General features: G+C 68.9%; 108 protein-coding genes, 1 tRNA gene, 1 pseudogene and 2 riboswitches (2 of these 112 only partly in view). Of the genes and pseudogenes, 43 read left to right on the top strand and 67 right to left on the bottom strand.

The annotated features are described in order from the left end of the window. Positions 1 to 279 carry the start of an aminodeoxychorismate lyase gene (locus FFS72_RS05215; protein WP_137872943.1) on the bottom strand. The gene continues 594 nt to the left of window position 1, outside the view, so only the first 279 of its 873 coding nucleotides appear in the window; the start codon lies at positions 277 to 279; its stop codon lies beyond the left edge, outside the window. 88 nt (positions 280 to 367) lie between these two features. On the opposite strand from FFS72_RS05215, the gene ygfZ reads away from it, so the two are divergent. The 4 genes from ygfZ (at position 368) to FFS72_RS05195 (ending at position 3466) form a co-directional block, all read left to right on the top strand. Further along, positions 368 to 1495 carry a CAF17-like 4Fe-4S cluster assembly/insertion protein YgfZ gene (gene ygfZ / locus FFS72_RS05210; protein ID WP_249353130.1) on the top strand — a complete coding sequence of 376 codons (1128 nt, stop codon included), beginning with the start codon at positions 368 to 370 and terminating at the stop codon, positions 1493 to 1495. Beyond that, positions 1492 to 2163 carry an MOSC domain-containing protein gene (locus FFS72_RS05205; RefSeq protein WP_137872941.1) on the top strand — a complete coding sequence of 224 codons (672 nt, stop codon included), beginning with the start codon at positions 1492 to 1494 and terminating at the stop codon, positions 2161 to 2163. Before ygfZ ends, FFS72_RS05205 begins: the two co-directional genes overlap by 4 nt. Next, positions 2160 to 3116: an asparaginase gene (locus FFS72_RS05200; RefSeq protein ID WP_137872940.1), complete on the top strand. Its 957-nt coding sequence runs from the start codon at positions 2160 to 2162 to the stop codon at positions 3114 to 3116. The genes FFS72_RS05205 and FFS72_RS05200 overlap by 4 nt, the downstream gene beginning before the upstream one ends. A gap of 140 nt (positions 3117 to 3256) precedes the next feature. Then, positions 3257 to 3466 (top strand): DUF3073 domain-containing protein, encoded by a 210-nt coding sequence (locus FFS72_RS05195; RefSeq protein WP_137872939.1) that lies wholly within the window; start codon positions 3257 to 3259, stop codon positions 3464 to 3466. A gap of 167 nt (positions 3467 to 3633) precedes the next feature. On the opposite strand, the gene purM is transcribed toward FFS72_RS05195, so the two are convergent. From purM to FFS72_RS05175, 4 genes are all read right to left on the bottom strand, one after another. Further along, complete coding sequence (gene purM / locus FFS72_RS05190) at positions 3634 to 4722, bottom strand: phosphoribosylformylglycinamidine cyclo-ligase (RefSeq protein WP_050066464.1); 1089 nt, start codon at positions 4720 to 4722, stop codon at positions 3634 to 3636. 104 nt (positions 4723 to 4826) lie between these two features. Next, positions 4827 to 6410 carry an amidophosphoribosyltransferase gene (gene purF, locus FFS72_RS05185; RefSeq protein WP_137872938.1) on the bottom strand — a complete coding sequence of 528 codons (1584 nt, stop codon included), beginning with the start codon at positions 6408 to 6410 and terminating at the stop codon, positions 4827 to 4829. A 111-nt stretch (positions 6411 to 6521) separates the two neighbouring features. After that, positions 6522 to 6908, bottom strand: a complete 387-nt coding sequence (locus FFS72_RS05180) for a sterol carrier family protein (RefSeq protein WP_137872937.1) — start codon at positions 6906 to 6908, stop codon at positions 6522 to 6524. A 9-nt stretch (positions 6909 to 6917) separates the two neighbouring features. Beyond that, the gene (locus FFS72_RS05175) at positions 6918 to 7790 is read right to left on the bottom strand and encodes an AraC family transcriptional regulator (RefSeq protein ID WP_137872936.1); all 873 of its coding nucleotides are present in this window, start codon (positions 7788 to 7790) and stop codon (positions 6918 to 6920) included. A 304-nt stretch (positions 7791 to 8094) separates the two neighbouring features. On the opposite strand from FFS72_RS05175, the gene FFS72_RS05170 reads away from it, so the two are divergent. Beyond that, entirely contained in the window at positions 8095 to 8679 is a 585-nt protein-coding gene (locus tag FFS72_RS05170) for an excalibur calcium-binding domain-containing protein (protein ID WP_249353129.1), read from the top strand. A gap of 85 nt (positions 8680 to 8764) precedes the next feature. On the opposite strand, the gene FFS72_RS05165 is transcribed toward FFS72_RS05170, so the two are convergent. From FFS72_RS05165 to FFS72_RS05120, 11 genes and pseudogenes are all read right to left on the bottom strand, one after another. Further along, the gene (locus FFS72_RS05165; protein WP_137872934.1) at positions 8765 to 9430 is read right to left on the bottom strand and encodes a CPBP family intramembrane glutamic endopeptidase; all 666 of its coding nucleotides are present in this window, start codon (positions 9428 to 9430) and stop codon (positions 8765 to 8767) included. Next, the gene (locus FFS72_RS05160) at positions 9427 to 11157 is read right to left on the bottom strand and encodes an alpha/beta hydrolase (protein WP_249353139.1); all 1731 of its coding nucleotides are present in this window, start codon (positions 11155 to 11157) and stop codon (positions 9427 to 9429) included. Before FFS72_RS05160 ends, FFS72_RS05165 begins: the two co-directional genes overlap by 4 nt. A gap of 163 nt (positions 11158 to 11320) precedes the next feature. After that, positions 11321 to 13600, bottom strand: coding sequence for a phosphoribosylformylglycinamidine synthase subunit PurL (purL, locus tag FFS72_RS05155; protein WP_137872932.1), 2280 nt, complete (start codon positions 13598 to 13600; stop codon positions 11321 to 11323). 157 nt (positions 13601 to 13757) lie between these two features. Beyond that, positions 13758 to 14264: an SRPBCC family protein gene (locus FFS72_RS05150; RefSeq protein WP_349303985.1), complete on the bottom strand. Its 507-nt coding sequence runs from the start codon at positions 14262 to 14264 to the stop codon at positions 13758 to 13760. 70 nt (positions 14265 to 14334) lie between these two features. Further along, positions 14335 to 15522, bottom strand: coding sequence for a PrsW family intramembrane metalloprotease (locus FFS72_RS05145; RefSeq protein WP_137872931.1), 1188 nt, complete (start codon positions 15520 to 15522; stop codon positions 14335 to 14337). Continuing rightward, positions 15519 to 16157 carry a hypothetical protein gene (locus tag FFS72_RS05140; RefSeq protein WP_137872930.1) on the bottom strand — a complete coding sequence of 213 codons (639 nt, stop codon included), beginning with the start codon at positions 16155 to 16157 and terminating at the stop codon, positions 15519 to 15521. Before FFS72_RS05140 ends, FFS72_RS05145 begins: the two co-directional genes overlap by 4 nt. 105 nt (positions 16158 to 16262) lie before the next feature. Then, entirely contained in the window at positions 16263 to 16523 is a 261-nt protein-coding gene (locus FFS72_RS05135) for a hypothetical protein (RefSeq protein WP_212744320.1), read from the bottom strand. A gap of 9 nt (positions 16524 to 16532) precedes the next feature. Beyond that, positions 16533 to 16604, bottom strand: a pseudogene (locus FFS72_RS27045) (hypothetical protein); the annotation flags it as partial. A 73-nt stretch (positions 16605 to 16677) separates the two neighbouring features. Next, positions 16678 to 17946, bottom strand: coding sequence for an MFS transporter (locus FFS72_RS05130; protein WP_137872929.1), 1269 nt, complete (start codon positions 17944 to 17946; stop codon positions 16678 to 16680). 189 nt (positions 17947 to 18135) lie between these two features. Next, complete coding sequence (locus tag FFS72_RS05125) at positions 18136 to 19545, bottom strand: DUF4185 domain-containing protein (protein ID WP_137872928.1); 1410 nt, start codon at positions 19543 to 19545, stop codon at positions 18136 to 18138. Between the two features lie 185 nt (positions 19546 to 19730). Beyond that, positions 19731 to 21017, bottom strand: a complete 1287-nt coding sequence (locus tag FFS72_RS05120) for a M18 family aminopeptidase (RefSeq protein WP_137872927.1) — start codon at positions 21015 to 21017, stop codon at positions 19731 to 19733. Between the two features lie 106 nt (positions 21018 to 21123). Here FFS72_RS05120 and FFS72_RS05115 point away from each other — a divergent pair, with 106 nt between their 5' ends. Further along, a complete protein-coding gene (locus FFS72_RS05115) occupies positions 21124 to 22506 on the top strand; it encodes an L-serine ammonia-lyase (protein ID WP_137872926.1) in 1383 nt (460 codons plus the stop codon). A gap of 48 nt (positions 22507 to 22554) precedes the next feature. Here FFS72_RS05115 and FFS72_RS05110 read toward each other — a convergent pair whose 3' ends face one another. Further along, positions 22555 to 22908 (bottom strand): VOC family protein, encoded by a 354-nt coding sequence (locus tag FFS72_RS05110; protein WP_137872925.1) that lies wholly within the window; start codon positions 22906 to 22908, stop codon positions 22555 to 22557. 106 nt (positions 22909 to 23014) lie between these two features. Between FFS72_RS05110 and FFS72_RS05105 the strand changes: the two genes are divergently transcribed. After that, positions 23015 to 23971: a Dyp-type peroxidase gene (locus FFS72_RS05105; RefSeq protein ID WP_137872924.1), complete on the top strand. Its 957-nt coding sequence runs from the start codon at positions 23015 to 23017 to the stop codon at positions 23969 to 23971. Positions 23972 to 24020: 49 nt separating this feature from the next. Here FFS72_RS05105 and FFS72_RS05100 read toward each other — a convergent pair whose 3' ends face one another. From FFS72_RS05100 to purS, 5 genes are all read right to left on the bottom strand, one after another. Then, positions 24021 to 24500, bottom strand: coding sequence for a carboxymuconolactone decarboxylase family protein (locus FFS72_RS05100; RefSeq protein ID WP_050066452.1), 480 nt, complete (start codon positions 24498 to 24500; stop codon positions 24021 to 24023). Further along, positions 24497 to 25594, bottom strand: coding sequence for an NAD(P)H-dependent amine dehydrogenase family protein (locus FFS72_RS05095; protein WP_137872923.1), 1098 nt, complete (start codon positions 25592 to 25594; stop codon positions 24497 to 24499). The genes FFS72_RS05100 and FFS72_RS05095 overlap by 4 nt, the downstream gene beginning before the upstream one ends. Before the next feature lie 107 nt (positions 25595 to 25701). Further along, positions 25702 to 26730, bottom strand: coding sequence for a dihydrodipicolinate reductase (locus FFS72_RS05090; RefSeq protein WP_137872922.1), 1029 nt, complete (start codon positions 26728 to 26730; stop codon positions 25702 to 25704). 184 nt (positions 26731 to 26914) lie between these two features. Then, positions 26915 to 27592, bottom strand: a complete 678-nt coding sequence (gene purQ, locus FFS72_RS05085) for a phosphoribosylformylglycinamidine synthase subunit PurQ (RefSeq protein WP_137872921.1) — start codon at positions 27590 to 27592, stop codon at positions 26915 to 26917. Then, a complete protein-coding gene (gene purS / locus FFS72_RS05080) occupies positions 27589 to 27834 on the bottom strand; it encodes a phosphoribosylformylglycinamidine synthase subunit PurS (RefSeq protein WP_050066448.1) in 246 nt (81 codons plus the stop codon). Before purS ends, purQ begins: the two co-directional genes overlap by 4 nt. A gap of 138 nt (positions 27835 to 27972) precedes the next feature. Here purS and FFS72_RS05075 point away from each other — a divergent pair, with 138 nt between their 5' ends. Together FFS72_RS05075 and FFS72_RS05070 are read left to right on the top strand one after the other, a co-directional pair. Continuing rightward, positions 27973 to 28617: an MBL fold metallo-hydrolase gene (locus tag FFS72_RS05075; protein ID WP_137872920.1), complete on the top strand. Its 645-nt coding sequence runs from the start codon at positions 27973 to 27975 to the stop codon at positions 28615 to 28617. Positions 28618 to 28655: 38 nt separating this feature from the next. Continuing rightward, complete coding sequence (locus FFS72_RS05070) at positions 28656 to 29243, top strand: TetR/AcrR family transcriptional regulator (RefSeq protein ID WP_137872919.1); 588 nt, start codon at positions 28656 to 28658, stop codon at positions 29241 to 29243. Between the two features lie 17 nt (positions 29244 to 29260). Here FFS72_RS05070 and FFS72_RS05065 read toward each other — a convergent pair whose 3' ends face one another. From FFS72_RS05065 to FFS72_RS05055, 3 genes are all read right to left on the bottom strand, one after another. Continuing rightward, positions 29261 to 29965, bottom strand: a complete 705-nt coding sequence (locus tag FFS72_RS05065; RefSeq protein WP_137872918.1) for a DUF2334 domain-containing protein — start codon at positions 29963 to 29965, stop codon at positions 29261 to 29263. A gap of 96 nt (positions 29966 to 30061) precedes the next feature. Continuing rightward, positions 30062 to 30559 (bottom strand): glutathione peroxidase, encoded by a 498-nt coding sequence (locus FFS72_RS05060; protein ID WP_137872917.1) that lies wholly within the window; start codon positions 30557 to 30559, stop codon positions 30062 to 30064. Next, positions 30556 to 31965, bottom strand: a complete 1410-nt coding sequence (locus FFS72_RS05055) for a cation:dicarboxylate symporter family transporter (protein ID WP_137872916.1) — start codon at positions 31963 to 31965, stop codon at positions 30556 to 30558. The genes FFS72_RS05060 and FFS72_RS05055 overlap by 4 nt, the downstream gene beginning before the upstream one ends. A gap of 147 nt (positions 31966 to 32112) precedes the next feature. On the opposite strand from FFS72_RS05055, the gene FFS72_RS05050 reads away from it, so the two are divergent. Both FFS72_RS05050 and FFS72_RS05045 read left to right on the top strand, forming a co-directional pair. After that, positions 32113 to 33684, top strand: coding sequence for a sensor histidine kinase (locus FFS72_RS05050; RefSeq protein WP_137872915.1), 1572 nt, complete (start codon positions 32113 to 32115; stop codon positions 33682 to 33684). After that, positions 33681 to 34373 carry a response regulator gene (locus tag FFS72_RS05045; RefSeq protein ID WP_050066441.1) on the top strand — a complete coding sequence of 231 codons (693 nt, stop codon included), beginning with the start codon at positions 33681 to 33683 and terminating at the stop codon, positions 34371 to 34373. Before FFS72_RS05050 ends, FFS72_RS05045 begins: the two co-directional genes overlap by 4 nt. A 51-nt stretch (positions 34374 to 34424) precedes the next feature. Here FFS72_RS05045 and FFS72_RS05040 read toward each other — a convergent pair whose 3' ends face one another. Continuing rightward, on the bottom strand, positions 34425 to 36554 hold the full coding sequence (locus tag FFS72_RS05040) for a S9 family peptidase (RefSeq protein ID WP_137872914.1): 2130 nt from the start codon (positions 36552 to 36554) through the stop codon (positions 34425 to 34427). Between the two features lie 18 nt (positions 36555 to 36572). After that, on the bottom strand, positions 36573 to 37457 hold the full coding sequence (locus FFS72_RS05035) for a phosphoribosylaminoimidazolesuccinocarboxamide synthase (RefSeq protein ID WP_137872913.1): 885 nt from the start codon (positions 37455 to 37457) through the stop codon (positions 36573 to 36575). A 37-nt stretch (positions 37458 to 37494) separates the two neighbouring features. Between FFS72_RS05035 and FFS72_RS05030 the strand changes: the two genes are divergently transcribed. The 6 genes from FFS72_RS05030 (at position 37495) to FFS72_RS05005 (ending at position 43151) form a co-directional block, all read left to right on the top strand. Continuing rightward, positions 37495 to 38928, top strand: coding sequence for an MDR family MFS transporter (locus tag FFS72_RS05030; protein WP_249353128.1), 1434 nt, complete (start codon positions 37495 to 37497; stop codon positions 38926 to 38928). A 51-nt stretch (positions 38929 to 38979) separates the two neighbouring features. Next, positions 38980 to 39165: riboswitch (cobalamin riboswitch) on the top strand. A 31-nt stretch (positions 39166 to 39196) separates the two neighbouring features. After that, on the top strand, positions 39197 to 40201 hold the full coding sequence (locus FFS72_RS05025; protein ID WP_137872912.1) for an ABC transporter substrate-binding protein: 1005 nt from the start codon (positions 39197 to 39199) through the stop codon (positions 40199 to 40201). Further along, on the top strand, positions 40198 to 41256 hold the full coding sequence (locus tag FFS72_RS05020; protein ID WP_137872911.1) for a FecCD family ABC transporter permease: 1059 nt from the start codon (positions 40198 to 40200) through the stop codon (positions 41254 to 41256). The genes FFS72_RS05025 and FFS72_RS05020 overlap by 4 nt, the downstream gene beginning before the upstream one ends. Further along, positions 41253 to 42062 carry an ABC transporter ATP-binding protein gene (locus tag FFS72_RS05015; RefSeq protein ID WP_137872910.1) on the top strand — a complete coding sequence of 270 codons (810 nt, stop codon included), beginning with the start codon at positions 41253 to 41255 and terminating at the stop codon, positions 42060 to 42062. The genes FFS72_RS05020 and FFS72_RS05015 overlap by 4 nt, the downstream gene beginning before the upstream one ends. Further along, positions 42059 to 42829 (top strand): (2Fe-2S) ferredoxin domain-containing protein, encoded by a 771-nt coding sequence (locus FFS72_RS05010; protein ID WP_137872909.1) that lies wholly within the window; start codon positions 42059 to 42061, stop codon positions 42827 to 42829. Before FFS72_RS05015 ends, FFS72_RS05010 begins: the two co-directional genes overlap by 4 nt. Positions 42830 to 42833: 4 nt before the next feature. Next, positions 42834 to 43151: an Rdx family protein gene (locus FFS72_RS05005; protein ID WP_050066436.1), complete on the top strand. Its 318-nt coding sequence runs from the start codon at positions 42834 to 42836 to the stop codon at positions 43149 to 43151. Here the strand turns inward: FFS72_RS05005 and FFS72_RS05000 are convergent, their stop codons facing one another. The 3 genes from FFS72_RS05000 to FFS72_RS04990 all read right to left on the bottom strand — a co-directional run bounded on the left by FFS72_RS05000 (position 43152) and on the right by FFS72_RS04990 (position 46224). Then, the gene (locus FFS72_RS05000) at positions 43152 to 43823 is read right to left on the bottom strand and encodes a PaaI family thioesterase (RefSeq protein WP_171018565.1); all 672 of its coding nucleotides are present in this window, start codon (positions 43821 to 43823) and stop codon (positions 43152 to 43154) included. Between the two features lie 63 nt (positions 43824 to 43886). Continuing rightward, a complete protein-coding gene (locus tag FFS72_RS04995; RefSeq protein WP_050066435.1) occupies positions 43887 to 44333 on the bottom strand; it encodes an HIT family protein in 447 nt (148 codons plus the stop codon). Positions 44334 to 44394: 61 nt separating this feature from the next. Beyond that, positions 44395 to 46224 (bottom strand): ABC transporter ATP-binding protein, encoded by a 1830-nt coding sequence (locus tag FFS72_RS04990; protein ID WP_137872908.1) that lies wholly within the window; start codon positions 46222 to 46224, stop codon positions 44395 to 44397. Positions 46225 to 46313: 89 nt separating this feature from the next. On the opposite strand from FFS72_RS04990, the gene FFS72_RS04985 reads away from it, so the two are divergent. Then, positions 46314 to 46733 carry a MarR family winged helix-turn-helix transcriptional regulator gene (locus FFS72_RS04985; protein WP_137872907.1) on the top strand — a complete coding sequence of 140 codons (420 nt, stop codon included), beginning with the start codon at positions 46314 to 46316 and terminating at the stop codon, positions 46731 to 46733. A 70-nt stretch (positions 46734 to 46803) separates the two neighbouring features. Here the strand turns inward: FFS72_RS04985 and purB are convergent, their stop codons facing one another. The 4 genes from purB to FFS72_RS04965 form a co-directional block, all read right to left on the bottom strand. Beyond that, positions 46804 to 48225, bottom strand: coding sequence for an adenylosuccinate lyase (gene purB / locus FFS72_RS04980; RefSeq protein WP_137872906.1), 1422 nt, complete (start codon positions 48223 to 48225; stop codon positions 46804 to 46806). 33 nt (positions 48226 to 48258) lie between these two features. Next, positions 48259 to 48870 carry a TetR/AcrR family transcriptional regulator gene (locus FFS72_RS04975; RefSeq protein WP_137872905.1) on the bottom strand — a complete coding sequence of 204 codons (612 nt, stop codon included), beginning with the start codon at positions 48868 to 48870 and terminating at the stop codon, positions 48259 to 48261. 71 nt (positions 48871 to 48941) lie between these two features. Next, positions 48942 to 50114 (bottom strand): pyridoxal phosphate-dependent aminotransferase, encoded by a 1173-nt coding sequence (locus FFS72_RS04970; RefSeq protein WP_137872904.1) that lies wholly within the window; start codon positions 50112 to 50114, stop codon positions 48942 to 48944. A 9-nt stretch (positions 50115 to 50123) separates the two neighbouring features. After that, positions 50124 to 51050: a LysR family transcriptional regulator gene (locus FFS72_RS04965; protein WP_137872903.1), complete on the bottom strand. Its 927-nt coding sequence runs from the start codon at positions 51048 to 51050 to the stop codon at positions 50124 to 50126. 112 nt (positions 51051 to 51162) lie between these two features. On the opposite strand from FFS72_RS04965, the gene FFS72_RS04960 reads away from it, so the two are divergent. Next, entirely contained in the window at positions 51163 to 52536 is a 1374-nt protein-coding gene (locus tag FFS72_RS04960; RefSeq protein WP_137872902.1) for an MFS transporter, read from the top strand. Continuing rightward, positions 52533 to 53285, top strand: a complete 753-nt coding sequence (locus FFS72_RS04955; RefSeq protein ID WP_137872901.1) for a 3-hydroxybutyrate dehydrogenase — start codon at positions 52533 to 52535, stop codon at positions 53283 to 53285. Before FFS72_RS04960 ends, FFS72_RS04955 begins: the two co-directional genes overlap by 4 nt. Before the next feature lie 77 nt (positions 53286 to 53362). Here the strand turns inward: FFS72_RS04955 and FFS72_RS04950 are convergent, their stop codons facing one another. The 5 genes from FFS72_RS04950 to FFS72_RS04930 all read right to left on the bottom strand — a co-directional run bounded on the left by FFS72_RS04950 (position 53363) and on the right by FFS72_RS04930 (position 61958). Beyond that, on the bottom strand, positions 53363 to 55006 hold the full coding sequence (locus FFS72_RS04950; RefSeq protein WP_137872900.1) for a GMC oxidoreductase: 1644 nt from the start codon (positions 55004 to 55006) through the stop codon (positions 53363 to 53365). 276 nt (positions 55007 to 55282) lie between these two features. After that, complete coding sequence (locus FFS72_RS04945) at positions 55283 to 56929, bottom strand: GMC family oxidoreductase N-terminal domain-containing protein (protein WP_137872899.1); 1647 nt, start codon at positions 56927 to 56929, stop codon at positions 55283 to 55285. Between the two features lie 400 nt (positions 56930 to 57329). Then, positions 57330 to 58580: a phosphoribosylamine--glycine ligase gene (gene purD, locus FFS72_RS04940; protein WP_137872898.1), complete on the bottom strand. Its 1251-nt coding sequence runs from the start codon at positions 58578 to 58580 to the stop codon at positions 57330 to 57332. A gap of 10 nt (positions 58581 to 58590) precedes the next feature. Further along, complete coding sequence (locus tag FFS72_RS04935) at positions 58591 to 60705, bottom strand: glycosyltransferase family 39 protein (protein ID WP_137872897.1); 2115 nt, start codon at positions 60703 to 60705, stop codon at positions 58591 to 58593. After that, on the bottom strand, positions 60702 to 61958 hold the full coding sequence (locus FFS72_RS04930; protein WP_137872896.1) for a bifunctional glycosyltransferase family 2/GtrA family protein: 1257 nt from the start codon (positions 61956 to 61958) through the stop codon (positions 60702 to 60704). The genes FFS72_RS04935 and FFS72_RS04930 overlap by 4 nt, the downstream gene beginning before the upstream one ends. A gap of 103 nt (positions 61959 to 62061) precedes the next feature. Between FFS72_RS04930 and FFS72_RS04925 the strand changes: the two genes are divergently transcribed. From FFS72_RS04925 to FFS72_RS04915, 3 genes are read left to right on the top strand one after another with little or no spacing between them, the layout of a single operon-like run. Next, positions 62062 to 63132: a DNA polymerase III subunit beta family protein gene (locus FFS72_RS04925; RefSeq protein ID WP_212744319.1), complete on the top strand. Its 1071-nt coding sequence runs from the start codon at positions 62062 to 62064 to the stop codon at positions 63130 to 63132. Next, positions 63129 to 63620 (top strand): hypothetical protein, encoded by a 492-nt coding sequence (locus tag FFS72_RS04920; protein ID WP_137872895.1) that lies wholly within the window; start codon positions 63129 to 63131, stop codon positions 63618 to 63620. Before FFS72_RS04925 ends, FFS72_RS04920 begins: the two co-directional genes overlap by 4 nt. Positions 63621 to 63661: 41 nt before the next feature. Then, positions 63662 to 64099: a MarR family winged helix-turn-helix transcriptional regulator gene (locus tag FFS72_RS04915; RefSeq protein WP_137872894.1), complete on the top strand. Its 438-nt coding sequence runs from the start codon at positions 63662 to 63664 to the stop codon at positions 64097 to 64099. Here the strand turns inward: FFS72_RS04915 and FFS72_RS04910 are convergent. Beyond that, entirely contained in the window at positions 64096 to 64995 is a 900-nt protein-coding gene (locus FFS72_RS04910) for a VOC family protein (protein WP_137872893.1), read from the bottom strand. The genes FFS72_RS04915 and FFS72_RS04910 overlap by 4 nt on opposite strands. A gap of 136 nt (positions 64996 to 65131) precedes the next feature. On the opposite strand from FFS72_RS04910, the gene FFS72_RS04905 reads away from it, so the two are divergent. Both FFS72_RS04905 and FFS72_RS04900 read left to right on the top strand, forming a co-directional pair. Continuing rightward, complete coding sequence (locus FFS72_RS04905; protein ID WP_137872892.1) at positions 65132 to 65557, top strand: HIT family protein; 426 nt, start codon at positions 65132 to 65134, stop codon at positions 65555 to 65557. 88 nt (positions 65558 to 65645) lie between these two features. Further along, positions 65646 to 66800 (top strand): oxidoreductase, encoded by a 1155-nt coding sequence (locus FFS72_RS04900; RefSeq protein WP_283235403.1) that lies wholly within the window; start codon positions 65646 to 65648, stop codon positions 66798 to 66800. A gap of 57 nt (positions 66801 to 66857) precedes the next feature. Here the strand turns inward: FFS72_RS04900 and FFS72_RS04895 are convergent, their stop codons facing one another. Beyond that, positions 66858 to 67769, bottom strand: coding sequence for a poly(ethylene terephthalate) hydrolase family protein (locus FFS72_RS04895; protein WP_249353127.1), 912 nt, complete (start codon positions 67767 to 67769; stop codon positions 66858 to 66860). A 104-nt stretch (positions 67770 to 67873) separates the two neighbouring features. On the opposite strand from FFS72_RS04895, the gene FFS72_RS04890 reads away from it, so the two are divergent. Next, positions 67874 to 68641, top strand: a complete 768-nt coding sequence (locus FFS72_RS04890; protein ID WP_137872891.1) for a DMP19 family protein — start codon at positions 67874 to 67876, stop codon at positions 68639 to 68641. Here FFS72_RS04890 and FFS72_RS04885 read toward each other — a convergent pair. Then, entirely contained in the window at positions 68616 to 70010 is a 1395-nt protein-coding gene (locus tag FFS72_RS04885) for a sensor histidine kinase (protein ID WP_502704078.1), read from the bottom strand. The two genes, FFS72_RS04890 and FFS72_RS04885, sit on opposite strands and share 26 nt — an antisense overlap. 4 nt (positions 70011 to 70014) lie before the next feature. After that, positions 70015 to 70719 carry a response regulator transcription factor gene (locus FFS72_RS04880; RefSeq protein WP_171018564.1) on the bottom strand — a complete coding sequence of 235 codons (705 nt, stop codon included), beginning with the start codon at positions 70717 to 70719 and terminating at the stop codon, positions 70015 to 70017. A gap of 116 nt (positions 70720 to 70835) precedes the next feature. Continuing rightward, a riboswitch (guanidine-III (ykkC-III) riboswitch) is annotated at positions 70836 to 70901 on the top strand. 13 nt (positions 70902 to 70914) lie between these two features. Between FFS72_RS04880 and FFS72_RS04875 the strand changes: the two genes are divergently transcribed. Continuing rightward, entirely contained in the window at positions 70915 to 71229 is a 315-nt protein-coding gene (locus tag FFS72_RS04875; protein WP_137872890.1) for a DMT family transporter, read from the top strand. A 45-nt stretch (positions 71230 to 71274) separates the two neighbouring features. Then, positions 71275 to 72084 carry an ABC transporter gene (locus FFS72_RS04870; RefSeq protein WP_137872889.1) on the top strand — a complete coding sequence of 270 codons (810 nt, stop codon included), beginning with the start codon at positions 71275 to 71277 and terminating at the stop codon, positions 72082 to 72084. A 26-nt stretch (positions 72085 to 72110) separates the two neighbouring features. Here FFS72_RS04870 and FFS72_RS04865 read toward each other — a convergent pair whose 3' ends face one another. Both FFS72_RS04865 and FFS72_RS04860 read right to left on the bottom strand, forming a co-directional pair. Continuing rightward, positions 72111 to 72827 (bottom strand): dienelactone hydrolase family protein, encoded by a 717-nt coding sequence (locus FFS72_RS04865; protein ID WP_137872888.1) that lies wholly within the window; start codon positions 72825 to 72827, stop codon positions 72111 to 72113. Positions 72828 to 72872: 45 nt separating this feature from the next. Then, on the bottom strand, positions 72873 to 73289 hold the full coding sequence (locus FFS72_RS04860; protein ID WP_137872887.1) for a tail fiber domain-containing protein: 417 nt from the start codon (positions 73287 to 73289) through the stop codon (positions 72873 to 72875). 300 nt (positions 73290 to 73589) lie between these two features. On the opposite strand from FFS72_RS04860, the gene FFS72_RS04855 reads away from it, so the two are divergent. After that, positions 73590 to 73952 carry a hypothetical protein gene (locus FFS72_RS04855; RefSeq protein WP_137872886.1) on the top strand — a complete coding sequence of 121 codons (363 nt, stop codon included), beginning with the start codon at positions 73590 to 73592 and terminating at the stop codon, positions 73950 to 73952. Positions 73953 to 74012: 60 nt separating this feature from the next. Here FFS72_RS04855 and FFS72_RS04850 read toward each other — a convergent pair. Beyond that, positions 74013 to 74084 (bottom strand) — tRNA-Thr (locus FFS72_RS04850). Positions 74085 to 74193: 109 nt separating this feature from the next. On the opposite strand from FFS72_RS04850, the gene FFS72_RS04845 reads away from it, so the two are divergent. Genes FFS72_RS04845 through FFS72_RS04825 form a run of 5 tightly spaced genes read left to right on the top strand, consistent with a single transcriptional unit; the run spans position 74194 to position 80445 of the window. Continuing rightward, on the top strand, positions 74194 to 75021 hold the full coding sequence (locus FFS72_RS04845; RefSeq protein ID WP_137872885.1) for an FAD binding domain-containing protein: 828 nt from the start codon (positions 74194 to 74196) through the stop codon (positions 75019 to 75021). Further along, a complete protein-coding gene (locus tag FFS72_RS04840; RefSeq protein ID WP_137872884.1) occupies positions 75018 to 77741 on the top strand; it encodes a molybdopterin-dependent oxidoreductase in 2724 nt (907 codons plus the stop codon). The genes FFS72_RS04845 and FFS72_RS04840 overlap by 4 nt, the downstream gene beginning before the upstream one ends. Before the next feature lie 10 nt (positions 77742 to 77751). Further along, positions 77752 to 78717: an antibiotic biosynthesis monooxygenase gene (locus FFS72_RS04835; RefSeq protein ID WP_137872883.1), complete on the top strand. Its 966-nt coding sequence runs from the start codon at positions 77752 to 77754 to the stop codon at positions 78715 to 78717. Positions 78718 to 78748: 31 nt separating this feature from the next. Continuing rightward, positions 78749 to 79858: an XdhC family protein gene (locus FFS72_RS04830; protein ID WP_137872882.1), complete on the top strand. Its 1110-nt coding sequence runs from the start codon at positions 78749 to 78751 to the stop codon at positions 79856 to 79858. After that, positions 79855 to 80445 carry a nucleotidyltransferase family protein gene (locus tag FFS72_RS04825; RefSeq protein ID WP_249353126.1) on the top strand — a complete coding sequence of 197 codons (591 nt, stop codon included), beginning with the start codon at positions 79855 to 79857 and terminating at the stop codon, positions 80443 to 80445. The genes FFS72_RS04830 and FFS72_RS04825 overlap by 4 nt, the downstream gene beginning before the upstream one ends. Here FFS72_RS04825 and FFS72_RS04820 read toward each other — a convergent pair. Further along, positions 80412 to 81002, bottom strand: a complete 591-nt coding sequence (locus FFS72_RS04820) for a YdeI/OmpD-associated family protein (RefSeq protein WP_137872881.1) — start codon at positions 81000 to 81002, stop codon at positions 80412 to 80414. The genes FFS72_RS04825 and FFS72_RS04820 overlap by 34 nt on opposite strands. Position 81003: 1 nt before the next feature. Continuing rightward, a complete protein-coding gene (locus FFS72_RS04815) occupies positions 81004 to 81411 on the bottom strand; it encodes a VOC family protein (RefSeq protein ID WP_137872880.1) in 408 nt (135 codons plus the stop codon). Positions 81412 to 81504: 93 nt separating this feature from the next. Between FFS72_RS04815 and FFS72_RS04810 the strand changes: the two genes are divergently transcribed. Next, on the top strand, positions 81505 to 82455 hold the full coding sequence (locus FFS72_RS04810) for a helix-turn-helix transcriptional regulator (RefSeq protein WP_137872879.1): 951 nt from the start codon (positions 81505 to 81507) through the stop codon (positions 82453 to 82455). 20 nt (positions 82456 to 82475) lie between these two features. On the opposite strand, the gene FFS72_RS04805 is transcribed toward FFS72_RS04810, so the two are convergent. Beyond that, a complete protein-coding gene (locus FFS72_RS04805) occupies positions 82476 to 82946 on the bottom strand; it encodes a MarR family winged helix-turn-helix transcriptional regulator (protein WP_137872878.1) in 471 nt (156 codons plus the stop codon). A gap of 80 nt (positions 82947 to 83026) precedes the next feature. On the opposite strand from FFS72_RS04805, the gene FFS72_RS04800 reads away from it, so the two are divergent. Then, positions 83027 to 84160, top strand: a complete 1134-nt coding sequence (locus FFS72_RS04800; RefSeq protein WP_249353125.1) for an epoxide hydrolase family protein — start codon at positions 83027 to 83029, stop codon at positions 84158 to 84160. A gap of 70 nt (positions 84161 to 84230) precedes the next feature. On the opposite strand, the gene FFS72_RS04795 is transcribed toward FFS72_RS04800, so the two are convergent. Continuing rightward, a complete protein-coding gene (locus FFS72_RS04795; protein WP_137872876.1) occupies positions 84231 to 87389 on the bottom strand; it encodes a multicopper oxidase family protein in 3159 nt (1052 codons plus the stop codon). 143 nt (positions 87390 to 87532) lie between these two features. Between FFS72_RS04795 and FFS72_RS04790 the strand changes: the two genes are divergently transcribed. Both FFS72_RS04790 and FFS72_RS04785 read left to right on the top strand, forming a co-directional pair. Continuing rightward, positions 87533 to 87907 carry a nuclear transport factor 2 family protein gene (locus FFS72_RS04790; protein ID WP_137872875.1) on the top strand — a complete coding sequence of 125 codons (375 nt, stop codon included), beginning with the start codon at positions 87533 to 87535 and terminating at the stop codon, positions 87905 to 87907. Then, positions 87907 to 89358: a threonine/serine exporter family protein gene (locus FFS72_RS04785; protein ID WP_137872874.1), complete on the top strand. Its 1452-nt coding sequence runs from the start codon at positions 87907 to 87909 to the stop codon at positions 89356 to 89358. The genes FFS72_RS04790 and FFS72_RS04785 overlap by 1 nt, the downstream gene beginning before the upstream one ends. A 32-nt stretch (positions 89359 to 89390) precedes the next feature. On the opposite strand, the gene FFS72_RS04780 is transcribed toward FFS72_RS04785, so the two are convergent. The 3 genes from FFS72_RS04780 to FFS72_RS04770 all read right to left on the bottom strand — a co-directional run bounded on the left by FFS72_RS04780 (position 89391) and on the right by FFS72_RS04770 (position 91927). Beyond that, positions 89391 to 89624 carry an MbtH family protein gene (locus tag FFS72_RS04780; protein WP_050066407.1) on the bottom strand — a complete coding sequence of 78 codons (234 nt, stop codon included), beginning with the start codon at positions 89622 to 89624 and terminating at the stop codon, positions 89391 to 89393. Beyond that, the gene (locus tag FFS72_RS04775) at positions 89621 to 91006 is read right to left on the bottom strand and encodes a lysine N(6)-hydroxylase/L-ornithine N(5)-oxygenase family protein (protein ID WP_137872873.1); all 1386 of its coding nucleotides are present in this window, start codon (positions 91004 to 91006) and stop codon (positions 89621 to 89623) included. Before FFS72_RS04775 ends, FFS72_RS04780 begins: the two co-directional genes overlap by 4 nt. A gap of 120 nt (positions 91007 to 91126) precedes the next feature. Continuing rightward, positions 91127 to 91927 (bottom strand): alpha/beta fold hydrolase, encoded by an 801-nt coding sequence (locus FFS72_RS04770; RefSeq protein ID WP_050066405.1) that lies wholly within the window; start codon positions 91925 to 91927, stop codon positions 91127 to 91129. A gap of 165 nt (positions 91928 to 92092) precedes the next feature. On the opposite strand from FFS72_RS04770, the gene FFS72_RS04765 reads away from it, so the two are divergent. Further along, positions 92093 to 93013 carry a tyrosine-protein phosphatase gene (locus FFS72_RS04765; protein ID WP_249353124.1) on the top strand — a complete coding sequence of 307 codons (921 nt, stop codon included), beginning with the start codon at positions 92093 to 92095 and terminating at the stop codon, positions 93011 to 93013. On the opposite strand, the gene FFS72_RS04760 is transcribed toward FFS72_RS04765, so the two are convergent. Together FFS72_RS04760 and FFS72_RS04755 are read right to left on the bottom strand one after the other, a co-directional pair. Next, positions 93006 to 94778, bottom strand: coding sequence for an ABC transporter ATP-binding protein (locus tag FFS72_RS04760; RefSeq protein WP_137872872.1), 1773 nt, complete (start codon positions 94776 to 94778; stop codon positions 93006 to 93008). The genes FFS72_RS04765 and FFS72_RS04760 overlap by 8 nt on opposite strands. Next, positions 94775 to 96493, bottom strand: coding sequence for an ABC transporter ATP-binding protein (locus FFS72_RS04755; protein ID WP_137872871.1), 1719 nt, complete (start codon positions 96491 to 96493; stop codon positions 94775 to 94777). Before FFS72_RS04755 ends, FFS72_RS04760 begins: the two co-directional genes overlap by 4 nt. Before the next feature lie 134 nt (positions 96494 to 96627). Here FFS72_RS04755 and FFS72_RS26335 point away from each other — a divergent pair, with 134 nt between their 5' ends. Next, positions 96628 to 96804 carry a hypothetical protein gene (locus tag FFS72_RS26335; RefSeq protein ID WP_171018563.1) on the top strand — a complete coding sequence of 59 codons (177 nt, stop codon included), beginning with the start codon at positions 96628 to 96630 and terminating at the stop codon, positions 96802 to 96804. 48 nt (positions 96805 to 96852) lie between these two features. Further along, complete coding sequence (locus FFS72_RS04750) at positions 96853 to 98313, top strand: alpha,alpha-trehalose-phosphate synthase (UDP-forming) (RefSeq protein ID WP_137872870.1); 1461 nt, start codon at positions 96853 to 96855, stop codon at positions 98311 to 98313. Between the two features lie 73 nt (positions 98314 to 98386). Here the strand turns inward: FFS72_RS04750 and FFS72_RS04745 are convergent, their stop codons facing one another. The 12 genes from FFS72_RS04745 to FFS72_RS04690 all read right to left on the bottom strand — a co-directional run bounded on the left by FFS72_RS04745 (position 98387) and on the right by FFS72_RS04690 (position 110294). Continuing rightward, a complete protein-coding gene (locus FFS72_RS04745) occupies positions 98387 to 98935 on the bottom strand; it encodes an Rv1363c family protein (protein WP_249353123.1) in 549 nt (182 codons plus the stop codon). A gap of 11 nt (positions 98936 to 98946) precedes the next feature. Beyond that, on the bottom strand, positions 98947 to 99621 hold the full coding sequence (locus tag FFS72_RS04740; protein ID WP_249353122.1) for an Rv1363c family protein: 675 nt from the start codon (positions 99619 to 99621) through the stop codon (positions 98947 to 98949). A 62-nt stretch (positions 99622 to 99683) separates the two neighbouring features. Further along, the gene (locus tag FFS72_RS04735; RefSeq protein WP_137872869.1) at positions 99684 to 101102 is read right to left on the bottom strand and encodes an MCE family protein; all 1419 of its coding nucleotides are present in this window, start codon (positions 101100 to 101102) and stop codon (positions 99684 to 99686) included. Then, on the bottom strand, positions 101099 to 102328 hold the full coding sequence (locus FFS72_RS04730) for an MCE family protein (protein ID WP_137872868.1): 1230 nt from the start codon (positions 102326 to 102328) through the stop codon (positions 101099 to 101101). The genes FFS72_RS04735 and FFS72_RS04730 overlap by 4 nt, the downstream gene beginning before the upstream one ends. Next, positions 102325 to 103590, bottom strand: a complete 1266-nt coding sequence (locus tag FFS72_RS04725; protein ID WP_137873002.1) for an MCE family protein — start codon at positions 103588 to 103590, stop codon at positions 102325 to 102327. Before FFS72_RS04725 ends, FFS72_RS04730 begins: the two co-directional genes overlap by 4 nt. Positions 103591 to 103598: 8 nt before the next feature. Continuing rightward, entirely contained in the window at positions 103599 to 104651 is a 1053-nt protein-coding gene (locus FFS72_RS04720; protein WP_137872867.1) for an MCE family protein, read from the bottom strand. Further along, positions 104648 to 105673, bottom strand: a complete 1026-nt coding sequence (locus FFS72_RS04715) for an MCE family protein (protein WP_137872866.1) — start codon at positions 105671 to 105673, stop codon at positions 104648 to 104650. Before FFS72_RS04715 ends, FFS72_RS04720 begins: the two co-directional genes overlap by 4 nt. After that, positions 105673 to 106851 carry an MCE family protein gene (locus FFS72_RS04710; RefSeq protein ID WP_137872865.1) on the bottom strand — a complete coding sequence of 393 codons (1179 nt, stop codon included), beginning with the start codon at positions 106849 to 106851 and terminating at the stop codon, positions 105673 to 105675. The genes FFS72_RS04715 and FFS72_RS04710 overlap by 1 nt, the downstream gene beginning before the upstream one ends. 4 nt (positions 106852 to 106855) lie before the next feature. Further along, the gene (locus FFS72_RS04705; RefSeq protein WP_050066395.1) at positions 106856 to 107707 is read right to left on the bottom strand and encodes an MlaE family ABC transporter permease; all 852 of its coding nucleotides are present in this window, start codon (positions 107705 to 107707) and stop codon (positions 106856 to 106858) included. A 4-nt stretch (positions 107708 to 107711) separates the two neighbouring features. Next, complete coding sequence (locus FFS72_RS04700; RefSeq protein ID WP_050066394.1) at positions 107712 to 108476, bottom strand: MlaE family ABC transporter permease; 765 nt, start codon at positions 108474 to 108476, stop codon at positions 107712 to 107714. 597 nt (positions 108477 to 109073) lie between these two features. Then, positions 109074 to 109979 (bottom strand): 3-oxoacyl-ACP reductase, encoded by a 906-nt coding sequence (locus FFS72_RS04695; RefSeq protein ID WP_502704081.1) that lies wholly within the window; start codon positions 109977 to 109979, stop codon positions 109074 to 109076. 120 nt (positions 109980 to 110099) lie between these two features. Further along, positions 110100 to 110294: a ferredoxin gene (locus FFS72_RS04690; RefSeq protein ID WP_137872863.1), complete on the bottom strand. Its 195-nt coding sequence runs from the start codon at positions 110292 to 110294 to the stop codon at positions 110100 to 110102. A 243-nt stretch (positions 110295 to 110537) separates the two neighbouring features. On the opposite strand from FFS72_RS04690, the gene FFS72_RS04685 reads away from it, so the two are divergent. Both FFS72_RS04685 and FFS72_RS04680 read left to right on the top strand, forming a co-directional pair. Further along, entirely contained in the window at positions 110538 to 111713 is a 1176-nt protein-coding gene (locus tag FFS72_RS04685) for an acyl-CoA dehydrogenase family protein (protein WP_137872862.1), read from the top strand. Positions 111714 to 111773: 60 nt separating this feature from the next. After that, positions 111774 to 112813: the 5' portion of an acyl-CoA dehydrogenase family protein gene (locus tag FFS72_RS04680; RefSeq protein WP_137872861.1), read on the top strand. Its footprint extends 73 nt past the window's final position; only the first 1040 of its 1113 coding nucleotides appear in the window; its start codon is at positions 111774 to 111776; its stop codon lies off the right edge, out of view.

The raw sequence follows: 112813 nt of genomic DNA, 5'->3' as shown, positions 1-112813 counted from the left end.
CAACCGCATCGCACCCTCCCGTTCGGCGCCCCATTCGCCGAGCGCGACCGCGATCACGGACCGCCAGGCATCGAGGTCGGGACGCGGCAGATCCAGCATCGACGCGGAGTTGGCGAACCGGGCCAGGTGCAGTTCGATCACGCATGCCGCGCCGTCGCGGACGAGGACCGTCTCGAAGATGCCGTCCCCCCGCACCGCGGCCAGGTCGTCGGCACGCAGCAGCGGAGCGTCCGCGTCCCGCACCGCGCCGTCCAAGGTCACCAGCACCTGATCAGCCATGCCCCCACACTACGACGGGCCGCCCCACCCGCCCCGCGGCGGCGACGCGGCACCACACCCATCCGGCCGTCACTCCTACACTGGGAGCGTGTCCGAGTCCGTGCGCACCACGTCGAGTCCTCTTCTCACCACCGCCGGGGCGGTTCCCAATCCCGACGACTCCCCCGATGCAGGCGTCGCCTGGCATTACGGCGACCCGCTCCGGGAGCAACGCACCGCGGAACGCGCGGTCGCCGTCGTCGACCGGTCGAACCGGTTCGTGCTGTCCATCTCCGGCGAGGAACGCCTGTCGTGGCTGCACACCATCTCCAGTCAGCACGTCGCGAACCTCGGCGACGGCCACAGTGCCGAGAACCTCAGCCTCGACCTCAACGGGCGCATCGAACACCACTTCGTCCAGACGGACCTGGACGGCGTCACCTGGATCGACACCGAAGCCACCTCCGGCGCCGACCTGCTCACCTTCCTGCAGAAGATGGTGTTCTGGGCGAAGGCCGAACCGAAGCCCGCACCCGACATGGCGGTCCTGACCCTGCTCGGACCCGACGCCAGGCGCCCCCGATTCCTCGAGGCCCTCGGCATCGCGGAACTCCCGGGCACGTACGAGGCGACCGCGCTGCCCGGCGGCGGCTTCCTGCGCACGATGCCGTGGCCCGGCGAGCACGCCTGGGACCTGGTCGTCCCCCGTGACCGTCTCGCGCACTGGTGGCAGATCCTCACCGACGCGGGCGCCGCGCCCGCTGGAACGTGGGCGTTCGACGCCCTGCGCGTGACTGCCCTGCGACCGCGCCTCGGGGTGGACACCGACGACCGCACCATCCCCCACGAGGTCGGGTGGATCGGCGGCGTCGCCGAGGAGGGTGCGGTCCACCTCGACAAGGGCTGCTACCGCGGCCAGGAGACCGTCGCCCGCGTGCACAACCTCGGCAAGCCGCCCCGCCACCTGGTGCTGCTGCACCTCGACGGTTCAGCGGACACCCGCCCCGCCCCCGGGGACGCCGTCACCGCGGGCGGTCGCGCGGTCGGACGTGTCGGGACCGTGGTCGACCATCACGAGCTCGGCCCGATCGCGCTGGCCCTGGTCAAGCGGGCCGTTCCCGCCGACGCCACCCTCGAGGCCGGCACCACCCCCGCCGCGATCGACGCCGACTCGATGCCCCGGCACGACGAGTACCAGCCCGGCCGCGCGGCCGTCGACCGTCTGCGCGGCCGATGAGCGCACCCGACACGGTGACCGGCCGCGTCGACGCCGTCTGCAGGCTGTTCGCCGAGCGGGATTCGGGGACGCGCCGCGTGACCCGCACCGCCATCGACAAACGAGCCGTCGACGGCCCCGTCGACGTCGACGCGACCGGACTCGACGGCGACCGGGTCTGCGACACCGAACACCACGGCGGACCCTTCAAGGCCGTCTACGCCTACTCCGACGTCGAGGCCGAGCGCTGGGCGACGGAACTGGGCCGCGAACTGCACGCCGGCTGGTTCGGCGAGAACCTGCGGGTGAGCGGCGTCGCGACGAGCGACGCCGTGATCGGCGAACGGTGGCGCCTCGGCGACACCCTCGAACTGGAGGTCACCGGGCCACGAACACCGTGCGGCACCTTCGGTGTCTGGGCCGCCGAACCCCAGTGGGTCAAGCGGTTCGCGGAGCGTGGCGACACCGGCGCCTACCTGAAGGTGGTCCGTCCCGGCCGCGTCGCGGCGGGCGACCCGATCACGGTCGTGCACATTCCGGATCACGGGGTGACGGTGCGGGATCTGTTCACAGGTCACGATCCGGCGCGGCTCGCAGTGCTCCTCGAGCAACAGCCCGGACTCTCGCCTACTGTCGAGGACAAGGCACGCAGGCGGATAGCCGGGCTGAAGGTGCAGGTGGGGTATTGAGCGTCGAGCTGGTCGAGGTCGTCCGATCCGGTTTCCGCGAGTGCGTACACCGCGGATCCCTGGTCGTGCTCGACCCCTCCGGTGAGACCCTCCTCGCAGTCGGCGAGGTGAACACCCCGATCTTCCCCCGCTCGGCGAACAAGCCGCTGCAGACCGTCGCGATGCTGCGCAACGGCTTCGTCCCGGCCGACTCCCGCGAGGTCGCGCTCGCCACCTCCTCCCACGGCGGCGAACCCGAGCACGTCGCGGGGGTGCTCGGACTGCTCGAGCGCAACGGCCTCACCGAACGCGAGCTGCGCTGCCCTCCCGATCTGCCGTGGAACGACATCGCCCGGGCCCGCGTGCTGGCCGTAGGCGGATCACCCCGACGCGTGTTCATGAACTGCTCGGGCAAACACGCCGCGATGGTGGCGGTGTGTGCGGCCCGCGACTGGCCGCTCGAGAGCTACCTGGACGCCGCACACCCGCTGCAGCAGGAGATCCAGGAGACCATCGCGGACCTGTCGGGTGAGGACGAGTACGAACTCGGCATCGACGGGTGCGGACTGCCGATCGTGCCCCTGTCATTGACGGCACTGGCCCGGGCCTTCGCGAGACTCGTCACGGGTGCGCCGGACACCGCCGAACGCACGGTCGCCGACGCCGTCCGCGAGCACCCGTGGCAGGTGTCGGGAACCGGGCTCGACGACGAACGCCTGATGTCGACGGTTCCCGGCCTGCTGTGCAAGGTCGGCGCCGACGGCGTCCACGCCGGTGCCCTGCCCGACGGACGGGCGTTCGCACTGAAGATCGACGACGGCAGCGAACGTGCGCGAATTCCCCTGACCGCGGCGATCCTGCACCGGATCGGGGTGGAGTGGACCGAGGATCTCGCCGAGCTGGCGTCCGCGCCAGTGCTCGGCGGAGGCGTCCGAGTCGGCACCATCCGGGCTATTCCCGAGGTGCTGAGATGAACGAAACACCACTCCTGGGCAGGGGAAGGAGCGCTCGCCCCGTTCTCAGGCTAGAGTGTCAGTCAGGAAGACACACACACTCAAAACGGGGCCGCCAAAAATTCCCAGGCCGCCCCGCTTAAAGCGCGAGGGGGTTGGCCATGGGCCGCGGCCGGGCTAAGGCAAAGCAGACCAAGGTTGCACGCGAGCTCAAGTACAGCTCGCCGTCGACTAACTTCGACAGCCTCCAACGTGAGCTGTCGAGTGCGCCGTCCAACTCCCACCGGAACGGGTCCTACAGCGACCAGCGTTCCGAGGACAGCGCGTCGTCGCGCTGGGACGACGAAGACAACGACGACTGGCGTCGTTGACGCCCGCCGTCACCGGCACACACTTGCGCAGCACCGAATGAGGGGGAGCCCTACCGGCTCCCCCTCATTCTCCGCGTGCGCACCACAAGTGCGCCAGGGCAGCAACCGAAAGACGAACCGCCCGAACCCCTGAGGGGCTCGGGCGGTTCGTCTTGTGCTCAGAAGTCCTAGAAGCGCGGGTGCTCGCCGACCATGCGAACCGTATCGGCGCCGTCGTGCTTGTCCGACGCCTTCGCCACGGTCCCGAGGGTCCAGCAGTCGATGTGCCGGGCCGTGAGCACGGCGAGCGCGCGGTCCACGTCCTCGGGCGCGACGATCGCGACCATGCCGACGCCCATGTTGAACGTCGCCTCCAGCTCGGCCCGCTCGACGCGGCCGCGCTGACCGATCATGGTGAACACCGGTGCGGGGGTCCACGTTCCGCGGTCCAGCTCGGCGACGAGGCCCTTCGGCATGACGCGGGCCAGGTTGTTGGCGAGGCCACCGCCGGTGACGTGGCAGAAGGTGCGCACGTCGGTCTCGGCGATCAGTGCGAGGCAGTCCTTCGCGTAGATCTTCGTCGGCTCGAGCAGTTCCTCACCGAGGGTGCGGCCGAACTCCTCGACATGCCCGGTCAGCGACATCCGGTCGATCTCGAGCAGCACCTTGCGGGCCAGCGAGTAACCGTTCGAATGCAGACCCGACGAGCCCATCGCGATCACGACGTCGCCCGGACGCACCCGGTCCGGCCCGAGCAGGGCGTCCGCCTCGACGACACCGACACCGGTCGCGGAGAGGTCGTAGTCGCCGTCCGCCATCACGCCGGGATGCTCGGCGGTCTCGCCGCCCAGCAAGGCACACCCCGCCAGGATGCAGCCCTGCGCGATGCCGCCGACGATTTCCGCGACACGCTCCGGGACGACCTTGCCGACCGCGATGTAGTCCTGCAGGAACAGCGGCTCCGCGCCGCACACCACGAGGTCGTCGACGACCATCGCGACGAGGTCGAGGCCTACGGTGTCGTGCTTGTCGAGGGCCTGCGCAACCGCGAGCTTGGTGCCGACGCCGTCGGTGGACGCCGCCAGCAGCGGCTCCTTGTACCCGCCCTTGAGGGCGAACACGCCGGCGAATCCGCCCAGTCCGCCGAGCACCTCGGGACGGCTGGCCTTCTTCGCGAGCGGGGCGAACAGCTCCACTGCCCGGTCTCCTGCAGCGATGTCGACCCCCGCCGCAGCGTAGGACGCGCCGGCGGCGTGGGGCTTCTGGTCGTCGGTCATCGGGTTACTCAGCTCCAGCTGTGATCTCGTCAGTGCACCTGGCACTGCCTGGGTCTACGTGGTGTCGAAGTCATCGACACGAGTATGGGTCCTCGTGCGGCCGCTCAGGGTCGACTCAGCGCACTCGCGTTGTCGTTGTCCTGCTTCGTCGCCGCGCCTGCGGTCTGCTCGAGCATTCCCTCGAGCACGTTCTTGCCGATTTCCGTCGGCAACTCGATCGGGTACTCACCGTCGAAGCAGGCCATGCACAAGCGCGACGCCGGCTGTTCGGTCGCCGCGACCATCCCGTCGACCGAGATGTAGCCGAGCGAGTCCGCACCGATCGAACGGCGCACCCCCTCGATCATCTCCTCGACGTTGCCCGGCTCGTGGTTCGTTCCGCCTGCGCCGTTGGCGATCAGCTCCGCGGGTGACGCGAAGTCGATGCCGTAGAAGCACGGCCATTTCACCGGCGGCGATGCGATCCGCACGTGAATCTCGAGCGCACCGGCCTCGCGCAGCATGCGGATCAGCGCGCGCTGCGTGTTGCCGCGGACGATGGAGTCGTCGACGACGATCAGACGCTTGCCGCGAATGACGTCACGCAGCGGGTTCAGCTTGAGCCGGATACCGAGCTGGCGGATGGTCTGCGACGGCTGGATGAACGTCCGGCCGACGTACGCGTTCTTCATCAGGCCCTGGCCGTACGGGATGCCCGAGCCCTGTGCGTAGCCGACCGCGGCGGGGGTGCCGGACTCCGGGACCGGGATCACCAGGTCGCCGTCGATCGGGTGCTCCTTGGCGAGGCGACGACCGATGTCGACGCGCGTCGCGTGCACCGACCGACCGGCGATGGTCGTGTCGGGTCGGGCCAGGTAGACGTACTCGAAGACGCAGCCCTTCGGCGTCGGGTTCGCGAAACGCGAGGAGCGCACGCCGTCGGCGTCGATCGCGAGCAGTTCACCGGGCTCGATCTCCCGGACGAACGAGGCACCGACGATGTCGAGGGCGGCGGTCTCGGACGCGACGACCCAGCCCCGATCCAGTCGACCGAGCACCAGCGGGCGGACGCCGTGAGGGTCACGCGCCGCGTACAGGGTGTGCTCGTCCATGAAGGTCAGGCAGAAGGCGCCCCGCAGCGTCGGCAGCAGCTCCATCGCGGCCTGCTCGATGGAGCGGTCGGCCGCCGCGTGCGCGAGCAGCGCTCCGACGATGTCGGAGTCGGAGGTGGCGCCTCCGGGCCGCTTGCTGTTCATCAGGCCCGCGGCGCGTGCCCGCTCGGCGAGTTCGGCGGTGTTGACGAGGTTGCCGTTGTGGCCGAGCGCGATGCCCGTGCCCGCGGCGGTCGTGCGGAAGATCGGCTGGGCGTTCTCCCAGGTGGTGGACCCGGTGGTCGAGTAGCGACAGTGCCCGACGGCGACATGCCCCGGCATCGCGCCGAGGGTCTGCTCGTCGAAGACCTGACTGACGAGACCGAGGTCCTTGAACACCAGCACCTGGGAACCGTCGGCGACGGCGATGCCCGCGGCTTCCTGCCCGCGATGCTGCAACGCGTAGAGCCCGTAGTACGTGAGCTTCGCCACATCCTCACCGGGGGCCCACACACCGAAGACGCCACATTCCTCGCGGGGCGGCTGCTCGTCCTGATCGGACATGTCTGCGGGTGCGAGAAGATTCGGGCTGCTGACCGAGAGATCGGCTGAAGTCACCGGGGTTGCTCCCTTTGAAGGGTGGGTGCGGGGGGCATGCTCAGTCTACGGCCAGTGAGGCAGTGCTCTCACCACGGGTGGCTGCGCCTGTCGTCGCGGTCACACCGCAGATCACACGGGCATCAGCGGCAACCAGTGCGCGATCTCCCCCGCCCGGCTCCCCGACGCCGTCACGGTTCCCGCCGCGACCGCCCCGTCGAACGTGACGCGCCCGGTGACCAGCTGCAGCCAGGTGCGCGGGTCCGTCTCGACGACGTTCGGTGGAGTCCCGCGCGTGTGCCGGGGTCCTTCGATGCACTGCACCGCCACGAACGGCGGCACCCGCACCTCCACGGACGACCCCGGTGCGACGTCTTCGAGGGTCCGGGCGCTGAGCCGGACCGCGGCCGCGATCTCGGCCCGCGCGGGGGCCGCGGCGTCCGCGTCGGACAGCCACTCCCCCACAGCCGTCACCGCGGACCGCATCTGGGCGGGGTCGATTCTCTTCCGGGCAGGCACGCCGCCAACCTACCGGCCCAGGTCTGAGGGGATTCGTTCGATGGGCAGCCACAGCTCGCCACGGCCGGATTCCCCGCCCGGGTCCGGGTGGATGGTCAGCAACTCCGGTCCCTCGATCCACTCGTACGGATTCGCCGGGAACCATTCGGTCGCTGCATCGGCCCACAGATGTTGCAGTGCCTCCGGGAACTTTCCGTCCGCCTCGAACACCACCCACAACCCGGAGGGAACGTCGATCCGGGCGAGATCTCCGCAGTCGGCGGCTGTGGTCGCCACCGCGCGCCAGTACTCGACCTCTGCTCCTTCGGAACGCGACTCGGCCAGCCGCACCGTCACCGCCAGCGGGCCCGCCGGTTCGGTGTTCGACAGAGACAGCAGCAGGGCGCGAGCGTCGCCGTCGATGCTCTTCTCGAATTCGACGATCGCCGGATTCGGTCCCTCGTGGACGACCGGAACCGTGGTCCGGTAGCCGACCAGCGCGAACGCGTCCTTGTCGACGATGCGATGACGCATGTCGCTCCTTCCCTCCACACGCAGGTGGAATCTCAACGGGGGTTGGGAACGAAGGACCGAGCCGGGCTGTCGAGCCTGGCCGGGCGTCAGCCCGTGCATCGACTTGAACGCGCGGGTGAACGCGGCAGCCGAGCCGTAGCCGAAGCGGACCGCCACATCGACGACCGGCTCACCGGCGAGGACGTCGGCCGTCGCGACGGTCATTCGACGCCGACGGACATACTCCGACAACGGCATTCCCGCCAGCGTCGAGAACATGCGACGGAAGTGGTACTCGGACGTCAGAGCGACCCTCGCGACGTCCGAGATGTCGAGGTCGCCTTCCAGTCGCTGCTCGATCAGGTCGATCGCGCTGTTCCATTCCTGCACGTGTTCCTCCGTTTCCGCGTGCGACGCTACGGGCCCGGCGATACCCGATGCGCACCGTTTCATGCCCGGAAATGTGCGTTCCCGATACATCCCCGCGGCTTCGCCCGATGGCAGCTCTGCCGGCGATTCCCACGTCGGCAAGCGCAACCTCGTGTGCATCGGAAGATCCCTGATTCGTGCGGTCCGCCCGGCGCCAGGCGTCGTCCTCCATTCGACCGACAGCCGATGTGAGCTGGTAGAAACCAACATTCGTCAGCCGGTGCCATCGATGGCCCGTCGAACTCGACCCACCGAGGTGTCTTCCGTGTCCGTGCCGTTCGATCCGAACCAGTCGTCCCAGGGTCTCCGCGGTCCTGTGGCTGCACACCCTGCGCCGAAGAAGAGCACGAAGCGGCTCTGGATCACCGGTGGGGTGGTCGGCCTGCTGGTGCTCGTCGGGGCGTGCGGCGGCGAGAACGAGAAGACCTCGGAGCCGACGCCGTCGCGTTCGACAACCACGTCGACTGCCCGGACGACGACCGCTGTGCCGTCGACTACTCCCGCTGCGACCTCCCCGGCTTCGCTGCCGACATCGGAGGCGGTCGCGCCTGCCTCGAATTCTCCGGCACTGCGGGCAACACCGGCGGTTGTTGCTCCTGCACCGGTCGATGTGTACACGCCGCCGCCGACGACGCAGTACGTGGCGCCCGCGCCCGTCCCGTTCGTTGCGCCGGCACCCGAGCCGGCTCCCGAACCCGAGGTCGTGGCGCCGAAGCCGCAGACCGGTGGCGCGAGCTACGCGAGCTGCGCCGCTGCCCGGGCTGCCGGTGCCGCACCGTTGTATGCCGGGTCGCCGGGCTACAGCTCCAAACTGGACCGGGACAAGGACGGCGTGGCATGCGAGAGCTGACGTAGCGAGGCGCCCCGAGATCCGGTCTCGGGGTGCCACGTCCGAACAAGTTCGGGCACCGGACTGCGCCGCTGCCACCGCCTGGTCAGCCGTCGGACACCGACCTTCCGGTCACCGTCCGCCCGGCAGCCGTCTCGGCCGCCACGGCCCCACCCGCGTTGACGGCCAGGTGCAGCAGCGCGGGCGCGAGCACGCTGCCGCTGCGTTCCCGCAACTGATCGAACAGCAGCGACGCCGCCGCCGTCAGCGCGACGGTTCCGACGACCGAGTCACCCGCATGCCGCGCAGGGGTGACGTGCCACAACCCGAACGCTGCCGCGCCGAGGACGGGCGCCCAGCGAGGTGATGCCCGTCTGGCCAGCGCGTAGAGCACCGAACGGAACACGACCTCTTCGGCGAGCACGGTCCCGAGGGGGATGTGCACGAACACCCATTCGGTGTGGTCCGCGCGCCGCGCACCCGACGCCATCCGTGCGCGTACCGGTGGGACCGCGAGCATCGCCGGGTACGCGAGCGTCGGCAGCGTCGACGCCGCCACACCGACGAGCAGCCCACGACGCCAGGCGGTCCATCCGAGTTCCGCGAAGCTCACGCCGCCCACGACGGCCGCTCCCCCGACGACGACCGCCGTCACGGTGTTCGCCGAGGCGCGGCCCCGCGCGCCCAGCGCCAGCCGGGGCAGCACGACACCGTTCCACGCGACCAACGCCGCCGCGCATCCCACCGCTGCGGCGCCGGCCGTGCGCCTCATTTCTCGGGGCCCTGCGAGCCCGCGATGGCGTTCAGGGCCGCGCGGACGCGTTCGGTGTCGGTGGATGTCCAGCCGTCGGGGGCGCCGACCGCGGCGAAGCCGTCGACCATCACGGTGCCGTAGTTGTGCCCGTGCCCGTCGGGGACCCCTGCCGCGTTCGCGAGGTCGGCGGCGACCTGCCAGAACGTGACGAACGGGAACCAGCGCATCGACGGCAGGCGGTCGTAGCCGGGCGGCTCGGACAGCCAGTCGGGGCGGTTGAAGATCAGGTCCGGGCTCCACCACACCACGGGGTCCGACGGGTGCTGGATGTACAGCACCCGCGGGTGCAACCACGGCCCCTGCTGGGCGTCGAGGGCTGCGGCGTCCTCGGCGAACCGTACGACGAGGCCGTCGGAGTACTCGGGCTGGACTTCGGGGCTGCCGGGGTCGCGGCGGTCTTCGAGGGTGCTCCACAACCGGTTCGAGTTGGGTGGACCCACCCACAGCACCCCGTCGACCATCTCGCGGATGTCGGCGAGCCCGTCGAACGCTCCCTCACCGGCCTGCGTGCCGAGAGACTCGCCGTAGACGAGCAGTTTCGGGCGCGTCGCCTCGGGTTCCTGCAACCACCGTTCGTGCACGCGGTGGACGAGGGCACGGCCGGCGTCGGCCGCCTTCTCCCGGTCCGCGAGGAACGACACCCAACTCGGCAGGTACGAGTACTGACTGGCGACGAGGGCGGTGTCGCCGTTGTACATGAGCTCGACGGCGTTCGCAGCCGTCGGATTGACCCAGCCGGTGCCGGTCGTGGGGATCACGACGAGCGCCTTGCGTTGGAACGCCCCCGTACGTTCGAGTTCGTCGATGACGATGTCGAGGCGGGCGTCGGGGTCCTCGGCCGTCTGCAGTCCGGCGTAGACGCGGATCGGTTCCTTCGCCGGGGCGCCGTTGTTGTATTCGGACAGTTGCTCGGCATGCAGTCCGCGGTACACGAAATCGCGCCCCTCGTAGCCGAGGGTTTCCCACGGTGCGTACGACTCGGGACTCCCGGAGCGTTCGGCGCGCATGGGCCGCACCACCTCGGCGCGGGTTTCGTCGTTCTGGAGGCTGAATGCCGAGTTCATGAACGAATAGACGCCGTTGAACAGGACGTCGGTGACGAGGGTGTAGGCGAGGAACGCCACGAGGACGGCACCGATCGGCGCCGCCGCCGACCGGGGCACACGTAGCCACTTGTTCAGGTAGCGGGCGATGAGGAGCACGAGGTCGCGCAGCACCCGCCAGAGTGAAATGAGCAGTGCCGCAACGGCTGCACTCAACGCGAGGGTCCGGAGGTAGCCGGTCGTCGTCGTGCCCTCGGCGCCCATGAGTGCGGCCAGTTCACGCTGCCAGCCGGCGGCGTACACGAGCATGATCAGCGCCGCGGCGATCGAGAGCACGGGCACCGCGACCTTCGTGATCTGCTGCAAACGCACTGGCGGCGGCCACCAGGTGAGCTTGGAGAGCCAGTAGCGGTGGGTGGCCCAGCCGACGATGCATCCGAACGCGTAGCCGATGGCGGCGGTGATGCCGCCGATCAGGCCCTGGTACAGCCAGTCCCGGGGCAACAGCGACGGCGTCAGCGACCAGCAGAAGAACAGGGCACCGAACGCGATGCCGGTGAAGTCGAGGCTGAGCAGCCCCCACGCCCACGCGACGAACGGGTGTTTCTCCGCGAGCCGCTCCGAGGACCACGGGAGGTGCAGATCGTCCCCCTCGAACCAGAGAGCGATCTTGCGGCGCAGGCCGGGCCCGTCCTTCCCCCTCGGCGGCCCCGATTCGGCACCCGAACGCACCGGAACCCGGGACGGATCGGCGGGTGCCTGATCCGTCCCGGGTTCCGGGGTGGTGTCCGTGTGGGTCACATGGCTATCCAAACAGCGCGGGCAGCGTTCCCTCGGAGGTGGCGCGCAGCGTGTCGAGGGTGACCGAGAAGTGGCCCTGGACCTCGACGGAGTCGGAGCCCTCGTCGACGACGCCGATCCGCACCCACGGCAGGTTGCGCGCGGTGCACATGCCGGTGAAGCGGGTCTCCTCCGTGCGCGGCACCGCGACGAGCACGCGGCCTGCGGACTCGGAGAACAGCGTCACGAAGGGGTCCGCGCCCTCGGGAAGCAGGATGCGGCAACCGGTTTCGCCCGCCAACGCCGCCTCGACGACGGCCTGCGCGAGGCCGCCCTCGGAGAGGTCGTGGGCGGCGGAGACCAGTCCGTCGCGCGAACCCGCGAGCAGGATGTCGGCGAGCAGACGCTCACGCTCGAGGTCGACCTTCGGGGGAACACCACCGAGGTGATCGTGCTCGACCTGCGCCCAGATGGAGCCGTCGAACTCGTCGTGGGTGTCGCCGAGCAGGATCAGCGTCTCGCCGGGCTCGAGGCCGAGGCCCGTCGGGATGCGACGGTGCACGTCGTCGATGACACCGAGGACCGCGACGACCGGCGTCGGGAGGATCGCGGTGGCGCCGGTCTGGTTGTAGAAGCTGACGTTGCCGCCGGTGACCGGGATGCCGAGCTGCGCGCAGCCGTCGGCGAGGCCGCGGACCGCCTGCTGGAACTGCCACATGACGCCCGGATCCTCCGGCGAACCGAAGTTGAGGCAGTTGGAGACGGCCTTCGGGGTGGCGCCGGTGACGGCGACGTTGCGGTACGCCTCGGCGAGCGCGAGCTGTGCGCCGGTGTACGGGTCGAGCGCGGTGTAGCGGCCGGACGCGTCCGTCGCGAGGGCGATACCGCGGCCCGACTTCTCGTCGATGCGGATGACGCCGCCGTCGGCGTTCTCCGCGAGGACGGTGTTGCCACGGACGTAGCGGTCGTACTGCTCGGTGATCCACTTGCGGCTGCACAGCGCAGGCGAGGCGATCATCTTGAGGAGCGTCGCCTCGAGCTCGGCGTCGGTCTCCGGACGCGTGAGGCCCGCGGTGGTGTTCGCGATCAGCGCGTCCTGGCTGTCGGGACGCTGCACGGGACGCTCGTAGACGGGGCCTTCGTGCGCGATGGTGCGGGCGGGCGCGTCGACGACGGTCTCGCCGTGCCAGTCGATGACGAGGTGCTCGCCGTCGGTGACCTCACCGATGACGGTGGCGAGGACGTCCCACTTCTTGCAGACGGCCATGAACGCGTCGACGTTCTCCGGCGTCACGACCGCGCACATGCGCTCCTGCGACTCGCTCGAGAGCACCTCGGCCGCGGTCATGCCCGTGGCACGCATGGGGACGCGCTCGAGGTTGATGTGCATGCCGCCGTCACCGGCCGCGGCCAGCTCGGACGTCGCGCAGGACAGGCCGGCGCCGCCGAGATCCTGGATGCCGACGACGAGCTTCTCTCGGTACAGGTCGAGACAGCACTCGATGAGCACCTTCTCGGTGAAGGGGTCGCCCACCTGCACGGCGGGGAGCTTCTTGGGGCGTCCGCCCGACGACTCGTCGAAGGTCTCGGACGCGAGGACGGACACGCCGCCGATGCCGTCGAGGCCGGTGCGGGCACCGAACAGGATGATCTTGTTGCCGACGCCGGACGCGAACGCCAGGTGCAGGTCCTCGACGCGCATCGCACCCGCGCACAGCGCGTTGACGAGCGGGTTGCCCTGGTAGGACGCGTCGAACACCGTCTCGCCGCCGACGTTGGGGAGGCCGAGGGAGTTGCCGTAGCCGCCGACACCGCGGACGACGCCGTCGACGACGCGACGGGTGTCGGGGTGGTCGGCCGCGCCGAACCGCAGCTGGTCCATGACCGCGATCGGGCGCGCGCCCATCGCCATGATGTCGCGGACGATGCCGCCGACACCGGTCGCGGCGCCCTGGTACGGCTCGATGTACGACGGGTGGTTGTGGGATTCGACCTTGAAGGTGACGGCCCAGCCGTCGCCGATGTCGACGACGCCTGCGTTCTCGCCGATGCCTGCGAGCATCGAGGACCGCATCTCGTCGGTGGTGGTCTCGCCGAAGTACTTGAGGTGCACCTTCGACGACTTGTACGAGCAGTGCTCGGACCACATCACCGAGTACATCGCCAGCTCGGCGTCGGTGGGACGGCGACCGAGGATCTCCCGGATACGGGCGTACTCGTCGTCCTTGAGTCCCAGTTCCCGGTAGGGCTGGGCGACATCGGGGGTCGCGGCGGCTTGGGTGACGGTATCGACCTGCGATGACACGAGGAGTCGGGTCCTTCCCTGGAGGATCGAATGGGCAGGCACGTAGGGCACTGCCAGCACAAAGTCTAGCCGGGCGGCGACGACGTGGCCGCACTGGTCACCCCAGGGTGGGCTCGGTCACTCACGGTCCGAGTGGGTGCCGGCTCCACGGGTTCCGTCAGACTCCGTTGTCCGGCAGCGCTTCGACTGCCTCGGTCAGCTGCCGCTCCAGGTCGGCACCGATCCTCTCGAAAACGAGCTTGAGCGCGGGCGACGCGAGTTTCGCGATCCCCCGCATCTCCACCTCGTTGGTGTAGGTCAACTCGGAGCCCTGGGGAGCGGACTCGACCGTGATGGTCTCCGTCGACGTCGCGGTGTCGTTGTGACCCTTCAGAACCACCTGGTCGGCGGTCCACTGCTCGAGGGTGTACGTCAATTCGGTGCCGATCCCGGCGATCTTGGACTCGTTGTGCCACCTCGATCCGACACGAACGGGCCCCTCGTCGAGGCGGACGCAGCGCACGGTGCCGGGATCCCACTGCTCCGCGTTCGAGAAGTCGGCCAGATAACGAAGCACCCGCTCGGGTGCGGCGGGCACGACGAACGTTCGGGTCACGGTGGTCATCGTGCTCTCCTCGGCGTTGTCGATCGCGGCGCTGACGTCGTTGGTCTGCCCTGTCGTCACGCCGGTCAAACGCGAGTCGTGCCGGGCCGCGGATTCCCCTCGCTGCGGCGCCGATCCACCCGGGATCAGGTCAGCCGCGCAGGCGCGCGACCTCCTGCCGAGCGAAGAGCACGGTGCCTGTGTCGCGTCCGCCGGCCTCCGCGAGCTGGTCCGCGAGGTCGTGCACGGCTTCGAGGACGTGATCGCGTTGGCGGCGCTCCGCGCGACTGTCTCCACGCTTTCGGTACCTGCGGCGTGCCTTGCGGTCGCCGGACAGGGTGTCGACCTCTTCGTCGGTGACGACGCCGCTGGCTGCCTCGGGGGCGAGGACGGCGCGCATGAACGTCCGTTCCCGAGGCACCGTCATCGCGAACACTCGGGTGACGACGACGATCGCGATGGCGATGACGCCGATCCACAGCAGGAACATCAGCGCCGTGTTCCCGCCCGCGATCCCCCCGATGTTGTCCCAGACCCCGTGCAGCAGCATGGCGGTCGCCATCAACGCGAGCCCCAGGCCGCGCCGTCGTGGTTCGGCCGGACGGCCCAGGAAATACACCAGGCCGGCGCCGAACACCGCGCTGTAGAGGATGTGCGCCGCGACGCCCATCCCCATGCGCATGACGATTGTGAACATCGCGTTGCCCACCGGATTTGCACCGAACTGCGCGGCACTGGAAGCGAGTGCGTACTGGATGTCTTCGAGGATCTGGAATCCGAGCCCGATGAACGCACCGAGGACGAAGCCGTCGAACGCGGTGCGCACCAGCCGGGGCGCGAGCGCGATGAGCAGCAGGATCCCGATGCCCTTCGAGATCTCCTCGGTGAACGGCGCCGTGAGACCCGCGCCCCAGTCCGCCGCCCATGCCTGACCGAACAGCTTGCCCCAGATCTCGAGCATGGGGGTGTTCGCGTTCGCCGCCAACGCCCACGGCGCGGCGGCTGCGCCCCACACGAAGGCGAGCACGATCAGCTTCCACGACTGGTGCGCGTAGCGGTCGATGCGCTGCGTGAACCACCAGAAGAGGGCGCAGTACAGGGCGAACAGGACGGTCGCCACGATCAGTGCTTCCCCGTAGGCGGGGGCCTGCCCACCCGCGTACCGCGTGAAGCTGACGGCGCCGATTGCCACCAGCACGACGTACACCCAGAACGCCAGGTTGCGGGGCTGCGCGAAACGGAAGGTCTGACCCCACCCGGAATTGCGGATCGCGTCGACGCGGGCGGCCAGCAGCGCGTCGACGGAAGCGGTCGACTCGGTACTGCGCGGGACGGTCATCGCTGCTCTCCTCGGTTGTCGGCGGCGATGCTGGTGATCATTCCGGCGACCTCGGTCGCCGCGACACCGGTCGTCTCGACCGGGCCGGTGACCACGACCTCCACTCCGGTGCCGTCGATGACGAAGGCCGCGATGGCGCCGTCGGCGGAGACGCTGCGGTAGCGGGACATCACTCCCTGTTCACCGCTTGTCGTGATCACCGGCAGCGGGTCACCGACGACGTGGGGGCCCGCCTCCCCGGTCAGGACATCCGTCGTCTGCCGCACCTGATCGAGCAGTGAAGTCGGGGTGCCGTCCCACTTCGCGGTTCGGACGGAGAAGGCAACCGCACCGTTGTCGACCTCGGCGGTCTTGCCGACCCCGGAGCGCGGCTCGCCCCCGATCACGGTGCCGTCGACGATCGTCCATCCGGCGGCGGGAGAGAACACGACCCCTCCGTCGAGTGCGATCCGGTCGCCCGCACGGGCGGTTTCACCGTGGGTCATCGCCCCGTTGACCGCAGGAATCACCATCGCGAACAACACCGCGAACACGACCACCACCAACGCGGGTGCGATCGTGGCCCGCTCGAGCCCGAACCATCTGCGCTCGACGGGTACCCACCCGTCGGGAGCGACTGCGTGTGTGCCCGTCACCTGGCGACCCTTCCGTCGTGCCGCGGGTGATCGACCCGGTGGCACCGGCAATTGATGTTCACAGTTGATCACGTCGGGCGCCGAGTGCGCCGTCGACGTGGCCGGTCACCGCCCGGTCGGTGTCGTGGTTCCGGGATGACGTTCGTCACGATTGTCCGCAACACGTGTGGCTTCGACCCTGCGGTAGTAGCGGTACGCGGCGAACACCACGACGGCAAGGAGGACGGTGGTGAGGATGCTGCCCTCGACGCCGTAGTCCCCTCCGGTCAGGATCGCCGATCCGGTGGAGTCGGGGCCGACGTCGAAGAGGGTGACCTCGCGGAAGCTGGAATCCCCCGGTAGGCCGAAGATGTTGCTCTGCGCCATGTTCCACGCCGTGTGGATGCCGGCCGCCAGCCAGATGGAGCCCTGGGCCAGCGACAGGAACGAGAACAGGAGTCCGAACAGGAAGATGTTCCAGGCTAGGGGACGCGGACGGCGTTCTCGGGCTTCGGATTCGACTCCCTGAAAGCCGGGCGCGTCACGCCAGGGCCATCCCCTTCGTCTCCGGCACCTTGCGGGCCGTGAACACGAGCGCGACGACCGCGAACACCGTATACAGGCCGTACGTGAGCGGCAGGCTCACGTCGGCGAGGGTCGGGAAGGTGCGGGTGACCAGCCAGTTCGCCAGCCAGTTGACCATCACGGTCAACGACAGCGCGACGGTGCGGATACGCGTGTCGAACAGTTCGCCGAGGACGACCCACATCAACGGGCCCCAACTGACGCCGAACGCGACGACGAACAGGTTGGCGGCGACGAGCGCGACGGTGCCCGCCGGCTGCGGGAGCGTCACGTCGTCCCCGGAGCCGGTCGCGGATGCGAAGCACACCGCGAGGGTGCCGAGGGTGACGGCCATGCCCGCGGCGCCGCCGATCATCAGCGGCCGCCTGCCCAGCCGGTCGACGAGCCCGATCGCGACGATCGTGGCGGCGACGTTGACCAGTGCGGTGAGCAGGCTGGTGACGAAGGCGTCGTCCTCGGAGAAGCCGACGGACTTCCACAGGGTTGTGGAGTAGAAGAAGATAACGTTGATTCCAACGAACTGCTGCAGGGCGGCGACCACGACGCCGACCCAGACGATCGGCTTGAGTCCGAGCACAGCTCCACGAAGGGCGGCAAACCCGCCGGTGGGCTCGCGGTCCCCCTCCCGTGCGGGCTCGGGTAGCCGCAGTGCGATCAGTACCTGAACCACCGCCACCACCGCGATGACGACGAACATCCAGCGCCACGCGTGACCGCCCCACGGCACGTCCGCGTCCGCGGAACCGGCGGCGGTGCGCAACGCGTAGTCGGCGAGGAGTCCGCCGAAGATGCCGACGACGATGGCCAGCTGCCACAGCGACCCGAGCCGGCCCCGGATCCGATCCGGGGAGATCTCGGTGATGTATCCGGGAACGACGACGGACAGCAGTCCGACACCGAACCCGACGACCAGTCGGCATCCCGCGAGCGGCGCCACCGCGAAACTCAGTGCGGCGAGCAGTGATCCGACGGCGATCACGACCCCGCCGAGTCGCATCGTGCCGGTGCTGCCGAGCCGGGCCGCGATCCGCCCCGCGGTGAGCGCGCCGGCGGCGCATCCGAGAATCGAGACGGCGACCACGAATCCGACGAAGGAACTCGCGAGTCCGAAATCGGGTCTGACACCGTTGATCGCACCGTTCATCGTCGAGGTGTCGGCACCGAACAGCAGTCCTCCGACTGCCGCACCCGCGGCGGACCGGGTGGCAACCCGTGTCGAGTCCATCGCCTCATCTTGCCCCGAGCCCACGGGATTCCGAAGCAACCCCGGAGGTTTCGCCTACCCGAGTCGACCTGCCACCGACAGCCCACCGACCACTTCGGCTGCGGCGTTCATCGCGGGAGCGCCCGCACGACGGGAAGTTCGGGTCGACGATGCGGCCGCCATCCTCACGGTCCACGTTGCCCGTGCCGGTCACTCCGTTACCGGCACGACCTCCCCGCTCGGCAGCTCGGTTCCGATACGTCGCGCTTCGCCTGTGACCGCCGGGTCGGGGCGGTCGGCCTGGTCCCCGGATGCCATCTGCAGTCCGTTCAGGTCGGTGCGGAAGTAGATGACGTTGTAGCGATCCCAGGTGGTGCCGACGAATTCGAGGTATCGGCCGCTGCTCCACGGGTGCATGAACCCGCCGTACAGCGCGGGCACCAGGATTCCGGACAGGATCGTCTGGGTGCCGCTCCACGGGCCCTCCAACGTGTCGGCCTGCCGGATCACCAGGGAGTTCGTCTGGTCCGTGTACATCGCGACGTACTTGTTCAGGTACGAGTTCCACTGCACGGACAGCTCGCTGACCGGCGACTCGATCACCGCGACCGCCGACGCCAGGTCCGGCACCCACGCCGAGCCGTTCCAGTAGGTGTAGGCGCCGAGGTCGGCGATCTGCGCCTCGGGGACGCGGGCGAGCAGCGCGCTGCCGCTGCGTCCGGACCGGGTACCGAACTCGTAGACGAATCCACCGTTCTTGACGAACGCGCTCTGCTGGAAATCCGCGTTGCGGGCGTCGAAGTTGGGGATGCCGGGGATGTCGAGGCCCGCGACGTTGGGGCGCGCGGTGAGCGGGTCGAGGGTCCAGTTCTCGCCGTTGTCCGTCGACGACGCGAGAGCCGAGTACAGGGTCGTCCAGTTGCCGGGGGTGTCCCACGACTGCACACCCATCACCCGCATGTACTGGACTCCGCCGACGGCGATGCCCGCGGTGGGGATGACGGTGTACTCACCGGGGATGCCGAAGCCGGGGACGACTTCCTTCGAGACGTTCGCGGGACCGGGCGGAACCGGCATGAGCGGAGACGAGTCGATGCGCATGCCGGTCGCGAGATCGGTGTCGGCGCTACGGAACAGGACGTTGGATCGCCAGTCGTCGCCCTCGGCACCGCAGTCGCCGACGGTGTCGCCGAACGCGATCATCGTCTGGTGGGCGCCACCCGCATTGTCGTTGTCCCACATGATGCCGAGGTCGGTGCCCGAGACGTTGAATCGGTTGATGGTGTCGTTCGGGCTACCCGGCCCGGTGACCATCTCGATCGCGCGGGTTCGACCGGTCAGGACCGGCAGGCCGCCGTCCGGTGAGCCGGTGATCCACGGCGGGAGCACCTTGCCGAGCGACCCGGTGCTGCCTCCCTCCGACTGACCGCACGGACCTCCGGGGGCGGCACCTGAACCCGCGGAGCCGGAGGAACCCGAGGAGCCGAGCGACTGCCCGGTGGCCGGGGTCGCGGCGCCGGCGGCGAGGACGACGGCGACGCCTGCGGCGACGACGGCTCCGCTCACGCGACGCACGGCGGTCGTTCGGAGATGCGTGGACAGATGGGAACGCACGGGCATGGGCCCTCCTCGTCGACGGCAGGTCGGTCGGCGCGGGCGCTACCCCCGCCGAGCCCAGACAATCACGAGACGCACGTGACGGCCGGGCCGGGTGGGGAAATCGTCAACTCGAGTCACTGCTCCCCCGAACGACATTGTCGCCGCGCGTCACGCACCTCGCCATCCGACGATCGGCGGACAGCCCGTCAGTCCTCCGGGGTGAGGAACGCGGCGAGTGCCTCCGCGTACGAGGTGACGTCCGCGGCGCCCATCAACTCCCGCGCCGAGTGCATCGCCAACTGGGGTGCCCCGACGTCGACGGTGGACAACCCGGTCCGCGACGCGGTGATCGGTCCGATCGTCGACCCACAGGGCAGGTCGGCGCGATGCACGTACCGCTGCAACGGAACCCCGGCGCGGTCGCAGGCGAGCGCGAACTCCCCGGTGCCCGCCGCGTCGGTGGCGTACCGCAGGTTCTGGTTGACCTTGAGGACCGGGCCGCCGTTCACGGTGATGCGGTGCGCGGGCTCGTGCCGGTCCGGGTAGTTCGGGTGGGTCGCGTGGGCCATGTCTCCGGACGCGCACACCGACCCGGCCATCGCCCGCAGGTAGTCCTCACGACCCCCGCCGCGGCCGAGGACGACCCGCTCCAGCACCGAGTTCAGCAAGTCCGAGAAGGCGCCGCGGTCGGACATCGACCCGACTTCCTCGTGGTCGAACAGCGCGAGCACCGGGATCGCCTCCCCCGGATTGTCGACGGCGCCGAGGAGCGCCTGGGTTCCGGCGTAGCAGGTGCCCTGGTTGTCGAGACGCGGCGCGGACACGAGTTCGGCGTTCAGGCCGACGACGGCACTGGGCGCCAGGTCGTGGGTCATCAACTCCCAGCCGAGAACCGCGTCGGCGTCGACACCGGCCTCGCCTGCGATGAACGAGAGGAAGCTGCGCGGCGACGTCCCGACGCCCCAGATCGCATTGACGTGGCGTTGCGGGTCGAGGCTGACGCCCTTGCGTTCCTCGGACAGGTGGATCGCCAGCTGCGGCACCCGCAGGATCGGCCGGTCGACGCGAACGAGGTGCTCCCGCAACCGGTTTCCGTCGCGGACGCTGATCCGGCCGGAGATGCCGAGGTCGCGGTCGAGCCACGAGTTCAGCCACGCTCCTCCGTACGGTTCGAGGCCGACCATCTGCCAGCCTGCCGACTCCAGGTCGGGGTGCTGCTTGACCCGCAGGTTCGGGCTGTCCGTGTGCCCGCCGACGATCCGGAACGGCGCGGCCTCGTGTCCGAATCCCTCGGTGCTCCACGCGACGAGCGACCCGCCGCGCACGAGGAAGTACCGGCCCGCCGCGCTGGGCCAGCCGTCGGCCTCGCGCAACTCCACGAACCCCGCGGCGGTCAGCTCACCAGCGACCGTCGCGCACACGTGGAACGGCGACGGCGACGCGTCGACGAACGAGCAGAGTCCGGGGGCGGTGGCGTCGGTCAGCGTGGGCATGACCGCGATCCTAGTGTCGACCCACGCGACCAGGGAGGGCCGGCGGATCGCGGACCGGCCCCACGCCACCGGTCCGCGGCCGCTGGCTCGAGAGGAGGATGGTGATGTGACCGTCAGTGTGTTCGACATGTTCTCCGTTGGCGTCGGGCCGTCCAGCTCGCACACGGTCGGCCCCATGCGGGCCGCGGCGATGTTCGCCGACCAACTGCAATCCATCGGGGTGCTTGCGGTGACGTCGACGGTCCGGGTCGACCTGTACGGATCGCTGGCCGCGACCGGCCGCGGGCACGGCACACTCGCGGCGGTGCTGCTCGGTCTCGAGAGGCACCGCCCCGAGACCGTGGACCAGGATCGGATGGATCGGTCACGTGCCCGCATGCGCGCAACCGGCGTCGTCGAACTCGGTGGCACGATTCGGATCCCACTCACCGAGGACGGGATCGTCCTGCATCCCCTGACCGTCGTCGAGGAACATCCGAACGCGATGCGGCTGACCGCGTCGGCGGACGACGACTCCGTCCTGTTCACGGAGATGTACTTCTCCGTGGGCGGCGGGTTCGTCGTCACCGGATCGGGATCGACCACTGCCACGACGCCGGAGCCCACCGGCGGGGTCTTCTCGTTCCGCTCCGCGGAGGATCTGCTGCGTCTCGCCGGCCGTCACGGATTGTCCATCGGTGAGATCATGGCGCGCTTCGAGTGCGAGACACGATCCGACGACGAGGTCCGTGACCACCTGCGGTACATCGCCCGGGTGATGCACGAGTGCCAGGAGCGTGGGTTCCAGCGTGACGGCCTACTACCCGGCGGCCTGGGGGTCGAGCGCAGGGCACCGGAGTGGCACCGGCGACTGGGCGCAGAGGACCCGCACCGCGACCCCGCGTTCGCCGAGGACTGGGTGAATCTCGTGGCGCTCGCCGTGAACGAGGAGAACGCCGCGGGCGGGCGGGTCGTGACCGCACCGACCAACGGCGCAGCGGGCATCATCCCGGCCGTGCTGGACTACGCGCTCCGCTACTCGGCGCGGGGCGTCGAGCATCCCGACGAGGCGACCGTCGCCTTCCTCCTCACGGCGGGCGCGATCGGGTCGCTCTACAAGGACGGTGCATCGATCTCGGGAGCCGAGGTCGGCTGCCAGGGCGAGGTCGGGGTTGCGGCGTCGATGGCGGCGGCCGGCCTCGCCGAGGTCCTGGGGGGCACCCCGGCGCAGGTCGAGAACGCTGCCGAGATCGCGATGGAACACAGTCTCGGGCTGACGTGCGACCCCGTCGGGGGTCTGGTGCAGATCCCCTGCATCGAACGCAACGCCATCTCCGCGGGCAAAGCGATCAATGCCGCTCGGATGGCGTTGCGTGGTAACGGCAATCACCGGGTCAGCCTGGACCAGGTGATCGCTACGATGCGGGAAACGGGAGCCGACATGAGCCGCAAGTACAAGGAGACGTCGACCGGCGGCCTCGCCGTGGCGGTCAACTTCGTCGAGTGCTGACGGGCAGGTTGCCCCGTCCGATTCGACACCGGCCCAATCGAATCAGGATCAGTGCGACTGACCCGTGACACAGAAGCGGTTGCCGTCCGGGTCGGTGAGCGTCACCCACCGGAACCCGTCCATGTCGTGCCGTTCGTACTCGGCCGCCCCCGCCGCGACGAGCCGCTCGACCTCGGCGTCCAGGTCGGGTGCCCCGAAGTCGAGGTGCACCTTGTTCTTCCCGGGTGTCGGATCCTCGACCTTCTGGAACGCCAGCTTGTACGGCGTTCCCGGCACCCCGACCATGTAGAACCAGCCGTCGTTGTCGGATTCGATGCGGCCGCCGGTCTGCTCCGCCCACCAGGTTGCGAGCGGTCCGGGCTCCGCGCTGTCGAACGTGATCATCCCCAATGTCAACGTCATGACCGCACGCTACCGCCGGGCACCGACAGGAACGGTTCGTCGACCGTCTCGGTACGGTGTGCGGACCACGACAAGCCGCATTCACGACGCATCACGGAGGCCACCGATGACCGCTGCCCCCACCTCCACCTCCGAATCGCAGACGGTCGCCAACCCGTCCATGCCCGCCGCGATCTTCCTGGTCGCGACGATCGACGCGGGCGGCGAGGACGGCACCCGCGCTCTGCTGGCCGACGCGGCCGGACTGCGCCGGGCGGTGGCGTTGCGGGCGCCGGGAGCCGGACTCGAGCTCATCGTCAGCATCGGCTCGGCGGCGTGGGACCGTCTGTTCACGGGGCCGCGGCCCGCGCAGCTGCACCCGTTCCCGGTGCTGCGCGGCGCCAAGCACCAGGCCCCGTCCACGCCGGGCGACCTGCTCTTCCACATCCGCGCGATGAGCATGGACGCGTGCTTCGAGCTGGGGCACCGGATCACGGAACGGCTTGCCGGCGCGGCGACGGTCATCGACGAGGTGCACGGGTTCCAGTACTTCGAGGACCGGGACCTGATCGGCTTCGTGGACGGTACCGAGAACCCGAAGGGCAAGGAGGCGGTCGTCGCCGTCACCGTCGGGGACGAGGATCCGGCGTTCAGCGGCGGCTCCTACGTTCACGTGCAGCGGTACGTCCACAACATGGAGGCATGGGAGGCGCTGCCGGTTCCGGATCAGGAGAACGTCGTCGGTCGCACCAAGCAGGACGACGTCGAGATGGACGACGACGTGAAGCCCGCGAACTCCCACGTCGCACTGACCGCGATCAAGGACGAGCAGGGCAACGGGCTGGAGATCCTGCGGGCCAACATGCCGTACGGCCGGGTCGGCGACGGCGAGATGGGCACCTACTTCATCGGCTACTGCAAGGACCCGGGCGTCACGGAGCGGATGCTGGAGAACATGTTCCTCGGCGACCCGCGCGGCAATTACGATCGCCTGCTGGACTTTTCGACTCCGGTGACCGGCTCCGCGTTCTTCACCCCGAGCGCCGACTTCTTCGAGGCACTGCCCACCTCGCCCACGAACTGACGGAGCACGGAGGGGCGGTCGTACCCGACCGCCCCTCCGCTCCGGTTCGTCAGTGCCCGGGCAGCACGCAGGCGGTGTCGAGCCCGAGGACGCGGTTGAGGCGCCCGAACGCCAACCACGACCCGATGCTCATCGACAGTTCGACGATCTCCGCATCGGTGTAGTGCGCCTTCATCCGATCCCAGAACTCGTCGTCGAGACCGTGGTGGTCGAGCGCGTACCGCTCGGCGTACTCGGCGGCGAGACGGGTGCGGTCGTCGAAGTTCTCGGTGGTGCGCCAGTTCTCGACGTCCTCGTCGAAGCCGAGTTCGACCTTCACGCCATCGCGTTCGGTCCGCCAGTCCTGGCAGAATATGCAGCCGTTGATCTGCGCGATCCGCAGCCGCGCCGCCTCGAAGGCGGGCAGGTCGATCGTGGAGTGCTCGTAGACGGACAGCGAGAACTGGGAGGCGGGGAGCCCGATGCCGGGCACCATCTCTCCCCACACGTAGCCGATCGGGTCCTTGCCCTCGGGAAGGTCGATGATCATGCCGGGGTCCTCTCGAAAGTGGTGGCGGTGAGCTTCCCGATCGCGGGCCGGATCGGGACGTCGAGCGCGTCGTACATGGCCGGCTCGTTCTCGACGAGCCAGTCGATGGCGCCGACCAGCCGGCCGACGGCGGTGGCGTTGCCGCCCGCAGACCTGTTGCCGCCCTCGTCGGTCGCCTCGATGGACACCTCGATGCGGGGCCTGCCCTCGATTATCACCCGGTGCGCGCCCGCGCCGCCGTCGGCGGGAGTGGGCCAGTCGGGTGCACAGGACGGGTGGATGCGGGTGACGTGCTCGATGACGATGCGCGGCTCGCCGTCGACGATGCCCTGCACCTCGAACCGCAGCGCGCCCTGGGTGCCCTCCTCGAAGTCGCCCATGGTCGCGGTGGTGACGGTGGTTTCCAGCGGCCTGCGCAGGAGCGTCTCGCGGATCTCGTCGAGTTCGACGCCGAGAGCTCGCGCCATCAGCCGGACCTGACCACCCCACACCATCGTCGGGATGCCCGGCGCGACCATCGGTGGCGCGTAGTCCATCGGCTGACCCATTCCGACGAGCCACCGGACGGAGTCGGGCTGGTCGTAGGTGGAGTAGTCGAAGATCTCCTGGCAGCGGATCACGTCGACGGTCGTCGCGAGACCGCTGAGCAGCAGCGGCAGCACGTCGTTGCCCCAGCCGGGGTCGATGCCGGACGCGAACAGCGACCCGCCGCCCTCGTCGATCGCATCCTGGATCGCTTGACGCATCTCGGCGGGCGCGCTGCGGTGGTCGTAGAGCGGATACAGCGACGTGGTCACGACGACGGCACCGGCCCGGATGGCCGCGACGATGTCGGCGAGCGCGTCGTCGGGTCTGATGTCGCCGGACGCCGCGTACACCACGGCGTCGGGCTTGGACGCGAGAACGGTGTCGATGTCGGAGGTGGCGGCGACCCCGAGGCCGCGGCCGACATCTCCGAGGTCACCGGCATCGCGGCCGACCTTGTCCGGGTTGTGCACGATCACGGCGGAGAGTTGGAGCGCTGGGTGCGCGTCCACCGCCCTGATCGCTGCCCGCCCGACGTTTCCCGTGCCCCAGACGACCGTTGTGATCATGACCGGGGACGGTACCGAACTGGAACACGTTCCCGTGGCGGATCAAGACATTTCGGCGCTGCGCTCGAACAACACCGGGTCGAACGAACACCGGGGTCGGACGAGGCTCACCGGCGAAACAGATCCACCTCGTCGTAGATGCCGGGCTCGTGGCCCGCGAGCGTCTCGATCCTGCCGACGAGTCGGTCGACGGCCGCTTCACCACCGCGTCGCGGGCCGGGTTCGACGATCACCGCGATCCGCGGATCGCCGTCGACGAGAACGGTGTGCCCCGCTCCCCCGGCGGGTGGACGCGGCCACTCGGGCGCGACGTCCGGGTCGATGCGCCCGACGTGTTCGACGACGACGGTCGGCGCCCCGGCGACCCAGCCCTGCACCTCGACACGCACGGCCCCCATTCCGCCCGCCTCGAATTTGCCCATCGTCGCGGTCTCCACCGTGACCTCCAACTCGACCCGCTCGACGACCTCGCGGATCTCGTCGAGTTCGACACCGAGGGCCCGCGCCAGCTGCCGGACGCGGTCGCCCCACACCATCGTCGGCATCCGCGGGGCGAGCATCGGCGGCACGAACGACAGCGGCTCACCCATCCCCATGAGGTAGCGGACGGAGCCCGGCAGGTCGTACTCCGAGTAGTCGACCGTCTCGGTGACGCGGATGGATGTCGTACCGTCGCCGACGCTGCGCAGGGCGAGCGGCAGGACGTGCTCGGCCCAGTCGGAGTCGACGTCACCGATGTGGAGCCTTCCGCCGCCGTCACGAATGGCGGATCGAATTTCCTCTCGCACAACGGGTTCGGATTTCCGGTGATCGTAGAGGGGATAGATCGGTGGCGTCACCACGACCGCGCCCGCGGACAGTGCCGCGACGACATCCGCGCGCGCATCCGTGGACCGCGTGGTTCCGGACCCCGCGTAGACGACGGCGTCGGGTCGCGTCGCGAGAACCGCCACCGTGTCGTCGGTGGCGACGACACCGAGCACCCGGCCCAACGCCGCGAGGTCACCCGCGTCGCGTCCCACTCGGTCCGCGGTGGTCGTCACGACCGCCGTCAACATGAGCGCGGGGTGCGCGTCGACGGCACGGATCGCGTCCCGCGCGACACTGCCGTCACCCCACACGATCGTCGAGATCATTGCCGGACGGTAGCAAAACAGTGCACCCTCGTCCGCCCGGGCAAGTTCACGTGGCCGAACGCCACATTCGGTCAGAGTCGGTAGGGCACCGGAAGCGGCCGCGTCAGAGGCTGCGGACGTCGGAAATGCGGAAGGCCCCGGAACCGAACACTTCTCGATTCCGGGGCCTGCCGACCGTGCGATGTCAGGCGGAGACGACGCTCTCGAGCACGGAGTAGAACATGCCGAGTCCGTCGTCGCTGGGGCCGGTGAGGGCCTCGGTGGCGTGCTCGGGGTGCGGCATCAGTCCGACGACGCGACCGTTCGCCGATGCGATGCCCGCGATGCCGCGCTGCGATCCGTTGGGGTTGTCGCCCGCGTAGCGGAACACGACGCGGCCTTCGCCCTCGAGTTCGTCGAGCACGGTCTCCGACGCCTGGTAGCGACCTTCGCCCGACTTGAGCGGGATGAGGATCTCGGCGCCCGACTCGTAGCGGGAGGTCCACGCTGTCGATGTGGCCTCGACCTTGAGCCACTCGTCGCGGCAGATGAAGTGCAGGCCTTCGTTGCGGGTCAGCGCGCCGGGAAGCAGGCCCGCCTCGCAGAGAACCTGGAAGCCGTTGCAGATGCCGAGAACGGGCATGCCGCCCTTCGCTGCCTCGACGACCTTGCCCATGACGGGCGCGAACCGGGCGATGGCACCGCAGCGCAGGTAGTCGCCGTAGGAGAAGCCGCCGGGGACGATGACGGCGTCGACGCCCTTGAGGTCGGCGTCGCCGTGCCAGAGGCTGACGGCCTCGCCGCCGGCGAGGTTCACGGCACGCGCGGCGTCGACGTCGTCGAGGGTGCCGGGGAAGGTGATGACTCCGACGCGGGCGCTCATGCCTCGACGTCGATTCGGCGCACCGCCCAGTCCTCGATCACCGTGTTGGCCAGCAGGCCCTCGGCGATCTTCTCGAGCTCGGAGTCCTCGACGCTTCCGTCGATCTCGAGCTCGAAGCGCTTGCCCTGGCGGACATCGGACACGCCGGCGAAGCCGAGTCGGGCCAGTGCCCCGACGATGGCCTGTCCCTGCGGGTCGAGAATCTCGGCCTTCGGCATGACTTCGACAACGACACGGGCCACGTGCTGCTCCTCGGTTGGTGCGGGTGTGCCCGGGAGAATCACGCCGGGCAACTGGCAGTTTACCGGTCGGGCCCGGCGCGCCGCGCACTCGGGCGACGCCCCTCCCTCGGGGGTGTGAGGCAGCGCATACTCGACGTCATGCAGCTCACACATTTCGGCCATTCCTGCCTGCTCGTGGAGCACCTCGGAACGAGGGTCCTGTTCGATCCCGGGACCTTCTCGCACGGTTTCGAGGGCATCACGGATCTCGACGCGATCGCGATCACCCATCAGCATCCCGATCACGCGGACGCCGCCCGTCTGCCCGCGTTGGTGGAGGCGAATCCGCGGGCGGCGTTGTTCGCCGACCCTCAGACGACGGACCTGTTCGGCGACGCCTGGACGGCGGTGCGACCGGGTGATGCATTCGACGTCGGGCCCCTGCACCTGCGCGGCACCGGCGGCAGGCACGCGGTGATCCATCCCGAGCTCGCGGTCATCGACAACACCGCGTTCCTGCTCGGCGACGACGAGAATCCGGCGCGGTTGCTGCACCCGGGCGATTCGCTGTACATCCCGTACGAGAAGGTCGACGTCCTGGCACTGCCTGCGGCGGCGCCGTGGCTGAAGATCTCCGAGGCCATCGACTATCTGCGGGCGGTGAATCCGCGGGTCGCTGTGCCGATCCACCAGGGAATCCTCGCGAACGAGGGGACGGGCATCTTCTACGGTCGCTACTCCGAGATGGCTCCCGACGGCACCGAGTTCCGGGTCCTCCCGTCGGAGGACTCCGCCGAAGTGTGACCGGACAACTCGTTACTTCGTTCCGCTAGTTTGGCGGGATGCCGAAAGTGATCGACATCGACCAGCGCCAGCAGGACATCGCGGAAGCGGTGTGGCGGGTCCTGCTCCGCGATGGGATCACCGCGGTGTCGGTGCGCGACGTCGCCGCCGAGGCAGGGCTGTCGCCCGGGTCGCTGCGGCACACGTTCGGGAGCAAGGCGGAGCTGCTCGCGTACTCGATGCAGTTGGTGCACCGGCGGGCGGAGGAGCGCGCCTACGCGCACGCCGACGTCGAGGACCCGCGGGATCGCGTGATCGCGATCGTCTCGGAGATACTTCCCCTCGACGAGACCAGGCGCTCCGAGCTGGAGGTGAACCTGGCGTTGATTGCCGAGGCGCCGGCGCATCCCGAACTGGGCGCGATCGCCCGCAACGCCCAGCACGCGCTGCGCGAGGGACTGACGATCCTCGTCGCCGACATGAAGCACCACGGGCTGTGTGCGCCGTGGCGGAACGTCGCCGACGAGGCGCGGCACCTGCACGCCCTGCTCACGGGCGCGGCGATGCATGCGATGGTCGGCGATCAGGACAGTCCCGCGTCGGCTCTGAAGATGGTCACCGACCACATCGATTCACTGGCGAAATAGCGCTCGGGGCGACGGTCTCAGGCGACGTCGAGGTTGCCGCGCCGCGGCGTCCACACGTAGGTGCCGGGACGCGCCTCGTGATGCAGGGCCAGATCGACGGCGTCGATCAGTGCCTGCCGCGGTCCGGGCAGCGAGAGCTTCTTCGCGGCGATCGCGAGGCGGACTGTTCCGCCGCGTCGGGCGGTGCGGCCGGTCCCGAGGACCATGGCGCGGCACCACCACGGTTCGGTGCGGAATCCGTCCCCGATGCCGAGAATCCGGGCGCGCACAACGGTGTCCCGCTCGAGGTCGTGGATTCCGGTCAATCCGGCGAGAAGCCGAAATCCGGTGCGCGGCAGCGCGTTCACCGCACCCGGGGACGCCAGCCAGCGGGGCGCCGCGAAGACGCGGGTCCGGAGGCCGACCTCCTCCATGACCCGGTCGGCGGCGGTGAGCCGGAGCATCGCCTCGTGTTGCGGCAGCGCCGCGAATTCGGCGCGGCGCTTCTTGGTCGCGGCCTGGTCGTAGCCGTGCAGCACGATGGCGTCACCCGTGCTCTGCCGGGTCCGCAGCCAGTCCTGGGTGCCCTCGTCCCGCACGAGGCGGTACTTGTCCTTCAGACGGGGGGCGACGAGCAGCGACAGCGGGACGCCGCGGGCGTCCATCTCGCTCGCGAACTCGGCGGCGAGGTCTCGGGTCTCGTCCCTGATGCCCGACACCGACACGATCAGCGTTGCGGTCATGACCCCAGCGTGGCATCCGAAGATGAACGTGCGCTGACGCCCGTGAGTCCTTTTGGCCCGCTTGCGGACAAAAGGACTCACGGGCGGCGGAGCCGCCTATCGGGGAAGGACGGCCTCGATCGCGGCGACGACCTCGGGGGCGTCGGGCTCGGTGCGGGGACGGAAGCGGTTGACGACGGTGCCGTCGGGCGCGACGAGGAACTTCTCGAAGTTCCACTGGATGTCGCCCGCTTCGCCGTCGGCGTCGGCGGTCTTGGTGAGTTCGGCGTAGATCGGGTGCCTGCCCTCGCCGTTGACCTCGATCTTCTCCGTCAGCGGGAAGGTGACGCCGTAGGTGGCCGAGCAGAACGTCTGGATCTCCTCGGCGTTGCCCGGCTCCTGGCCCATGAACTGGTTGCAGGGGATGCCGATGACGGTGAGGCCGCGGTCGGCGTACCCGGAGGCGAGCTTCTCCAGCGCCGTGTACTGCGGGGTGAGACCGCACTTGGAGGCCACGTTCACCACGAGCACTGCCCGTCCGTCGAAAGCGCCGAGGGAGGTCGGCACGCCGCCGAGTGTGTTGATCTCGATGTCCTGAAGCTGCGGGTTCGTCATGACATCGACCGTACGGGAACCGAAGCGGCAGCGGTCATGTCATTCAACGGGCGGGATTCGTCCTCAGGCAGGTCGTCGTCGATCATCGTCGTCTCGTCGAACGGGAGCTGCCCGGACAGCACCTCGCGGACGCGACCGCGGTCGACGCTGTTGGTCCAGGTGCCGATCAGCAGGGTGGCGATGGCGTTGCCGGAGAAGTTGGTGACGGCACGGGCCTCGGACATGAACCGGTCGATGCCGACGATGAGGCCGACGCCGTCGAGCAGTTCGGGGCGATGGCTCTGCAGGCCACCCGCGAGGGTCGCGAGGCCGGCTCCGCTCACTCCGGCGGCGCCCTTGGACGCGATGATCATGAACACGAGCAGCGAGATCTGCTCGGTGAGCGAGAGGGGCATGTCCATGGCGTCGGCGACGAAGATCGAGGCCATCGTCAGGTAGATGGCGGTGCCGTCGAGGTTGAACGAGTAGCCGGTGGGTACGACGATGCCGACCGTGGACCGCTGCACGCCGAGGTGTTCCATCTTCGCGATCAGCCGGGGCAGTGCGGACTCGGACGACGAGGTCGCGAAGATCAGCAGGTACTCGCGGGCCAGGTACTTCACGAGGGCGAACACGGAGAATCCGGTGACGAGACGCAACAACAGGCCGAGAACGCCGAACACGAAGATCGCGCAGGTGACGTAGAAGCCGACCATCAGGGTGCCGAGCGCGGTGACGGCACCGAGGCCCGTCTGCCCGACGACGCTCGCGATCGCGCCGAACGCGCCGATCGGGGCGAGCCACAGGATCATCGCGAGGATGCGGAACACGAGTTTCTGCACGTAGCCGATGCCGGTGAGGACGGGTTCGCCCTGCTTCCCCATCGCCTGCAGCCCGAACCCGACGAGCAGCGCGACGAACAGCGTCTGCAGGACATTGCCTTCGGTGAGTGCCGACAGCAGCGAGGTCGGGATGATGCTCGCGACGAAATCCATGGTGCCGCCCGCGCCGTGCGCCTTCTCCGCCAGCCCGGCGCCGACCGCGGCGTCACCGGGGGTGAGTTGCAGGCCCGATCCGGGGTCGAGGAGGTTGCCGACGACGAGTCCGATGCCGAGTGCGACGGTGGACATGCCGAGGAAGTAGACGAGGGAGAGCCCACCGACCTTGCCGACCTTCGCGGCGGCCTTCACCGATCCGATGCCGAGCACGATCGTGCAGAAGATGACCGGACTGATCATCATCTTGATGAGGCTGATGAACAGTGTTCCGAGCACGCCGAGGTCCTTGCCGACGCCGGGTGCGAGCCAGCCGACGAGGATGCCGGCGACCACCGCGACGATCACCGCAAGGTAGAGCCAGTGGGTGCGGTCGCGCTTGCGCCGTGTCCCGGGGGCCGGGGTACGGTCCCGCCTCGTGTTTGTGGTCATGACCTGTCCTGTCCTCTCGACTGACGTTCGTCGGATCGGTTGCAGTGACCGCCGTCACGTCCACCTCGGGAAGAATGGTGGTATGCGCCGGGGCCTCCGGTCACGGTTGCGTGCGTTTCGTTCACGGGAGTGTGGGAGAGGACACGGGTGTTCGGGTCTGCGCGTCGCGCGTCGCTTGCACGTCAGGTGCTGGTGCTTCAACTGCTGGTGCTGGCCGTCGTCGTGCTGGTGGGCGGCGCGTTCACCGTCCTCGACGAGCGCCGGGACGCGGACGCCGCCGCCCGACGCGAGGTCGTCGCGGTCGCGGAAACCCTCGCCGCGGCCGACGGGACGGCGCAGGCGCTACGCTCCCCCGACCCCACCGCCGCGCTGCAGCCGGAGGCCGACCGGATCAGCGCGGCGACCGGCACCGACTTCGTCGTGGTGATGGCACCGGACCGAACGCGGTACACGCACCCCGATCGGGCGCTGATCGGCGGCAAGTTCACCGGCACCATCGACCGCGCGCTGGCCGGGGAGACGTTCACGGAGACCTACGCCGGTTCGCTCGGCCCGTCCGTCAGGGCGGTGGCCCCCGTCGTCGACGACGGGCAGGTCGTCGGGCTGGTGTCGGTCGGGGAGACGCGGGAGCGGATCAGCGACCAGTTCGTGCGTGGGCTGCCGCTGATCCTGATGCTGACGGCGGGCGCCCTCGCCCTCGCGGCGCTGGGCTCGGTCCTGCTCGGCAGTCGGGTACGGCGGCAGACACTCGGCCTCGCACCGGACGAGCTGCGCACCCTGTACGAGCACCACGACGCCGTCCTGCACTCGATCCGCGAGGGCCTGCTCGTGTTCGACGCCGACTCCGACACCGCCGACGTGGTCAACGACGAGGCCAGACGCCTGCTCGCGCTGCCCGCCGGTCCCGTTGCACGCGCGGATCTTCCGCCGTCCCTGCGCGACCTCGGGTCGGGACGGGCGGAGGACGAGGTGCACGTGACCGGGGATCGGGTGCTGGTCGTGAACCAGGCTCCGGTCCGGTTCGAGGGACGCCGTATCGGTACCGTCCTCACCGTCCGCGACCAGACCGAACTGCAGTCCGTGACAGGTGAACTCGATTCGATGCGCCTGTTCACCGAGTCGCTGCGGGCGCAGGCCCACGAGTCCGCGAACCGCCTGCACACCGTCGTCACGATGGTCGAACTGGGACGCACGGAGGAGGCGGTGGCGTTCGCGACGGCGGAACTGGAGCTGTCGCAGCACCTGATCGACCGTCTCACCGCGACGGTCCACGAACCGGCGGTGCTCGCGTTGCTGCTCGGCAAGGTCAACCAGGCCGCGGAACGGGGCGTCGACCTCACCGTCACCGACGACACCACGCTGTCGTCCGCCGCTCCCCTGACGCAGCGCGAACTCGTCACGGTGGTGGGCAATCTCGTCGACAACGCCATCGACGCCGCGGCGGGCTCCCGGGGAGGCGACGACAACCCGTGGGTGGAGGTGACGCTGACCGCGGACGACGCCGCGCTCGACGTCCGCGTCGCCGACAGCGGACCGGGCATGTCCGCCGACGAGTTCGCCGCCGCATCGCGTCGCGGTTACTCGACGAAGTCCGACCATCACGGCCTCGGTCTCGCCCTGGTCGCGCAGGTGGTGTCCCGCCACGGGGGCCGCATCGAATCCGAGAACACGTACGGTGCAGTCATTTCCGCGCGCATACCGAAGGAGGGAAACGCATGATCCGGGTGCTGGTGGTCGAGGACGAGAAGCTGATCGCCGAGGCGCACCGCAGCTACGTCGAACGGGTCCCCGGGTTCGAGGTCGTTGGCGTCGCGCACACGGTCGTCGACGCGATGCGGGCGGCGGTGTCCGCATCGGCGACCGACGCACCCGTGGACCTGGTGCTGCTCGACCTCGGGCTGCCCGACGGCAGCGGACTGGACGTGGCCGCGGCGCTGGGCGGATTACGCCCGACACCCGACGTCATCGCGATCTCCTCGGCCCGCGAGATGGCGACGGTGCGCGCGGCCGTGAGTCAGGGTGTCGTGCTGTACCTGCTCAAGCCGTTCACGTTCGCCGCGTTCCGGGACAGACTCGAACGCTACCTCGACTACCGCAGCGCGCTGCCGTCCGGCGAGTATGCACTCAGCCAACGCGACGTGGACCGGGCGATGGCCGTGCTGCGCAGCACGGACTCCCGCGCGACGACCCCGAAAGGTGTTGCACCGCAGACTCTCGACGAAATCTCGGCGGTGGTACGCGATGCCGGTGACGCCGGAACTTCCGCGGCCGAGGCGGCCTCGGCGGTCGGCGTCTCCCGTGTCACCGCGTGGCGCTACCTCGAGCGTCTCGCCGACGATGCCGTCGCCGACCGGCGCACCGTCTACGGGCGCGCCGGCCGACCGCAGGTGCGGTACGTGTGGAGGTAGTGCGCGTCTCCTGATCCCTCGGTGCGCCGACGGGGATTCGGAGACCTGCCCTTACGTGAGGCCCGCCGTGTCCAGCACCCACGCGTACTCGAACGCCACCTCGCGCCACTTCTCGTAGCGGCCACTGACGCCGCCGTGGCCTGCGCTCATCTCGGTCTTGAGCAGCAGCGGCGAGTCGCCGGTCTTCGTGTCCCGAAGCTTCGCGATCCACTTCGCGGGTTCGACGTAGAGGACGCGGGTGTCGTTGATGCTGGTGATCGCGAGGATCGCGGGGTAGTCGTGGGCGCCGACGTTCTCGTACGGGGAGTACGAGCGCATGTAGTCGTAGACGTCCTTGTCTGCCAACGGGTTACCCCACTCGTCCCATTCGATGACGGTCAGCGGCAGCGACGGGTCGAGGATCGAGGTGAGCGGGTCGACGAACGGCACGTTCGCGAGGATGCCGGCAAACAGTTCGGGTGCGAGGTTCGCGACGGCTCCCATGAGCAGTCCGCCCGCGCTGCCGCCGTCGGCGATCATGGCCTGCGGGGTGGTTCGTCCGGTGTCGACGAGATGCCGTGCGCAGGAGACGAAGTCGGTGAAGGTGTTCTTCTTCGACAGCATCTTGCCGGTGTCGTACCAGTGCCGTCCCATCTCGCCTCCGCCGCGGACGTGCGCGACGGCGAAGACCATGCCGCGGTCGAGCAGGGACAGACGCGCGACGGAGAAGCCCGGGTCGATACTCGCCTCGTAGGAGCCGTACCCGTACAGGAGCAGCGGCGCCGGGCCCGCGGCGTCGGCGACTCCGGTCTTGCGGACGATGGAGATCGGGATGCGGGTGCCGTCGTCGGCGACCGCCCAGTCGCGGTGCTGCTCGTAGTCGGCGGAGTCGTACCCGCCGAGCACCGGCTGTTCCTTGCGCAGCAGCAGTGCGCCACTGGCGATCTCGTAGTCGTACACGCGGCTGGGCGTGATGAACGACGTGTACCCCATCCGCAGCAGCGGACTCTCCCACTCGGGGTTGGAGCCGCTGCCAACCGAGTACAGCTCCTCGTCGAATTCGAGTTCGTGCAGCTCGCCGTACCCGGATTCGGTCAGCGGCCACACCGCGAGCCGGGTCAGCGCCTCGCGGCGGTAGCCGACGACGAGGTGCCCGGCGAACGCGTCGATGTCCTCGAGCCGGGCGTCGGCGCGGTGCGCGATCAGCGTGCGCTGGTCCGTCGGGTCGGTGACCGGGGTGTCGACCAGGGTGAAGTTCTCGGCCTTCACGCCGTCCACCACGCCGTTGTGCAGGATGAGGAACCGGTCCTCCCCGCCGACGACGGCGTGCTCGATGCCGTACTCGACGCCCTCCTCGCGGGGCCAGACGACGGTGAACTCCCCCTCGGGATCCGAGGATTCGAGGTAGCGGACCTCGGAGGTGATCTTCGAACCGATCCAGATGGTCAGGTACTTCTCGCTGCGCGTCGAGCCGAAGCCGACCCAGAACCGCTCGTCGGGTTCGTGGAACACCTGCACGTCCGCGGACCGCTCGGTGCCGAGTTCGTGACGCCACACGGTGTCGGGACGCCACGCCTCGTCGACCGTCAGATAGAAGACGTGCCTGCCGTCCACCGACCACGTCGCACCGGGCGCGGTGCCGGGAATCTCGTCGGCGAGCAGCTCACCCGTCTCGAGATTCTTGAACCGCAGCGTGTATCGCTCGTCGCCCTCGGTGTCGACCGAGTACGCGAGCAGTGTCCCGTCGAGGGTCACGGTCATCGCGCCGAGCGCGAAGAAGTCGTGCCCCTCGGCGAGCTCGTTGCCGTCGATCAGCACCTGCTCGCCGGGGATGTCCGCGTCGGTGGACAGCACCGGCGGCGTCCAGTCGTCGGGCGCCTCGATGGGGCACCGGCAGTGCACGCCGTACTGCTTGCCCTCGAACGAGCGCGAGTAGTACCACCACTGCCCCATCCGGGACGGCACCGACAGATCCGTCTCCTGGGTGCGGGACTTGATCTCGTCGAAGATCGACTCCCGCAGGGACGCGAGGTGGTCGGTGCGCGAGGCGGTGTACGCGTTCTCCGCCTCGAGGTACGCGATCACCTCGGGGTCGTTCTTGTCGCGCAACCACTCGTAGTCGTCGACGAACGTGTCGCCGTGGTGGGTGCGCTCCTGGGGAACCTTCTTCGCGACCGGGGCCGCAGTGACGGGCGAACTCATGTCGCCCACCCTAGGCGGTCAGCCGATCCAGTCGTCGAAGGACAGTCCGGAGATCCGCTCGTACGCCTCGATGTAGCGGGCACGGGTGGCGTCGACGATCTCCTGCGGCAGCGGCGGCGGCGGAGTGTCGGACGCCCGGTCCCAGCCGGACTCGGGGCCCGTGAGCCAGTTGCGGACGAACTGCTTGTCGAAGCTCGGCTGCACCTTGCCCGCCTCGTAGCCGTCGGCGGGCCAGTAGCGCGAGGAGTCGGGGGTGAGGACCTCGTCGGCGAGCACCAGGTTGCCGTCGTCGTCGACACCGAACTCGAACTTGGTGTCCGCCAGGATGATTCCGCGCTCGGACGCGAAGATCGCGGCGCGGCCGTAGATGTCGAGGGTGTCCTGTCGGAGCTTCACCGCGAGGGCCTGACCGACCTGGTCGACGACAGCCGCGAAGTCGACGTTCTCGTCGTGGTCGCCGAGGGCGGCCTTCGTGGCGGGCGTGAAGATCGGCTCCGGAAGCTGCGACGACTCCACCAGGCCCTCCGGCAGCGCCACCCCGCACACCGCCCCGGTGCGCTGGTAGTCCGACAGGCCCGAACCCGTCAGGTAGCCGCGCGCCACGCACTCCACCGGCACCATCTTCAGCTTCTTCACGACCAGTGCCCGACCGAGGACCTCCTCGGGGATGCGCTCGTCGTCCGGCGGTCCGGCCAGATGGTTCTGCGCCGTCAACCGGGTGAAGAAGAACACGCTCATCGCCGTCAGCACCCGGCCCTTGTCGGGGATCGGGGTGCTCAGGATGTGGTCGTACGCGGAGATCCGGTCGCTCGCGACGAGCAGGAGGTGCTCGTCGTCGATCGTGTACAGGTCGCGGACCTTGCCGCCTGCGAGGTGGGCGTAGTCGGAGAGTGAGGGGCGCACGGTCCAACCCTATCGGGTGGGGTTGATACTCGATCAGGTGGCAATCGAGATCGACAGACGCAGCATCGGCCTGCGTTCGGAGCGTGGACCGGTGCTCGCGTCGCTGATGCTCACCACCGCGCTGGTCGCGCTCGACTCGACGATCATCGCGACGGCGGTGCTGACCATCGTCCGCGACCTGGGCGGATTCGGTCAGTTTCCGTGGTTGTTCTCGATCTATCTGCTCGCCCAGGCCGTGTCGGTACCGATCTACGGCAAGCTCGCCGACCTGTTCGGACGCAAGCCGGTGATGCTGTTCGGCATCGCGACGTTCTGCATCGGATCGGTGCTCTGCGGGCTGGCGTGGTCGATGCCCGCGCTGATCGCGTTCCGCGCGGTCCAGGGCCTCGGCGCGGGCGCGGTGCAGCCGATGAGCCTGACCATCGCGGGCGACATCTACACACTCGCCGAGCGCGCCAAGGCGCAGGGCTACCTCGCGAGCGTGTGGGGCATGTCCGCCGTGGTCGGCCCGACCCTCGGCGGCGTGTTCTCCGAGTACCTGTCGTGGCGCTGGATCTTCCTGATCAACGTGCCGCTGTGCGCGGTCGCGGCATGGGCGCTGATGCGGCACTTCCACGAGAGTCCGCGACGCGACCGGCCACGCGTCGACTACCTCGGCGCGGCGCTCCTGACCTGCGGCGCCGCGCTGGTCATCCTCGGCCTGCTCGAAGGCGGGCAGGCGTGGCCGTGGAACTCCCCCGCATCGCTCGCCGTGTTCGGTGCCGGAGCGGCTCTGCTCCTCGCGTTCGCCTTCGTCGAACGCCGTGTTGCCGACCCGATCCTGCCGCCGTGGGTGCTCACCCGCCGCGTCCTGGCCGTCAGCAGCATCATCTCCGCCGCCGTCGGCGCGATCATCATGGGCGTCACCTCGTACATCCCGACCTTCGTGCAGGGCGTGCTCGGGACCGGCGCGCTGGTCGCCGGGTTCGCTCTCGCCACCCTCACCATCGGCTGGCCGATCAGCGTGTCGCTCGCCGGGCGCCTCTACCTTCGGGTGGGATTCCGGATCACCGCACTCCTCGGCGCGACCGCCGCCGTCACCGGGACCGCGCTGACCCTCACCCTGGACGCCGGATCGGGTGTCTGGCAGGTGGCCGTGTTCTGCTTCGTGATCGGCGTCGGGATGGGACTGGTGTCGAGTCCCACCCTGATCGCCGCGCAGTCCAGCGTCGACTGGTCGCAGCGCGGCGTCGTCACGTCGACGAACATGTTCGCCCGGTCGATCGGCAGCGCGGTCGGGGTCGCGGCGTTCGGAGCGATCGTCAATGCGCACATCGGTGGCACGGACACCCCGACGCCCGAACAGCTGTCGGGAGCGCTACACCTGGTCTTCCTGGCGGTGGTCGGGACGACCGCCGCGATCCTCGCCGCCGCCGCCTTCATGCCGGCCCGGGTGCACTCCCCCGAGGACGCCGGCTCGGGGCCCGGCTGATCCGCTGCCGAAGCGGACAAGCCGGACGGGCCGCGATCGACCGTGGTTTATCCTTCGACCTGGTGACACGGTGAACGGGAAGTCCGGTGCGAATCCGGCGCGGTACTCGCCACTGTGAGCAGGTACGTCGACCACACGGGGCACTGCCCCAGCCACTGGACGCGACAGCGTCCGGGAAGGCGTGGCCGGCGGTCAGCCCTGCCGAGCCAGGAGACCGGCCGTGACACCTGCCTGCACGTTTTCCACGAGTCATGGAAGGCGGGTCGCCGTGCGCACCCAGTCGACGCGAATCCGTTCGCACATATCCCGGGCCCTGCCCACCGCTGCCGTCACCGTCGCGGCCGCACTCACACTGACCGCCTGCGGGTCGTCCGGCGACGATGCCGACGCCGCCGCGTCGATCTCCCTCGACAACTGCGGCCGCACCGTCACCCTGGACGGCCCGGCGCAACGGGCGGTCACCCTCAACCAGGGTGCCACCGAGTCCGCGTTGGCTCTCGGCGCCGAGAGCCAGATGGTCGGCACGGCCTACCTCGACGACACCGTCGCGCCGCAGTGGCAGTCCGCGTACGAGACGGTTCCGGTACTGAACGAGTCGGACTACCCCAGTCGCGAAGCGGTGCTGGAGGTCCGGCCGGACCTGGTGCTCGCGTCGTATTCGAGCGCCTTCGACGACAAGGCCGTCGGCACGCGGGAGTCGTTCGACGATCTCGGTGTCGCCACCTACATCTCACCGTTCGGCTGTCCCGACAAGTCGATGCGACCTCCGGTGGCGTGGGATTCGATCGCCGCCGAGATCACCGACAACGGCGTCCTGTTCGGCCGCGAATCCGAGGCCGACGCCGAGGTGACGCACCTGCGGGAGACCCTGGCGGGAGTCGAGTCCGCGGCAGCGGGGCGCGGCCGGAGCTTCTTCTGGTACGACAGCAACACGGACGTCCCGTACGTCGGCGCCAATGCGGGCGGGCCGCAGCTGATCATCGACGCCGTCGGCGGCACCAACATCTTCGCGGGCGTCGACGGTTCCTGGGCCGACGGCAGCTGGGAAACGGTCCTGAAGGCGAACCCGGACGTCATCGTCCTCGCCGACGCCTCGTGGGACACCGCGGAGGAGAAGAAGACGTATCTGCGGGCCGACCCGGCGCTGCGCGACCTGACGGCGGTCCGAGAGAACGCGTTCGTCGTCGTGCCGTTCTCGGCGAGTACCCCCGGTCCGCGGCTGATCGAGGGCGCCGCCCTCGTCGGCGAACAACTCGGCAGCAGCCGGGGATGAGCGTCACGACCCGGGCACCCGCCCGGGTGCGCGCGAGCACCACCACCGGATGGGTGGTGGCGCTCGCCGCGCTGCTCGTCGTGAGTTGTGCAGCGGGCGTCGCGATCGGCGCCGCCGATCTGTCCGTCGGCACCGTCGTCGACTCGGTGGCCGGACGCCTCGGCATCGGGCCGGGCACCGACCTGCTGACCACGCACATCGTGGTGGACCTGCGCCTGCCCCGGGTTCTGGCCGCCGCCCTGGTCGGTGCCGGGCTGGCGTTGTGCGGGGCGGTGCTGCAGTCGCTGACCGGCAACGCGCTTGCCGACCCGTACCTGCTCGGCATGTCCGGCGGCGCATCCCTCGGCGCGGTTCTCGCGCTGACCGTCGGTGCGGGCACCGTCGGAGCGTTCGGCATCGGCGCGACGTCGACGGCCGCATTCGTGGGGGCGCTGGGTTCGCTGCTGTTGGTCTTCGTCATCTCGACGTCGCGGTCGGGTGCGCTGGTGCCGGGACGCCTGGTCCTCGCGGGTATCGCGGTCGGTCAGTTCGCCGCCGCCGTCACCTCCGCGCTCGTGCTGCTCGGCGACCGCGACGCCGCCCACCGCGTGCTGCAGTGGACGCTCGGCTCGGTCGCCGGGGTCCGCTGGCCGGGCCTGCTCACCATCGCCGCCGTCGTCGCGGCCACCGCCGCGGTGATGCTCGCGCACGCCCGGGTGCTGGATTCGTTCGCGTTCGGCGAGCGGGCCGCGTCGAGTCTCGGCACCGACGTCGAACGCTCCCGCTGGGTGCTCTACGGCGTCGCATCGCTGTGCACCGCGGCCCTCGTCGCGCAGGCCGGGGTGATCGGGTTCGTCGGCCTCGTCGTCCCGCATGCCGCCCGGCTACTCGTCGGTCCCCTGCACGCCCGACTGCTCCCGGTCGTGGCCCTCGTCGGTGCCGTCCTTCTGGTGTGGGCCGACATCGTCGCGCGGACCGTGATGCCGGGACGCGAACTGCCGATCAGCATCGTCACCGCCGTCGTGGGCGTGCCGGTGTTCGTGATGATCCTGCGACGCCGGGGAGCCCGCGCATGAGCCACCACTCCCCCGAGATCCTCGTCGAGGACGTCACCTGGTCGGTGGGCGGAACGACCATCCTGGACGGCGTGACGTGCCGGGCACCGTCGCGGGCGTTCACCGGGCTGATCGGGCCCAACGGCTCGGGCAAGACGTCGCTGCTGTCGGCGGCCGCGCGACTCGTCCGCCCCGACGGTGGTCGCGTGATGATCGGCGACGACCCCGCCGCCACGATGCCGCGCCGCGAATTCGCCCGGACCGTCGCGCTGGTGGAACAACATTCGTCGACCGAGCTGGAACTGACGGTCGAGCAGATCGTCGAGCTCGGAGTGATCCCGCACCGCGGCGGGTGGGCGCGACCGGCCGCTGTCGGTGCCGCCGAGGTGGTCACCGAGAGCCTCGCGATGGCAGGCATCACCGATCTCCGACACCGGTTGTGGCAGAGCCTGTCCGGCGGCGAGAAGCAGAAGACACAGCTCGCCCGAGCCTTCGCGCAGCGGCCCTGCGTCCTGCTGCTCGACGAGCCCACCAACCACCTCGACGTCTCGGCGTCGCTCGAACTGCTGGATCTGATCCGCCGCCGCGGACTCACGACCGTCGCGGCCATGCACGACCTGAATCTGGCGGCGATGTACTGCGATCACCTCGTTGTGCTCCGCGAGGGCCGCGTCGTCGCGGAGGGACCGACCGAGTCGGTGCTGACCGAGGAACTGCTCGCCGACGTCTACGGACTCGACGCGATCGTGACCCCGCACCCCCGGACGGGCCGTCCGACGGTGACGCTGTGCGGAGTGACGTCGAACACCGAAAGGTCCACCCTGTGAACACGACTCGCGGCGGTCGGTGGCTGATCGTCACCGCCCCCACCGACCGCGGGGAGGATCCGCGGGACGCCCTGGTCTCCGCGCTGGCGACCCTGCGAGAACGCCACCCCGACACCGTGTTCCGCACCGCGGTGCTCGGCGGGTCCGGCCCGACGATCACCGACGCTCTCGACGAGGCCGCGGCGTCGGAGGCCGCCGAGGTGATCGTGGTCTCCGGGCAGACCCTGCACGACCGCAAGATGGATGCCTGGTTCCGGCGGGTGATCGGGCACTGGCTGCGTGAGCGTCCTCCCGGCCACGTCCCTGCGGTGCGTCTCGCGGCGAGCCTGACGGACGCCGCGACCTACGCCGACCTGCTGGACGCCGCCGTCACCGGTCCGACCTCCCCGGCCCGGGACACCACCGCGCCGCTGTCGTCGCCCGCCTGGGACGAGGTGCCCGGCTTCGCGCGGCACGTGCTCGTCTGTCGCGGCCCGCGATGCTCCGCCCGCGGCGGACCGGAAACCGCACGGGCACTGGACGACACTCTCGCCGACCGCGGTCTCGGAGACGACGACGTGCTCGTCACCCAGACCGGATGCCTGTACCCGTGCTCGCAGGGACCTGTGGTCGCGGTGTACCCCGACGACACCTGGTACGCGTCCCTGACCGCGGACCGCGTCGAGAGGTTCGTCGACGAGCACCTCGTCGGCGGGAGTCCGATCACCGCATGGGCAGGTGCGCGCCGCGTCCGCGTGAGCGAAACCGGTTCGGGCCTGGCAGGCTGACGCCATGGCGGCGCCTCGAATCCGAATCACGTACTGCACGCAGTGCCAGTGGCTGCTGCGCGCGGCGTGGATGGCGCAGGAACTGCTCAGCACCTTCGGCACCGATCTCGGCGAGGTCGCGCTGGTGCCCGGAACGGGCGGCGTCTACCTGATCGAGGTCGACGACACGCTGGTGTGGGACCGCGCCCGCGACGGCGGGTTCCCCGATCCGAAGGCACTCAAGCAGCGCGTTCGGGACGTCGTCGCACCCGGCCGCGACCTCGGGCACACCGACCGGCCGCGTGATCCGCGCACCGGGCGCCCCGCGACCGGTCTGACCTGATCAGCTGCCGGTGGTGGTGGACTGCGCCTCGCGGGCCCAGCGCGGCAGGATGAAGATGCCCTCGGCCTCCACGCAGATTCCCTCGGCGTCGGCGATGTGACCCTTCACGATGGCCTTGACGCCGTCCAGGTGGTCGAACCGGGCCTCGGCGTGCAGGTCGCCGAGCGGCGTCGGCTTGCGATACCGCAACGAGAGAGTGCCCGTCATACCCGGGTTGCCGGACGCGACCGCGCAGTCACCGAGCACCTGATCGAGGATCAGCGCGGACACTCCGCCGTGGGTGAGGCCTGCGGGACCCTCGTACTGCGGACCGAGATGGAAGTCGGCCCAGGTGCGACCGTCGGGGTCGGTGTGCACGTTCAGCGGCGGTGCGACGGCGTTACGGAAACCGTCGGCGGCGTTGCCCCAGCCGCGCTTCCAGCCCGACGCACCCCACCGCACCCCGTAGGGACCGGAGATGGCGCGCGCCTGCAGCAGCGACGCGGCCTCCTCGATGAGGGCCTTCGCGCGCCGCACGTCCGGCTCCCCGACCTCGGTCTGCAACGTGGCCGCGATCAGTTCACGGACGCTGTCGGTGAGCGGTCCGTACAGGTCGGCTTCCCGCTGGATCTCGGCGTCGGGCAGCTGATCGTGGATGTACAGAAGCCGCTGGTCGGTGATGGGATCGGACACGGTACCTCGCTTGTCGTTCTGCGTTTCACGCAAAATTGCATGGTACACAGACACGATTTTCCGTCAGACCGCGTCCAGCCGCCTGCGGAGCGATCCGGCCAGGTAGTCCAGGTCGGGTCGGCGCGCGGACACCGGCCTGCCCCGCAACCCGAAACCGTCTCCCTGCGTCCGGGGAACGACGTGCAGATGCACGTGAAACACCTCCTGCCCCGCGACGGCGCCGTCGGCGAGGAACAGGTTCACCCCGTCGGCGCGCGGACCGTCCCGGAGTTCGGCGGGCACCCCGCCGTCGGACCGCAGGGCGGCCGCCATCCGCTGACCGACGGCGAACACTCGCCTGCCGTCGTCGGGGTCGAGGTCCGCCAGACCCGACGCGTGGGTCTTCGGCACCACCAGGAGGTGCCCGGGCGTGAAGGGACGGATGTCCATGAACGCCAGGGTGTGCTCGTCCTCGTGGACGATGCTGGCCTCGGCGGTGCCGGCGACGATGGCGCAGAAGACGCAGTTCATGCGCGCCAGTATGCGCTGCGCGTCCGTGAGCGCTTTCGGTCCGCAGGGCGGGCCGACGGACTCACGGCACCCGAATCGCCTCTCCCCGCCGCTCCAGCTGCGCGTACCGCCCGCCGCGGTCGACCAGCTCGTCGTGGGTGCCCGATTCGACGACGCGACCGTCGTCGAGGACGACGATGCGGTCGGCGTCGCGGATGGTGGACAGCCGGTGCGCGATGGTGATGGTCGTGCGGCCCCGGCTGACAGCGTCGAGTGCTCGCTGGACGGCGGCCTCGGTGTCGTTGTCCAGAGCACTGGTCGCCTCGTCCAGAACAAGAATCCTCGGGTTCCGCAACAGGGTTCGAGCGATCGCGATGCGCTGCTTCTCGCCGCCGGAGAACCGGTGCCCGCGGGCTCCCACGACCGTGTCGTAGCCGTCGGGCAGCGAGGTGATCAGGTCGTGCACCTGCGCGGCGCGGGCGGCCTGCTCGATCTGTGCGTCGGTGGCGCCGGGGTGGGCGTAGCGGAGGTTCTCCCGGATCGTGTTGTGCAGCAGGTAGGTTTCCTGCGAGACGACCCCGACGAGTTCGGACAGCTCGGCGAGCGTGATGTCACGCAGGTCGACGCCGTCGATGCTGACGCGGCCCGACGTCGGGTCGTGGAGCCGGGCGACCAGCGAGGCGAGCGTGGTCTTCCCGGATCCTGTTTCACCGACCAGCGCCAGTGACGAGCCGGCGGGCACCGTGACGCTCACGTGGTCGATGGCGTCGCGGTGGGCGCCGTCGTACCGGAACACCACGTCGTCGAACCGGACCGTGCCCGCGACCGTCTCGCGCGGCATCGGCACCGGCCGCATGGGATCGTCGATGTCGACGGGCAGGTCGAGGTATTCGAAGATGCGACTGAACAGGGCGAGCGACGCGGTCACGGTGACGCCGACGTCGAGCAGGCTCATCAGCGGCCGGAACAGCGCGCCCTGCAGTCCGGTGAACGCGACGAGGGTGCCGATCGACATGCCGCCCGACGTCGCGGGAAGGCCCGCGACCAGGTAGAGCAGCGCGGGGATCGCGGCGAAAACGATGTTCATGGTGGCCATCCGCCAGCGACCCGAGAGCTGCGAGCGCACCTCCAGGTCGGACAGGTGCGCCGAGGTGTCGGCGAACCGCTGCGACATCGCGGGCCCGGCGCCGAGCGTCTTGCCGAGCTGAATTCCGCTGACGGACAACGACTCCTCGATCTGCGTCTGCATGTCGGCGAGGGTCCGCTGGCGCTGGGCGGTGATCTCGCGGCGCATCTTCGCGACGCGCCGCGTCAGCCAGATCGCGGGCGGCAGCACGATCAGCGACAGCAGCGACAGCCGCCAGCTGAGGACACCCATCGCGACCGCGGTGCCGACGACGGTGGTGACGTTCGCGGCGACCGACGTCGCGGTGGAGGTGACGACGGTCTGCATGCCGCCGATGTCGTTGGTGAGGCGGGACTGCACCTCGCCGCCGCGGGTGCGGGTGAAGAAGCCGAGGGACTGCCTCTGCAGGTGCGTGAACACCTGGGTGCGCAGTCCGTGCATGACCCGCTGCCCGACAGTGGTGGAGATCCACGTCTGGGCGACGCCGAGCGCCGAGCCGGCGACGGTCACGGCGAGCATGCCGACGACCGACCACACCAGCAGCGGGACGTTCTGGTCCGGGATGGCGTGGTCGATGACGGCGCGGACGAGGAACGGGTTGGCGAGGGTGATGAGCGAGGACGCGACGATCAGGGCGACGACGACGGCGACCTGGGTGCGGTAGGGAGCGAAGAGGGCGGCGATTCGGCGCAGGCTGACGGGGTTGTCCGCGAGCTGGGCGCGATCCGCGGGGTCGATCTTCGCGGGGCGGCCCGGTCCGGGTCCGCCGAATTGGGGGCTCGTCATGCAACCACCCCTCTCGAAGTGTCGGGGTTTGACTTATTGAGGTTCCCTCACAATGAGGCAGCCGTCAAGTAGCTGTAGGGTGCATCACCATGACCACCGATCGTCCCGACACACTGCGGGACCTCGTGATGTCGACCGCCCGCGGCCTGCGCCGACGCTGGGTCGACGCCCTCGAGCCGTGGCAACTGAGCCCGCACGAATACCGGGCACTGCACGTCATCGGGCACGGGGACGGGAACGGCCCGCGGCTCGGCGACGTCGCCAAGGCGCTGCGCATCGCGCCCCGCTCCGCGACGGAGGTCGTCGACCGGCTCCAGGACCGCGGGCTCGTCGAACGCCTCCCGGACGCCGTCGACCGCCGCGCCACGTGCGTGCGACTCACCGACGTCGGCCGCCGGACCGTGCGCGAACTGGCGGACGCCCGCGAGGCCGACGCCGACGACTACTTCGCGGCACTCACCGACGACGACCGCGCCGAACTCCGCCGCATCCTCGGCAAGCTGCGCTAGGTACCGACGCGCTCGTGCGCGGTTCACGGGGTCCGGAGATCTGTGAACCGCGCACGGGCGGCTGAGCCGCCTAGAGGATCGGGGACGGCGCGTACGCCGCAGCGTCGGGGTACGCCTCGACGAGCTTCTCGACCTGCGCCACGACGGCCGCGACCTGCGCTTCGGCGGCCCCGACGAACGCGGACTTGTCGGCCAGCGCGGCGTCGAGCGCGGCGCGGTCCAGCGGCAGCCGGTCGTCGGCGGCGAGACGATCCAGCAGATCCGGCTCCTTGCCCTGCTCACGCATCGCGAGCGCGACGGCAACGGCGTGCTCCTTGATGGCCTCGTGCGCGGTCTCGCGTCCGACGCCCGCGCGGACGGCGGCCATGAGGACCTTGGTGGTCGCGAGGAACGGCAGGTAGCGAACCAGTTCCTTCTCGATGACGGCCGGGTAGGCGCCGAACTCGTCGAGGACCGTCAGGAACGTCTCGATCTGGCCGTCGATCGCGAAGAACGCGTCGGGCAGCGCGACCCGGCGCACGACGGAGCAGAACACGTCCCCCTCGTTCCACTGCGCGCCCGCCAGCTCTGCGGCCATCGACGCGTAACCGCGCAGAACCACCTGCAGGCCGTTGACGCGCTCGCAGGAACGGGTGTTCATCTTGTGCGGCATCGCCGACGAGCCGACCTGGCCGGGCTGGAAGCCCTCGGTGACCAGCTCGTGCCCGGCCATCAGCCGGATGGTGTGCGCGAAGGACGACGGTCCCGCACCGACCTGCACCAGCGCGGACAGCACGTCGTGGTCGAGCGAGCGCGGGTACACCTGGCCGACGCTGGTCAGCACGTGTGCGAAGCCGAGGTGCTCGGCGACCTTGCGCTCCAGCGCGTCGAGCTTGTCGGCGTCGCCGCCGAGGAGGTCGAGCATGTCCTGCGAGGTGCCCATCGGACCCTTGACGCCGCGCAGCGGGTACCGGTCGATCAGCTCACGCAGCCGCGTCAACGCGACGAGCAGTTCGTCGGCGGCGGACGCGAACCGCTTGCCGAGCGTCGTGGCCTGCGCGGCGACGTTGTGCGAGCGGCCCGCCATCACCAGCGAGCCGTACTCGGCTGCCTTCTCCCCCAGCCGCGCCGCGACGGCGACGCCGTGCGCGTGCACGTGCTCGAGCGACCGCACGATCTGCAGCTGCTCGACGTTCTCGGTGAGGTCGCGGCTCGTCATGCCCTTGTGGACGTGCTCGTGGCCGGCGAGTGCGTTGAACTCCTCGATGCGGGCCTTCACGTCGTGCCGGGTGACGCGCTCACGCTCGGCGATGGAATCGAGGTCGACGTTGTCGATGACCCGCTCGTAGTCGGCGAGTGCCTCCGCGGGAACGTCGATGCCGAGTGCGGCCTGTGCCCGCAGAACGGCCAGCCACAGCTGGCGCTCGAGGACGATCTTGTACTCGGGTGACCACAGCGCCTTCAGCTCGGGGCTGGCGTAGCGGGTGGCAAGGACGTTCGGGATGCGGCTCACGGACGTCCAGTCTACGGCCAGCCGCAACGCGGCCTAGACAGTGATCGGCGGTGCCACGAGGTCGATCACCTGCAGCAGCATTTCCCGGGCGAGCGCCTTCGGGTCCGGGTCACCCTCGCTGAGCGCCCCGACGGCCGCGCCGTCGACGACGTAGACCAGTCGACGCAGGCCGTCCTGGTGGACCTCGCGACCCGAACGCCGGAGTACCGCGATGATCAGGGCGTCCATTTCGGCACGCAACCGCTGCTGTACGTCCCGCATCTCCGGATGCCGGGCGAACGCGACGAACCGCTCGTAGCGGTTGACGAGCTGGTCGCGCCCGGCTGGGTTCTCCTCGAAGACGCCGATCAGCATGTCGACGATCAACTCGACGGTCGATTCGACCCCACATTCCCGATCGGACGCCTCCTCGACGCGGGCGTGCATGACGTCGAGCTCACGCAAGCCGCATTGTTCGACGGCCGCCGCAGTGAGGTCCTCGAGTGACGCGAAGTAGTAGGTGGTCGACGCGAGCGGCACCCCGGCGCGAGCGGCGACAGCGCGGTGCCGCACGGCCTCGAAGCCGCCCTCGACCAATAGATCAGCCGCGGCGTCGACGAGGGCCAGCCGTCGACGCTCGCCTTTGGGAGTCGACGCAGCACACACCGCGTCATCTTTGCAGCGATAACGAAACCCTGCGCCGAAATGCCCAATTCACGTGACGGGGCGAGCCCGGATCAGCGTCGCAACGCCTCGCTGCGGGCAAGACGGGCAAGCGCTTCCTCGACGTCGGCGGTACTGCCCGCGAACGACATCCGCAGGGTGCGGTCGCCGTGGACGGTGTCGAAGTCGACGCCGGGCGCGACGGCGACGCCGGTCTCCCGCAACAGGTCCGCACACCACCCGGTGGAGTCGTCGGTCAGGTGCCCGATCCCGGCGTACACGTAGAACGCGCCGTCCGCCGGGGCGAGTTCGGTGATCCCGAGCCGCGGCAGTTCCTCGAGCAGCAGGTCACGGTTGACGGCGTAGCGGCGCACGTGCCCGTCGAGCTCGGCGATCGACTCGTCGGTGAACGCCGCGACGGCCGCGTACTGCGAGATGGCAGGTGGGCAGACGGTCATGTTGGACGCCAACCGCTGGATGACGGGGACCATCGCGTCGGGCACGAGCGCCCATCCGAGGCGCCAGCCCGTCATGGAGAAGTACTTCGACACCGAGCCGATGACAACCGATTCCCGTGACGTCTCCCAGGCGCTGGACGTGCGCACGGACCCGTTCGTGTCGAACTCGATTCCGTGATAGATCTCGTCGGAGATCAGCAGGGTGCCGTGGTCGTCGCACCAACGGGCGAGGGCCGCGAGTTCGGCGGGGTCGATGACGGTGCCGGTCGGGTTCGCGGGGCTCGCGACGATCAGTCCGGCGGGCGGCTCGGGCAGTGCGTCGAGCATGGCGACGGTCGGCTGGTACCGGGTCTGCGGACCGCAGTCGAGTTCGACGACGCGGCAGCCGAGTGCTGCGAGGGTGTTGCGGTAGGCCGGGTAGCCGGGCCTGGCGACGACGACGGTGTCGCCCGCGTCGAACGCGGCGAGGAAGAGCAGCGTGAACGCGCCGGACGAACCGGTGGTGACGACGACGTTCTCCGGGTCGACGTCGATCCCCGACTCCCGCGAGTGGTACCCGGCGATCGCCTCCCGAAGTTCCGCGATGCCGAGGGTTTCGGTGTAGCCGAGGACGTGCCCGTCGATCGCCTCGCGTGCCGCCCGCAGCACGGGCGCGGGCGCGGGCGTCGAGGGTTGCCCCGCGGCGAGGGTGAGGACGTCGCCGTGGGTGCGGGCCCGTTCGGTCGCGGCCTTCCACACGTCCATGACGTGGAAGGTGGGGATCCGGGACCGCTGGGAGTCTGCGCGCACGACTCGACGTTAGGGCATCCGGCGCGTCGCTCCCCCGCCGAGCGCGGTCCGATTGGCGTCGACGGTCTCCCGGAGGGCACCGATGACCGCGGCGACTTCGGGACGCCGCAGCCCCTCGGGCCTGGTCACCAGCCAGTATGCGAGCCGCGCCTCGACCCGGCCGGGCAGCACGCGCACCAGGTCGTCGTGACGGTCCGCCATGAACGCGGGCAACAGTCCGATGCCCGCGGCGGCCCGCGTCGCTTCGACGTGCACGAAGACGTTGGTGGACGTGACGGATTCACGCATCGACAGCGTGAGCCGGCGAGCCAGGTCCAGATCGTCGACCTGCAGCATGGAGTCGACGAAGTACACGAGGGTGTGGTCGGCGAGGTCGTGCACGGTGCGGGGTTCGCCGTGCTCGGCGAGGTACGAACGCGACGCGTACAGGCCGAGGGTGTAGTCGGCCAGCCACATCGCCTCGGCCCGATGCACCTGTGGTTTCCCGACGACGACCTCGATGTCGAGGCCGGATCGCTGCTGGGAGGCGCGGCGGGTGACGGCGACGATCTCCACCGACACGTCGGGGTGCCGTCGGCGCAGCAGCGCTCCGGCCGGGGCCGCGATGTAGGCGCTGAACCCGTCGGTGGCCGAGAGCCGGACGACACCCTTGAGGTGATCGCCGCTCTCCGGGTCCGCGACCAGGCCCTGCACGGCCGCCTCGACCCGTTCGGCGGCGGACAGTGCCTGCCTGCCGAGGCCGGTGAGTTCCCACCCTCCTGCGGCCTTCACGAGCACCCGTCCGCCGAGGCTCTTCTCCAGGGCGGCGACGCGGCGGGAGATGGTGGTGTGGTTGACCCCGAGGTCGTCGGCGGCGGTGGTGAACCGACCTGTCCGCGCGACTGCGAGCAGAACGAGCAGGTCGTCCGCGCTGGGTACGGGTGGCGACGGCGTCATATCTGCACATTCGCACACCCGCACTGCACTTTGCGCCATTGTGAGCGCAGAAACATGCATTGATACTCGGCAGAACAATAATGATGTGTCACCGGTCACATGAGGAGTTCGCATGAGCGTCGACGAGACAGCGCGGGTCGAGGACAACCCGCCTTCCGGCCTGAAGAAGGTGGTCAGCGCCTCGATGGCGGGGACGGTCGTCGAGTGGTACGAGTTCTTCCTCTACGGGACCGCGGCGACGCTGGTGTTCAGCAAGGTGTTCTTCCCGGCGGGCGGCAACGAACTCGACGCGATCATCGCGGCGTTCGTGACGTACGCCGTCGGCTTCGTCGCCCGCCCCCTCGGCGGCATCGTCTTCGGCCACTTCGGCGACAAGTTCGGGCGCAAGCAACTGCTGCAGTTCAGCCTCGTGCTCGTCGGTGCGGCCACGTTCCTGATGGGCTGCCTGCCCACCTTCGGCGCGATCGGCTACTGGGCTCCCGCGCTGCTGGTGACGCTGCGCTTCGTCCAGGGCTTCGCCGTCGGCGGCGAATGGGGCGGCGCGGTGCTGCTCGTCGCCGAACACAGCCCGAACCGGTCCCGCGGATTCTGGGCGTCGTGGCCGCAGGCCGGTGTCCCGGCCGGAAACCTCGCCGCGACCGTCGTCCTGCTGATCCTCACCACCACACTCTCCGACGCCGCGTTCCTGAGCTGGGGATGGCGTGTCGCGTTCTGGCTCTCCGCCGTGATCGTCCTGGTCGGCTACTACATCCGCACCAAGGTCACCGACGCCCCGATCTTCATCCAGGCACAGAAGGAAGCCGAGCAGGTCAAGGCGACGTCGTTCAGCGTCTTCGAGGTCGTCAAGCGCTACCCGCACGGCGTGCTCACCGCGATGGGCCTGCGCTTCGGCGAGAACGTCATGTACTACCTCGTCGTCACCTTCTCCATCACGTACCTCAAGATCGTCGTCAAGACCGACACGGCACAGATCCTGTGGTGGATGCTCGCGGCGCACGCGGTGCACTTCGCGGTGATTCCTCTGGTCGGGCGCCTGTCCGACACCATCGGCCGCCGGCCGGTCTACTTGATCGGCGCGGTCACCGCGGGCTCGTGGGGCTTCTTCGCCTTCCCGATGATGAACAGCGGCCACAACGCCGTCATCCTCGGCGCCATCGTCATCGGACTCGTCTTCCACGCGTTCATGTATGCCGGGCAGCCCGCGATCATGGCGGAGATGTTCCCGACCCGGATGCGGTACTCCGGTGTCTCGCTGGGCTACCAGGTGACGTCCATCGTCGCCGGCTCGCTCGCCCCGATCATCGCGACCAGCCTGCTCAGCCGGTACGACTCCGCGTGGCCGATCGCGATCTACCTCGCCGCCGCCTGCCTCGTCACCGTCGTCGCGGTGTTCTTCGCCCGCGAGACGAAGGGCCTGGCCCTGGAGTCGATCGACGCGGCCGACGCGCGGACACTCGCGACCGAGAAGGCCGCGGTTCCGGCATGACCGAGCAGACACTCACCGGTCGTCGGGCCCTGGTCACGGGCGGCGCGAGTGGGATCGGGGCGGCGTCGGTGCGTGCCCTTGCCGCCCGGGGAGCACACGTCACCGTCGCCGACCTCGACGACGTCGCCGCCAAGTCGCTCGCCGACGAGATCGACGGAACAGCGTGGCACGTCGACCTTCTCGACACCGAAGCCCTCGACGACCTGCGTCTCGAGACCGACATCCTGGTCAACAACGCGGGAATCCAGACGGTCAGCCCGATCGAGGATTTCCGGCCCGCCGACTTCCGGCGCATCCAGACCCTCATGGTCGAGGCACCGTTCCTGCTGATCCGCGCGGTACTGCCGCACATGTACGCGAACGGCTTCGGCCGAATCCTCAACGTGTCGTCGGTGCACGGATCGGTGGCGTCCCCGTTCAAGGCCGCCTACGTGACCGCCAAGCACGCAATCGAAGGTCTGTCGAAGGTGACGGCCCTCGAAGGCGGCCCGCGCGGAGTGACCAGCAACTGCGTCAGTCCCGGATACGTCTCCACCCCGTTGGTGCACAAGCAGATCGCCGACCAGGCCCGGGTGCACGGCATCAGCGAGACCGAGGTCGTCGAGAAGGTGATGCTCACCGAGTCCGCGATCAAACGCCTCGTGGAGCCGGACGAGGTCGGCGAACTCGTCGCCTGGTTGGCCTCTCCCGGCGCCGCGATGGTCACCGGCGCCTCCTATGCGATGGACGGCGGCTGGACGGCCCGCTGACCCGAGCGAGTTCGGCGGACCTGCTGCGAGGCAGGTCCGCCGAACTCGTTTTCACACAACCGGTTACACGTCCTCGCCTACATGTCGGAGCCGATGATGTTCGCGATGTTGCGCTCGGCGAGGGCGGTGATCGTCACGAACGGGTTGACGCCGACGTTGCCGGGCACGAGAGCGCCGTCCATCACGTACAGGCCCGGGTAGCCGTGCAGTCGGCCGAAGTTGTCGGTTGCCTTGTTCAGGACCGCGCCGCCGAGCGGATGGTAGGTCAGGCCTTCGTTCCAGACCTTGTTGCTGCCGAACATGTCGGAACGGTAGACGGTGACCTCCTTCTTGTTGATCTTGTCGAACACCGTCTTCGCGAGGTCGATCGACTTCTGGCCCTGCGCCTGCGTCCACGACAGCCCGACGCCACCGGTGCTCGAGTTGTACTGGAAACTCGCGCGTTCCGGATTCTTGGTGATGGCGAGGTACAGGCTGATCCACAGCTCCGCGCCTGCGGGGAACGGCGCGATCTCGGCGAACACGCCGTTGGTGTCCCAGGCGTCGATGCCCATGGTCGGGATCGACGACTGCTTGTTGCCCGTGGTGTCCCACGCGTGATTGGCGCGGGCGACCATGACGTTGCCGTTGTGACCCCACTCCTGGCCGACCGCGCCGGACAGGCTGGGCAGGTGTCCTTGTGCCTTCATCGAGACCAGGAGCTTGCTGGTGCCCACGGAGCCGGCCGCGAAGAACACCTTGTCGGCCGTGACGGTCTTGGTGGCGACGACGCCGCCGGTCTCGTTGATCTGCTCCATCTCGACCGTGTAGCCGGCACCGGCAGCGGGTGCGACCTTGGTGACGCGGTGCAACGGGCTGATGGTGACCTTGCCGGTCGCGGTGGCCTGACCGAGGTACGTCTTGGGCAACGACTTCTTGCCGTGATGGTTGCCGAAGATGACCTCGCCGTCGAGGGCGGACTTCGTGACGGTGCCCGCGGCTTCCTGCTTCATGTAGTTCAAGTCGTAGACGTTGGGAACGAAGGTCGTCGCGAAGCCGGAGCGCTGGGCGGTCTTTCGCCCGACCCGGGAGAACTGGTACCACTCGGTGGACTCGAACCACGCCGGGTCGATGTTGTTGACGCCGAGCGTGGCGTTCGCGCGCGGGTAGAAGGTGTTGTACATCTCGTTGGCGTCGACGGACGGCAGGATCTGCTCGAACCAGGCCCGCTTCGGGGTGACGGCCATGCCGCCGTTGACCAGCGATCCGCCGCCGACGCCGCGCCCCTGGTACACGTTGATGGCGCCCATGTTCTCGGCGTCGAGGATGCCCGTGTACCTGGAGATGTCCTTGTCGATCGAGACACCGAGGAAGTGCGACACCGGCTGCTTCGTACGGTCCCGGAGCCAGAAGCCGCGCTGGTCGGGTGCGGTGGTCTTGGTGAAGATCCTGCCGTCGGAGCCCGGGGTGGTCCAGTCACGTCCCATCTCGACGATGTGGCAGTCGATACCGGCCTGTGCAAGCCGCAGCGCGGTGACGGCACCACCGTAGCCGGAGCCGATGATGAGCGCGGGGACCCGGTCACCTGTGTTCAGGGCGCGGCGAGGGGAGGCGGCGGCGCTGACCCAGGACGACGAGAGCGCGGCGGCGCCAACCGCGAAACCCGTTGCTGCCAGGAACCTTCGGCGGTTGAGCCGGGCAGACGAGAGGGAACTACTGGGGGATGTCCGGAACTCGCTCAACGGAACCTCTTTCGGTCTCAAGCGGAATTGTCGGACTGTGTATACCGAACGGAACCGGACGGATCACCCGAAACTGCCGAGTAGTTTCGATATTGGGTGCGATTGATCGCCATAGTTCGAAAACCGCTGTTTTCCAATCGGGTTCAGCTGTAAGGTCCTTGTCCCGCTGCGAATCTGCGCGCACGGCGGCGCGGGCGGCAGAACGAAGTTCGGCGAACTTGCTTGCGACAGGTCCGCCGAACTTCTTTCACCGCAGTCGATTACCGGGGACTTCGGTCACATGTCGGAGCCGATGATGTTCGCGATGTTGCGCTCGGCGAGCGCGGTGATCGTCACGAACGGGTTTACGCCCGTGTTGCCCGGGACCAGCGCACCGTCCATCACGTACAGGCCCTGGTAGCCGTTGAGGCGGCCGTGGTTGTCGGTGGCCTTGTTCAGGATGCAACCGCCGAGGGGGTGGTAGGTGAACTCGTCGCCCCAGGTCTTGGTCACCCCGAACAGGTCGGTCCGGTAGATGGTGCCTTCCTTCTTGTTGATCTTGTCGAAGACACCCTTCGTCATCGCGATGCCCTTCGCGTTCTGCGCGACGGTCCAGGACAGGTCGACCTTGCCGGTGCCCGAGTTGAACGAGAAGCGGGCGCGTTCCGGGTTCTTCGTGATGGCCAGGTAGAGGCTGACGTAGGTCTCGAGACCCGCTGGCAGCGGGGCGATCTCCGCGAAAATCGGCGCGGCCGGATCCGACCAGTTGTCGATGCCCATCGTCGGGATGGTGGCCTGATTCTTGCCGGTCGCGTCCCACATGTGGTTCGCGCGGCCGACCATGATGTTGCCGTTGTTGCCCCAGCCCTCACCGACCTCCGACGACAGGTTCGGCAGGTGACCCTGCGCCTTCATCGCGACGAGCAGCTTGCTGGTACCGACGCTGCCCGCGGCGAAGAACACCTTGTCGGCGCCGATGGTCTTGGTTGCGATGACGTTGCCGGTCTCGTCGATCTGTTCCATCGTGACGTCGTAGCCTGCACCCGCGGGCACGACCTTGGTGACGCGGTGCAGGGTGGTGATGGTGAGCTTGCCGGTGGCCGCGGCCTGCGCGAGGTAGGTCTTGTCGAGGGACCTCTTACCCGCGTGGTTGCCGTAGATCACCTCGCCTGCGAGTGAGGACTTGGGGACCTGCCCCGCTGCCTCCTTCTTCATGTACTCGAAGTCGTAGACGTTCGGAACGAAAGTCGTTGCGAACCCGGAACGCTGGGCGGTCTTACGGCCGGTACGCGCGAACTGGTACCACGGCGTCGACTCGAACCAGGCCTGGTCGATGTTGTTGACACCCAGAGTGGTGTTGGCGCGCGGGAAGAAGGTGTTGTACATCTCGTTGGCGTCGACCGAGGGCAGGATCTCCTCGAACCAGGCCCGCTTCGGAGTGACGGCCATGCCGCCGTTGACGAGCGAGCCGCCGCCGACACCGCGACCCTGATAGACCTTGATGCCGGCGAACTTCTCGGCGTCGAGGATGCCGACGTACTTCTCGATGTTCTTGTTGATGCCGAAGCCCATGAAGTTGCTGACCGGCTGTTCCGTCCGGGTGGCCAGCCAGGTCGAGCGCTTGTCGGGGCTGAGCATCCCCGAGAAGATCTTGCCGTCGGCGCCGGGGGTGTCCCAACTGCGACCCATCTCGACGATGTGGGCGGGGATTCCGGCCTGCGTGAGGCGGAGTGCGGTGACCGCGCCGCCGTATCCCGCTCCGATGACCAGTGCGGGAACGCGGTCACCGTTGTTCAGTGCGCGGCGGGGCGAGGCTGCAGCGCTGACCCACGACGAGGAGAGGGCAACGGCACCGGCCGCCAAACCCGTTGTCGCCAGAAACCTTCGACGATTCAGGCGCGCCGAGGAGAGGGCGCTACTGGGGGATGTCCGGAACTCGCTCAACGGAACCTCTTTCGGTCACACGCGGGATGGTCGGATTGGTTATACCGAACCCGCCGAGACCGATCACCCGAAACTGCCGAGTAATATCGATACTGGGTGAAATCTATATTGGTGATTCGAAAACTGCTGCTTCGCAGGCGGGTTCGGAGATAGGGTCCTTCTCCCCGACGCGCGGGCCACCGAGGCGCCGCGCGTGGCACCGGGTCGGACGCGCCTGAACACCACCCGGGTGCGCCACGCACCGCACCATCCACGACCGGAGTCAGTTACGAACGCCGCCTACGCGAACACAGGGAGATCACCCTCCGAGCGCATCGCCCGCTAACCGAACAGCACTGCGCCCGTGAGTCTTTCCGGTCCTCCTGCGGACCACGACGGCTCACGGGCGCGATACGCACACTCAGATGCTGATGCGACCCTCTTCGGCAGCGAGGCCGATGTCGGTGCGGAAGTGCCCGCCCGGGAGCTTCACGGCGTCGAGCTTGGCGTACGCGTCGGCGCGGGCACCGGCCAGGTCCGGACCCGTCCCGACGACGCTGAGCACGCGGCCGCCCGCGGACACGACGGCGCCGTCCTCGATCGCCGTACCCGCGTGCAGGACACCGTCAGCGTCGGCCCCGACGATCTTGTCGCCGGTGCGGGGCGCTGCGGGGTAGTTCTCGGCGGCGAGGACGACCGTCACCGCGGCACCGTCGCGCCACTGCAGCGGCGGAAGCGACGCGAGCGTGCCCGTCGCCGTGGCGTTGAGCGCCGCGCCGAGCGGCGACTCGAGCAGCGCCAGCACGGCCTGCGTCTCGGGGTCACCGAATCGGCAGTTGAACTCGACGACGGCGGGGCCGTCCTTCCCCATCGCCAGGCCCGCGTACAGCAGTCCGGAGAAGCCACTGCCCCGCTTGACCATCTCCGCGGCGACGGGCTCCACGACGTCCCGGACGATCGTGGTGACCGCATCGGCGGGCAGCCACGGCAGCGGCGTGTACGCCCCCATGCCGCCGGTGTTCGGACCGGTGTCGCCGTCGCCGACGCGCTTGTGATCCTGCGCGGGCAGCAGCGGCACCACCGTCTCGCCGTCGACGAGGCAGAACAGCGAGACCTCGGGGCCGTCGAGGAAGGACTCGAGGAGCACCGGGTGCCCGTGATCGAGGATCGCGGCGGCGTGGGCGCGGGCCTCGGCCCGGTCCGTCGTGACGACGACACCCTTGCCCGCCGCGAGACCGTCGTCCTTCACGACCCAGTTCGGGCCGAACCGGTCGATGGCCTCGTCCAGCTTGGCCGGGTTGTCGACGACCTCGCTGTGCGCGGTCCGCACACCCGCCGCGGCCATGACGTCCTTCGCGAAGGCCTTGGAGCCCTCGATCCGGGCGGCGTCTGCGGACGGCCCGAAGCAGGCGATGCCAGCGGCGCGCAGCGCGTCCGCGACACCCGCAACCAGCGGAACCTCGGGGCCGACGACAACGAGATCGGCCTCGACCTTCGTCGCCAGCGCCACGACGGCGTCGCCGGACGCGGCGTCCACCGGGTGCTGTTCCGCGAGCTTCGCAGTTCCCGCGTTACCGGGTGCCGCGAAGAGCGCGGTCACCCCCGGGTCGCGAGAGAGGGCGAGAAGAAGGGCATGTTCACGGGCTCCGGAGCCGACGACGAGTACGCGCACGGGTCTCAGACTACGTTCCGGCCTGGTCGGTCGGCGCGGTCAGGTCGTACAGGGTGACCCCGTCGACGGTGACGGGCGTGAAGTTCTCCGTCACCCACTGCGAGATCTCCGACGCGGTTCCACTGCCACCCATGCGGCCGCCCATGCCGCCGCCTGCGATGAAGTAGTGGATCTCGCCGTCCGCGACGTACTGCTGGAACCGGGCGAGCGTCGGCGACGGATCGCTGCCGTTGAACCCGCCGATCGGCATGACCGACCGTTCGGTTGCGAGCTGGTAGCCGGAGGCACTGTTGGACCCGACTGCCGCGGCCACCCACGTGTACCCGTCGGCGTCGTCCGTCAGGAGCGCGGTCAGCTCGGCACTCGGGGTGCTGCCGTTGAGGAGGCCACCCGCACCGCCTGCCATCCCGCCGTCGGGCATCGCACCGACCTCGGTGCCGCCCGGAAGCATGCCGTTCGGGAGCTGGCCCATGTTCGGGAGCCGGCCCATGCCACCCTGCGCCCGACCCGTGTCGCCAGGAGGCCGCATGCCGCCCGGCATCGGGGGCATGCCGTTCCCGGCGGCGCCGTCACGCTGCCCGAAGCCGCGGCCGTCACCGGGTCCGCCGCGACCGCCGAAGCCCATACCGCCCGTGTTCGGTCCCGCCGAGACGATGGAGCCGGTGTGCGGGGTGGCGATGGTGTCGATGGCGTAGGCGGTGGGACCGGCCAGTCCCGCGAGGACGGCGGCGATCGCGGTGACCGAGGCGAGCCGTCCCGTCAGTCGGGGCAGCAGCATCGCGACCGCGGCGACCCCGCCGACGACGAGGATCACCCAGCGCAGCCACTGCACGAAGTCGGGGCTCCGGCCGAGCAGTTCCCACGACCACACGGCGGTGCCGAGCATGGTGACGGCGGACGTCGCCCGCACCCACCAGAGGTCGCGGCGGCGCCAGGCGGTGACGGCACCCGCACCGACCAGCGCAGCGATCATCGGAGCGAGGGCGACGGTGTAGTACGAGTGGAAGATGCCCGCCATGAAGCTGAACACCAGCCCGGTGACCAGCAGCCAGGTACCGAAGAGCACGAAGGTTGCCCGTTCGCCGTCCGTGCGGGCAACCCTGCCGCGCAGCATGATTCCGAGGACGCCGAGGATCAGGGCGGCCGGGAGCAGCCAGGCGATCTGGCCGCCCTGCGAGGCGTCGAACATGCGGCCGATGCCGGTCTCGCCCCACATGCCGCCACCGGGCATACCGCCGCCGGCCATGTCGGCGCCGCCACCACCGGGGGTGACACTTCCGGTCTCGTTGCCGTTGAGGCGACCGAGCCCGTTGTAGCCGAGGGTCAGTTCCAGGATCGAATTGTTCTGCGAACCACCGATCCACGGCCGCGAGTCCGCGGGCCACAGCTCGACCGCGAGCAGCCACCAGCCGGCCGAGACGACCATCGCGGCGAGCGCGGCGAACAGTTGCGCGATGCGTTTTCCGAGCTTCGGCGGGCCGAACAGCAGGTACGTCAGCGCGAGCGGCGGTACCACGAGCATCACCTGCAGCTGCTTGGTCAGGAAGCCGAATCCGACGAACACGCCGGTCAGCACGAGCCAGCGGGTGCGTCCGTCCTCGATCGCGCGAAGCAGTGCCCACGCGGCGGCGAGCATCAACAGCACCAGGAGCGCGTCGGGGTTGTTGAACCGGAACATCAGCGCGGCAACGGGAGTCACCGCCAGCACCAGCCCGGCGAGCAAGCCGGCGGACGCGCCGAACCAGCGCCGCACCGTCGCCCACAGCAGGGCGACGGACCCGACACCCATCAGCACCTGCGGCACCAGGATCGCCCACGAGTTCAGACCGAACGCCCGGACCGACAGTGCCATCACCCACAGCGACGCGGGCGGCTTGTCCACGGTGATCGAGTTCGCGGCATCGGAGGAACCGAAGAAGAACGCCTTCCACGACTCCGAACCAGCCTGCACCGCTGCGGAATAGAACGAGTTGGCCCAGCCGGACGAACCGAGGTTCCACAGATACGCGACGGCGGTGCCGATCAGCAGCGCGGCCAGCGCCCACGGCTCCCACCGCGGACGCTGCAACGGTTGCGGTGCGTCGGGGACCACGGGGTCGTGGTCGAGGACGGGGGTGGTGGTCACTGGTCTGCTCCCTGGGTCTGGACGGTCGACTGGCGGGCGGTGTGATGCCGGAACACCCACCGCAGGGCGACGAAACGGCTGACGGTGGCAACGAGATTCGCGACGACGAGTACCGCGAGCTCGACGTGCCGCGAGGCGTCGGGCACCCACCGGTGCAGGACGAACAGCGAGCCGCTGGTGAGCAGCAGCCCGAACCCGAACACCGCGAGGCCCTGCGCCTGATGTCGCGCGGCATTCGCCGACCCGCGCACCCCGAACGTGAACGCCCGGTTCGCGGTGGTGTTGAGAACGGCCGTGATCAGCAGGGCCGTGAAGTTCGCGGCCTGCGCACCGAGCAGCGAATGCAGCAACAGGTACAGCACGATGTACGCGACGGTCGACGCGACGCCGACGACCGCGAACCGCACCAACTGACCGACCATCCCGTGCGGAACACCCTGGACGAGTGGTTCGCGGCCGAGGCTGGTGCGTAACGCGGCGATGGGAAGGCGGCCGGTGGCCAGCGCCCGACCGACCCGCACGACGCCCTTGAGGTCGGCGACCGCGGTGGCGACGATGTCGACGGTGCTGTCGGGGTCGTCGACCCAGTCGACGGGTACCTCGTGGATGCGCAGTCCGACGCGTTCGGCGAGCACCAGCAGCTCTGTGTCGAAGAACCAGCCGGTGTCCTCGACGAGCGGCAGCAGTTCCCGAGCGACGTCGGTGCGCATCGCCTTGAACCCGCACTGGGCGTCGGAGAACCGCGCGCGCAGCGCACCGCGCAGGATCAGGTTGTAGCAGCGGGAGATGACCTCCCGTTTGGGGCCGCGGACCACCCGCGACGACCGCGCGAGCCGCGACCCGATCGCGACGTCGGAGTGCCCGGACACCAGCGGCGCCACCAGCGGCAACAGTGCGCCGAGGTCCGTCGACAGGTCGACGTCCATGTACGCGACGACCTCCGCGTCGGACGCGCTCCACACGGTGCGCAGCGCGCGGCCGCGGCCCTTCTCGTCGAGGTGGACGACGCGCACGTCGTCGAACTCGGCGGCGAGCAGGTTCGCGACGGCGAGGGTGCCGTCGGTGCTGGCGTTGTCGGCGACGGTGATGCGACTCGGGTACGGGATGTTGTCGGCAAGGTGCCGGTGCAGTCGTCGCACGCAGCGTTCGAGGTCGCGTTCCTCGTTGTACACGGGGACGACGACGTCGAGGGTCACCGTCCGCAACGGGACGGTGACCGCATCGGCATCGTGGCGAGCCAGGGACTTCGTCATGGATGTGACTGTCGCTGCGGAACCTGGAGCGTCCCTCCGCCCGGACTGCGAGTTTCCTGTGAGCGCTTGACCTTCGACCTTGTCGAGACCGGATCATGAGCGGGTGCCCCCAACAGACGACCTGATGACCATCGGCGTGTTCGCCCGCTCGACCGGCATCACACAGAGCGCGCTGCGCTTCTACGCGGACTCCGGTGTGCTCGTCCCTGCCGACGTCGACGAGGCGACGGGCTACCGGTACTACTCCCCCGCGCAGCTCGACCGGGCGGTGACGATCCGGAGACTCCGCGAGATCGACATGCCGCTGGATCGGGTCGTCGAGGTCCTGGCGGCGGGATCCGATCGGGCGTCCGCGCTGATCGACGAGCACGTGGACGAGCTCGCGACCCGGGTCGGGCAGGCCCGCGCGACCGCCGCCGCCGTCCGCGTCGCGCTCGGCCGTTCGGGCGTATCGGTCCCGGTCGCGACGGTCCGGGGTCCTGCGTTCGCGGCGGCCGTCGAGCAGGTGCTGGCGGCGACCGCCCACGACTCCGAGCATCCGGTGCTGACCGGCGTCCACGTCGAGTCGTCCGAGGACGGTCTCGTGCTGACGGCGACCGACCGCTATCGGCTCTCGACGCGGACCGTGGCGCTGGATCGGCCCGGTGCCGCGTGGGTGGGAACCGTCGACGGCGACGACCTGCGTCTGGCGTTGGCCTGGATGCGGCGCCGGCCGGTCGTCGATCTGCGTGCGGACGCGCACTCCCTCGTAGCCGACGGTGGTGAGGCCGGGACGCGCGCCTGCCGACTGTTGCCCGAACCCTTCCCCGACCACCGTGCGGTCTTCGACGCGCTCGCCCCGGTCCGCACGCGCGCCGTGGTGCCACGAAATTTGTTGGTGGAAGCCATGTCCAGGCTCGACGGCGAACGCGTCGTCCTCGCAGTCTCCGAAGGTGCCCTCACGGTGTCCGGACCCGGATCGGACCCGGTCCACCTCTCGGCGTCCGTGCAAGGTGACGCCGTCACGCTCGCATTCGAGGTGACCACCCTGCACCCCGCGATCACCACCACCGCGGGCCCCGACGTGATGCTCGACGTCGCCGCCCCCGACCAACCCGTCGTCGTCCGGTCCGCCGACGACGGCGACCTGACCACCCTCGCCATGCCCGTCCGATACGAAGGAGAAGACGTATGACCGACACGACGATGGACGCGATCATCGAGGCCGTCACCGCGGGAAGGCAGGGTGACGCCGACGCCGCCCGCACGCGACTGCTCGCACTCTGGGACGAGATCACCCCGACAGGCGACGCGCTGCACCGCTGCACCCTCGCCCACTACCTGGCCGACCTGTACTCCGACGCCGCGCAGGCGCTGATGTGGGACGTCCGCGCCCTCGACGCCGCTGCCGCGCTCACCGACGCTCGCGCCCAGGACCATCACGCCTCCCTGCAGGTCGCCGGCTTCTACCCGTCGCTGCACCTGAACATCGCCGACAACCTGCGCCGTCTCGGATCGTTCGATGCGGCCCGCGACCACGTCGAGGCCGGGCGCGCCCGCGTCGACGTCCTGCCCGACGACGAGTACGGCGCGATGCTGCGTCGCGCTCTGGTGGAGGTCGGGGACGCGGTGCAGCAGAGGTCCACCGCGATCCGCCCGACGGCGCCCAGCGCGGCGGGCTGAGCAGCGGGAACGGCCGCTGCGACGCGCCCTATGCTGTGGACATGGATTCGCCCGTCAGCGCCCCGCGACTCTCGGACAGACCTGGCTACCAGTTGGTCAAGGCGGCCATGAAGGTGCGGCAGCAGTACGCGGAAACCCTTGCGGGACTCGGACTGCTGCCGAACCATCACGCAATCCTGAGCATTCTCAACGAACTGGGACCGTGCCATCAGAAGGAGTTGGCGCACCGGGTCGTCGTCGACCCCGGCGACATCGTCGCGTACCTCGACGGCCTCCAGAAGCCGGGGCTCGTTTCTCGCGAGCGAGATCCCGAGGACCGTCGGCGGCAGATCGTGACCATCACCCCGGCAGGCCTCCGCAGGCTCCGTGACGCGGACGCGGCCCTGGACGAGCTCGAGCAATCGGTGTTCGGGGTGCTCGCCGCGCGCGACCGCGTCACGTTGGCGAAGCTGTCGAGTCGCCTCGCGGAATCCCTCTAGACCGGTCTGACGATGCCCGGTCGGCGCGACCGCGCGGCCGCCGACAACCTGTGACCCCACGAACTGGGATTCTCGTAGGTCCGCGCGATCCAGCTCAGGTCGTCCACGGTGAGTCCGCCGTGGCCGTACTCGATCTGCAACCCCGACGGGCTTCCGATGTACACCGAGGTCATCAGGTCGTTGGTGTGCCGCCCGAGCGACTGCATGATCTCGACGCCGTGAACGTCGAGCAGGTCGATGAGCCGTCCGAGGTCGTCCATGTACTCGACCTCGAGCATCAGGTGGTTGAAGCCGGTGTGCCCCGGCAGTTCCGACAGCGCGAGGGAGTGGTGCCTCCCGTTCACGTGATAGAAGCGAACACCGAAGTGCTTGTTGGTGATGCGATCCGACAGCCGAAAGTCGAGTAGGTCCACGTAGAACTCGTTGGCGGCGTCGATGTCGGGAACCTGCAGGACGATGTGTCCGAGCCCCTGATCGCCGGTGACGAACCCACCCCTCATCGGCCGACCGGGCGTGAAGGACATCGGGTCGGCGCACTTCCCCCAGGCCAGTTCGTGACGAATTCCCCACGGGTCCTCGAACCACACCAGATCGGCCACCTCCCGTTCCTCTCTCAGATCCGCGTCGCCCTGATGGATCTCGACACCGCGCGAGCCGAGCCGGTCGGCGAACCGTCCGAGGTCGGTCTCGTTGGCCATCCCCCAACCCACGTAGCGCAGTTCGTCCTGATCCGACGGATGGATCGAGATGCGGTGCCGGATGTCGTCGACGGCGAGGCGGATCGCGCCGTCCGGCCCGTCCGGTGCGGCCATGCAACCCAGGAGAGACGTCCCGTAGGTACGCCAGTCGTCGGCTCGCGGCGACCCGATTCCGACGTACGACAGTTCTTGAATCATGGTGTGAGCCCTTCGATCAGAGACGAGTTCGGATGCCCCCACCACTAATACTGGATAAACCAATCATTGGCAATCCCAATCATTTGATGGGTCGTCGCCGTGCCCGTGCCGCACTCGTCGGCGCATAATCGCAGCCATGGCATCCGTGTTCAGCATGATCATCGCCGGCGACCTGCCGGGCCGCTTCGTCTGGGAGGACGACGACGTCGTCGCCTTCCTGACCATCAACCCGATCACCAAGGGGCACACCCTGGTGGTCCCGCGCACCGAGATCGACCAGTGGCAGGACCTCGACGGCGAGGTGTTCGCGAAGGTCTCGAAGGTCGCGCAGATCGTCGGTCAGGCCGTCCGGAAGGGCTTCGACGCGCCCCGCGCCGGTCTGCTGATCGCCGGACTCGAGGTCCCGCACCTGCACCTGCACGTGTTCCCCGCGTACAGCCTCGGCGACTTCAACATCTCCGGTGCCGACCCCAGCCCGTCGCCGGAATCCCTCGACGAGGCGCAGGCCACCATCAAGGCCGCGCTCCGTGACCTCGGCCACGGCGCCCACGTCCCCGACTGATTTCACGGTCCCGGCGAGCGGGATCGGGCGGGCAGGCGGGCGGGGGTTCCCGGTTGATTGGAACACCCCGCCCGTCCCCTGAGGAGTTGTGACCGCCGCCGTGACCGCCACCGATTCCCCGCTCCACCGTCCCCTGCGTGTTCGCGGACTGGAGCTGCCCAACCGGATCGTGATGACCCCGATGACCCGGACTGCCTCACCGGGCGGAGTCCCGACGGACGCGGTCGCGCAGTACTACCGCCGACGCGCTGCGGGCGGCACGGGGTTGATCGTCACCGAGGGCGTCGGCATCGACCTGCCGAGCGCGATGGACCACCCGGACGTGCCGAACCTGCACGATCCGGCCGCGCGCGACGGCTGGCGGCGCGTGGCCGACGCCGTGCACGAGGCGGGTGGACGCATCGCGCCGCAGCTGTGGCACGTCGGTCCGCTGTTCGGTGCGATGCGCCGCGTCGACGATGTCGCACCGATGCGGCCGTCGGGCCTGTGGGGCGAGCCTGGCGTGACGTCGTACCCGCAGGAGTACGTCGAACGCTCCGCCACACCGACGGCGGCGATGACCGAATCCGACATCGACTGCGTCATCGAGTCGTTCGCCGACGCCGCGCGCACCGCAGTCGACCTCGGGTTCGACGCGGTCGCGATCCACGGCGGCCACGGCTACCTGCTCGATGCGTTCCTGTGGTCGTCGACCAACCGTCGTGACGACGCGTGGGGCGGAGACCTGCTGCGCCGCACCGCGTTCCCTGCGGCCGTGGTCCGCGCCGTCCGCGAGGCGATCGGCGACGACATGCCGATCCTGTACCGCTTCTCGCAGCACAAGCAGCAGAACTACACCGGCCGCATCGCGGACACCCCGGAGGAGTTGGGCGTGATCCTGAACGCGCTGGTCGACGCGGGTGTCGACGTACTCGACGCGAGTTCACGCCGTTTCGACGCCCCGGCGTTCGAGGGCAGCGACCTGTCGCTGGCCGGCTGGGCGAAGCGCACCACCGGAGCGATCGCGATGGCGGTCGGCAGCGTCGGTCTCGGCGCCTCCCTCCGGGACGGCAGGCTGGCCGGCCCGACGGTGGAGTCCGTGGACAACGTCGCCGAGCTCGAACGACGCATGGCTGCAGAAGAATTCGATCTCGCAGGAATCGGCCGCCTGCACCTGGCCGATCCCCGGATCGCCGAGACGCTGCGGGAGCGTCGCCCCCTACCCGAGTTCGACCGTCGTAGGCACGAGGCCGTCCTCACGTAGGCAGCTCCGTCCCGCAAAGCGGGAGGCGCCCCCGGCATGTGCGCCGGAGGCGCCTGCTCACCAACCCTTGACGGCAGTCCCGTCCCACCGCGGATCGGTCGGAAGTTCAGGTGCCGGACCGACGAAAGCGCGTGCGGCGTCGGCGTCGTCGGTGAGGGTGAAGCGCAGCCACGCCGTGAGGTACCCGCGGAACCCACCCCCGTCGGCCGGCCAGTTGTGGCCGACACCCAGCAGGCGGCCGCGGGCCGCCGGGCCGGGGCTCACGGCCTGATAGGCGGCCTGCGGAATCGCCGTCGACACCGGATCGTCGGACCCGGTCAGATAGAACACGGGACCCGTCAGCCGAGCCACGTCGATCTTGTCGACGGGTCGAGTCGCCCACCAGGGGTCGGGGAGGTCGAGCACGGCGGTGGAGGTGATGAGTCCGTCGGAGTTGGTGCTGGCGTTGATCGATCCCCCCGCCCCCTGCGAATGCCCGACCGCGGCGACGTGCGCGACGTCGATGCGATCGTGAAAGACGCTCTCCGGGTTGTCGTTCTCTGCCAGGACGTAGCGCGCTGCCGCCAGGATCTCCGTCCCGTCACCGGTGACGCTGCTGTCGGCAACCACGACGACGAAGCCCCAGGAGGCCAGGTGCCGCAGGAGGGCCTCGTACTGCTCGAACGTCGCGTAGCTCCCGTTCCCGAAGGTCACCACCGGATGACGGTCGGGGCTGGTGGCGATGTCTGCGGGGTGGAACAGCTGGTATCCGGGCACCGCAACGGATGTGACCGCATGGGGGCCGGTCGCGGCATAGCGCTCGCTGACCGGTTGCCGGTCCGGAGCAGCGGGTGCCGCGGGACCAGCCGCAGGAACGGAGGCGAGGGCAGAGGGCGAGAACCCGGCCGCGATCGGCATCGCGATCATCGCGGCGAGGATCAGGGTCCGGGCGCGTCGGGTCGAGGGCAGCGGGGGTCGTCGCAACGTCACCCGCCCACCTTATCCAGCGTCGGCTACGGAGGATTCGGGCTCGGCCGTTCACATTGCGAGAGTCGACGATCGATGCGGCCGAGGACCGCGGCTAGAGTCCTGCCGTGACCGAGGACCGATCCGACGCCGGCGCGGCGTACCGCATCACCGGCGTCGCTCTCACCGACACCACGATCGTGCTGACTCTCGCCGACGGACACACGGTCACCGAGCCGCTCCAGGGCCATGTTCGACTGGAGAAGGCGACGGCCGAAGAGCGGGAGCGGTGGCAGCCGACCGAGCACGGGCACGGCGTGAACTGGCCGCAACTGCGGGAACCGACCGCGGACGGGATGGTGAACGTCTGGGGCATCCTGCAGGATCGCCTCTACGCAGAGGCACTGAACCAACTCCAAGACGCGGACTGGGACATCGACGCGATCTCGCCACACGACCGCGACCTCGTCGCGCTGTGGCGGGCGGAAGCCGACGTCAACAACGGCGGGTTCCTTCAATTTCTCGGAAACTGGGGCGTCGACAATCACCGGACCGCGGTGGCCGCGCTCGACACGATCGGGGCGACCGCGACCGCCGACATCCTGCGGGCGATGTTCACACTCGTCGCGCCGTACCTCACCGCCGGGATCGAGTCCTTCTCGGACATCTACGCCCTCCTCACCGACCCGGACACGGATCGGCTCGAGGAGCTGGACGAATCCTTCTGGAAGTACCCCGACCCGCTCTCCCGCCTCGTCGTGGAACACCACCACGGACACCGGGCTGCCTCCGGTTCGGCTGACGTGGTCGGGCGGGAGTCGAATACGAGAGCGGTGCGTGAGGTGGAGCCGTCAGAGCTGCCGACGGCATCTATGCGCGGGGCAGCAGGACCCTGAACACCGCTCCCCCGCCCTCGGGCGACTCGACGTTCACCGTGCCGCCGTGCGCCGCGACCAGGGCCGCGACGATCGACAGGCCGAGGCCACTGCCGCCGGACCGACGCGTCCGGGACGAATCCGCGCGATAGAAGCGTTCGAACACGCGCTCGCGCGCCTCGGCGCCCAGACCGGGGCCGGTGTCGGCCACCTCGAGCAGCGCGTCGTCGCCGACCGTCCCGACCCGCACGGTCACGGTGGCATCGGCGGGCGTGTGGACGAGGGCGTTCGTGACCAGGTTGGTCAGCACCTGACGCAGCCGGGCGTCGTCGCCGAGCACCTCGGGGCGCCCCGGACCGTCGACGACGTCCAACGAGATCGACCGGTCCGGCGCCACGGCTCGGGCGTCGTGGACCGCGTCGGCCGCGACGGTCAGCAGATCGACTGGCGCCTTCTCCAGCGGGCGTTGCGCATCCAGCCGCGCCAGCATCAACAGATCCTCGACGAGCAGGCCCATGCGCGACGCCTCCGACTCGATCCGGGCCATCGCCTGATCGGTGTCGGTGACCGCGCCCTGCCGGTACAGCTCGGCGAAGCCGCGGATCGTCGTCAGCGGGGTGCGCAGTTCGTGGCTCGCGTCGGCGACGAAACGCCGCATCCTCTCCTCGGATCGCCGCGCCGACTCCTCGGACGCCTCGGTCGCCGCAAACGCCGCCTGGATCTGTTCGAGCATGCCGTTGAGCGCGACCGTCAGTCGCCCGACCTCGGTGCGATCCTCCCGGACCGGAATGCGTTGATGCAGGCGACCTTCCGCGATCGCCGCGGCAGTCTCCTCGACTTCCACCAGCGGTTTCAGGCTGCGCCGGACGACGAAGTAGCCGACAACGCCGAGGGCGAGCAGCACCACGACCCCGATACCGATCTGCAGCCCGATGAGCCGCTCGACGGTCGCGTCGACGTCGCCGAGCCGCACGGCGACGGTGACGGTGCCGTCCGACGTCGTGGTGGTCAATGCGCGCCAGTGCTTGTCGGGGTCACCTACGGACCCGACCGTCACCGGCGCCCCCACCGGAACCTCCGACAGATCCGGCGCGACGGCGTGGTCGTTTATCTCACGTGGCACTTCGCCCGGGATTTCGCTGCGGACGTAGAACTGACTCGGCGGACGCGAGGGCCCCAGCTCCGACGTCGGCGGCGGCGGCAGGGGATGTATGCGGGGCTTCGCCCATGTGTGTGACGCGTCCTCGAGCGAGCTGTCGATGCGCGAGATCAACGAGTTCGTCATCGCCGACGTCACCGCGACCCCGGACGCCAGCAGGCCGAGCGCCGTCAGCACCAGCAGCACCGCGACCAGGGTGACGCGCAGCGGCGCCCGATGCAGCTGCCGCACCCCGCTACCTCGGCTCGCGCATGACGTAGCCGACGCCGCGCAGGGTGTGGATCAGCCGCGGCTCGGTGGTGTCGACCTTGCGTCGCAGGTACGACACGTAGGACTCGACGACGCCGACCTCGCCGCCGAAGTCGTAGTGCCAGACGTGGTCGAGGATGCGTGGTTTGCTCAGCACCACACCGGCATTGACCATGAAGTACCGCAGCAGGGTGAACTCGGTCGGCGACAGGGACACCTGCTCCCCTGCCTTCCACACCTCGTGGGTGTCGTCGTCGAGTTCGATATCGGCGAAGGTGATCCGGGACGGCTCGATCTCGTTGCCGGACTTGGAGACTCGACGCAGGATGACCCGCAGTCGCGCAACCACCTCCTCGAGGCTGAACGGTTTGGTCACGTAGTCGTCGGCTCCGAGCGTCAGCCCCGACACCTTGTCCTCGACGGAGTCCTTGGCGGTGAGGAACAGGACGGGTGCGTCGATTCCGTCGGCGCGCAGTCGACGCAGCAGGCCGAAGCCGTCCATGCCGGGCATCATCACGTCGAGGATGAGTGCGTCCGGGCGGAACACCTTCGCCTTGTCGAGACCCTCGGCGCCGGTGGCGGCCGTGTCGACGTCGAACCCCTGGAACCGCAGGCTCACCGAGAGCAGTTCGACGATGTTCGGTTCGTCGTCGACGATCAGGATCTTGGCGTCGGTCTTCGTCCCAGTCACCTCGCCATCATCACCCCGTTCGCTGGCGGGATGCTGACCGAAGACTGCGAGTTTCCTGTGAACGGCCGGTCAGATCGCTCACACCTGGACCCGACGCGCAGTGAGCCGTTGCTACGGTGGAGGCGTCAACGACGACATCCGGACGAGCGCACCGTACCCGGCCAGCGACAAGACGGTGCCTAGGAGAGTCTCGTCATGGCATGGATCGTTCTCGTCATCTCCGGCGTCCTCGAAGCCGTCTGGGCCACCGCCCTCGGCAAGTCCGACGGGTTCAGCCGCCTCGCCCCCACCGTGGTCTTCGGGATCACGATCGTCGCGAGCATGGCAGGCCTCGCCTATGCGATGCGCACCCTTCCCGTCGGCACCGCCTACGCGGTCTGGGTGGGTATCGGCGCCTCGCTGACCGTCGGCTACGCGATGGTGACCGGCAGCGAGTCCGCCTCGGTCGTGAAAATCCTGCTGATCCTGGGGATCGTCGGATGCGTGGTCGGACTCAAGGCACTGCACTGACGCCGAACACCAAGGTGTCCGTCCGCGCCGGGTTACAGTAAATCCATGAACCTGGTGGCGATGGTCACACTGCCGGCACGGCTCGGGCTGGCGATCACCGACTCCGCCCTCGGCGTGGTCGAAACGGCACTCGGCGCGACCCGGGTCGTCATCACCGCGTCGACCACCGCCGGCCCGGGCGCACTCGGCGGCGTCGGCTCCGCGAACACCTCCGGACCGCTCAAGCTGCTCCAGCAGGTCGCCGAGCTGGCATCCGACCAGCGTCCGCTGGGGCAGGCGATGCGGCCGGGGGGTCCCGTCGACCGCCTCCTCGAACCCGGTGGCGTCGTCGACCGCCTCACCGCACCCGGCGGCACGCTCGAACGACTCATCGAGCCCGGCGGACCGCTCGAACGCGTCCTCGCTCCCGGCGGACCCGTCGAACGCCTCCTCGACGAGGACGGGCCCGTCGAGCGACTGCTCGCCCCAGGCGGACTGCTCGACCGCCTCACCGCCGAGGACGGGCCGCTCGAACGCCTCACCGCGACCGCGGGACCACTCGAAACTCTCACCAAAGAGGGCGGGATCATCGACCGCGCCATCGAGGAGGGCGGCGTCCTCGAGACGCTTCTCGCCAAGGACGGCCCGCTCGAACGGATCATCGCGGAGAACGGTCCCCTCGACCAGATCGTGTCGCTGTCCGAGACGCTCACCTCGCTGGCCCCGAACCTCGAGCAGCTCGGTGACAGCGTCGAACTGCTCCGCGAGACCGTCGGCGTCCTCAGCGCCGCCGTCGGCCCCCTCGGCGAACTCGCGGGCAGGCTGCCCGGTCGGTGGCTCAAGGGCGGCAAGCCCAACGGCACCGAACTGCACTGAACCGCATCGCGCTGGACCGGACCTCGCTAGGCGGACGGCGGCAGGTCCTGCAGGTGCTCGTCGAAGAACGCGTACACCCGGCGCCACGCATCGCGCGACTGCTCCTCCCCGTAGTGCAATCCGACGATTCGCAGCAGCGGTGTCGCGGGACCGGCGGGCAGGTGGTTGACGAAGCTGTGCCCGACACCGGAGTACGTCTCGACGTCGTGCGCGACGCCCTGCCGCTCCAGCTCAGCGGTAAGTTTCTTGCCCGCACCGGGCAGGATCGGGTCGCGAGCACCGAAACTGGCGACGATCGGGCACGCACCGGACAGCGCCTCGTCCAGATGCCTCGGCAATACACCGTAGAACGGGGCGGACGCGTCGAAACCCATGGGCGACAAAGCCAATGCGAAGCCGCCTCCCATGCAGAAGCCAACCACCGCCACCGCGCCGGAGCATTCGGGGAGCGCCCGAAGGTGGTCACGCGCGGCGAGCAGATCCGACACCGCGCGCCCACGACGCGCGAACAGGTCCCGGAAGACCCCGGTCAGGCAGCGCGCCGTGCCGCCGCGTGAGTACAGGTCCGGCGCCAACGCCAGATAGCCGTGGTCCGCGATGTCCCGGGTGATCCCACGAATGTCGGCGCTGAGGCCGAGGGCGTCGTGCACGACGACCACGCCGGGATGCGGGCCGTCACCGTCGGGGCGTTCGAGCACCCCGTCGATGGGTCCGTCCGGGGTGTCCACGGTGAGTTCGGGCATACGCTGGCCTCCCACATGCGCTGATGTGGCGCCAGAATAGACCGCTCACTCCGAGTCGGCCGGGTGTGACTCGTCCGCCGGGTCCGCCCGCTCGCGCAACCGGTCGAGCTCGCCCTCGACTTCGACGAGCCGGCGATACAGGGCCTGCACGCTCGCCATGCACACGCCGTTCGCGTCGACCTGCGCGATGCTGCGGTTCGACGACCCCAACCCGAACGTCGCAGCGAAGTCCTGCGCCATCGGCCCGAGGTGCCGGACCGATTCGTGGTCGAACCGGTATGTCCACACGCTCAGCGGCAACGCGGCGAGGCGTTCGAGCACATCGTTCGCGCTGTCGGGGACAACGGCCGCGGTGCCGACACCGCGGCGACGGGTCACATGGGACCGGACCCATTCGATCGGGTGGTGACGTGACAGTTCCCGGCCGTCCTCTCGACCGGGAACGGTGGACGATCCTGTCATGCGAAGTCAGGGCCGCAGGGGCCGAACGTGATGCTTCGATCCGGCATCACTGATCAGAATGCCTACGCCCGCACCGAGTAGTCCGATTCCGACGCCAACCGCGGCGCCGGCGAGACCGATCACGAGTCCGAGCATGATTCCTCCAAGGCTCTCGTCGAGTCGATTGTCGGGGCACCCTGTCTCGTGGGGCCGCCCCCACGTGTGAACACTTCCACGCTCGTCCTCCCCGGCGGCGAATGCAACAGCGGATTGAGAGAAGGATGTCCGGTTTCCTCGGACGGTCTGATACAGATACCGATCATGAAGCGCATCATGTTCGCCGCACTCGCGGCCGCGTCCGTGTCCCTGCTCGCCGGCTGCGGATCCGACTCCGACTCGACCGACGCCGCACCCGAGACCACGGCGGCAACGCAGTCCGACGCCGACGCCCTGGCCGCCCCCGCCACGACCGGCGACATTTACACCGACACCTGCAACAGCGTCACGGCCTACCTGAAGACCCTCGAGGAATCGGGCCTGAGCGAGGGCGACCGCGCCCCGCAGGCCGTGGTGGACGAATTCCTCGCCGTCGCGGAAGCCGAGCCGGACTGGGCCAACCAGTCCGACCAGGACAAGGCCGACTTCGAGCGTGGCCTCAAGGCCGCCGTCGCCGGCAGCTGCTGAGCAAACTCTCCCGACGAAAAAGGCCCTGAACTGCTACCGAAGCAGTTCAGGGCCGCGCGGAGCCCCCTGTCGGGATTGAACCGACGACCTTTCGCTTACAAGGCGAGTGCTCTACCACTGAGCTAAGGAGGCGCGTGAAGCGCGCCCATCATATCCATCCGTCCGAACCACCCAAACGCGGGACCACGCCAGGACTGCTCGGATATCGTTGATTGGTCAATTCCTGGACGGGAGCCGTCCCATGGATCTGAACACGATCGCCGAGGTGGTCCGCCCACCACCCGAACCTCCCGCGACCCGATGGCGTGACGGTGACGCCTGGCTGGCCGGAGGAACCTGGCTGTTCTCCGTCCCCCAACCCGGCCTGCGCCGCCTCGTGGACCTCACCGCCCTCGGATGGGATGCCGTCACCGTGGCCGAGGACGGGGTGCACATCGGCGCGACCTGCACGATTCGTGAACTGTACGAAACTGCGCCGCAAGCGCATTGGCCCGCGTTCGCGCTCGCGCGAACCAGCTGCGAGGCCTTTCTGTCGTCGTTCAAGGTGTGGAACGCCGCGACCGTGGGCGGCAACATCTGCCTGTCGCTCCCGGCAGGCCCGATGATCACCCTGTCCGTCGCACTCGGGGCCACGTACACACTCTGCGCACCGGACGGAACCGAGCGCACCGTCGCCGCGGCGGACTTCGTCACCGGCGACAACCGGAACATCCTGACTCCGGGTGAGCTGCTGAGGTCGATCCACCTGCCCGCCGAGGCCTTGCGCAAGCGGCACACTCACCGGCGTTTCAGCCTCACCCGGTTGGGGCGGTCGACGGTGTTCCTGGCCGCCACCCGGACCCCCGCCACCACCGACCTGCTGCTCACGATCACGGCGGGCACGACCCGTCCGATGCGCCTCGCATTCGACTCGATGCCCGACGCCGCCACGCTGCGCGACCGCCTCGACGATCTCCCCGGGGACGTGTGGTTCGAGGATCCGAACGGAACCGCGGACCATCGCCGCCATCTGACCCGGTACTTCGCGGAGCAGATGCGCGTCGAACTCGCAGAGGAGGACCGGCCGTGAGCTACTCGATCAACGGCGTACCGTCCGACGTGGAGCCCCGTCCCGGGCAGTGCCTGCGGACCTTTGTGCGCGACCTCGGCTGGCACGGGGTCAAGAAGGGATGCGACGCAGGCGATTGCGGTGCCTGCACCGTGTGGCTGGACGGCGTCCCGGTGCACAGCTGCATCACGCCCGCGTTTCGTGCCGAGGGTCGTGAGGTGACAACGATCGAGGGGCTCGGCACTCCCGAAGACCTGCACCCGATGCAACGACAGTTCCGCGACGCACCCGGCTTCCAATGCGGGTTCTGCACGGCGGGGATGATCATGACCGCGGCGGCTCTCACGGACCGCGACCGCGAGAACCTCCCGCGCGCGCTGAAGGGCAATCTCTGCCGCTGCACGGGATACCGTGCCGTCGAGGACGCGGTGAACGGTGTCGCGGCGATCGAGGTCGCCGCACCCGGCCGCGTCGTCGGCACCAGTGTCGGCGCCCCGGCGGCCACCGACGTGGTGACGGGCCGAGCCGAGTTCACGATGGACACCCGGATCGAGGGAATGCTGCACCTGAAGGTGCTGCACTCGCCGCACGCGCACGCTCGCATCGTCTCGATCGACAGATCCGCCGCCCTGGCCGTGCCGGGCGTGCACCGCGTCTACACGTGGGAGGACGTGCCCCGCAAACGATTCACCACCGCCATTCACACCGACCACCTCGTCGATCCGGACGACACGTACATCCTCGACGACACCGTGCGCTTCGTCGGGCAGCGGGTGGTCGCGGTGCTCGCCGACACCGTCGGGGCGGCGGAGGAGGGTTGCCGACGTGTGGTCGTCGAATATGACGTGCTCCCAGCAGTTTTCGAACCCGAGGAGGCGATGGCCGACGGCGCACCGCAGCTGCACGGCTCGGACGATCCGTTCGTCCGGGACCCGGCGCACAACATCCTGCTCGAACTGCACGGTCACGTCGGCGACATCGATGCCGGTCTCGCCGCGGCCGACGTCGTCCACGAGGGCACCTACTTCTCACCGCGGGTGCAGCACGCGCATCTCGAGACCCACGGGGCGATCGCGTGGATGGAGGACGGCCGGCTGCACGTGCGGACCAGTTCGCAGTCGCCGTCGATCGCGAAGGTCAAGCTGTCCCATCTGTTCGACCTGCGACCCGACCAGCTGCGGGTGTTCTGCATGCGGGTCGGCGGCGGGTTCGGCGGCAAGCAGGAGGTCATCGCCGAGGATCTGGTCGCCCTCGCCACCCTCGACACCGGTCGGCCGACGTGCCTCGAATACACCCGCGAGGAGGAGTTCACCACCGCCTCACCGCGCCATCCGATGAGCCTGACCGTGACCCTCGGCGCCAAGGCGGACGGCACCCTCACGGCGATGCGCGTTCGCAACTTCTCGAACACCGGCGCCTACGGAAACCACGGCGGCGAGACGCTGTTCGCCGGCGGTGCAGCCGTGATGCTCTACCGCTGCGCCAACAAGCGGTTCGATGGGTACTCCGTCTACACCAATACGGTGCCCAGCGGCGCCTTGCGTGGTTACGGCATGACACAGCCCGCGTTCGCGATCGAGTCCGCGATGGACGAGCTGGCGGCCGCCCTCCGCATCGATCCTCTGGAGTTGCGGCGCCGGAACATCGTGCGGCCCGGGGACTCGCTCGTCGCGTTCGAGGACGGCCCCGACGACGTCGTGTTCGGCGAGGACGGCCTGTCCCGCTGCATCGACCTGGTCGACGCGGCACTGCACCGAGATCCGGACGGCCAGGTGTTCGGGGACGACTGGCTGATGGGAACCGGCACAGCGAGTTCACTGCACGAGACCGCGCCCCCGACCGAACACCTTTCCGAGGCATGGGCGACCCTCGGCGAGGACGGCGTGTACGAGATCGCCGTGGGCACCGTCGAATTCGGAGAAGGGACGTCCACGGCGCATGTGCAGATCGCGGCGCAGCAGCTGGGCACGACCCCGGACCGGGTGCGCCTCGTGCAGTCCGACACCGACCGCACGGGATTCGACACCGGCGCCTTCGCAAGTGCCGGGCTCGCCGTGGCGGGCAACGCCGTACTGAAGGCGTCCGCGGCACTGCGGGACCGCATCCTGGCCTTTGCCGCCGACCACTCCGGGATCCCTTCTGCCGCCTGCACGATGGACGACGACGGTGTCGTCTGCGGCGACACCCGCGTGACGCTGACCGATCTGGTCGGCGCCGCCGCCCGCCGCGGCATCCGGTTCTCCGCGGCCCGCCAGGCCTACGGGTCTCCGCGCAGCGTCGTCTCGAACACCCACGGCTTCCGGATCGCCGTTCATGCGGTGACCGGCGAGATCCGCATCCTGCGCAGTGTGCACGCGACCGATGCCGGGGTGATCGTCAACCCGGCGCAGGTGCGAGGACAGATCGAGGGCGGTGTCGCGCAGGGCATCGGATTCGCGTTGACGGAGAACCACCACGTCGACGCGAAGGGGGTCATGACCAACCCGAACCTGCGCAACTACCGGATCCCGACGTTCGCCGACATCCCCCGCACCGAAGTGCTGCTCGTCGAGTCTTCCGATTCGGTCGGCCCGATGCGCGCGAAGGGCATGGCGGAATGCTGCATCAATCCGGTGGCACCCGCACTCGCCAACGCACTCCAGGATGCGACCGGGGTGCGGTTCCGGGAACTGCCGCTGACACCCGAACGCATCCACATGCGTCTGACCACCACGCAATTCGACTCGTCGGCGCGCCGATAGGGGTACCGCGATGATCGGAGAGCACACCAGCGACACCGCGACCGTCATCATCGGCCAGCGAGTCCGTCCCGGATTCGAGTCCGAGTTCAAGGCATGGCAGGAGGAGATCAACGTCGAGGCCTCCCGCTATTCCGGCTTCCTCGGCGCCGAGATCACCGAACCCACTGCGGTGCAGCCCGACTGGGTGGTGGTGTACCGGTTCGACTCGGTCGCCCACATGCAGGCGTGGATCAACAGTTCGACCCGGCAGGAGCGGCTCATTCGCGGGCAACACCTCCTCGACGGGCCGGCAACGCAGCAGGTGGTGGCGGGCGGATCACGCCCCTCCGATCAGCTCGTCACGGTGGTCGTGACCCACCGCGTCGACCCGGGAAGGGTGGACGAGTTCCTCGCCTGGCAGGACCGGATGCGTGTCGCCGAGGGCCGGTTCGAGGGATACCGCGGCTCCGAACTGTTCCGCCCGGTCGAGGGTGTACAGGAGGAGTGGACCGCGCTGTACCGCTTCGACACGGCGGCGAACCTGCTGGCGTGGATCACTTCCGAGGAGCGGAAACGACTCCTCGCGGAGGGCGAGCCGTTCCGCGAGTTCACCTCGCGCACCGTCGACGGTTCATTCGGCAGCTGGTTCGACTTCGACGAGAAGAGCGGCGAGACACCACCGTCGGAAACGAAGACCGCGATCGCGGTGTGGGTCGGGTTGTATCCCACGATCGTGCTGCTGTCACTCGCGCTGTCCCCGTTGAAGATGCCGCTGTGGCTCGGCTTGCTCGTCGGAAACCTGGTGTCCAGCTTCGTGATGAGTTTCGTGACGATGCCCTATTACGTGAATCCGCTGCTGGGCCGATGGCTACGCCCGCGCCCCGACGCGCCGGTGCTGCGGACGAACCTGCGTGGACTCGGCATCGTCGCAGTGGCGATGGTGTTCTGGGCTGTCGTGTTCTATCTCGTGACAACGCGGTTCTGGACCCTGCCCTGACCCGAGCGCCCACCAACGAACGGACCCTCCGATGCGCGAGATCCTCCATCAGATCGCCGAGTGGCATCGCACCGGAATCGACTGTGCCGTTGCGACGACCGTCGCGGCGACCGGATCCGCACCGTGCCCCGTCGGCAGTGTCATGGTGTTCGCCGACACCGGAACCGTCATCGGAGGCCTGACCGGCGGCTGCATCGAGAGCGACCTCTGGCACGTCGCCGCCGCGGTGATGGAGTCGGGACGGCCCGAGCTGCGCCGGTACTCGGACACCGACGCGGCCGATGCCATCGGTCTCGTCTGTGGGGGCTCGATCGAGGTCCTCGTGCAGCCTGCGGGCCCACGACACCTGACCGGCCTGACGGCGTTGTCCGATGCGTTCGACGCCGGGCGGCCGGTGGAGCTCGCCACGCTCGTGGACCGGGGCCGTTCGATTGTCGTGACCGACGATGCAGTGGCCGGGACCAGTTGTGGGTCGCCACTCGACGCGGCGATCGTCGGACGCGCACGGACACGCCTCGGCGGGAACACCGCCGTGCCCGCCTACCCGGAGGCGATCGACGGGGAGCGAGTGGTGTTCACGTCGATCCCCGCACCGCCCCGGCTGGTGGTGTACGGCGCCGTCGACCTCGCGCGCCCCCTGATCCGGGCTGCGACGTCCCTCGGGTTCACGGCGACACTGTGCGATCCGCGGGCCGTGTTCGCGACGACACAACGGTTTCCGGAGGCCGACGAGGTGGTGGTCGACCGGCCGCAGCATCACCTCGAATCGATGGACATCGTGCCCTCGACGTCCATCTGTGTTCTCACGCACGATGCGCGGTTCGACGTTCCCACTCTGATGATCGCGCTGCGGTCGGCGGCGGGCTACGTGGGTGCGATGGGTAGCAGGCGCACCCACCGCGACCGCGTTCGGCGGCTCCGCGCCGAGGGCATCACCGACACCGAGCTGGCCCGCCTCTCCGCACCGATCGGCCTCGACCTCGGTGCCGTCACCCCGGCAGAGACCGCGGTCTCGATCCTCGCGGAGATCGTCGCGAGGCGCCGCGGCGGCTCCGGACGCGCCCTCACCGCGCTCGACGGCCCCATTCACCGCAGGAACGACAACGTCCCCGACATCGTGGGCGCGGCGAACCCGTCGTGACCGTCGACCACTCTCCCCACCGAGCGACGGGTGTGCTGCTCGCCGCGGGCGCCGGCGCCCGCTACGGATCACCGAAAGTCCTCTCCCACCAGGGTCTCTGGCTCGACTCCGCGGTGACCGCGCTGCGCCGCGGAGGCTGCAGCCGCGTACTGGTGGTGTTGGGCGCCGCGACCCCACCCCTCCCCCACGGCGCTGAGGCAGTGTTCGCACCGGACTGGGCGGACGGCGTCAGCGAGTCGCTGCGCGCGGGCCTGCGCGCCGCAGCCGACGACCCCGACGCGGACGTCGCGGCCGTGCACCTGGTCGATCTGCCGGATGTCGGATCTCGCGTCGTGGCGCGCGTTCTGGACGCCGCCACCCGGTCCCCGGGCGGTCTCGCACGCGCCTGGTTCGGCGAGCGTCCCGGGCACCCCGTCGTCCTGGTGCGCCGGCACTGGCACGCAGTGTGCGAGAGTGCCGTCGGTGACTCGGGTGCGCGGGAGTACCTGCGCGAGCACGACACGCTGGTGGTCCGCGTGCCGTGCGCGGACCTCGCGACCGGCGCCGACCGCGACTACCCGACCGGCTTCGACCGGGCGCCGGGCTGATTGGCCCGGATGCCGACCGCAGCGAGCTCCACGGTCCGGTCGATCCGGCGTCGTCGCGTCTCGGGCTTCTTGGCGGTCACGATCCATTCCAGGATCAGTCGCCTCGACGACGGCGGGAAGGCGTCGAAGTGCTCACGTGCAGGGTCGTTGCTGCGCAGCGCATCCCGGAGGTCGTCGGGCACGGCCGAGACGTCACCCGGCACGACCTGCCAGGTACCCGCGGCCTTGGCCAGATCGATCAGGGCCTGGCCACGCTCGGTCATCAGCCCCTGCTCGATCATCCGTTCCGCCCGTTCCCGATTCACCGCGCTCCACGAGCTACGCGTGCGGCGTGGGCTGAACCGGAGCCGGGAGCTGTGGTCGGTGTGCTTGCGGTGCAGTCCGTCGATCCAGCCGAAGCAGAGTGCCTGTTCGATCGCCTCGTGATACCGCGGGCTCGGCGTCTCGCTGTCCTTGTGCTCGACGACGAGCCAGATCTCCTTCTCGGACTGCGCGTGCCGCGTCAGCCAGTCCCGCCACTGCGCCACATCGCGGGGCGCGAAGGTCGTCTCGGACATCTCAGGCCTCTCCGAGCACGTCGAGGTAGTGCTGGTTGAACATGACGCCGAGGATGTTGCCGAACGGGTCGACGACGGATGCGGTGACGAAACCCGGGCCTCGTTCGAGGGGCTTGTCGTGGACGGTCGCGCCGAGGGCGAGCAGACGCTCGAATGCGGACTCGACGTCGTCGACGTGCCAGTACGTCACCTGACCCGCGGGCTGTTCCGGGCGGGTGTGCGGTGCGAACCGGGCGTCGACGATGCCGAGTTCGTGCTGGTAGTCGCCGATGCGGAACTCGACGTACGCGGTGTGCCCGTCGACCTCGCGGTCGAAGTACGCCGGTGTGCCGAGCACCTCGGCGTACCAGTCGCGGGCGGCGGCGACGTCGTCGGCGTAGAAGCTGACGGTGGTGAGTCCTCGCAACATCGGTAGTTCCCTTCATCGTGGCTGACCTGTCGAGATCCATCCTCGCCGTCAAAGTGCTCACCAATTGAGCACTTTTTCTGGGAACCTCGAAACATGCGTGCAGACCGTCTCGTCGCCACCCTCCTGCTGATGCAGTCCCGTGGCCGCGTCACCGCCGCCGAGGTCGCGACTGAACTCGAGGTGTCCGTGGCCACCGCCCGCCGCGACCTCGAAGCACTGTCCTCTGCAGGCATCCCCGTGTATCCGCAGTCCGGACGCGGCGGCGGCTGGTCTCTGGTCGGCGGCGCCCGCACCGACCTGTCCGGCCTGTCCGCAACCGAGGCGCAGGCCCTGTTCCTGCTCGTCGGGCCCGCCGCAGCGGTCTCGCCGGAGGCCAAGTCCGCACTGCGCAAACTCGTCCGGGCGCTGCCGCAGACGTTCCGCGCCGACGCGGAGGCGGCCGCGGAGGCCGTGATGATCGACCCGACCCGATGGGGCGAACGCGAGCGCGACCGACCGGACATGGTCGCCATGCTGCAGTCCGCGGTGGTCCGCAGGCGACAGGTCCGCCTCGTCTACGTCAACGGTGCCCGCGAACGCAGCGAGCGCCTCGTCGCGCCGTGGGGTCTCGTCGACAAGGACGACACCTGGTATCTGATCGCCGGAACCGACCGTGGCCGAAGAACTTTCCGTGTCGACCGGATCGCCGAGGCCGACGCGACGGAGGAGCCGGCCGACCGTCCCGACGACTTCGAGCTCGCGGAGGCCTGGGACGAGGTGGTCGGGAAGATGGAGGAGCGCCGGTCGACCACGTGGGCGACCGTACTCATCGCACCGCGGTTCGTGCCGATCCTGCGCGACCACTTCGGCAGGCACTGTCATGCCGACGGCACCGTCGACGACGGCCGCACCCGCGTCCGCCTCGCCGCCCCCACCGCACTCGACATCGCCCGCAACCTCGCGGGCTGGGGCTCGGACGTCGAGGTGCTCGCGCCGGAGACGGTGCGCGACGAGCTCGCGAGGATCGGAACCGAGCTCGCGGTTCGGTACGCCGACGGGCGATGACCGGCTCGAGGCGTCCGACCTCAGGCCCAGGCCGACCCGCGCAGTTCGGTGTGGTGTTCGACGACCCGGTCGAGGAGCGCGGTCAGTTGTGCTCGCTCGACGGCGGTGAGCGGCTCGAGCAGGTCGTCGCCTGCGGCCGACGCCAGCTGCCGCAGCTGCGCCAGTCGCACGGTCCCGCCGGGAGTGATCGTGACGACGTTGCGTCGCCGGTCCACCGGGTCCGGCTCCCGCACCAGGTGTCCCGCACCCTCGAGCTCGCCGACGAGCGCGGCGACATCGCTCCGGTCGAGGTGGCAGCGCCGCCCGATCGAGGCCTGACTGACGGACCCGAACTCTTTCAGCACTTCGAGTACCGACAGCTGGTGCCGGTGCGCGTCACCGCTCGCCATCCGTTCGTTCAGCAGCCGCTGGGCGTAGATGCCGGCCTGCCCCACGAGCCAGCTCGGGGAGCCGGACAGCGCGGCCGGGGGTGTGTCGTCGGTGGGCTGCATGCGTCCATCCTATTAATCGTTGGCGTCACCAACAAGTGATGTTACCGTTGGCGTTACCAACAAATGCCCCGGAGGTTGCCGTGACCGACCCCACCATCACGCCCTATCGGATCGATGTCCCCAGATCCGCCCTGGACGACCTGCACGCGAGACTGGCGCAGACCCGCTGGCCCGACGAAGTGGACGGTGCTGCCTGGGACTACGGGATCCCCTCGAGTCGGATGCGAGAGCTAGCCGACCGCTGGCGGCACGGATTCGACTGGCGCGCCAGGGAAGCGGCGATCAACGCCCACCCCCAATTCGTCACCGAAATCGACGGAACCACCGTGCATTTCCTGCACGTGCGCTCCCCGGAGCCGGATGCAGCCCCCCTGATCCTCACCCACGGATGGCCTGGCACCTTCGTCGAGTTCCTCGACGTGATCGGCCCGTTGACCGATCCTCGGGCTCACGGCGCCGACCCCGCCGACGCGTTCCACGTGGTGATCCCGTCCATTCCCGGCTTCGGCCCCGCGGGGCCCACGCGAGAGCGGGGCTGGGACTGTGCCCGCGTCGCGCGGGCCTTCGCCGAACTCATGCGGCGGCTCGGCTACGAGCGGTACGGCACGCAGGGCGGCGACTGGGGATCGGGCGTGTCCCGACTGCTCGCGGTCGAGGCACCCGACGCGGTGATCGGGGTGCACGTGAACTATCTGCCGCACGGCCCCGTCCCCCACGACGGGCTCACCGACGAGGACATCTCTCGCGTCGAGAGGATCCGCGAATTCCTGGCGGGCCCTCCCGGCTACATGCGGATGTCGGCGACACGGCCACAGACCATCGCGTACTCGCTGACCGATTCACCCGTCGGACAGTTGGCCTGGATCGCGGACAAGACACGGGAATGGACGGATCCGGCCCATCCCCTGCCCGACGACACCCTCCTCACGATCGTCTCGATGCACTGGCTTTTCGGCACCGCAGGCTCGTCCGCACGCCTGACCTTCGAGTCGGGCGGCCCCCGTGCCGGCAGCCCGACGGGCACCGCACCACTCGGGATGGCCGTGTTCGCACACGACATCGTCCGACCCGTCCGCAGTGTCTCGGAGAAAGCGAACCCGACCCTGGTGCACTGGAGCGAGTTCGACGAAGGCGGGCACTTCGCAGCACTCGAGGTACCGGACCTCCTGGTCGGCGACGTCCGGACCTTCTTCCGATCGATCCGCACCGGATAGCCGGCGGCATCGGAACGGACGCGCGGACGTCGACGGTGCGGCGATGCCGGTTGCGGCGCAACCATCTCCGTCAACGCCCTCCCAGGGGAATCGGCGCCGCACCGACGGGTATCGGAGCCGACGTGCCGACGACCGCCGGCACGAGCGTCGTCGCCTGCGGCTCCGCGCGTCCGAGACCGAGCCTGCGCACCTCCCCGCCCGCGACACCCCGGCCGCTGACGAGCAGGTCCGCACCGGTGGTGGTGCTGGTGGTGGCGACCTGCACGCCACTGCCCACGAACGGCTCGAACGAGGCGATCTGCCGGAAATCAACCTCCGCCGCATGGTGATTCGGGCTTTCGAGATACATGGCGGGCTCGCCGTCGAGCCGCGATCCGCTCGACCACACGCGCACCTGGCCCGCGCCGCCGGCCATGCCCGTGACGATGCTCTTCGCGCCACCCTCCGCACCCGCCACCCATCCGGTCGACAACGAGACACCGTCGCGGTATCCGTCCTCGAACGCGAGGAACTCGGCCGTCGTCCGGGGCTCACCCACTCCGCCGGCGTGGGCATCGTGGCCGCCCGCTCCCCTGACCTCGGCAGTCGGTTCGAACAAGTCGTAGCGGAACGCCTTCACCAGCGGCGCCTCACCCGGGCCCGGCGCAGTCACGATGCTCGGCCGGCCGGAGCCGACGTCGATCAGACCGGTCGCGAGGCTCACCCCGGCCGTCGATCCCGGATAGGGCGCGAAACTGGAGAACACCTCGGGTGTTTCCCCTTTCGACGGCAGCGCCGAGGAGAACACCGTCACCTGCGACGGAGCTCCCGGACCCGTCCCGACGACGATGTTGTCCGCCAACGCGTTTCCGTCGATGTCGGCACCCGCCACGGTCACCCCACCGCGGAATCCGGAATCGAACGGAGCGAATCGAGCCACCTCGTCGGTGAAGACTCCGTCCGCACCGTCGTAGGCGACCACCTCGGGCGCCGCCCCGGGCCCGGTCCCGATGACGACGTCGAGCACCATGTCGCCGTTCACGTCCGCCATCGCCACCGACGGCACGCCCTCGAAACCCGGGAACGGCGTCACCGCCGCCAGCACCCTGTCGCCGTTGCCGTCGAGCACGCGCACCGTTGCCGGTGTGCCGGGCGAGCCCGGGACCGCGACCGCGTACGCCGACACCTCGGGGATCACGCTGACCAAGGCCATCAGTCCGTTGTCCTCGTGGTTGAGACGATGACAGTGGATCACGAAAGTTCCTGTGTACTCGGTGAACTTGGTGCGCAGCGTCACCGATGCGGGTTCGAGGGCATTCTCGTTCTCGTCCGTCACCGGCGCCGGAACGTTGACGTTGTCCAACCCCCACGGCTGGACCCCGGTCCTGGTCCCCGCCACGGGATCGACGATCTCCATGACCTGGAAGTCGTTGACGTGGATGTGCATCGGATGCTCGTCGTTGTTGCGGTTCGTGATCACCCATTCCTCGACCGAGTTCAGGCGTGGCTGGATCAGCGGAATGTTCGGGAAGGTGTTGGCGTCGAATTCGTAGGTGAAGGCCTTGGGGTCGCTTGCACTGGCCTTCTCGTTGCCGAACCCGCCCGAGATGGTGAGGTCACGCTTCACATCCGGTCTCATCACCGACGTGTCCACGAAAGACGTGTAGGCGTCCAGGTTCTGTCCGGGTTCGAAGGCAGTCGTCCGCCCCTCGCCCTCGTCGGGGGTCACCCGCAGCAGTGTCTGGGTCGGGAAGGTGAAGAATCCGTCGGCGTAGCTGATGACCGACGGGTCCACGGTGATCGTGCCCAACTCCGCAGGAGAGTTCTCGGTGCCGTCGTTGGTGTAGAGCACACCGGGATTCATGACCGGTTTCGCGCCCTCGAGCGGCGGCATGTCCAACACCAGGTCTCCGCGCTCCGGCATCGTCACCGCGATGGCGAACCGCGACGCGGGCGGGATCACGAGCCGGGTGCCGTCACCGTCGACCGGGCGCTCCACCCGGGTGAACGGATTCCCGTCCTGCCCGACGATCGCGAACTCGGGGTGGGCACCCGTCGCGGTTTCGGTCAGACGAATTGGCATGTACGCGATGTCACTGATGTTGGCCAGCACCCAGATCTCCGTCTGACCCGGCTTCACCGTCAACGCGGGTTGGAACCGCCCGTTGACCGTGAACTGCACGTCACGCTGATTCTCCGGCAACCCTGGATCTGCGCGCACGGTCGTCGTCTCGCTCGTGAAGGTCTGCAGGTTGCCGGGTACGAACTGGTTCTGGCCGCGATGATTCGCCGGCGACAGCGGCCCGGCGTACCAGTTGGTGAGGTACTGCGCGCCGATCGTCGAATCCGAGAAGTTCACCGGCGCCAGACTCGGACGGTACGTGCCGTCGTACAGCTGTGACCCCTCCGGTGGTGTCAGCGTGCTCACCCACTGCGGCCACGTGGGATCGTTCAGTTGACGACCACGGCCCTTGCGATCGAACACGTAGTTGTACTGCAGTGCCATCGTGCGGATCGGGATGTCGTTCTGCGTCACCAGTGGCAGGTTGCCGTCGGGACGCCCGATCTCCAGGAGTCCGGCCAGGCCCGCGTACGTCTGCTGAGCGGTCAGGGTGTGGCGGTGACTGTGGTACCAGTAGAGCCCGTTCGGCATGGTGTCCGGAATCTGGTAGTCGTACACGTTGCCCATCCCCGCGGGGATGGAGAGCAGCACGTTGTCCGCGTTGCCGTCCGGACTGACGTGCACACCGTGGGTGTGCAGGTTCAGCGGCGCCTCCGACAGTGCGCGCGGGTACAGCGGCACCTCGGCGCCCGCACCCGTGAACGCCGGGTCGTAGAAATCCTCGATCGTCAGATCGCGAAGGTCGTTGTCGTAGTGGATGATCAGGCGCTCGCCCGGGTCGACCCGCAAGGTCGGAGCGGGATAGAGGTCGTCACCAGAGGTCGCGCCGTCGGATGCGGTTCCGCGGATCAGTTCGTACCCGAACAGCAGGAAATTCGAGACCGGCGCGGACGCCGTGTCGAGCGGGACGGTGCCCTGGTGCGCGGACAGCCGGACCTCGAGCACCCCGTCCTCGCTGGTGAGCCGGACGGGTTCGCCGTACGCGGCGGGGCTTCCGCCCGGACCGGCGTACCCGCCTGCGGCGTCGTCCGTCCCCGATCCGCCAACGGTGCATCCGGAGAGGATCAACAACAGCGATGCGAGCACGCACGCGAGAGCGCTCGGCGGCTTCCTGCGATTCGCAATCATCGGGCTGCCCCGTTCCGGAACCGGAATGCGCGGGCGCGGCAACGTCAGCGCCCCTGAAGCATAGTTCGCCGACCTGGGCGCCATCGCCGAACCGGTGTCGTGCCGCGCGCGCGGGAGCCCGGATAACCGATAGCGTGGCAGCCATGAGCACATCCGAGATCGCCACGGTCCTCGCGTGGCACGACGCGTTGAACTCCTCCGACCTCGACACCCTGCTCGCGCTGTCCAGCGACGACATCGAAGTCGCCGATCCGGACGGAGCCGGGCAGGGGATCAACGCCCTGCGTGAGTGGGCATCGACAGCGGGGTTGACTCTCACCCCCGGCCGGATGTTCGTGCACGAGGGCGTTGTCGTCGTCGAGGAGCAGCGAACGGTCGCGGTCCGGCCCGACGAGTCCACCACCACCGCAGCGGCGTTCCGTGTGGTGCACGACCGGGTGACGTCGGTGTTCCTCCACAAGGACCTCGCGTCGGCGTTCGATGCGACCGATCTGACGGAAGAGGACGCGGTGTCCTGATGGCCTGGTGGCAGTCGGCCGTCACCACTCTGGGAAAGCTTGTCGGCGAACGTGCGGTCGTCGACGAGCCGGTCGCCGCGCCCACCCCGCTCCAACCGATCGATCTCACCGAGGACGCCCGGGTCGCCCAGGTGCTCGACCTGGCGGTGCGTTCCGGCGAGGTTCTGCTCGCGGCGGGAACGTCCGCAGTGGACACCGCCGCGCAGGTCCAGTTCGTCGCCGCCACCTACGGACTGGCCCGCTGCGACGTCGACGTCACGTACAACTCGATCCGCGTCAGCGCCTACCGCGGACCGACGATGCCGCCCGCGACGAGCATGCGGATCGTGCACTACCGGTCCCTCGACTTCACTCGCCTTGCCGCCGTCGACAAGCTGACCCGGCAACTGCGCACCGAGGCGATCGACCCGGTGATCGCGCTGGCCGAGATCAGTGCCATCACGCACTCTCCGCACCCGTACAACCGCTGGGTCGCGACATTCGCGTGGTCCGGGATGGCCGCGTCCGTCGCCGTCCTGCTCGGCGGCGGCGCCCTCGTCGCGCTCGTCAGCCTGCTGACCACGGCCGTCATCTACCTGGTGAACCTGACCCTCAATCGGTTCGGTCTCCCCTATTTCTTCCAGCAGGTCGTCGGCGGCTTCATCGCAGCCACCCCGGCAGGCATCCTGTACGCGCTGCGGGAACCGCTGGCCCTCGACGTGAAACCGTCACTGGTCATCGCCGCGGGGTTGACGGTGCTGCTGTCCGGGCTCGCGCTGGTCGGTTCCGTGCAGGACGCGATCACCGGCGCCCCGGTGACGGGTGTGGCCCGGTTCTTCGAGGTCCTGATGCTCACCGGCGGCATGATCGCCGGTGTCGCGCTGTCCCTGCGTATCGCCGCGGCGTTGGGGGCACCGCTTCCGCTCACCGTACCGAGCCAGTTCTCGACGAGCCTGACGGAACTCCCGGTGCAGGTCGTGGCGGGCGCGGCCACCGCGCTGTTCTTCGCGCTCGCCTGTTATGCCGAGCGGCGCGCCGTCGTGGTCGCCGCACTCAGCGGCGCCGCAGGCATCCTCGTGCTCAACCTCGGTCTCGCCATGTCCATCGGGCCGGTGGTCGGCACCGCGATCGCCGCGACCGCGGTCGGTTTCGTCGGCGGCCTGCTGGCCCGCCGTGCCCTGACCCCGCCGTTGGTCATCGCGGTGTCAGGGATTACACCGCTGCTACCCGGCCTGTCGCTGTACCGCGGGCTGTACGCACTACTCAACGACGAACTGCTGCTCGGTATCAGCGGCATGATGTCGGCGTTCGGCATCGGCGTCGCGCTAGCCGCGGGAGTGACGCTCGGCGAATGGGGAGCGCGGACGGTGCGACGTCCTCGGATGCTGCGCAGAACAGAAGCGCTCCGGTACCCGTTCCTGCAACGAATGCAGAACGGGCCCGGAGCGCGCAATCTGTGGTTCCGGCGGTGACGCGGCGGGTGGCCGCTTCGCCGGAAGGCTAACTAGCCGTTACCGGCAGCCTTGTCCTTCTCCATGGCCTCGCGGAGGCTCTTCGGCCGCATGTCGGTCCAGTTCTTCTCCACGTACTCGACGCATGCCTGCCGGCTCTCCTCGCCGAACACGACACGCCAGCCCTGTGGGACCTCCGAGAACGTGGGCCAGAGCGAGTGCTGGTCCTCGTCGTTGACGAGCACATAGAAGCGACCGTCTTCGTCGTCAAAGGGATTCGTGCTCATTTGGCCTCGCTTGTCGCAAACTCGTTCGAAGTGCTGTCCACCACTGTGGAGGCCTCGACCCTACCAAGATCGAGACGTGCTGATCGATTTACCACGAGGGAATTCAGAATCTCTCCCGCACGCACCGCGACATTAGACAACAGCGACGCGGTCAGCCCGTGCGTTTTCTCGGTTCCGCCCTGGAGATAGATGCCGGCGCGCACGTCGTCCGGCGTCTGGAGGCGATAGTCCCGGGCCACTTCGGTGACCTGATCGCCCTTCGGCGCGAGGTCGCCGAGCAGCTCGCTCAACGGCGCAGGTGAGAAGCCGGTGGCGAGCACCAGCGCATCGCAGACGAGGGTGTCGGTGAGACCGTCCAGGTTGCTGCGGACGGAGACCTCGATGCCGTCCTCACCCTCCTGAGCGGAGACGATCTCCGACGCGCGGTGCATGAAGAGCCGCCGCTTGCCACGCACGAGCTCCTGGTATTCCGTCGTGTACAGCTCGTTGATCAGATCGATGTCGACGACGGAGTAGTTCGTGCCCTTGTGAACCGCCAGCAACCGCTCCCGCTCCTGGGGGCAGGCGGCATGGAACTCGTCGACCGTGGACGGGTCGAAGATCCTGTTGGCGTACGGGCTGTCGTCGGCCGGGCTGTATCCGTATCGGGTGAAGACGCTGTGCACCTCGGCGTCCGGGTAGTGCCGATGCAGGTACTGCACGACCTCGGCCGCGCTCTGACCCGCGCCGAGCACCGCGAAGCGCTGGTGCCGAATCTCCGGCATCTTCTCGATGTGGAACAGGAACTGGTGGTTGTGGAAGCAGCGGGCCGACGGCGCGGCCCAGTCCGGGCGCCGCTCACGCAGACCCGCCCCGACCGCGACGTTGCGCGCCCGCAGGGTCTCCCCGTTCGCGGTCGTGATCGCGAACTCGTCGACGGTTCCCTCGTCGGTCCGCAGCCCGGCGACGTCGGTCACCGCCGCGCCGAACCGGACGTCGGCGTCGACGCGCCCGGCCGCCCACTGCAGGTAGTCGTTGAACTCGTGCCTGCTCGGGTAGAACGTCTGGTGGTTGACGAAGTCGACGAGCCTGCCCTTCGCGTGGAGGTACGCGAAGAAGCTGTACGTGCTGGTCGGATTCCGGAAGGTCACCAGGTCCTTGGGGAACGCGATCTGCATGGTCGCACCGTCGAGAAGCATGCCGGGATGCCAGACGAAGTGGTCCTGCCGTTCGAGGAAGACTGCGCGCACGCTGTCCTCGGGGGCGCAGGTGGCGTTGTGTTCCTCGATCGCGATGGCGAGCGCGAGATTCGACGGGCCGAAACCGATCCCGACGATGTCGAGCACGTCGGAGGCATCCGACGCGCGAACAACGTCACCTCGGTCGCGTGGGGTCGAGTCCATGGCAGTCGTCCATCCTCGCCGTGCTGCGCGGCGGTCCGAGTTTCCGCAGCCCACAATCGAGCCGGGCCGATTAATAGCGCAGCCTACCCTAAGGAACGACGACTTCCGCGACCCCCGTCGTCAGCCCTTGAGGAAGTCGAGGACGACCGAGTTCACCGCCTCCGGGCGCTCGAGGTAGCCGTAGTGCCCGCAGTCCGCCAGCTCGACGTACTGAGCACCCGGAATCGCCTTCGCGACCTCGGCCGCGAGATGCGGCGGGACCAGACGGTCGTCGGCGAAACCGATCGCCAGGCAGGGCACCGTCATCTTCGCGTACGCAGGCAGCCGGTCGCCGAAGTCGTCGAGGTTCTGCTGCGCACGGACTCCCGGCGAGGTCTCACCCTTGGAGAACGCGAAGATGTCGAGCCAGTCCTGGGCGGCCATCGGATCGACCAGCGACGCCGGCGACAGGTTGAGCACGGCAGTGATCGCCGCCCGGTACGAGGTGGGCAGCGTGACACCCTGCCGGTCGAGTTCGCGCTCACCCTCGGACAGGAACTTCTGCAACGTGTCCCGACGGCCGTGGGACGCAAGGAATACCGCCTTGCGCACCAGTTCCGGCCGGGTGAGCGCGAGTTCCTGAGCGACGCGCGCACCGAGTGACGTACCGACGACGTGAGCGGGCCCGCCGAGGTGTTCGATCAGCGCCGCCGTGTCGGCGACCATGTCCTCGACGGTGAATCCGCCTGCGCACTCGTCCGTCGGGGCGATGCCGCGATTGTCGAAGGTGCACACCCGGTAGCCGGCGGCGACGAGCGCCGGAACCTGGTGCAGATCCCACACACGCCCGGGACTGCCGGTGCCCATGATCAGCACTACGAGGTCACCTGAGCCCTTGACCTGGTAATTCAGCTGAATCCCATTGATCGTGGCGAGCGGCATGTACGGACCTTTCCTGCGGGGATGACGACCCAGCCACGCTACCCTGCCCGCCGGACACGCCACCGCGAGACAGCGCCGCGCAGCCGGTTACCCCGGTTCGGGCCTCGCAGGGCCCCGAACGCTTGTAGCCTCGCCCCCGACCTCCCCCGGCGCACGAGGAGCACCATGAGTTCACCAGCTTCGGTCCGAAAGCGTTCGCGCGCAGTCTGCGTCGCGTTGGCCACCGCCGTCACGATGCTGCCCGCGCTGTCCGGCACCGCGATGGCGTCGGCACAGTCGAGCTTCGACTGGAGCGACCTCAACTCGGCGTCCGCCGGTTTCGGGTCCTCCGGCGAGCAGCCCGCCCTGCCCGAGATTCCGCCGCCGTCGGCGGCCGCTGTCCGACTCGAGGGCGCACGCAATTTCCGTGACGTCGGCGGATACCGGACCGCGGACGGCAGGACGGTGCGGCCGGGCCTCGTGTACCGCGCCAACAAGCTCAGTTCCCTCACCAACGCCGATCTGGCGAAACTGACAGCCGCGAACCTCACCCTCGACGTCGACCTGCGCAACGCCTCCGAGCGCAGCGAGGACCCCGATCGGATCCCCGAGGGCGTCCGCTACCAGGTTGCCGACGTCGTCGGCATAGGGAACGGCATCGGATTCCACGAGTTCGTCCCGCTGACGCTGGGCCGCGCGCTGGTCGACGCCGCGGTCAGCGGCTCCTCCGACATCGGTCAGACCGTCGGCTACCCGTTCATGGTCAACTTCACCGGATCCGACGTCGCCTTCCACGACCTGATCACCGCGATCGCGACGAACCCCGACGGCGCGACCGTCTACCACTGCAGCGCGGGCAAGGACCGGACCGGCTGGGGCACCGCGATCCTGCTGACCATCCTCGGTGTCCCCCGCGACGTGATCAGCGCCGACTTCATGGCGTCGAACACCTATCTCGGACGCGACGACGCGGTCGAGCTGTCCTGGCTGAACGCCGCGTTCGCCCAGGTGGACCGCCTGTACGGCGGCATGGACGCCTACGTGCGCGACGGCCTCGACATCGACCAGGCGACGATCGACGCCCTGCGCGCGAAGCTGCTCACCTGACGGACCACGCCGTCCACAGTCGCGCGTAACGTCCCTGTGCCGCAACGAGCTCGGCGTGCGTCCCGGACTCCACGACGGCGCCGTCGTCGAGCACCAGCACCCGATCGGCGGACGCCGCCTGCGTGAGCCGGTGCGCGACGACGAGGGTCGTGCGGCCGCGGGTGGCGGCGTCGGCCGCCGCCTCGAGGTCGCGCGCGCCTGCGCTGCCCGCCTCCGCGGTCGCCTCGTCGAGGATCGCGACCGGCGGGTCGGCGAGCACCAGACGGGCCAGCGCCAACTGCTGGGCCTGCGCGGCGGTGAGCACGTGTCCGCCCTCGCCGACGACGGTGTCCACTCCCGATTCGAGTGCTCGCACCCAGCCGTCGGCACCGACCGTGGCCAGTGCCGCCTCCGCGTCGAGTGCCGTCGCCGTCGGCCGCGCCAACCGCAGGTCCTCGATCAGCGGGCCGGCGAACACGTGCACCTCCTGGCTGACGATCACCACCTGCTCGCGGAGTCGGTCGCCGAGATCCGGTAGCGCGACCCCACCGATGGTCACCTCTCCGGCGGTCGGGACGAGAGAGCCCGCCGCGAGCGCCGCGACCGTCGACTTGCCCGCACCCGTCGCTCCGACCAGCGCCACCCGCTCACCCGGTGCCAGTCGAAGGTCGACGCCGCGCACTGCGTCGCGGTCGTCGTCGTAGCTGAAGGTGACCCCGTTCAGCCGCAGTTCCGCGGAGGCAGGCGTCGCATCCAGGGCGGAGGCGGTGGGCGGCGCGGGCAGGTCGACGACGCCGACGAGTCGGGCCAGTGAGGCGCCCGCCGACTGCACCTCGTCGAACGTGAACAGGAGCATGCCGATCGGGTTGAACAGTCGGTGGAACAGCAGCGCGGCCGCCGTGGCGGCGCCGACGGTGACGTGACCGTCACGGACGAGGACGAATCCGACGGCGAGGATCACCGACAGCCCGATGAACTCGGCGCGGTTCCCGCGCCCGGCGAGCCTTGTGAACAGGGAGAACACGCCGATCGCGAGGTCGCGCGCCCGTCCCGACGCACGGTCGATCTCCGCCAGGTGCCGCTCCTCGAGCCCGTAGGCGCGCACGGTCCGGGCCCCGGTCATGCTCGAGACCAGCGCCTGCGCCCGCTCGCCCATCGCGACCCTCTCCGCCGCGAATATCGGCCCCGACCTCGGCAGATACCAGCGCAGTGCCATCCCGTACATCGGCAACGCGACCGCACCCGCCAGCCCGAGACGCCAGTCCAGACCGGTCATCGCGGCCAGACTCACCACCACCAGCAGCACCGCCGAGACCAGGTTCGGGACGACGTCGGCGACGGCCTTGCCGATCACCGAGACGTCGTCCCCGACGCGGGAGAGCAGATCACCCTTGCCAGCGCGCTCGACGGTCGCGACCGGCAGCGTCAGTGCACGTTCGACGGTGGCTTCGCGCAACCCGGCCAGCATGGTTTCGCCGAGGCTGCTGATCAACACCGACGTCCATCCGGCGAGCACTCCGCCGATGATCGCGGCGACGGTGATGACCGCGATCACCCCGACGATCACGGACGCGTCCGCCTCGTCCCGCACGCTGTCCACGAGCAGCCCGAACACGTAGATCGGCACCAGCGCGGCGGCGGCACCGACGGTCCCCACCAGCAGGGTCAGGGCGGTGAGCCCGCGACGACCGGCGAGTTCGCCGCGCAGCCATGTCCAGCAACGGCGGGCCCGTGCGATCGGCAGCAGGACTCCCGACCCGGGCGACGACTCGGTGGGCGCGGTCATCGCAGCACCGCCTTCCGGTACGACTCGTCCTGGGCGACCAGCTCCGCATGCTCGCCCTCGGCGACGACGGTGCCGTCGCCGATCACGAGGACCCGATCGGCGGCCGCGAGCAGGGCCGGGCTCGACGTGATCAGGACGGTGGTGTGCGCGCGATCGGTATCGCCGTGCCGCAGGTCCGCGATGCCGTCGGCGATGGACTGTTCGGTGACCGCGTCGACCGCGGTCGTCGGGTCGTGCAGGACGAGCAGCGGCGTCCCGGCGAGCAGGGCCCGCGCCAGCGCGACGCGTTGCCGCTGGCCGCCGGACAGGCTGGTACCGCGGTCGGTGATCTCCATGTCCAACCCGTCGGCGTGCGCGTCGACGACGTCGACCGCGGCCGACGCCACCAGGGCGCGCCACACGGTGTCCGTGTCGGCGTCGACCAGCCCGGCCGTGACATTCGATCCGACCGTGCCCGCGAACAGGTCGGTGTGGTGCGGTTCGACGAGCAGCGCGCGCCGAGCGTGGACGGGCTCGATGTCGGACAGCGGCACGCCACCGACGGTGACGCTGCCGCGGTATTCCGAGGCAGGAACGTGCCCGGACAGCAGGTGCGCGAGCGCCTCGGCGTCCTCGGGACGGTGCGCGAGCACCCCGAGCAGCTCGCCCGGTCGCGCCCGCAGGCTCAGTCCGTCGAGCGAGCGGAAGCCGACGTCGGCGAGGTCGAGGTCGGTGCCGTCGGGCAGCGGACGGTCGCCTGCCGGGACCAGCGGCTCCGCGTCGAGGAGGAGCGCGAGCCGGTTCGCCGACGCCCGGGAGACCGCGACGAACCCGGGTAGCCGTGACAGCGTCCCGAGCGGCTCGATGACGAACTGGGCGAGGCCGACCACGGTGATCAGCTCGCCGACACCGAGGTGACCTTCGAGGGCGAACCAGCCCGCGAGCCCGGCGACACCGACGGCGAGGAGCCCGCTGACGGTGACCGACGCACCGGTGAAGGCGCCGGTCGCCCGTGCGGCGTGCAGGGTGGCGTCCAGCGCCCCTCGACTCGCGTCGCGGTACCGGTCGGCGGCTCGCCGTTCCGCGCCGAGTCCGCGGAGCGGCCTGAGCCCGGCAACGAGATCGGTGGCGACCGCCGCCGCCCGAGCGGTCGTCTCCTGCTGCGCCGTGACGCGGCGCGTGACCAGCGGCGCGGCGAGCTGCATCACCCCGAGGACGATCGGAGTGCCAACCAGCACCGCGAGCCCCAATGGGACGTTGATCACCAGCAGGGCGACGGCCGACGCCGTGAGCGCGGTCAGCGCGGCCGCGCCGCGGGGCACGATGTCGACAATCCACGCCTCACGTTCGGCGTCCGACGTGGCGACGGTCAGGAGTTCACCGGCACGCAGGTCCGTCCGGACACCGCGAGGGTCGAGGATGCGGCCCGCGACCTCGACGCGCAGTAGGTGCGCCTCCAGCTCCATCGCGCCGACGAGGAGTCGCGCACCGTACCGCCACGCCGCCGTGAGCACGAGAAACAGCACCGCGAGTGCACCGATCGACCACACCAGCGCGGACGTCGAACTCGGTGTGATCGCCTTCGCGACGATGACGCCGATCGCGATCGGCACCATCGTCTCGGCCAGTTGGTGCACCGAGACGAGCACGATTCCTGCAGACAGCCGGGCCCGATGCCTCCGGATGGTGCGCCACAGAATCGCGCCGCCGCCGGCACGTCCGGGTGGGTTGGTCATCTTCTCCCGATCGCATTGAAGTCATTGGAACCTTAAACCTGCGGGAACTGGACCAGCAGGGTCCGGGTCTCCTAGAGTCGCGGGCAGAAATCACGGCTGCGCGTCGCGCGGCTTCCCCTTGGAGGAACGCCACTATGGCAACGAAGACCACCGACACCGAAAACGACATCCCGGACGAGGAACTCGAACCGGTCGCCGACGAAACCGCCCGGCAGGCGCAGCGCGTCGTCGCGGCGTATGCAGCCGATGCCGACGAATGCCGCATGCTGCTGTCTATGCTCGGTATCGGCCCCTCGGCCAAGATCGACTAGTTCGCCGCCCTACCGGCAACGGCAGCTCGGCCAAGCAAAAGGACCACAGTGGGCTCAGCTACTTCGGAATTCGTCGTCGTCGCCAACAGGCTGCCCGTCGATCTGGAGAAGTTGCCCGACGGGGGCACCCGCTGGAAGCGCAGCCCGGGCGGACTGGTCACCGCCCTCGAACCCATCCTCCGCGGTAACAGCGGGGCATGGGTGGGCTGGCCCGGTGTTCCGGACACCGACCTCGATCCGATCGAGCTCGACGGCATCGAGATGCATCCGGTCGCGCTCAGCGCGAAGGAAGTCGCCGACTACTACGAGGGCTTCTCGAACGCGACCCTGTGGCCGCTGTACCACGACGTGATCGTGCGCCCCGAGTACCGCCGTGAGTGGTGGAACGCGTACGTCGAGGTCAACCGCCGATTCGCGGAGGCGACCGCGGAGACCGCCGCCGAGGGCGCGACGGTCTGGATCCAGGACTACCAACTCCAGTTGGTGCCGAAGATGCTGCGGATGCTGCGTCCCGACCTCACCATCGGGTTCTTCCTGCACATCCCCTTCCCGCCGGTCGAGTTGTTCATGCAGATGCCGTGGCGGACGGAGATCGTCGAGGGCCTGCTTGGCTCCGACCTGATCGGGTTCCACCTGCCCGGCGGCGCGGAGAACTTCCTGTTCCTGGCCCGCAAACTGCTCGGCCATCAGACCTCGCGCGGCACCGTCGGTGTGCGCTCGAGGCTCGGTGTCGTGCAGGTCGGGTTCCGCACCGTCCGCGTCGGCGCGTTTCCGATCTCGATCGCGTCGGGTGAACTCGACGCGGCGGCACGCCAGAAGTCGATCCGGGACCGTGCGCGACAGATCCGCAAGGAACTCGGCAACCCGAAGAAGATCATGCTCGGTGTCGACCGCCTCGACTACACGAAGGGCATCGACGTCCGACTCGACGCACTGCACGAACTGATCGCCGAGAACCGCGTCGATCCGGCGGAGACCGTGATGGTGCAGTTGGCGACGCCCAGCCGTGAGCGGGTCGAGTCCTACGTGCAGATGCGGGGCGAGATCGAGATGACGGTCAGCCGCATCAACGGGGAGTACGCCGAGGTCGGCCGCCCGGTGGTGCACTACATTCACCGGCCTATCCCCCGCAGCGAACTGATCGCGTTCTTCGTCGCCGCCGACGTCATGCTGGTGACGCCCCTGCGGGACGGCATGAATCTGGTCGCCAAGGAGTACGTCGCGTGCCGCGGCGACCTCGGCGGCGCGCTCGTCCTCAGTGAATTCACCGGCGCCGCAGCCGAACTCCGTCAGGCGTACCTGTGCAATCCGCACGACCTCGAGGACGTCAAGGACAAGATGGAAGCGGCGCTGACGCAGGACGTCGAGGACGGACGTAGGCACATGCGCGCCCTGCGCAGGCAGGTGCTGGCCCACGACGTCGACCGCTGGGCGAAGGCGTTCCTGACCGCCCTGTCACGAGACTCCGTGGCCGGCCATTCGCTCATGTCCTCGGACCCCGCCGAGTGAGCGAATCCCGGTGACGCCCAACGACGACGGGCCCTCGGATCATTCCGAGGGCCCGTCGTCGTCTGCGCGAGTGCTACACCGGGGTGAGTCGTCCGGTCAGCCAGCGGTCGCCGTCCTTGTGCATCTCCATCCGCACCCGGCTGCCGGTGGTGGCGGCGTCGGGGACGTCCGCGGTCGTGGTCACCTGGTTGACGAAGAGCAGCACGACGGCGTCGTCCGGGGTGGCGGAGACGATCGATCCCGCCTGCACTGTGGCCTGCACGGTGAGCTTGCGTTCCTTCGCGCCCGGCGCGATGGTCCCCTCGACCAGCTTCGTGTACTCCTCACGGAAGTCACCGGTGAGTCCATCCGCTGCGGCCGCCAACTGCTGGTCGACCTCGTTGTAGTTGTAGGACAGCATGGCTGCGGCCTGCACGCTCGCGGCCGCGACCGCGTCGGTTCGGGCCTGTTCCGACGCCTTGTCGTCGAGATAACCCTTCCCGAGGATGACGACGGCCACCGTGAGCGCCACGATCACCACCGCCGCCACCGCGGCCAGAACCTTGCCTGCGGCACCGGATTTCGCGCCCTCGGGAGTGACACCTTCATTCGTGGTGTCGCCGGACACGGTCTCTTCACTCATGACGTCTCCGCTCATGGCACGAACTCCACCTTCGAGGCCGTCATCGTTCCGCCGTCGTCGGTCACGGTCACCCGCATGCGGAAGTCGCGCGGCCCGTTCTGCGCACCGTCCGGGGTACTGACGTCGGCGCGAGCCGCGACGAGCACCTTGGCGGTGTTTCCGTCCTCGCTCTCGATTCCCGATTCGAGGATCTTGCCGACGGTGGTGACGCCTGCTTCCTTCACGACGCTGACGAACGGGTCTTCCCTGCCGTCGAACTCGGCCTTGAACTCGCCGCTCGCTCCGGCGAGGATCCGCTCGACGTCCTCCTTGGCCGTATCGGGCTTGATCGTGGTCAGGTTGATGACCGTGTCCTGCGCCGTCGTCACGAACTCGGCTCGCTGCGCGTCACGGTCGTTGGCGGCACTGCGTTCGAACAGCAACCACACCGCGGTTCCGGCGAGGGCGAGCACGAGGACACCGGCGACGATCGACGCGACGAGGCCACGAGATGATCGCGCCGGGCCTGCAGCGGCTTCCGATGACTCGTCCTCCACGGCCTCCTCCACAGCGGAGACATCGGGTGCGGCAGCTGCGACGGCAGGACTGCCAGGAACCACATCGTCCTGGTCGCCCGCCGCGGGACCTGAGTCCCCGACGGCCGCGACCACCTCGTCGGCGGGAGCGGGCGTTGCCGACGCGGGCACCTGTTCCGGCGGGCCGGCGGATCGACTGGCCCGCCTCCGTGCGGTCTGTTTCGTATCGGGCGTCAGCCCTGCTGACGTGTCATCATCGTCTGCCACGTCGTGTCCTCTCTTGCTGTTCCTCCCGACGCCAGCGCGGGCTGGGCGTACAGGCGGCCGTCGGGCCCGACGTACTTACCGGTTGTCGGGTCGTACGGGCGCGCAGTGGCGGGCACCCCCGAGGCTCCGGTGTAGGACGCCGGAGCGGTCGTGTACGAGGGTACAGACGGATCCTGAACGGGCCCGTTCGGCGGGTTGTTGCCCTGTGCAACGTATCCCGCTTCGCTGCGGCATTCCTCGACCGTGCCCGCACGCTTGCCGGGGAACTCCTGGCACGGGTAGTTCCGGGCGCCGCGGACCGCGGACGGGTCGTCAGGCGCCGTCTTGCAGAAGATGTTCGGCGGCGTGTCCGGGATGGACACCTCGTTGCCCGGACGCCACTGGTCGGGCGGCAGGAAGCCGGTGGTGCACGGCGGCGGGTCGTTGACCGACAGGTGGAAGTTGACGATGGCGCCCTCCTCCTCCGGCCCCGCCAGGGCCGCCGTCATCAGCCCCGTTGTCAACGGCGGGTAGAGGACCATCACCTGTTCGATGCTCTTGTTGTAGATCACGCCGACCTCGCCGATGCTGACCAGGTTGGCCAGCAGAACCGGAAGGGTGGGCTGAAGTTCCTGGAACAGTTCGGTGGCTTCGGCCGCCGCCTCCGGGCCCTTGTCGAGCAGGCTGCGGATCTGCGGGTCGCTGGCCCGGAGCTGGTTGCTGAACGTCACCAGATCCTTGGTCCACGACCGGATCTCGTCGCTCGTGACCACCTGGGTGTCGAGCAGCGCGCCAGCCTGGTCGATCAGCGTCTTCGTCGCGTCGACGTTGGCATTGGCCTCCTGCACGAACAGTCGTGCGGAGTCGATCAGCTGCTGCAGGTCCGGTCCCGCACCGTTGAACGCCTTGAACGACTCGTCTACCACCGTGCGCAGCTGGGTGTTCGAGATGCTCTTGACGAGGGTGTCGGCCTGGTCGAGCATCGCTCCGACGTCCTGCGGCGTCGACGTCCGATCCAGCGGGATCACGTCGCCGTCGCCGAGGTACGGCTCCGAGTCGGTGCGCGGGATCAGGTCCACGTACTGCTCGCCGATCGCGGAGACGCTCTTGACCACCGCGTCCACGTCCGCCGGAATGTCGTACCCGCTGTCGACGGAAATGTTCGCGTCCACCCCGTCCTCGGTGAGCACCACCTCGTCGACCTTGCCGACGTTGGTGCCGCGGAAGGCGACGTTGGCGTTCGGGTAGAGCCCGCCGGTCGAATCCAGTTCCACGGTGACACCGAACTGTCCGATGCCGAACAGTGCGGGCAGCTTCACGTACTGGGTGGCCATGACCACCAGTCCGACCACGGTCAGGATCGAGAAGATCACCAACTGGGTGCGAACGAATTTCGTGAGCATCATGGCGTCGGTGCTCCTAGCTGAGGCAGGCCGGGAATCTGGATCTGCGGCAACCCGGGAATCAATGGGGTCGCGGGCTTCGGTTCGGCCTGGACCGGGTCGGGACTCCGCGGCGCGGGCGTTGCGAGTGGGTTCTCGGCCTGACCCGCGGTCCCCGCGAACGCACCGAGCGCACCCTCCACGCCTGCGAGGCGGGTACCCGCATTCGTTCCACCGAGGAAGTTCGTGTCGAGTCGAGCGTTGGTCAGGTCGACCATCATCATCAGGTTCGCGTAGTCGCCACGGAACACCTGGTCCATGTTCTTCATCGTGAACGGGAAGGTGAGCATGAGCGAGAGCACGTCTGTCAGCGCGTTACCGGTGCCGGCCAGCTGGGTGAGAATCGGCACGAGCGACGCCAGGTTCGACTCCAGGTCGTCGCCGCTCTCGTTGATGACGCGGGTAGCGGTAGCGCTGAAGTTCCCCAGCGCGACAAGGGCGTTGGTGAGGTTCTGACGCTCCCCGACCAGTACCTCGAGCGCGGGAGGGATCCCTTCGAGGGCCGCGTTGAGCGTCTCGGTCTGCGCGTTGACCGTGCTCGCGAGTCGGTCGATGCCTTCCATCGCGGAGATGATCTCGCCGCGCTGGGCGTCGAGGCTGCCGACGAGCTGGTCCAGCTGCGGGAGCAGATCCCGGATCGACTCCTCACGACCGCCGAGCGCCGCGTTCAGTTCACGGGTGATGTCGTTGATCTGCGCCAGACCGCCGCCGTTGAGCACGACGGACAGCGAGGACAGGGTCTGCTCGGTGGTCGGGTACGCGTCGGCACGGTCGATCGGAATGACGGCGCCGTCTTCGAGGGTGCCCTTCGGCGCGACTCCGGGCGGCGGAGCCAACTCCAGGTGCTGCGAACCGAGGAGGCTCGTCTGGCCGATCTTCGCGGTTGCGTTGGCAGGCAACTCGACGCCGGGGTTGATCGACACCGTGACCAGGGCGTGCCACCCGTCCAGTTCGATGTCCGTCACGGCTCCCACCGTCACGTCGCTCACCCGTACGGGTGAGTTCTGCGACAGCGTGGTCACGTTCGGCATCTCGATCTGGACGGTGTACGCGCCGTCCTCGCCACCTTCGGTGCCGGGCAACGGAACCGAGTTGAGCCCCTCCCACTCGCAACCGGTCAGGGCCAGCGTCAACGCCGTGGCCGTCGCGATCGCCGCGACCGAACGGCGGGTTCGCCTCCGCGCGATCATCGTCCCCCTCCCGGGTTGAGCAGTGCACCGAGATCCTTGGGGACATCGATGGTGGGCATGCCGGCGAGCGGGCCTCGCGCCGCCGCGGTCCGGGGCGGGACCTCGCCTGCCAGGCTCGGCGGCGAGTACACGATCTGGTCGGGCGTCGCGCTCGCCCCGATCGCCGGATTCACCAGGAAGCCGGGGTAGTTCATCGCGACCGAGTTCAGCACAGGCCCGAGGTACTGCGCGCAGAGGTCGGCGCTGCGATCCGAGTCGTTGGTCTCGAGACCCTCGATCATGCCGCAGATCATGTTGATCGGATTGCCCGCGTTGGTTGCCGCGATCGCACCGTTGAGCGATCCGTGCCGCGGACTGTAGATGTTGTTGAAGTTCGCGAGGGCGTTCGGTGCCACGTGCAGCACCTGCTCCAGCTGGGGGCGCTTCTCGACGAGAGTCGTGGTCACGTCTGCGAGTCGACCGACCTGCTCGTTGAGCGCGTCACCATTCTCCGAGACGAAGCGCTGGACGTCACCCATCGCGACATCGAGGTCCGTGAGCGCGGTCCCCAGTTCGTCGCTGGTGTCGGCGAGGAGCGACGACACGGAGGCGAGCCGGCCACCGAACTGCACGATCTGCTCGTTGCTCGCGGACAGTGCCGAGACGAACGCCTGAAGGTTCCGAACGGTGCCGAACAGGTCGGTGCGCCCGTCCGAGAGGAGCTTCATCGTGTCGGAGATCTCGCGCAGCGTGTTGCGCAGCGCCTCACCATTGCCGTCGAGGTTCGCACCCGCGGTGTCGATGAAGCGGCCGAGCGAGCCCTGATCCGCGGACCCCTGCGGTCCGAGCTCGTCGGACAACCGGGCCAACTCGGTCTTGATCTCGTCCCATTCCACCGGAACGGCTGTGCGTTCCACGGGAATCTCGGCGCCGTCGCTCATCGCGTCGCCGCCGTCGTAGACGGGGGTCAGCTGGATGAAGCGTGCCGCGACGAGGCTCGGAGCGACGATCACGGCCTTCGCATCGGCCGGGATGTCGACGGACCGGTCGACGTTCATCACCACGGTCGCGCCGGTGCCGTTGGGGTCGATGCTCTCGATCGAGCCGACCTTCACGCCGAGAACGCGGACGTCGTCGCCCGCGTAAAGGCCGGTGGTGGAAGGGAATTCGGCAGTGATGGTGGTCTTGCCGACGCCGGGAAAGAAGTACAGCGCCCCGGCGACGACCGCGGCGACGACAACCGCGACGGCACCGCCGATCAGCCACTTGTTGTTCGAGTTCATCTGGGCGCTCACCGGTTCGGGTCCTTGAGCTCGGCCTTGAGAGGGGGAAACTGCTGGAGGTCCTGCGGCACGTGCTCGGGCCACACCAGCTGGTCGACGAGCGTCTGCGACACCGCGCCGAGCTGGAAGTTCGCGACATACGCCATGAAGAACGGGCCGCTGCTGACGGCCTCGCCGAGCGCGGTGGCGTACGGGGCGAGCCCGTCGAGACCGCGACTGATGTTGTCCTTGTTGCGCTGCAGGATCTCGACGGTCGCGTTGAGCTGGTCGAGCGTCGGCTTCATCTGCTCCTCGTTGTCCTGGACCAGCCCGGTCAGCTGGCGGGACACCGCCGAGATGTTCGTGATGAGCTCACTGATCGCGTTGCGGCGGCGATCCAGTTCGCCGAGCAGCTGGTTGCCGTCGACGACGAGCGAGTTGATCTGGTCGCTGCGCTCGGCCAGGATGCCCGTCACGCTCTCGGCCCGCTTGAGCAGGTCCGTGAGCGACTCGTCGCGTGCGTTGATGCTCGCGGACAGCCTGCTGGCACCGTCGAGTGCCGCCCGCAGTTCGGGGGGCGTGTCGGCGAGGGTGTCGGATGCCGCGTTCAACGCGTCGTTGAGCTGCTGGGTGTCCAGATCCGACACCGACGTCGTCAGGTCGCCGAGGGCGTCGTTGAGAGAGTACGGAGAGTTGGTGCGTTCCAACGGGATCGCACTGCCGACCGACATGACCTCCGACCCCTCCGGGGTCACCTCCAGCGACTTGCGACCGAGGATGGTGTTGGTCTTGATGTCGGCGCGGGTGCTGTCACCGAGTTGGATGTTCTCGTCCATCGCGAACGTGACCTGCACGTCGGTGCCGTCCAGTTCGACCTTCTCCACCTTGCCGACGTTGACGCCCGCGACGGTGACGTAGTCGCCGGTGAGCAGGCCGCCCGCGTCCGCGAAGTACGCCTGGTAGCGGACACCACCCGCGATGAAGGGCAGCTTGTCGTACTGGAGACCGGCCAAGATGAGTGCGACCGCGACAACGAGGCCGATGACGCCGATCTGCACGGGATTCCGTTCGGGCTTGCTCATCGGAATGCACACCTCCCTGTCGTCTGCGTCGGGGTCGTCGGCAGTTCCACGTGCATTTCCTTGCCGTCGGGGCCGCTGAACTTGAACTTCACCGAGCATGTGTAGAACTGGAACATGCTGCCGTACGCACCCGTTCGGATCAGCGTGCGGTAGGCCTCGGGCAGGCGCTCGAGCACCCAGTCGATCTGGTCCTGACCGTCGACGAGCTGGGTTGCCACCTTGTTCGCCTCGGCGATCGTGGCCTGCAGGTCGGGTCGCACACCTTGCAGCAGCGACGCGAGATCACCTGTAGCGGTCGCGATCTCGGGGATCGCGGCGCCGATCGGATCCGTGTCCTGCGCGAGGCCGCTGACCAGCTGCTGCAACTGATCGATCGTCGTCGAGAACTGCTCACCACTGTTGTCGATCGTGGTCAGCGTCGTGTTCAGGTTGTTGATGACGTCGCCGATCAGCTGATCCCGGTCGGCGAGCGCCGACGTGAACGAGCTGGTGTTCCCCAGCAGCGAGACCAGAGTCCCACCCTGACCCTGTAGCACTTGGAGCAGCGAACCGGTCAGGTCGTTGACCTGATCGGCGCTCAGCCCCTTCAGCAGCGGCTTGAAGCCACCGAGCAGCAGGTCGAGATCGAGTGCGGGAGAGGTCTGCGACTCCGGGAGGGTGCCGCCGGCCTCGAGGGTGTCGGACGAACCCTCACCCTCGAGGAGCTCCAGATACCGGTCTCCGACAAGGTTCTCGTATCGCACCGTCGCGCGCGTGTTCTGCAGCAGCGAGTACTTGGAGTCGACGTCGAAGCTCACCTCGGCGAGGTTGTCGCTGCCGACCTCGACACTGCCGACCGAGCCGACCGGAACACCGGCGATACGCACCTTGTCTCCGGACTTCAACCCGGAGGCGCTGGTGAACTCCGCGTGGTACCCGTCGCTGGAGCTGAACCGGACTTGACTGAACACCACCGCGAGACCGGCGAAGATCAGTGCCATCACCGTGGCGAAGGCCAGCAGCTTGATCGTGGTCGGCCGCATCAGTTCCCTCCCTGCGGTGCGACGCCTGCGTACAGCCACTGGAACATCTTCGGCACGTTCAGTGACGCCTCCGTGGTCGGCTGGTAGGGCACGGTCCCGGTGTCGGCGACGACGAACGGTGCGTGACCGTCCTTCTTCGGGTCGAAGGTGGGCAGCCCCCAGCAGTTCGGTCCGCCGCTGGCATTCACCTTGGGCAGGTCCTTCGGGTAGGTGTACGGCTCCGCGCCCGGAAGGAAGCTGGCGCTCAACGCGACGCCGGGCTGATTACCACCCATGATCCGCTCCGCGATCGGACGAACGTTGTTCAGACCCACGATCAGGCACGCGACGCTCGGCGAGTACTCCGCCACCAGGGACGTCGTCGGGACGAGCAGCGACAGCGACTCGGTCAGGTTCGCCTCGTTCTCGGTCAGCACCTGGTTGGCGGTGTTCGCGAGTCCCGTCACGTTCATCAGCAGCGCGTTCAGGTTGTCCTGCTCATCGACGATGGCGCCGCTGGTGGCGGTCGCGTTGTCGAGCAGCGTCATCAGGTCCGGCGTGACGTCCGCGAAGGTGTTGCTGACCGTGGCCGCCGCCGCAAGATCCTGCTGCAGCTGCGGGAGCGTCGGATTCATCGTCTTCAGGTACGAGTCGGTCTCCGCGAGCAACTCGCCGAGTTCGTCACCGCGCCCGTTGAGAGCCGAGGAGATGGCACCGAGGGTGGCGTTGAGCTTCTCCGGCTCGATCTGCTGCAGCAGGGTCGACAGATTCTGGAACAGCGTGTTGAACTCCACGGTCACCGACGTGGCCGCGATGTCCGTGCCGGGCGCCAGCGACTGCGACGACGGCTTCTCCGGCACCACGAAGTTCACGTACTTCGCGCCGAACACGGTGGTGGACTTGATCTCCACCGTCGAGTTCGACGGAATCAGGTGCATCTGGGACGGATCCATGTCGAGGTGCAGGACGGCCTGGCCGTCGACCTCGTCGATGGATCCGACCCGGCCCACCTCGACGCCGCGGAGCTTGACCTTCGCCTGCGGGTCCATCACCAGACCCGCGCGGTCCGCGGTGACGGTGACGGGCTCGGAGTCCTTGAAGGTGCCCGCGAACAGGGTCAGTGCAAAAGCGACGACGGCGACGAGGCTGCCGACGAGCAGCAGCGCCGCGAGCTTCTTCTTCCATGTGGAATCGGTCATCGGCCTATCCCGAGAGGTTGAAGTTGCCGGACCCGCCGTAGACGGCGAGCGAGATGAGCAGGGTGACGGTCACGACCGCGATCAGCGACGTACGCACCGCGTTGCCGACGGCAACGCCGACTCCGACCGGGCCGCCGCTGGCGTTGTAGCCGTAGTAGGTGTGGATCAGCATGACCGCGATCCCCATGACGATGGCCTGCGCGAACGACCACAGAATGTCCGTCGGCATCAGGAACGTCGAGAAATAGTGGTCGTAGACGCCGGGCGACTGCCCGTTCAGCACCACGGTGGCAAAGCGACTGGCCATGAACGACGTGACGACGGCAAGCGAGTACAGCGGGATGATCGCAATCATCCCGGCCATCACCCGGGTGCTGACGAGGTAGGGAATGGACGGGATCGCCATCACCTCGAGGGCGTCGATCTCCTCGGACACCCGCATCGCACCCAACTGGGCGGTGGAACCGGCACCGATGGTGGCGGCCAGGCCGATGCCCGCGATCACCGGTGCGGCGATGCGGACGTTGATGAACGCGGCGAAGAAGCCGGTGAGGGCCTCGATGCCGATGTTGCCGAGTGAGCTGTAGCCCTGCACGGCGATCACGGCGCCGGAGAACAGCGTCAGGAAGGCGACGATGATGACGGTGCCGCCGATGACGGCGAGGGCGCCGGTGCCCATGCTGATCTCGGCGATGAGCCGGATCGTCTCCTTGCGGTAGTGGATGAGCGACCGCGGCGCCCACACCAGTGCCCGCCAGAAGAAGAGCGCCTGCTCACCGATGCTGTCGATGCTTGTCGACATGCCGTGGAGGCGACGCCGAGTGCCCCGGAACTTTCCGGTCAGTGCGAATGCCATTGCGTCACCCCGCCGTCAGCTTGATACCGACGGCGGTCACGAGGACGTTCACGACGAACAACGCCATGAAGGCGAAGACGACGGTTTGGTTCACGGCGTCTCCCACGCTCTTGGCACCGCCCCTCACGTTGAGGCCGAGGTAGCACGCCACCAGGCCGGCGATCATTCCGAAAAGTCCGGCCTTGAGCTGCGAGAGCATGAGCTCCCCGAATCCGGTGAGCAGCGTGATTCCGTTGACGAAGGCTCCGGGATTGACGTCCTGCAGCAGTACCGAGAACGCGAAGCCACCGACGATGCCGATGGTGCTGACGAGTCCGTTGAGCAGGAGCGCGATCACGGTGGAGGCCAGGACACGCGGTACGACCAACCGCTGGATCGGGTCGATGCCGAGTACGCGCATCGCGTCGATCTCTTCGCGAATGGTTCGGGCCGCGAGGTCGGCGCAGATGGCGGTGGCGCCTGCGCCCGCGACGATGAGCACAGTCACCATCGGGCCGATCTGGGTGACGGAGCCGAGCGCGGCGCCCGCACCGGACAGGTCTGCGGCACCGATCTCGCGCAGCAGGATGTTGAGCGTGAAGGTCACCAGGACGGTGAACGGGATCGCGACGAGCACTGTCGGCACCATCGAGACCCGCGCGACGAACCAGGCCTGGTCGACGAACTCGCGACCCTGGAACGGTGGCCGCACCATCGCGCGGAACACTTCCGCGGTCATCTGGAAGAAACCACCGACTGCCCGAAGAGGCACGGCAAGGAGGTCGTTCATCGCACCTCCTCCTCGAATGTCGTGGGCGTGGCGCGGTTCGCGCACGCGGCGTTAGGGGAGACGTGTAGATTCCCCCCGGAGTCTGTGATCCAGGTCATATTAATTAGAACACGTTCACCTGTCAAAGAAGTTGGCCGCCTCGGTTGTTTTCCCAGGTAGAGGTGCCGAGACCCGCGAAGTGCCGAGCCTCGGAAGGAGATGTGTTCATCGGGGTCGCCCGAAACGGGCCCGACCCGGTCGGCCTCGCGTCGATGTCGACGAGCCCGAGCACGGCACCGAGGTATTCCACTCGCCGACGAATCCTCGAACGACTCACGTTGCCTGCCTTCGCCTTTCGACGGGTCGAGGGATGACGGAACCGGATCGACCGAAGTGGACGACAGGACGGGAGCACCGGCTCACGCCTCCGGACGACAGCCTCCCCGACGGTTCATTGCCAGGGGACATCTCGAGCAGATGCTCACGCCCGAATCGGAACCGCTCGGCACATCATGGCCGGTCAGACCCCGCGGCGGAGCAGATTCGAGCAGATTACTTCTCAGTGCGAAAGAAATGCGCAGCCGCGCGCCGGGGGTCTGACGACCCCCGGTCGACGCGTCAGCCCAGCGACTTCACGGCCTCGGAGGCCGAGAACATCCGGCCGGGATCGCGGCCGTCGAAGTATCCGCCGAGCGACTCGGCCAGGCCCGCCGCGCTCCACTCGGCACCGGGTGCGTCGAACCGCTGCTCGACAACGGGTGCCGCCATGAGCGCCACCATCGGTCCGTACACGATGAAGACCTGACCGTTGATCGACTCGGCAGCAGGCGAGGCCAGGTACGAGACGAGGTTGACGACGTGCTCGGGAGAGAGCGGATCGACGACACCTTCCGGTGCGTCACCGAAGACGTTCTCCGTCATCGCGGTCCGCGCTCGCGGGCAGATGGCGTTGGCGCGGACGCCGTACCGCTCCAGTCCGCGCGCCGCGGACAGCGTCAGCGCGGTGATGCCGGCCTTGGCCGCACCGTAGTTGGGCTGTCCGGCCGGGCCGAGAAGCCCGGCTTCGGACGAGGTGTTGATCAGCCGGCCGTAGACCGGCGCACCCGAGGCCTTGGACTCGGCGCGCCAGTGCACGGCGGCGTTGCGGCACAACAGGAAATGGCCGCGGAGGTGAACCTTGAGTACGAGATCCCAGTCCTCGTCGGACATCGAGAACAGCATCTTGTCGCGAACGATGCCCGCGTTGTTGACGACGATGTCGACGCCACCCAGTTCCTGGGCGGCGGCCATCAGCGCGTCCGCGGTCGAACGCTCACCGATGTCTCCGGGGACGAAGACTCCCTTGCCGCCGAGCGCCTGGATCTCGTCCAGGAGTTCGTCCGCCTGCGTTCCGGCGGTGAGATCGTTGACGACGACGTTCGCGCCGGACCGGACGAGGCCGAGTGCCTCGGCCTTGCCGAGCCCCGACGCGCCGCCGGTGACGATCGCAACCTTGCCGTCCAGAGCCACTTCGCGACTAGCCAATCTCACCACTGCCTTCGTGAATAGATGCGGAACAGGCGACGAGGTTCCCCCGAACACCCGTCCCGTTCGTGACGGCTGTCACCTTAGAACGTGTTCTCGTTTGCGGCAAGGGAGCAGGTGTCAGGGTTCGAGGGTGAGTGCAGCCCTCGGGCACTGCGCGACGGCTTCCTTCATCAGCGCGAGGGTCTCCGGGTCGTCGCCGACGGGCTGCGTGACGATCAAGTTCTCGTCATCGTCGATGTCGAAGTTGTCGGGCGCGATACCCACACACACGCCGTTGGCCTCGCAACGGTCAAAATCGACCTTGACCTCCATTGATGAACCTCTTCTCTACGGGAATTCGACTGTCGTCCGCCGGTCGCGCTGGGCTGTGCGCCCGGCTGGATCCACCATAAGGCTAGAACCTGTTCCACTCCTGTGCAATGATGCGAAAAACCCGCCGTGACGGGCCGAAAGTCCCACCGTCGCCGGCCGCTCCACTGGAACGTGCATGCCGCGGTTGTCGCCCACTAGAACTTGTGTCAGGCCGGAACCCCGAGTCGGACCGGAGAGGGATCGATGCACATCACTTACACCGCGGAGCAGCAGAAGCTGCGGGAGGAACTGCGCGCGTACTTCGCGAAGCTGATCACTCCCGAGCGCCGCGAAGCGCTCGCCGCACAGACCGGTGAGTACGGATCGGGCACCGTCTACCGCGATGTCGTGCGCGAGATGGGCCGCGACGGGTGGCTCACCCTCGGCTGGCCCAAGGAATTCGGCGGACAGGAGCGGCCCGCGCTCGACCAGCTGATCTTCACCGACGAAGCCGCGATCGCAGGCGCTCCGGTGCCGTTCCTCACGATCAACTCCGTCGCGCCGACGATCATGCACTACGGCTCCGAGGAGCAGAAGAAGTTCTTCCTGCCCAAGATCTCGTCGGGCGAGCTGCACTTCTCCATCGGCTACTCCGAGCCCGGCGCGGGCACCGACCTCGCCAGCCTGCGGACCACCGCGGTCAAGGACGGCGACGACTACGTCATCAACGGCCAGAAGATGTGGACGAGCCTCATCGCGTACGCGGACTACGTGTGGCTCGCCGTGCGCACCGACCAGTCCGCCAAGAAGCACAAGGGCATCAGCATGCTGATCGTCCCGACCACGGCCGAGGGCTTCTCCTACACGCCCGTGCACACGATGGCGGGCCCCGACACCAGCGCCACCTATTACCAGGACGTCCGCGTCCCGTCGTCCGCTCTGGTCGGCGAGGAGAACGGCGGCTGGGCGTTGATGACCAACCAGCTCAACCACGAGCGTGTCGCTCTGGTCTCGGCCGCCCCGATCCAGGGCGCGCTGCGCGACACGATCGAGTGGGCGCAGAACACCAAGATGGCCGACGGTCGACGCGTCATCGACCAGGAGTGGGTGCAGATCAACCTCGCCCGAGTGCACTCGAAGGTCGAGTACCTCAAGCTGCTGAACTGGGAGGTCGCCTCCGCGGACGCCCCGAGCAAGGGCGACGCGTCCGCGTGCAAGGTCTTCGGCACCGAGTTCGCCACCGAGGCGTACCGGCTGCTCATGGAGGTCCTCGGCCCGCTGGCGTACCTGCGGCAGGACTCGAAGGGCTCGGTCCTGCGGGGCCGCGTCGAGCGGATGCACCGGTCCTCGCTGATCCTCACCTTCGGTGGCGGCACCAACGAGGTGCAGCGCGACATCCTCGCCATGACCGCGCTGGGACAGCCGCCCGCACGGCGCTGACGTCGGCCGAGTGCTGACGTCCCCTCCCCCATACCTGGACTGCACCCCGAAGGAATCATCGTGGACTTCACTCCCACCGAGGCCCAACAGGACCTCGAACAACTCACTCGGAGCATCGCCGAGAAGCTCACCACCAACGACCGGCTGCGGGAACTGGACGCCGCCGAGGACCGTTTCGACGACAAGCTCTGGCAGGCCCTCGCCGACGCCGGCGTCCTCGCGGCTGCCCTGCCGGAGTCGGTCGGCGGCGGCGGATTCGGAATCCTCGAGCAGTGCACCGTGCTCCGCGAGATCGGTCGCCCCGTCTCCCCCGTGCCCTACCTCAGCTCGATCGTGCTGGCGGCCTCGGCGCTCGCCGAATTCGGCGACGACGCACAGCGTGATCTCGCTCGGCGGGCAGGCGAGGGCAGCGCGATCCTGACCGTCGCGCTCGCCGAGGAACTGAACAACGATCCGGCGCAGCCGGTCACGCGCGCCGACCGCAGCGGCGACGGCTGGGCGATCACCGGCACCAAGATCACCGTCCCAGTTGCGACCCTCGCGGAGGCGATCCTCGTGCCCGCCACGACCCCCGAGGGTGTCGCGGTGTTCGTCGTCGATCCGTCGGCGGCGGGCGTCCAGATCGACCGGCAGTCCACCACGGACTACAGCGCCGAGGCGATCGTCGAGCTGTCGGGCGTCGTCACCACCCAGGTGCTCGGCGGCATCTCGCGCGGCTCCGAGGTCGTGGGCTGGATCCTCGACCGCGCCGCGGTCGGGCTGGCGGCCCTGCAGCTCGGAACCCTGGAGCGAGCACTGGAACTGGTCGCCGAGTACGCCCGCGAGCGGGTGCAGTTCGACCGTCCGATCGGCAGCTTCCAGGCCGTCGCGCAGCGCCTCGCCGACGCGTTCATCGACGTCAAGGGTGTGCGGTCCACGCTGTGGCAGGCCGCGTGGCGTCTGAGCGAGAACCTGCCCGCCGAGGCGGAGATCCGGACCGCGAAGTTCTGGGCGGCGGACGCGGGCCACCGCGTCTCACACACCGTGATCCACGTGCACGGCGGCGTCGGCCTCGATCGCGACCACCCGGTGCACCGGTACTTCCTGGCCGCCAAGCACAA

The organism is Rhodococcus sp. Q (genome assembly GCF_005503035.1).
In the GTDB taxonomy this organism is placed as follows: Bacteria; Actinomycetota; Actinomycetes; order Mycobacteriales; family Mycobacteriaceae; genus Rhodococcus_G.
This window is presented reverse-complemented; position numbering and strand designations above follow the sequence as displayed.

What these genes read in the sequence shown, in the direction of transcription:
- FFS72_RS05205 (WP_137872941.1), top strand. Translation starts at nt 1,492, where the DNA reads ATGAGCGCACCCGACACGGTGACCGGCCGCGTCGACGCCGTCTGCAGG.
- FFS72_RS05195 (WP_137872939.1), top strand. Translation starts at nt 3,257, where the DNA reads ATGGGCCGCGGCCGGGCTAAGGCAAAGCAGACCAAGGTTGCACGCGAG.
- purM (WP_050066464.1), bottom strand. Translation starts at nt 4,722, where the DNA reads ATGACCGACGACCAGAAGCCCCACGCCGCCGGCGCGTCCTACGCTGCG.
- FFS72_RS05165 (WP_137872934.1), bottom strand. Translation starts at nt 9,430, where the DNA reads ATGAGGCGCACGGCCGGCGCCGCAGCGGTGGGATGCGCGGCGGCGTTG.
- FFS72_RS05145 (WP_137872931.1), bottom strand. Translation starts at nt 15,522, where the DNA reads ATGACCGTCCCGCGCAGTACCGAGTCGACCGCTTCCGTCGACGCGCTG.
- FFS72_RS05135 (WP_212744320.1), bottom strand. Translation starts at nt 16,523, where the DNA reads ATGGCGCAGAGCAACATCTTCGGCCTACCGGGGGATTCCAGCTTCCGC.
- FFS72_RS05130 (WP_137872929.1), bottom strand. Translation starts at nt 17,946, where the DNA reads ATGGACTCGACACGGGTTGCCACCCGGTCCGCCGCGGGTGCGGCAGTC.
- FFS72_RS05125 (WP_137872928.1), bottom strand. Translation starts at nt 19,545, where the DNA reads ATGCCCGTGCGTTCCCATCTGTCCACGCATCTCCGAACGACCGCCGTG.
- FFS72_RS05120 (WP_137872927.1), bottom strand. Translation starts at nt 21,017, where the DNA reads ATGCCCACGCTGACCGACGCCACCGCCCCCGGACTCTGCTCGTTCGTC.
- FFS72_RS05110 (WP_137872925.1), bottom strand. Translation starts at nt 22,908, where the DNA reads ATGACGTTGACATTGGGGATGATCACGTTCGACAGCGCGGAGCCCGGA.
- FFS72_RS05105 (WP_137872924.1), top strand. Translation starts at nt 23,015, where the DNA reads ATGACCGCTGCCCCCACCTCCACCTCCGAATCGCAGACGGTCGCCAAC.
- FFS72_RS05100 (WP_050066452.1), bottom strand. Translation starts at nt 24,500, where the DNA reads ATGATCATCGACCTTCCCGAGGGCAAGGACCCGATCGGCTACGTGTGG.
- FFS72_RS05095 (WP_137872923.1), bottom strand. Translation starts at nt 25,594, where the DNA reads ATGATCACAACGGTCGTCTGGGGCACGGGAAACGTCGGGCGGGCAGCG.
- FFS72_RS05090 (WP_137872922.1), bottom strand. Translation starts at nt 26,730, where the DNA reads ATGATCTCGACGATCGTGTGGGGTGACGGCAGTGTCGCGCGGGACGCG.
- purQ (WP_137872921.1), bottom strand. Translation starts at nt 27,592, where the DNA reads ATGAGCGCCCGCGTCGGAGTCATCACCTTCCCCGGCACCCTCGACGAC.
- FFS72_RS05075 (WP_137872920.1), top strand. Translation starts at nt 27,973, where the DNA reads ATGCAGCTCACACATTTCGGCCATTCCTGCCTGCTCGTGGAGCACCTC.
- FFS72_RS05070 (WP_137872919.1), top strand. Translation starts at nt 28,656, where the DNA reads ATGCCGAAAGTGATCGACATCGACCAGCGCCAGCAGGACATCGCGGAA.
- FFS72_RS05065 (WP_137872918.1), bottom strand. Translation starts at nt 29,965, where the DNA reads ATGACCGCAACGCTGATCGTGTCGGTGTCGGGCATCAGGGACGAGACC.
- FFS72_RS05060 (WP_137872917.1), bottom strand. Translation starts at nt 30,559, where the DNA reads ATGACGAACCCGCAGCTTCAGGACATCGAGATCAACACACTCGGCGGC.
- FFS72_RS05055 (WP_137872916.1), bottom strand. Translation starts at nt 31,965, where the DNA reads ATGACCACAAACACGAGGCGGGACCGTACCCCGGCCCCCGGGACACGG.
- FFS72_RS05045 (WP_050066441.1), top strand. Translation starts at nt 33,681, where the DNA reads ATGATCCGGGTGCTGGTGGTCGAGGACGAGAAGCTGATCGCCGAGGCG.
- FFS72_RS05040 (WP_137872914.1), bottom strand. Translation starts at nt 36,554, where the DNA reads ATGAGTTCGCCCGTCACTGCGGCCCCGGTCGCGAAGAAGGTTCCCCAG.
- FFS72_RS05020 (WP_137872911.1), top strand. Translation starts at nt 40,198, where the DNA reads ATGAGCGTCACGACCCGGGCACCCGCCCGGGTGCGCGCGAGCACCACC.
- FFS72_RS05015 (WP_137872910.1), top strand. Translation starts at nt 41,253, where the DNA reads ATGAGCCACCACTCCCCCGAGATCCTCGTCGAGGACGTCACCTGGTCG.
- FFS72_RS05005 (WP_050066436.1), top strand. Translation starts at nt 42,834, where the DNA reads ATGGCGGCGCCTCGAATCCGAATCACGTACTGCACGCAGTGCCAGTGG.
- FFS72_RS04995 (WP_050066435.1), bottom strand. Translation starts at nt 44,333, where the DNA reads ATGAACTGCGTCTTCTGCGCCATCGTCGCCGGCACCGCCGAGGCCAGC.
- FFS72_RS04990 (WP_137872908.1), bottom strand. Translation starts at nt 46,224, where the DNA reads ATGACGAGCCCCCAATTCGGCGGACCCGGACCGGGCCGCCCCGCGAAG.
- FFS72_RS04985 (WP_137872907.1), top strand. Translation starts at nt 46,314, where the DNA reads ATGACCACCGATCGTCCCGACACACTGCGGGACCTCGTGATGTCGACC.
- FFS72_RS04965 (WP_137872903.1), bottom strand. Translation starts at nt 51,050, where the DNA reads ATGACGCCGTCGCCACCCGTACCCAGCGCGGACGACCTGCTCGTTCTG.
- FFS72_RS04960 (WP_137872902.1), top strand. Translation starts at nt 51,163, where the DNA reads ATGAGCGTCGACGAGACAGCGCGGGTCGAGGACAACCCGCCTTCCGGC.
- FFS72_RS04955 (WP_137872901.1), top strand. Translation starts at nt 52,533, where the DNA reads ATGACCGAGCAGACACTCACCGGTCGTCGGGCCCTGGTCACGGGCGGC.
- FFS72_RS04930 (WP_137872896.1), bottom strand. Translation starts at nt 61,958, where the DNA reads ATGACGAAGTCCCTGGCTCGCCACGATGCCGATGCGGTCACCGTCCCG.
- FFS72_RS04920 (WP_137872895.1), top strand. Translation starts at nt 63,129, where the DNA reads ATGACCGACACGACGATGGACGCGATCATCGAGGCCGTCACCGCGGGA.
- FFS72_RS04915 (WP_137872894.1), top strand. Translation starts at nt 63,662, where the DNA reads ATGGATTCGCCCGTCAGCGCCCCGCGACTCTCGGACAGACCTGGCTAC.
- FFS72_RS04910 (WP_137872893.1), bottom strand. Translation starts at nt 64,995, where the DNA reads ATGATTCAAGAACTGTCGTACGTCGGAATCGGGTCGCCGCGAGCCGAC.
- FFS72_RS04905 (WP_137872892.1), top strand. Translation starts at nt 65,132, where the DNA reads ATGGCATCCGTGTTCAGCATGATCATCGCCGGCGACCTGCCGGGCCGC.
- FFS72_RS04875 (WP_137872890.1), top strand. Translation starts at nt 70,915, where the DNA reads ATGGCATGGATCGTTCTCGTCATCTCCGGCGTCCTCGAAGCCGTCTGG.
- FFS72_RS04870 (WP_137872889.1), top strand. Translation starts at nt 71,275, where the DNA reads ATGAACCTGGTGGCGATGGTCACACTGCCGGCACGGCTCGGGCTGGCG.
- FFS72_RS04865 (WP_137872888.1), bottom strand. Translation starts at nt 72,827, where the DNA reads ATGCCCGAACTCACCGTGGACACCCCGGACGGACCCATCGACGGGGTG.
- FFS72_RS04860 (WP_137872887.1), bottom strand. Translation starts at nt 73,289, where the DNA reads ATGACAGGATCGTCCACCGTTCCCGGTCGAGAGGACGGCCGGGAACTG.
- FFS72_RS04855 (WP_137872886.1), top strand. Translation starts at nt 73,590, where the DNA reads ATGAAGCGCATCATGTTCGCCGCACTCGCGGCCGCGTCCGTGTCCCTG.
- FFS72_RS04845 (WP_137872885.1), top strand. Translation starts at nt 74,194, where the DNA reads ATGGATCTGAACACGATCGCCGAGGTGGTCCGCCCACCACCCGAACCT.
- FFS72_RS04835 (WP_137872883.1), top strand. Translation starts at nt 77,752, where the DNA reads ATGATCGGAGAGCACACCAGCGACACCGCGACCGTCATCATCGGCCAG.
- FFS72_RS04830 (WP_137872882.1), top strand. Translation starts at nt 78,749, where the DNA reads ATGCGCGAGATCCTCCATCAGATCGCCGAGTGGCATCGCACCGGAATC.
- FFS72_RS04820 (WP_137872881.1), bottom strand. Translation starts at nt 81,002, where the DNA reads ATGTCCGAGACGACCTTCGCGCCCCGCGATGTGGCGCAGTGGCGGGAC.
- FFS72_RS04815 (WP_137872880.1), bottom strand. Translation starts at nt 81,411, where the DNA reads ATGTTGCGAGGACTCACCACCGTCAGCTTCTACGCCGACGACGTCGCC.
- FFS72_RS04810 (WP_137872879.1), top strand. Translation starts at nt 81,505, where the DNA reads ATGCGTGCAGACCGTCTCGTCGCCACCCTCCTGCTGATGCAGTCCCGT.
- FFS72_RS04805 (WP_137872878.1), bottom strand. Translation starts at nt 82,946, where the DNA reads ATGCAGCCCACCGACGACACACCCCCGGCCGCGCTGTCCGGCTCCCCG.
- FFS72_RS04795 (WP_137872876.1), bottom strand. Translation starts at nt 87,389, where the DNA reads ATGATTGCGAATCGCAGGAAGCCGCCGAGCGCTCTCGCGTGCGTGCTC.
- FFS72_RS04790 (WP_137872875.1), top strand. Translation starts at nt 87,533, where the DNA reads ATGAGCACATCCGAGATCGCCACGGTCCTCGCGTGGCACGACGCGTTG.
- FFS72_RS04785 (WP_137872874.1), top strand. Translation starts at nt 87,907, where the DNA reads ATGGCCTGGTGGCAGTCGGCCGTCACCACTCTGGGAAAGCTTGTCGGC.
- FFS72_RS04780 (WP_050066407.1), bottom strand. Translation starts at nt 89,624, where the DNA reads ATGAGCACGAATCCCTTTGACGACGAAGACGGTCGCTTCTATGTGCTC.
- FFS72_RS04775 (WP_137872873.1), bottom strand. Translation starts at nt 91,006, where the DNA reads ATGGACTCGACCCCACGCGACCGAGGTGACGTTGTTCGCGCGTCGGAT.
- FFS72_RS04770 (WP_050066405.1), bottom strand. Translation starts at nt 91,927, where the DNA reads ATGCCGCTCGCCACGATCAATGGGATTCAGCTGAATTACCAGGTCAAG.
- FFS72_RS04765 (WP_249353124.1), top strand. Translation starts at nt 92,093, where the DNA reads ATGAGTTCACCAGCTTCGGTCCGAAAGCGTTCGCGCGCAGTCTGCGTC.
- FFS72_RS04760 (WP_137872872.1), bottom strand. Translation starts at nt 94,778, where the DNA reads ATGACCGCGCCCACCGAGTCGTCGCCCGGGTCGGGAGTCCTGCTGCCG.
- FFS72_RS04755 (WP_137872871.1), bottom strand. Translation starts at nt 96,493, where the DNA reads ATGACCAACCCACCCGGACGTGCCGGCGGCGGCGCGATTCTGTGGCGC.
- FFS72_RS26335 (WP_171018563.1), top strand. Translation starts at nt 96,628, where the DNA reads ATGGCAACGAAGACCACCGACACCGAAAACGACATCCCGGACGAGGAA.
- FFS72_RS04745 (WP_249353123.1), bottom strand. Translation starts at nt 98,935, where the DNA reads ATGAGTGAAGAGACCGTGTCCGGCGACACCACGAATGAAGGTGTCACT.
- FFS72_RS04735 (WP_137872869.1), bottom strand. Translation starts at nt 101,102, where the DNA reads ATGATGCTCACGAAATTCGTTCGCACCCAGTTGGTGATCTTCTCGATC.
- FFS72_RS04730 (WP_137872868.1), bottom strand. Translation starts at nt 102,328, where the DNA reads ATGATCGCGCGGAGGCGAACCCGCCGTTCGGTCGCGGCGATCGCGACG.
- FFS72_RS04725 (WP_137873002.1), bottom strand. Translation starts at nt 103,590, where the DNA reads ATGAACTCGAACAACAAGTGGCTGATCGGCGGTGCCGTCGCGGTTGTC.
- FFS72_RS04720 (WP_137872867.1), bottom strand. Translation starts at nt 104,651, where the DNA reads ATGAGCAAGCCCGAACGGAATCCCGTGCAGATCGGCGTCATCGGCCTC.
- FFS72_RS04715 (WP_137872866.1), bottom strand. Translation starts at nt 105,673, where the DNA reads ATGCGGCCGACCACGATCAAGCTGCTGGCCTTCGCCACGGTGATGGCA.
- FFS72_RS04710 (WP_137872865.1), bottom strand. Translation starts at nt 106,851, where the DNA reads ATGACCGATTCCACATGGAAGAAGAAGCTCGCGGCGCTGCTGCTCGTC.
- FFS72_RS04705 (WP_050066395.1), bottom strand. Translation starts at nt 107,707, where the DNA reads ATGGCATTCGCACTGACCGGAAAGTTCCGGGGCACTCGGCGTCGCCTC.
- FFS72_RS04700 (WP_050066394.1), bottom strand. Translation starts at nt 108,476, where the DNA reads ATGAACGACCTCCTTGCCGTGCCTCTTCGGGCAGTCGGTGGTTTCTTC.
- FFS72_RS04690 (WP_137872863.1), bottom strand. Translation starts at nt 110,294, where the DNA reads ATGGAGGTCAAGGTCGATTTTGACCGTTGCGAGGCCAACGGCGTGTGT.
- FFS72_RS04685 (WP_137872862.1), top strand. Translation starts at nt 110,538, where the DNA reads ATGCACATCACTTACACCGCGGAGCAGCAGAAGCTGCGGGAGGAACTG.